The sequence below is a fragment of the Streptomyces griseomycini genome (assembly GCF_014203535.1).
GTDB lineage: Bacteria > Actinomycetota > Actinomycetes > Streptomycetales > Streptomycetaceae > Streptomyces > Streptomyces griseomycini.
Genome location: NZ_JACHJI010000019.1, coordinates 1 through 105,589, shown reverse-complemented (window position 1 = coordinate 105,589; position 105,589 = coordinate 1). Strand labels below are relative to the sequence as shown.

Below are 105,589 nucleotides of genomic sequence, written 5' to 3'. Positions count from 1 at the left end.
GCCGTGCTCGGCCGCCAGCACGGACAGCCGGTCCCGCGCCGCCACGCTCACCTTGATGCTCGTCTCATCTGCTGCCATACCCGTACTGTACCGCCCTCCTCTACTCCTGGTAGAGGACCGGTGTGCCCGGATCGTCGACCGCACCACGAGCAGCGGGAGTGCCGGATCCACCTGGGGCCCCGTGACGGCACCGTGCCTGGTCACGGAGATTCCTCCGTGTGCTCGATCAGGATCGGAGAGCAGGACTCGTCCGGGCGACCTCGACGACTGCGGCCCTTGACCTCAAGGGGACTTGAGGTACCAGAGTGAGCTGCATGGACACCGAAACCGCAGACATCAAGGCCATCGAGCAGGTCGTGGCTGCCGTCGAGCGTGCTCAGCGCGCCAAGGACGTCGAGGGGTTCCTCGCGCTCTTCCACCCCGACGCCCTCTGGACGACTGCTCACGGCAAGGTCCTCATCGGCTTCGAGGCGATCGCCGAGTTCACCCGCGCCGTCCTGCCCGACGCGAGTTGGGACGGCGAGGTCACCTACGAGGCAGTGCACACGCAGTTCCTGCGGCCCGACGTGGCGGCCGTCAAGGTCAGGCAGGTCTACCACTCGGCAGAGGGCGACACGGAGGGTGCCCCGCTCTACGTCATGACCAAGCAGGCAGACGGGACCTGGCTGCTGCACGCCTGCCAGAACACCGAAGTGCGCGTCGATTGACGATCCGTCAGAACGGTGTCGCCGGAAGCGGCGATGACCAGGACGGGCGCGGTCATCGGTCCTTCGGCCCCTCGTCCAGCGGCGGCGGGTTGCTCGTCGAGCCGTCCGGGGCGGTCGGCGAGTGCGTGTTCGCCACGCACGGCAGCAGGCGCCGTCGCCGGAGATGTCGACCTGTCGGCCGTGGTCGTAGGCGTGCGCCGGGATCCGGGTGGTGCCGGTGGAGTGGCATCGACCGGGCCAGGCTCGGCGCGATCTGGTACCGGGCGCTGACGGTCTGCATGACGTCCTCCACCACCTACGCCGACGCCCGCACGGCCACCCTGAACGCCGCCCGCGACCTGTACGGCGCGGACAGCGCGGAGCACCGGGCGGTGGGGGCGGCCTGGAGGGCGGTGGGCGTGAACTGACGCACGGCGTCCGGCACCGGGGCCCGGTCCGCCCGTCAGGTGTAGGCGAGCAGGCGGCCGGCCGCGATCACCGCCGTCCAGACCAGGATCGAGACGGTGGCCGCGGCCTTCGCCGCGACGGGCGGTGGGGCGCCGGTGTCCCAGCGGGCCACGGTGCGGTAGGTGCCGCCGTGGAAGACCGCCACGTTCACGGCGGCGACCAGCAGCAGGCCGAGCTTCCAGGGCGCCGCACCACTGTCGCCCACCGCGACGGCACCCGAGACGAACAGGACCGAGCCGCTGGCGACCGCGAGCGCGAGGCCGAGGCGGGCCAGCGGCAGCAGATGGCGGGCGGCGGCGGTGACGGGCAGCAGGTGGCGGCCGACGCCGAGCAGCCGGAGATCGAAGGCGACGGCCGGGCCGACCAGGAGCGCGATGCCGAGGATGTGGAAGCTCTCCAACGAGGAGTAGACGAGCGGTGTGGTGCGGACGGCCTCGCCCAGGGCGGACCGCTCCAGCCAGGAGAAGAAATCGTCCACGGCTCAGGTCCGGTTGGCGCGGCGTACGACGTGGAAGGCGCCCGCGACCAGCAGGATCAGGAAGCCGCCGCCGGTCAGCAGCCAGACGGTGGGGGCGGAGGAGTCGTCCGGCTCGGCGGCCACCGTGGCGGGGCCGGGGGTGTCCGCCGCATCCCCGCCTCCCTCGGCGGGCGTGGGTTCCGGCGGGACCGGCAGGGGCACGGAACGCTGTCGCACGGTCTGCCCGTCACCGCGGACGATCAGCTCGGGGCGCAGTTCGTCGGCGTGGTCGCGGTCGAGGTAGCCGACGACCTCCAGCCGTTCCCCCACCTCCACACGGCCCTCAAGCCCCCAGGCCGCCAGCCGTTCGATCGGTGCGAGGAAGAGGGTCAGCCGCTCGCTGCCACCGGAGTACGCCCGGGTGGCCTCCAGCACGTCACGCCCGCCGATCTCCTCCAGCTCCGCGGGCAGTTCCCGGTCCGCCCACTCGGCCGGCACATCGGTGCGCTCGACGCGCAGGGTCACCTCCGGGTGCGGGTTGCCCCAGGTCACGTCGGTGACGGTGCCGGAGGCGTAGGAGGGGGCGGTGGTGTCGTAATGTTCCCAGCCGTGGTGGGCGGCGGCCGGGGCGGCGGGTGCGAGGGCGAGAGCGAGGCCGAGGGCGGCGAGGGTTCGTGATCGTCGCATGGTCGGCAGTGTGGACGGCGGGCCCGCGCCCTTTGCCGATTGTTCATCGGATCCGGCGTGAGTGATTCCATGGGCCTATGAATCTCGAACAGCTGCGCTACGTCGTGGTGTTGGCGGAGGAGCTGCATTTCGGCCGCACCGCACGCCGTCTCGGGGTTCAGCAGCCGACGCTGAGCCAGCAGGTCCGGAAGCTGGAGGACGAGCTCGGTGTCTCCCTGTTCGACCGCAGTACGCGGGAGGTCAGCGTCACGGCGGCCGGCCGGAGCTTCGTCGCCGAGGCCCGGCACGCCCTGCGGCATGCCGAGCGGGCCCGCGCGGCGGCCCGCCGGACCGCGCGGGGCGACGTGGGGGAGCTGTCGCTGGGCTTCGTCGGCTCGGCGGTGCCCGAACTGCTCCCACGCCTGCTGCGCGGCTTCCGCCGGGCCTATCCTGGCGTCGAGGTGCAGGTCCGCGAGCTGCCGAGCGCCCGCCAGATCGAGGAGTTGTTCGCGGGCCGCATCGACGTGGGCATCCTGCACGCCCTCGACGAGGGCGCGGTTCCCGACGGGCTGGTGGGCGAGGAGGTGCTGCGGGACGTCCTGGTCGCGGCGCTGCCCCGCCGCCATCCGCTGGCCGCCTCGGCGCCGCTGCCCACGTCCGCCCTCGCCGACGAGCCCTTCGTCCTCTTCCCCCGCGCCCTGGGTCCCGCCCTGCACGACCGCGTCACCCGGCTGACCCGGGCGGCCGGTTTCGAGCCCCGGGTGGTGCAGGAGGCGGCTCACATGCAGACGATCGTCGGGCTGGTCGCCGCCGAGGTGGGGGTCTCCATCGTCCCCCGGACGGTGTCGAGCCTGCGTCAGCCCGATGTCGAGTTCCGCCGGCTCACTCCGGAACCGGAGCCGCTGTCGATGCAGTTGGTGTGGCGGAGCGGGGAGACCAGCCCGGTGGTCCGCAACTTCCGCCGACTGGTCGGCGAGTCCGGCCGGCCGCGATGAGCCGGAAGACACGCCCTGGTGCCGGGCTCCTCGAAGGGTGCACACATACCGGCGGCGTAAGCGCCTGGTGGGGGGGGGTGCAGGAGGGCTGAGCTCGGGCGTTGAGCCGGGATGTCGCGAGGCGGGTGGCCTGTTCGATCTCGGGTGGTCCGGCGAAGGACCGGCCGGCGAGGGCGGCCTTGCGGAAGATGCGCCACCAGCCTTCCCGGAGGCTGAGCCGGCAGGCGCCGACGGGGATGAAGACATGCCGGATTCCGGGTGGTCCTGAAGCCAGGTGCGGGTGGACAGGCTGCTGTGCGAGGACAGGTTGTCGGTGGCGAGCACGATCTCGCCGGCCGGGTTGTCCTCCTCCGGACGCTGCAGGAACTGCTGGCGGTAGATGCTGTTGCGCCAGGACGCGGTCATGGTGACCTCGTGTCCGTCGCGGATCCGCGGTGCTCCGTAGCCCCAGGCCCTCTCCGGTCCGCGGCCGTGGTCGACCTCGGATCCGATCCGGTGCCCGCTCGGCGACCAGCCCGGCGCCGGCGGGAACGTACGCGGGATCACCGGTCCGAGCCCGTCGGCGCAGACGACCGTCGCGCCTTCGGGCGGGCAGGTGCAGAGCCCGATGACCCCGGCCCTTCTCCCTCGAAGTCCGCGTCCTTCGAGCGGGTCCAGGACCGGGTGCGGCGCCGGCGCACGCCCTCGGCGAGCAGGATCCGGCGGACCTGGCTGCGGCCGATGGCGATACCCAGCCCCCTGGCCTCGGCAGTCAGTGAGTCAAGGGCCCACTTTGGCGGCCCCGATTCATCCGCCGCGGCCAGCTCCCCATCGGCCCGCACGGTCAGCCGGCCCGGCGGAGCCTGTCTGACCAGGCCGATGATCCTTGAACGTTCCGCCTCGGTGATCCGCCGCTTGCGGCCCTGACCGCCCAGGTCCTCCAGCCCGTCCAGGCCCGAGCGGTTGAAGCGGTGCAGCCAGCGGCGGACCGTCCTGGGACTGCACCTGAGCTCATCCGCAATGGCCGGCACCCTCTGCCCGGACCAGCTCGGCTCGACCGTCCGAGCCCGCACCACCAGATCACGCGGCGCCTTGCGCGCCCGCGACAGCCGACGTACGACCTGCTGCTCGTTCTCATCACGGCTCGGCCGTGCTCGTGACACCACCGTCCAGCACCCGCCCCCGAGTGACCGAACCACCCCGCCATCAGGACACATCCCCGGTGAAAGAGGAACCCGGCACTAGGCGTACCGGTGAAGGGTCCGTGTCGCGAGCTCGCGGATCCGGTCACGGGCCTCGGGGGGAGCGGTCACGACGAGGTCGTCCGCGAAGGGCAGCAACTGGCGCACGTCCTCGACCTCCCGACACGCCACCGTGATCGTGACCTCCTCGCCCTCCCGGGACCGCACGGTCAGACGGGAGCCGAGGATGCGCCTGGCACGGTCGAGCTGGCGGGCGGCGAGCCGGGCGTGTATCCGGACGGCACCGGTCGTCTCCCAGCGCGAGGTCAGTTCCGCCACCACGTCGGCGAGGGTCGTTCCGGGACGCAACCGGCGCGGGACACGCATCGGCCGCCAGTCGACGAGCCGTTCGAGGGCGTACAGCCGGGGGACTCCCGAGCGGTCGGCGACGAGGTACCACCGGCCCGCTTTGGCCAGGAGGCCGTACGGGTCGACGACCTGCCAGGCCGGCCCGGCGTCCTCGGAGCGCCGGTAGCGGATGCGCAGCCGCACACCGCGGCGCACGTCACCGACGACGGCGCTCGGGTCGGCCCCCTCGGCGTCCCGGCCGAACCAGGGCCTGTTGTCGGTGACGACGACGGCGCTGATCGGCAGTCGGGACGCCGTCGGCTGTCGCCGTGCCGCGACCTTCGCGCGGGCCCGGCGGCTCTCGGTGCCGGCGCCCAGCTGGTGCCGCTGCTCGTCGTCCAGGCCGTGCAGCACGAGGTGGTCGCGCTCGGCCGGGGTGAGCCGCGAGGTGTCGAGGGCGCCACCGGGCAGCAGCCTCACCCCGCCCCAGCGGCCGCGCTCGACCAGTACCGGAAAACCCGCCTCCTGCAGCCACCGCAGGTCCCTCAGCACGGTGCGCACCGAGACCCCCAGCTGCTCCGCGAGGTCGGCCGCGGTGACGACCTCGCGGGTCTGGAGGGCCAGCAACAGGGAGAAGAAACGATCCGGGGTCATGAGGCCGAGGTTCTCACGGGAACACGACAGGATCTGTCAGGTATGACCGGCAGGCTCCTGTCGTCCGGAACAACCGGCGGAACCGAAGGAGCAGCTCATGGCAGTCCCGAACATGGTCATCGTCTACGTCTCCGACGCACCGGCGTCCACCCGCTTCTACGCGGAACTGTTCGACATCGAGCCGAGCTTCGAAACGCCCAGGTTCGTCTCGTTCCCCCTCACCGACGGGTTCGAGCTGGCCCTGTGGAGCGGGGTCTCGGACCACCTGACGGCGCCGCGCACCAGTGAACTGTGCGTGACCGTGGACGGCGGTCCCGAACGGATCGACCAGCAGTTCCGGGACTGGACGGCGAAGGGCGTCAAGACGGTGGAGGAACCCCACGACGAGGTGTTCGGCCGCACCTTCGTCGTCGCCGACCCCGACGGCAACCTGATCCGGGTGGCACCCGTCGACTGACGTGCCGTGCCCGCCGGGACGGGCCGCCGCGGGATGCTCACCGCGCTCGCCGACCACCTCACCGCCCACGGCCCGGTCCGGGAGATGCCTGCCGGGCCCCTGCCCGGCACCTACGACCCGACCGGGCCGGGGAAGCCGTGGTCCGCGTTCTTCGCCGCGATGGCGGGGACCGAGCCGGAGAACATCCGCGAGCCCACGCTCGAACGGCCTCGGGGGACATCGGTACAGCCGTTGGCGCCGGGAATGATCACGGTCGGCCGGTGCTGTGACCGGGAACGTTCGCCGGGGCCGGCTCGATCAGTCCGGTCGTGCTGCTTCCCACCTCCATGAGGTCCGGCGGGGGAGGCCGTCGAGTTCTCCGCGGCCGGTGCACCAGAGGAGTACCTGAGTGGGGTCTCCGGGCGGGGCGGCGGGGAAGAGCCGGTCGAGCACTGCTGCGCTCAGCGGTGCCGGTGGCAGCCAGTCCACGGACAGTCCCTGCGCGATGTCGTAGGTGTGCAGCAGGGTCTCGGCGACGCCCATCGCGGCGAACCCCCCGGGATCGCACGGGCCCCAGTGCCAGGCCCTCAGGGTCGGGTCGGCCGTGGCCAGGGCGCTGCTGAGCAGTCCGCCGCAGGCGGTGACGGCCTGGAGCACTCCGGCCGGCGAGGCGGTGGGGCGGACGTTCAGGTCGATGGGAAGGTAGGCGTCGGTGGGCTGTGCCGCCAGCTGTCCTGCGTAGGCCAGTAGGTCGTGGCCGATGTGGGCTGCCGTCCGCCAGCAGGTCCATTCGAGCGACCCCGCCGGCACCGTCCAGTCCTCGGCGGTACGGGGGCCGAGCACCTGCAGCGTCTCTGCCACAGCGGCGTCGACGTCTTCGTGGTCCATGGAGAGCTCCTCACGCTCCGTGCGGTGGGACTGGGCCGGTTGTCGATCCTTCTCCCCGCGGATGCGGGCGCGCTCTCGGCGCTGGGCGGCGAGGACGTCGCGGTGGCGTGCGTCGGCGTTGCGCCGGCGCAGGGAGCGGTGCGGGGCCTGGGTCTGTGCGGGGTGACCGCGGTGGCGGGAGTCGGTCCGGGTGGACCGGCGCAGCGGGCCGAAGCGGGCCCCGATCGGGTTGGCCCAGGAGGCGCAGGCCGGGGTGAAGACACGGCTCGGCCTTGTGCTTCTTCGCCCAGCGGTGGATGTCCGCGCCGGTGTGGGCGGAGGGGTGTCCCGGACGATGTGGATCGGGGCGCCGTCGGGGCGGGCGGCGCGGAGCGGCGCCGGCGCCGCCAGGGGGGTGGCGGTGCCCTTGCGGCGGCGGTTGACGCCCCGCAGACGGTCGTCGTCCACGGAGCGGCAGCCGTGGAAGCAGGTGACGCCGTCGAGGGGCCTGGCAGGCCAGGCCGATCTCGTGGAACCGGTGGATGACGTCCCGGACGGTGTCCTCGTCGGCCTGGACCGGCTGCGCGATCACCGGGACGCGGTTCCCGCCGGCGGACGCCAGCACCCTCATCGCCCGCCGGCAGCGCACCGGGTCGGTACTCCCCCGGCGCACGGTCTGCCGCAGCTTCCGCCCTTCCTGACCGGTCGGTCTGCACTCCCCACAGGCTCGGTCACCACACCTCCAGCGATCGGATCGGAACCGACGTCACCACCCATCCAACCGCCCTGACCACCGACCCGGCGAACCTTCCCGGTCACGGCACTGGTGCGGCGGAGCCCTTTCCCTGACCCAATCCGGACCTTCTTCGCCCTGGGGCCCCGATCGCCCCTGAGCAGTCCCCGACCAGACCCGGAGAAGCCCCTGACAGGGGCCTCACACGACCGACAGTGCACCTAACGTGACGACGGTGCCCCGGCCGGGTCCGCACCCCTGACACAATCGCTCTCTTCACGAGGAGGATCCATGCCGTTAAGGGGCAGATCCGCACTGCGGCGCATTGCCGCGCGAGGCACGACCATGGCCGTGGCAGCCGCCATGGCCGTCATCACCGGCCTCGCCGCCGCTCCCGCGGTCCACGCGTCTCCGTCTGCCGCAGGGGCCCTGCGGTGGGCACCGTGTGACGACCCGGAGAAGCCGGGAGCCGACTGCGCCACTCTTTCGGTGCCGGTCGACTGGGCCCACCCGGACGGGCCGAGACTCGACCTGGCTGTGGCCCGCCGCAAGGCCACCGACCCCGGCGCACGCGTCGGCTCGATGGTGTTCGGCCCCGGCGGGCCGGGCGATTCGGGTGTGGAGATGGTGGTGGGCCGTATCAGCCGGTTCAGCCCCGAGGTCCGCCGCAGGTTCGACATCGTCAGCTTCGACCCGCGCGGCGTGGGCGGCAGCAACCCGGTGACCTGCTCCGGCGACCTGCTTGCCGAGCGGCCGTCACCGGAGCTGAAGAGCCAGGCGGACTTCGACGCCACCATGGCGTACAACAGGCGGCTCCGTGCCGACTGCCGGGCCCGTACCGGCCCGGTGTTCGACCACCTTGACACCGCCCAGACAGTCCGGGACCTGGACGCCCTCCGGGCCGCCCTCGGCGAGCGGAAACTGACCTTCCACGGCAGCTCGTACGGCACACTGCTCGGGGCCCAGTACGCCGAGACCTACCCGCGCCGCGTGCGCGCGATGGTGCTCGAGAGCGTCATGGACCACAGCGTCCCGACCACCCGTGACTTCCTTCACGCCGAGGCGGCCACGGCAGAGGATTCATTCCAGGAGTTCGTGAAGTGGTGCGACGGTGCCGCAGACTGCGCGCTGCACGGCCGCGACGTCCGCGCCGTCTGGCAGGGTCTGCTGGCCCGGGCCGGGCGCGGCGAGCTGGAGGACCCTGCGAAGCCGGGCACCTCGCTGTCGTCTTCTGACCTGGTCAACAAGATCGCGTTCCGGAAGTTCTACGAGGCCGACTACGCGGGTCTGGCCACGGCGATCGCGGGGATGGAGGCGAGCAAGCCGCTGCCCGCGTCGCCCACCTCGATAGCGCCGCTGCCTCCGGCCACGCCGGTCTTCTGCTCGGACTGGCACCTGCCAGTGCGCGACTACAAGGAGTACGCCTCGCTCGTCGCCATGATGAACATGACGGCACCTGACCTGCCTTACCTGCTGCCGATCCACATGGCAGCGGCGTGTCTGGGCGCGCCGACCGCCAACCCGCAGCACCGCCTGGACGCACACGGTGCCCCGCCGATCCTGGTGTCCAACGCGCTGCACGACCCCGCCACCGGCTACCCGTGGGCGGTCTCGGTGGCCCGGCAGCTCGGCCGCAGCGGCGTGCTCCTCACCTACGAGGGCCACGGCCACGGCAGCGTCACCAGCGGCCCGTGTATGGAGGACGCCGTGGACAGCTACCTCACCGACCTGGCAGTCCCACCACGGGGCACCAGCTGCCCCGCCGTGCCGTCCTGACAACTCGCCGATCCGGATCCGCCTGGAAGGCGGGTCCGGTGGGAAGACGATCGTGACGCGCAGACAAGTCACCGACGACCAGTGGAAGTCGATCGAGCCGTTCCTGCCGATGGGTGAGTACGGTCGGTACCCCGAGCGGCTGCGGGATCAGTTCGAGGGAGTGATCTGGCGGTTCAGGACAGGCGCTCAATGGCGTGAGATGTCCGGCGAGTTCGGGCCCTGGCCGACCGTCTGCGGACGCTTCCGGGTCCGGAGGAACGCCGACGTCTTCACCGCACTGCTGGAGGGCCTCGTCGCCGAAGCCGCCCGCCGAGGCAGGACAGACTTACCCCTGGTCAGCGTCGGCTCCACAACCGTCCGTGCTCACCACGACGCCGCCGGGACGATCGTCGGCAAGGACGTCATGGAGGCTCTTGAGGAAGCCGCCGACGAGCAGGAACACGCCCGGCAAAAAGGGGCGACGAGGCGGAACAGAACGGGCGGGACGACAGGAGCGAACCTGGGCGTGCCGAACGTCGACGCGACCGCCGCCGACGCAGGTTCCGTCTGGGGGAAGCCCTGCCCGGCAGGTCCCGCGGCGGACCGACCAGCAAGATTCACCTTGCTGCCGACCGCAAGCGCCGACCTCTGTCGTTCGTCCTGACCGCAGGGCGGGCCGCGTTTCCCGACTGGCTGGACTGGTACAACCACCACCGACCCCATACCGGCATCGGCGGCCACCCACCAGCCAGCCGCGTCACCAACCTGTCCGGACAACACACCTAGCTCGGGCGGATCGCGGCCTCGATGTGGGCGAGGTGGGCGGCGAGGATCTCCTCGAACGCGGCACGGCGGTCCGCCCCGAGGGGACGGACGTCGCGGGCGAAGTGGGCCAGGGCCGGGAAGCGTTCGGGGTCGGCGCCCAGGACCGCGACGCGGAACAGCTCCATGGCCTGTTCGTGCTCTCCGGGGGCGACGGTGCTGACCCCGGCCTCGGAGGCGATCAGCGCGGCGATGAGGACCGCTGTCCGGTGGTAGCGCGCCGGGATCTCCTCGTCGGGCAGTCCCGACGCGCGCAGAGCCTGCAGCACCTCTTCCATGACCAGCCGGGAACCGGTGCCGGAGGAGGCGTAGCGCCCCCAGACCGCGGCGAGCTGGGGCTGCCGGCCGAAGGCCTCCCTCACGCGCAGGGCCAGGGCGGTGATGCGCTGCTTCCAGTCGCCCTCGGGGCGGTAGCCGTCCATCGCGGCCAGGAGGATCCGGTCGGCGACCGCGCGCAGCAGTTCGGTCTTGCTGCGGAAGTGCCGGTAGAGGCTGGAGGAATCCGTTCCGAGGGCCGCGGCCAGCTTGCGCACGCTGAACGAATCCGCGTCGCTCGTGCGCAGCAGCTCCGCCGCCGCATCCAGGATCTCCTCGGTCGTCCAACGCCTTCGACCTGCCATCTCGCCCCTCTCGCCGGATCTCAGCCTACTTGTGCACTCGGTGATGCACGCACCGCGTGCATAATGAGGACATGAGTGTGCCGGGCGGGTCGGCACGCCACTCGTGCCCCGTTGTCCGGGTCAGGCGACCGATGCGGAGCTCACCCCGGGTGACACGAAAGGACGCATGACGTGAAGAACCCACTGGATTCCGCGGCGCTGGCCGCCGCCATCGAGGACGTCCACCGCGCCGGGATGCCGGGCCTGTTCGCCGAGGTGCGCGACGGCGACCGGGTCTGGCGCGGCGCCGCCGGGGTCGCCGACGTCGCCACCGGCCGCCCCGTCACCGCCGGCATGCGGCACCGCGTCGGCAGCATCACCAAGACCTTCACCGCCGCCGCGGTGCTGCAGCAGGTCGAGCGCGGTCGGATCGGGCTCGACACACCGATCGGCCGGTACCTTCCGACGCTGGTTCCCGGCGAACGCGGTGACGCGATCACGGTCCGGATGCTGCTCAACCACACCAGCGGCCTCGCCGAGTACCTCCCGTACGCCTACCCCTCCCTCAAGGCGTACCCCGTCCTCGCGGACACCGGACCCCAGAGCCTGGACGACCACCGGTTCACGCGGTTCGACCCCACCGAGCTGATCGGGATGGGGGTCACCGCACCCGCCGTCGGCGCCCCGGGCGGCACTCCGGGCGTGTACTCGAACACCAACTACCTGCTCCTGGTCCAGCTCCTGGAACGGGTGACCGGCACCACCGCCGAGCGCTGCATCACCCGGGACGTCATCGAGCGCGCCGGGCTCCGGGACACCGGGCTGCCCACCGGGCCGTACGTCGACGGGCCGCACTCGCGGCTCTACGAGGCGTGGTTCGGCATGATCGACCCGCCGCGCGACTACAGCGTCTACGACATGTCCTGGGTGGGGCCGTCGGCCTCGCTGGTGTCGACCGTCTCGGACCTCAACCGCTTCTTCGGCATGCTGCTGGCCGGGGAGATCGTCAGCCCGTCGTCGCTGGCGCAGATGCAGCGCACCGTCCCGGTCGTCTCCCAGGAGGGGAAGACGATCGACTACGGCCTCGGGCTGCACCCGATGGAGGGTCCCGGCCAGGGCGTCTTCTGGGGCCACGGCGGCACGGTCTGGGGCGGTGGGGCGCTGGCCATGATCCGTGCCGACGGCAAGCGGCAGATGGCGGTCGCGGTGAACCTGCAGAGGTGGAACAGGCTCGACTCCTCCGGCGAGCCGCAGCCCCATCCCGTCGACGACGCGCTCGCGACCCTGTACCGCGTGGCGATGTACGGCTGACCGGGCCGCCTGCCGAACCCGTCGGCGGCTCCCGTTCCTCCTCGTCCTAGTCGGGACCGCCCGCACCCGGGCCGCGCAGCGGGCGCGGGCCGCCGCCGACCGGGGTGGAGGCGCAAAGGCCGTGGCGGCCGGGCACGTCGAGGTTCGCGTGCCATGGCCTGACGCCAGGCGCTGAGGTTCGGAATGCCGACTGCCAGGGCGAGGGCACTGCTCTCCCGCACCAGGGATGACGCGCCGCCCGGGCGGGCGGCGCGTCACCCGGGGCCGGCCGCGACCGAGGGGCGGGCACAGCCGGCGACTCCACCGCGCGTCAGCGTGCCCGCACGCTCCCGCCGGCCAGCGACAAGCCGGGCCTTCCCATGCACGAGAGGGCGACGGGCTACGTCATCGATTCGGTGTGGGGATGTTCGGGTGCCGCCGGGCAGACGTGGAGCTGCTGCCTGTAGCCGCTGCCGATCTGGACCGCGGTGGGCCGGTCGGGGTCGAAGTGGTCCGAGCCGGGGGACGGTTCGGCAGTGGGGTCCTCGGACGGGGACCAGCTGCGCCCCTCGTCGTCCCCCTTCTCGAACGTGGCGATGGTCAGCAGGAGGTCCATCTCAGTGCCGCATTCGGGGCAGGGCCGCGGAACGGGGTCGGTGGAGTCCCAGGCGGGCCAGCCGCCGACCTTCCAGCCGGGCGCACTGGACAGCACGCAGTCGTAGTACGTCCACGGGTCCATGTCCTCCTCGGCTGCCTGCGGCACACTCCACTGCCTGAGCTGCTCCTGCAGTTCCGCACTCAGCTCCAGGTGGTCGGGGTACTCGGTGACCTGCTCCGGGTGGAGCAGGCACGGCTCGGGCAGGTAGCTGTCGAACTGCATCGCGGGCGGTTCGGGGGGCGTGGCGAGGACGTCGGTGACGGTGGCTGCCGACCGCCAGAACAGCACGGTCCTGGGCATGATCGGATGGTCGAAGGGGCACCACAGGACCTGCAGCAGGTCCGTTCCTTCAGGCGTGCGCAGATCGGGCACGTCCCGCGCGTACAGCTGCGCGACGGGCAGCATCGCCATGGGACCGTCGTACGGCCGGACCGCCACCCTCACCGGGAACTTCTGAGGGGGCCGGATCCGCTCGAGGGTCTGTCGTTCCCGCGGGGTCAGGTCCCTGCCGTGCGAGGCGGCGCGGATCCGTCGCTCCAGCCGCACGTCCGCCGGGGACAGGGCCGGGTTCACCCCGTCCACCACGTGGGGGCCCTCGCAGTGGGGCCACGGCTCGTCGGCGGGCCACAGGAGCGGTCCGCCGATCGAGCTGTCGTACCACGTCGGTGCCCCGGGCCGGGGGTGCAACCGGGTCGCCGTGCGTGCCAGCGGGGCCAGTTGAGGAAAAACCGCGGTGACGTCGAGCGGCCGCGGCGGAGTGACAGGAGTGACCTTCATGGCCACGATCTTGCCGACCGCCTCTGACAACGGCTCTCGCGACCGCCCCGGGCAGCCCTCTCCGAGCGTTCCGCGGCTTCCTTGTCCCGCACTTCCCGGGTACGCGAACACTCCCGAGGCCTGTGGCGGAAGTGCTGGTCGCGGCCCTGTGAGGGAGTGCTCCAGCGGGCGCCCGAGCGGCTCGGCCGGCGGAAGCGAGTCCTCGCCCGGCAGAAGCGATCAAGGCTCCGGAGGGCTCGGCCGGCGACGAGGGAAGGGTGGGACCTGTGACGACGCGGGACGGCGCTCCAGCCGTCACCGGCCGTGCCGAGATCCGTCCGTCCCGCTCAGCCCCGGCTCGGGCGCTCGAGAACGCAGGCATCCCGCCGGGAGAGCGGTGGGACGAGGCCGGTGGGACGGCCTTCCACTGGCCGAAGGGCGACCCGGTGCTCGCTCGTGGGCCCTGGGTGCACGGAGTCGTGCTGCTCCGGGGGAGCAGAGGCGGACGTCGCGGCCGGGGTTGTGCCTCGCGCGACGCGGCGGGCGCCCCTGCCCTCGACGCCGTCGCCTGGCTGCCCGTTCCACCCGGGCGCCGCGCCCGCCGACTCCCCGCTGGTCCTCGGTCGGCCGGCGCCGTTCCACCAGCCGCCTCAGCCTCCCCCGGGTCCCCCCGGCCTCCGCGGTCACCGCCGGCAGCTCGGTCCGCGGCACGATCTGTTTCGCCCGCACCGGACCCGACGCATCCGCCAGGGACACCGCGCGGACCTCCACCAGGGCCTGCTCGAAACTCGCCTGCGGCGTCACCCGCCTCCGCCGCCTTCACCGATCACTGCTGGAGCGGGCAGCGAGCAGCCGCGCCGGAACCACTGGTCCGTGACGTTCTGTGACGGGTGGCCGGGTGGGCCCTGACACGGTTCCGGCGTGGCAGCGGACCGGATGCCCGCAGCGGACGTCCGGAGAAGTATTGCAACGAGCGATCCAAAACAGTTAGGGTCGTGCCATGGCCCGACCGAGGACGTTCGACGAGGACAGCGCCCTGGACGCGGCGATGCGCACGTTCTGGGAGAAGGGCTACGAGGCCACCTCCACGCAGGACCTGTGTGACGCCACAGGGCTGGGGCGCAGCAGCATCTACAACACGTTCAAGAGCAAGCACGATCTCTTCGAACGCGCACTGGCCCGCTACGTCGACTCCATGACGACCGCTCAGCTGGCCGTCCTGGAGGACGCCCGGCGCAGTCCCGTCGACCGGCTGCGCGCCCTGTTCGCCATGGTGGTCGACGGTGAGACGGGGGCGGAGCGCCGGCCGGGCGGACGCGGCCCGGGCTGTCTGACCGTGAACACCACGGTCGAGCTGGTCGCCCGGGACCCGCGGGCGGCGGAGATGCTGGACCGCGACACGCGGCGCCGGCTGACCGTGTTGCGCGCGGTGATCGGGGAGGGGCAGCGGGACGGCAGCATCACCTCCCGCCGCGAGGCCGGAGCGCTTGCCCGCTTCGTCAACGCGGCGATCGCCGGCATGCGCGTCTCCAGTCAGGGCGGTGCCGACCGGGCCGCGCTGGAGTCCCTCGCCGACATCGCCATGGACGCGCTCACCGCCTGACGGCCCGGCCCGCGATGTCGGCGGTCGTGCGCGCCCAAGTTTTGTACCGACCTATCCATAATCAATCTCGGAGGGGACCGAACCGTGCCTCGTGCCGTATACGTCTTGGCGCTCGGCATCTTCGCCATGGTGACCAGCGAGTTCGTGGTCGCCGGACTGATGCCCCAGATGGCCGAAGGACTGGACGCGACCATCCCCCAGATCGGCTACCTCATCACCGCCTTCGCGGTGGCCATGGCCGTCGGCGGCCCCTTCCTGACCGTGGCCCTGATGAAGCTCCCGCCCCGTACGGCGCTGATGGTGCTGTTCGGCGTCTTCCTCGCCGGCAACGTACTGGCCGCCACCGCGACCGGCTACGGCACGATGATGGCCGCTCGGATCGTCACGGGCATCGCCTCCCAGGCGTTCTTCGGTGTGGGCATCTCGATGTGCGCCCGGATCACCCGCCCCGAGGTCCGTGGCCGCGCGATCGCTGCTGCGATGAACGGCCTCATGCTCGGCACGCTGCTCGGGCTGCCTCTGGCCACCCTGGTCGGCGGGCGCTTCGGCTGGCGTGCCGCGTTCTGGGCCATCACTCTGATCACCGTGGTCGCGGCCGTGGCCACCCTGTTCGGTGTGCCCCGCATCGAGCGCACGGAGGGCGGTGGCGACTTCCGCCAGGAGATCGGCGTCTTCAGGAAGCCCCGGATGTGGCTGGTGCTGTCCAGCAGCACGCTGATCATCGGTGCCACCTTCTCCGCCTTCAGCTACTTCAACCCCATCCTCACCGACGTCACGGGCTTCTCCACCGACACCGTGCCCCTGCTCCTCATCGCCTACGGCGCCGCCACCGTCATCGGCAACAACGTCGTCGGCCGCTTCGCCGACGGGCACACCGTCCCGGTGCTCGCCGTCGGCCTCGTCCTCAACACGGTGTTCCTGACCGGCTTCGCCCTCCTCGCCGACGTGCCCGCCCCGGCTGTCGTCTCCATGATGGGCATCGGCCTGGTCGGCGTGACCATGAACCCGGCCATGGTGACCCGCGTCCAGCGCACCGGCAACGCGGGCCCCCTGGTCAATACCGTGCACTCCTCCTTCATCACCCTCGGCATCATCCTCGGTTCCTCCATCGGCGCCGTCGTCATCGACGTCTGGGGCCTGCGAGCTCCCCTCTGGCTCGGCGCGGTCATGGCCCTGGCCGGCCTGGCCACCGTCCTGCCCGACCTCTCCCGCGGCACCACCCCGGTCACCGGCCCGGCGCCGGCCCTGCCCGACGAGCGGAACGAGCTCGCGCCGGCTGACCAGCCGGCAGGACAGCGGTAGCGGATGACGGTGGCGACAGCCGCAGTTCGGGCCGGGCCGACGGGAGCCGAGGGCCTGCCTGGCTCGAGCGGTGAGCACCCGCGGCCCGGCCGGCTTCGCCGTCCACCACGCCGCCCTGGACGACCTGATCCTCATGCGGCGATCCCTCGGCCGTCCCGAGGATCACCGCCGCGCGGACGAACTCGAACGCCTGCGCCCCCGAGGAACCGCGCGAGGACCTGCGCGGCGTGGCCCCGGACGGCATGAGCGCCACCGGAGACAGGGGCGCAGCCCCATGGGGCGGTCCGAGCCTCCGGAGCGCTCCCGGCACACGTCCTGACGCCGTGACGCGCCGACGCCGACGGCGACAGCGCGTCAGTGGTAGTGGCCGTGCCGGCCGAGGGTCTCCACGGGGGTCGCGCCGGGGCGGGTCCACTGCGGCACGGGGCGGCTGGTCGGCCCCCAGGTGGCGTTCCCGTCCGCGTCCGTGCGCCAGTACCAGCACGGCTGGTCCCCCTCGGGCCAGCCCTCGGGGGTGTCCTCCCACGCCTCGCCACGGCCGTAGGGGGTCATGTCGAGCAGGCCGAAGGAGCCGTTGGCCGGCTCGATGCCACGGCCCGTCGTGGAGTAGGTGAGGAACACGCGGTCGCCGTCGCGCAGGAAGCAGGCGAGGTATCCCATCTCCCCGCCGACCGGCTCGTCCAGGTCGCGCACCGAGTACCAGGGCTGGGTGTAGCCCATGAACGCGGTGTAGGCGGCCACCTCGTCCCACCGGCCCGTGGTCAGGACGGCGAACGAAACGCCGCGGGCGTTGAGGTAGACGGCGTCCTTCAGGTGCCAGGCCGCGGTGGTGCAGCCCTCGCACTGCCCCTGGTGCGGCGCGCCGTCGTACCACATGTGCTTGTAGACCACGAGCTCGTCGCGGCCCTGGAACAGGTCGAGGAACGGGACCGGGCCGTCGGGTCCGACGACTTCGACCGTCCCGTCGAGCTCCACCATCGGCAGCCGGCGGCGGGCCGCGGCGAGGGCGTCGCCCTCGTGGGTGTGGGCCTTCTCGCGGACCAGGAGCTCGTCACGGGCGGCCTGCCAGGTGGCCAGGTCGACCACGGGCGGGCGGCCGGGCAGCGCGGTGGTCGGGTCACTCGGTGTGTTCGTCATGGTGTCCTCCGTGGTGTCTCGTGCCGGGCGGTGCCCCACGACGGGTCACCAGGACAGACTCGTGGCCCGGCCGGAACTCATCGCGGCGGGAGCGCCCTCGGTCGGGCCCGCACGGACCGGCACGTCCGCCGAAGCGCCTTCGCTGCGCAACCTGTGCCGGCGCGGGCTGCCCCGCACCGGCACAGGGTTCATGCCCTTCTGCGGGTGATCGCCTGTGTCACGGCCACCGCGGCCGCCAAGAGGCCCGCGGCGGCGGCGAGCAGGGCGCCCGTGGGCGCCAGGGCGTCCGCCGGGTCCGGCGCGTCCTGCAGGTGGGTGAGCAGGATGTTGACCGGGGAAACGCCTTTGCCCAGCAGCACGGCCAGGAGGAGCACCAGGGCGAGGACGAGCGCGTGGCCCTGCCGCCGGAACACCAGCCGCGAGCAGACCAGTCCGACGGCCGTGCCGGTGAAGGCGCAGGTGAGCTGGGCCGCGGTCCCCAGCGCCAGATCCGCGAGGCCGGGTGCGCGGGTTCCGGACAGCAGCGGCAGCACCAGGCCGGCAGCCGTCAGCAGCAGGCACCACACGGCTGCCGTCCCGACCGTCGCGAGCAGGACGCGCAGGGGGCCGCCGGCGCTGACGACGACGACCGAGCGGTGCGTCCGGTCCTCGAGACCGACCAGGGCCATGGTCAGCCAGACCGAGCACGGCAGCATGGCCCCGGCCACCGAGGCGTAGGTCGCGGTGAGCGGGCCGGTGTCGCTGCCGGTCAGCACGGCCACCAGACCGAGGAACAGCAGCAGCGGCGCGAGGTAGCGCTGGGAGAGCAGCAGCACCGTGAACATGTAGCCGACCAGGGCGATCACCGGGTGGTCCCCCTCGCATCGCCCCGGAGGACGCGTTCGTCCGCGACCCGGGCCAGGCTGGCCACCGACCACCGGTGCCGCAGTGCCGTCAGCAGTACGGCGTCCGAGTGCTCCCGCGCCACCCGCAGGACGACCTCCCCTCCGCGCCGGGCGGTGTCCGTCACACCCGGCAGCACGGACCAGTCCACCTCGACCGGCGTGACGCCGGTGGGCGGCACGGTCAGGACCAGCTCGGCCGTCGCGGGGCGACTCCCGGCGCGCCGGCCGCCGTGCGGGGTGACCCGGCCGTCGCTGATGGCGTAGGCGCCGCGGGCGTGCGTCTCGGTGACCGCCTCGCGGTGGTCGGTGAAGACCACCGCCCCGCCCCGTGCGGCCACTTCGTCGATGAACTCGGCGAGGACACCGTGGGCCGAGGCGTCCAGACCCGACCAGGGTTCGTCGAGGACCAGCAGGTCGGGCTGGACGAGCAGCGCCTGGGCGAGCGCCACCTTCTGCGCGTTGCCCTTCGACAGCGTGCGCAGCGGTGCGTTCCGCCCGCCCACCAGGGACAGCCGCTCGAGCAGGTGATGGCCCCGGGCACGGGCGGCGGAGGCCGACAGGCCACGGATACGCCCCATGTGCGTGAGGTAGGAGATCGCCGAGATGCGGTCGTGGACGGTGAAGCGGTCCGGTACGTAACCGATGCGCGGCGGCCGGCCCGACACGCTCCCGGTGGTGGGGTGCGACAGTCCGGCGAGGATCCTCAGCAAGGTCGACTTCCCCGAACCGTTGCCGCCGACCACCGCGAGGACGTCACCGGCCGCGACTTCCATGTCCACGTCACTGAGGACCCACGGTCCTCCGCCGTACCGTTTGCCGACCGCCTCACAACGTAACAACTCGACTCCTCCCGGTGTCCTGCGCGCTGGTCCTCCAGTCTGGCGGACGGACCCGGCAGGTGAGCCGACAGGCGGGTGAAGCCCCTGGTGGAGGGGTTCTCGACCGGGAGAACCGTCTCCACCGGAGGCTTCGCGTGCCCGTCCACCCGCCGGGCGCCGACGGGTCCAGCTCCGCCCTCCGCCCCCTGTCCGCCCGACTGCGGGCGCGTCGCCGTGCTCCCGGCACCCGACGGCGACGCCTGAACGCGGGCCGACAGGCCCTGCCCGCCTCCGGCCGGCTCGGACCGAGGACGGGGAGAGCTCCCCGGGTGCGTGAACACGCCTGCGTCCGTCGTTCGCCCCTCCGGCCGGACCCGGCCCGGCCCGGCCGGTCGGAGGAGATCCGCGACCACCGCGTCGCCGCACCGCCGGGGCCGAGCGCGAGGGCCGGCCCGGGGAGGTCGAAGGACCCCGGGTCAGCCCGGCCGGCGCCGAGGACGAGTCCGCTCGGCCGGACCGACGAACTCCCGCCGGCACGGCGACCGGCCCCGGCATGCCCCGCACGGCCGCAGCTCGACCCGCCCGGGAGGAGGGAACGGCTCCGCTGGGACAATCACGGGATGACCAGCAAGGGGATCCGTTTCGACTGCCGGTACCGTGGCGACGGCGGCGCGCTCGTGATCGTCCCCCGCATCGACGGAGCACCCCTCACTGAGCTGATCGACGGGTTCGAGATCGCGGCCGGGATGCGGCCCGCAGGCGACGCCTACGGTGGCCTGATCCCGGCGTTCTTCCGGTTCGGCCCGGTGCGGGACCACTTCCTCGGACGGTCCACCCACGTGAGGGGGCCGAAGACGCCCGTGCTCGGTTGTGAGTGCGGCGAGTGGGGCTGCTGGCCGCTCATGGCCCGCATCACCGCGACGGCCGACCTCGTGACCTGGGACGCCTTCGAGCAACCGCACCGCAAGAGCCGCGACCATGCGGCGTTCGGTCCGTTCCGGTTCGACCGTCACCCGTACGATGACGCCTTGCGGGCCCTGAGCGCTGTGATCGACTCCGACGTCGACGCCACGCGCGCGTGAGCGCTGTCAGGCGCGGCCTGCCGGGCCGAAGGACGGGGGAGCGGTTCTGTGGAGAGGTTCGAGACGGAGAGTCTGGCGCTCATGCCCGGCCAGAAGGTTCGGGCCAGGGTCCTCAGCCACCACCCGTGGGGTGTGATCGTTGAGATCGCCGGCTACGAGAACGCCGGTCTGTCGGCCTCCATCGACATGATCCAGCAGTTCTCCGGGACCACGAGCAGCTATGACGAACTCCTCGCGCTCTTTCCACCCGTCGGCTCGCAGATCGAGGCGGTGATCGAGCAGATCCACCGCTGGCACCCGCCGGTGTCGGTGCGGCTCAGCATCCGACCCGCCGACCTGGAGTCGCTGGTCTGGAACTGCGACTTCTGTGGTGAACGGATCACGTTGAGCCCGGGTGGGGACGCCCTCGTCCTGGACTCGCGGAGCCACGACGGTCCGGGAAGCCACACCGTCATCTCCCACCGGCACTGCCTGGCCGAGCGGATCCGCCCGGAGAACGCCGGAGAGCGGGCGCGGGCACGGAAGATCGGGAGGATGTGCTGAGGGTCGTGAAGCCCGCGCCCGCCGGCACGGACGAGCCCGACGGCTCGTTCGGCGGGAACCGACGCAGTGCGGGGAAGCCCGCATCCGATGCCCGGCCCCACGGCCGGACCCCGCGCAGGCGCCCCGACCGCGCGAGGCCGTCGACGACCTCGGCCCTCGGGACTACCGGAACGGAATCCAGCGGTAGCCGGTGACGCAGTACCGCGTCACCGGGCGGGCTCCGCCGTGGCCACGCGAGGGCCGGGGAGTTCGCCGGCTCGGAGGGCGGCGAAGTCGGTGTGCGCCACCTCGACGGCTTCGGGGTGCGCCTCGCGTCTGGCGTGCTCGAAGAGCGCGGTGACGACGGCCCCGCCGTTCCGGCCCGGGCGAATCGCGACAGCCTCGAACGGCGATGCCCAGCAGGACAGGGCCGCCTCCTGCTCGGCTGGAAGTGGTGGAACACTCCAAGACCGGCTCATGATCGTTGTTCCTGGCGGGGCCACCGCGTGTAGGGAAGCTGGCGCAGACTTGCGAGGGCGTGGTTGGCCTGGCCGGTCGCCGCGTCCGTGTCCCGGTCGACCCAAGGACTGTCATCGTGAGCGAGCGTGTTCTCACCCCCCGCAACCGGGGCTTCCTCTTCCTCGACTCCCACCCGGCCGGCTGCCGACAGGTGGTGGCCGACATGTGGCAGGCGTGCCCTGCCCCCGCCGGCGTGCCGGAGGGCGACGGGCCGGTCGCGCTGGTCATCGGCTCCTCCGCCGGATACGGCCTCGCCGCCACGCTCGCCGGACTCAAGCGCGCCGGTATCCGCGGCGTCGCGGTGTCCTTCGAGAAGGCTCCCACCGCGCGGCGTACCGCGACGGCGGGCTGGTACCGCACCGCAGCCACCGCCGACATCGCCCGCACCGCAGGGCGGGACCTGGTCTTCCTCAACGGCGACGCGTTCTCCGACTCGACGAAGGAACAGGTCGCCGACCTCATCGAGCAGCGCTTCGGCGGCCGGCTGGACTACCTGGTCTACTCGGTGGCCGCGCCCCGGCGGACCGACCCCGACACCGGTACCACCTACGCCTCGGTCCTCAAGCCGATCGGCCGGGCGAACCGCACCAAGACCCTGGTATTCGACGACGAGGGTGTTCCCGAGGTCCGCGAGGTGGAGACCGGACCGGCCGAGGGTGACGACGTGGAGCAGACCGTGGCCGTGATGGGCGGAGCGGACTGGGAACGCTGGATCGGCCACCTTGCGGCGCGGGGACTGCTTGCGGACGGGTTCACCACCGCCGCGCTGTCCTACATCGGCTCGCCACTGACGGCGGCGATCTACCGGCAGGGCACCATCGGCGCGGCCAAGGCCCATCTGGAGGCGACCGCCCGCACCCTGAACGACCGGCTCGACAAGACGGTGGGCGGGCGGGCCGTGACCTCCGTCAACGGCGCAGCCGTCACCCAGTCCTCCACCGCGATTCCCGGCATCGCCCTGTACACCGGCCTGCTGCGCGGCGTCCTCGGAGAGGACCTCGTCCCGCCGATCCGCCAGCTCGCCGCCTTGTGGGACCAGCTCACCGGCGCCGCCCCGCTCGTCCTGGACGACGAGGGTCGTATCCGCCTGGACACCTTCGAACTGGCCGACGACGTCCAGGCGGCCGTCGCGGAACGCTGGGAGACCGCCACCACGGCGACCGTCACCGATCTGGCCGATCTCGACTGGTTCCGTGCCGAGGTCCGACGCCTCTACGGATTCTCCGTGCCCGGCATCGACTACACAGCGCCGGTCGCCACCGACGTTCCCTGGCCCGACCACACCCCCTGACCCGCGTCCGGAGAAGTGCCGGAGGGAAGGCGCTGCTTGAGCGGACCCACCCCTCCTCGGCAGCGTCCCTGTCGCGCAGGGGCCGCATCCCCCCGGGCAGGTCGGGGGCTGGAACGAGTACCGCCCGAGCATGTTGGTGTGGTGCCGGACGAACGGTGAGAGGCGCGCCACGTCCTCGTCCGGGTGCGAGTAGGTGAGGTACAGGAAATCCCGGCGAGAACGATCATGGTCACGAGTTGAGCGTCGCGACGTCCAGGCGAGGTCGGGGGACGTCTGAGTTCTGGAGCGCGGCGAAGTCGGCGTGGGCCTGTTCGACGGCTTCGGGGTACGCCTCTCGCCTGGCGTGTTCGCCGAGAGCCCGGTAGGTGCTTGCCACCGAGGGGTTCTGGCCCTTGCGCTTGCCGGTGGGGATGATCAGGTCGGGCTGGACCTGCTCGACGGACTCCCCGTTCGCCCGCCGCCGCAGCACGGTGTACGGCATGTCGTCGGTGACGACCGGCGGTCGGCCGCCGTGCCCGCCCTTGCGGGCCGCGGTGTCGAGCCCTTCGGGTGTGGACTCGCGGATGTTCTCCCGCTCGGTCTCCGCCGTCGCCGCGAAGAACGCGAACAGCGGCTTCCCCGGCCCGGTGGGGTCGTGGATGCCGGGCGGGGGCCCGGCGAGCGCGGTGAGTTCTGCGGCGTCGCGGCGACGTCGTCGGCGTCCGACCGGTCGGGGAGGGCTGCTGAGCATGGGGCGTGGGCCCGGCTTCCCGCACGATGCAGGTCCCAGAAGGGGGTCCGTCCCGCGTCTGGGTGAGAACGGGTTCCGGGAGCCGATCGGAGGTGGGGCGGGCCCCGGCGGCCGTTTGTTGATCCTGCTCGCGCAGAGGACCGTCTCTGACAGTGACGCGCGGCCTCCGCGTCGGCCCGTGCGGGTCATGAGAGCGGCTCTTGACCCTCACGTGACGTCAGGCTGCACAGTCGGTGCCGTGGAGGATCACTGGACCGTGGGACGCGTGGCCGAGCTGGCCGGCGTGAGCGTCCGCACGCTGCACCACTATGACGAGATCGGGCTCGTGCGTCCTTCGGCGCGGACCGCGGCCGGGTACCGGGCCTACTCGGCGGGCGACGTGGAGCGGCTGCGGGAGGTGCTGGCCTACCGGCGGTTGGGCTTCGGTCTGCGGGAGGTTGCGGAACTGGTCGACGACTCGTCCACCGACACGGTCGCGCACCTGCACCGACTGCGCGGCCTGCTGGTGGAGCGGCGCGATCGCGCTGACGCCATGGTGGCGGCCATCGACAGGGAAATCGAGGCGCGGGCGAAGGGGCTGATGGTGACACCGGAGGAGCAACTGGAGGTGCTGGGTGCACGGCTGTACGACGCGATCGGCGGCGCTTACACCGCGACACGGCGTACCGAGCCGCGGATTGCCGCGCAGATCTGGGACGCGCTCGGCGACGCGCAGACGGTGCTGAACGTCGGGGCCGGCACCGGCTCCTACGAGCCTGTCGATCGCGACGTGACCGCGGTGGAGCCATCGGCGGTCATGCGGGGGCAGCGGCCTGCCGGCTCGGCACCGTGCGTGGCCGCCGCCGCGGAGAGCCTGCCGTTCGAGGACCACTCCTTCGATGTCGCGATGGCCGTCTCCACCGTTCACCACTGGGGGGACCCCATAGCGGGGCTGCGCGAGATGCGCCGCGTGGCCCGCCGCGTGGTGGTGCTGACATTCGACACCGACGAGCCCGGATGGCGGGACCGGTTCTGGCTCACCCGCGACTACCTGCCCGAGTTCGCCGCCGTCCTCTCGGGATTTCCCTCGCTCGCCGGGATGGCCGACGCGATCGGCGCCCGGGCTGAGCCGGTGCCCATCCCGTGGGACTGCGCTGACGGCCTGTTCGAGGCGTACTGGCGCCGACCGGGGGCGTACCTGGAGGATCACGTGCGCCGTGCGATGTCGGTGTGGACGAGGGTCGGGCCGGAGGCCGAGCAGCGGGCGGTGCGAAGCCTCGGTGACGACCTCCGTTCCGGCCGGTGGGCCGAGCGCAACAGCGACCTCGCCGAACTCGACACGGCAGATCTCGGCCTCCGCCTGCTCATGGCTTGAACGGACACCGGCCCGGACCGACCCCGGGTTACTCCTCCTCGTCCCCGTCCTCGGGTGCGTCTGGGTCGCGGAAGGGCCGCAGGCCCCGGCCGGGCCCGCCGGAACCGCTGGTCCTCCAGGTCCCGGAAGCGCGGGACGAAGCGGAAGCCGGGCGTCTTGTACAGGCCGAAGGCCGTGTCCGAGTACGAGGCGTTGCCTGCGACTACCTCGCCAGTCCGGGCCTGCGCCGTGAGACCCACGGCGGCCTCCCGGCCGTGGAGAACCGGAACAGCGCCAGCACCGTGCCCCACCCCCGGACCCCGGCGGGCGCCGGCCGATCGCGTACGGCGGCACGAGGAAGGGTGCCATGAGCGGACGCGTCATGGTTCGCCCTGGCCAGACCGAGGGTCCTCTACGCGTCGGTCCAGCGGATCGGGTGACCGGATTGGTCGGTGGTGAGCCAGGATCCGTCTCCGAGGGGCTGGATGTCGTAGGGGTTCTCCGCATGCGCGTCGAACTCCGCTTGGACCTGGCCAGAGCTCACATCGACGCGGTAAAGACGGAACCACTCCTGCTCGTCCTCGGTTTCTCCGGCGAGAGTGACGATGACGGTGTCCTGGTCCAGGTAGCCGCCACTCCATTCCACGTAGGTCTCGTCCGGGTCGTGTCCGAAAGCGTCGGCGGAGAGGGTGAACGTGACCTCGCCGTCCGGGTAGGTGTGGACGGCGACGTCGCCCTGCCCGTGGTCGACGGTCATGAACCGGCGTCCGTCGGGCGACAGGTCGATGAGGCACCGATCGTTCCAGGGATAGCGGACGAGATCCATCCGGTCCTCGGTCACCGACGCGCGGTAGATGACCGAGCCGTCCTGCCCTTCGCCCACATCGAGGAGCACCTGATCACCCGCCTGGTGCAACAGTTGCTGACCGCCGTGCCCGACGGTGTCCAGATCCGCCTGCGCGATGACCGCTCCCGTCCCGGCATCCACGGCGACCCACTGATCGGATCGGTCACGGCCGGCCATGGCGTCAGGCCGGTAGACCCAGACCACGAGTCCGTCCAGCGACAGCACACAGCTGGGCCGGTGCCCGAATTGCTGGTCCGACCGCGGCTCGAACTCCGACCGCCAGACTTCGGCCCCGTCTGCCGTCACGCACACGATCGCGTTCAGGGTCGTGAAGTAGACGCGCTGAAGATCAGTGGAAACCGCGTGGTCGACGACGACGTCCTCGGTGGACGGTCGACAGACCATGACGGGCGACAGCACACCCCGGACATCGGCAGCCAGGTCGTAGGCGCAGATGCTGCCGTCAACGAGCCGCGTGACGACCTGGAGGGGGCGAGGAGGTCGAGCCATGTCGAGAAGGTTAGCCTCCAGAGGATCTTCGAGAGACCATCGTTTTCCGAAGACCCGGCGTTCGAGATCGGACGACTGCGGCACGCCTTCAAGAACTCCTTCAGGAACCTCGGGCCACAACAGCGCCGTGGACACCGTTTCCTGAGAAGCCCCGGACATGAACGCGCCCCTGGAGCCGTCCGGACTCCTCGCCCCCTCGCCCGCCGTCCTCACCGGCATCCGGATCGGCTGCGCGAGGGTGTCGACCGGAGGGCAGGAGCTCGACCGCCGGATCGACGCGCTCAACGCGGCAGGTTGCCGACGCATCTTCTCCGACAGGAAGTCCGGCAAGAACGACCCGCGGCCCGGACTGGAGGCGTGCCACGCCTTCCCTGCCCCCGGTGACACCCTCGTCGTCCCCTCGCACGACCGTTACGGCCGCAGCCTCCAGGACCTCGTCAACATGGTCGCCGAGCTCCGGGAGCGCGGCATCGGCTTCCAGTCCCTGCACGAGGCGCTCGGCACCACCACTCCGGGCGGGCGCCTGATCTTCCACTCTCGCTTGGCGTGTTCGGCGAGAGCCCGGTAGATGCTTGCCACCGAGGGGTTCCGGCTCTTGCGCTTGCCGGTGCGGCGGGTGTGGTGGGCGGAGGCGTCCGCGCCGCCGCGCGAGCGGCACGGTGAGCCAGGCTGCGCGTCGCACTTCGGACAGGCGTGCCGCTCGACGTCGTCGGCGTCCGACCGGTCGGGGAGGGCTGCTGAGCATGGGTCGTGGGTCCGGCTTCTCGCACGGTGCAAGTCCCGGAAGGGGTCCGTCCCGCGTCTGGGTGGGAGCGGGTTCTGGGAGCCGATCGGAGGTGGGGCGGGCCCCGGCGGCCGTTTGTTGATCTTGCTCGCGCAAAGGGCCGTTTGTGAGAGTTTCTCAGTGGCGTTCGGCGGCTCCTGTCCATGGCGCGGTGAGGGCGGCGGCCACGGAGACGGTGGCCAAGAGGAAGAACAGTGGCTCGTAGCCGCCGAGGGGCACGGCCAGGGCGGCGCCGGCGAACGGTGCGAGGGCTGCCGCGGTGGTTGCCGGTGCGGCGAGCAGACCGGAGAGGCGGCCGTAGTGGGTTGCGCCCCAGCGGTCGGTGACGGCGGTGGCCTGGAGGAGGGTGAGGTTGCCGCGGACCATGCCGGCCACGATCGACACGGCGATGAGCAGAGCGTACGGGCCGGGCGCGGCGGCGAGGGCGACGGTGGTCAGTGCGCCGAGCGCGATCAGGATCGTGGTGCGGGCCGTGGTGGTGGTGCGGCGGGCGAGGGCTGCGTACAGGGTGCGGCCGAGGGTTTGTCCGGCACCGCCGATGCCGAGGGCCCAGGCGGCCTGGCTGGTGGTGTACCCGCGCTCCAGGAGGAGCGGGACGAGGGCGATGACGACGGCGTGCATCGCGAAGCTGGACAGGGTGAAGGCGGCGGCGAGCAGGAGGAAGGGGCGGCTGCGCCCGACTGCGGCTGCGTCTGCGGTCCTGTGCGCCGGGCTGGTTGGGGCGTGGGGCCAGGGGGCGCGCAGGACCAAGGCGTGGGCGGGGATGGTGACGGCGGCGAGGATGACGGCGAGCACGAGGTAGGTGTGGCGCCAGGACAGGTGGTCGGCGAGGGCCGCGGTCAGGGGTGCGAAGACGGTGGAGGCGAGCCCGCCGGCGAGGGTGACGATGGTCAGGGGCCGGATGTGGTCGGGGGCCCACCAGCGGGTGAGGGCGGCGAACGCGGGCTGGTAGAAGGTGGACGCCATCGCGAGTCCGGCCAGTGCCCACCCGCCGATGAAGACCGGGACGTTCGGGGCCGCAGCCACGGTCAGGAGGCTGATCACGCCGACCGCAGAGCCTGTGGTCATGACGGTGCGAGGGCCGCGCTGGTCGAGGATGCGGCCGACGCGGATCCCGGCGAGGGCGGAGACGACGAGAGCGAAGGAGAACGCCGCGGTGGTCGCCCCGGCCGACCAGCCGGTCGCGTCGGTGATCCGCGGGTTGAGGACGGGGAAGGCGTAGTAGACGATGCCCCAGCTCACGATCTGCGTGGCGCAGAGGGCGGGCAGAGCGGCGCGGGGCCGCGACCGGTCCCCTGTTCCGGTCGCGGCCCCGCTGTCGCGGGTGTTGAGGTTGGTCACGAGCCGCAGCAGCCGCCCGCCGGAACCTGCTCGGCAGCCGCCCCGACCTGGGCGGGGGCGCCGAGCTGGACCAGCTGCGGCGCGGGCGCGCAGCAGCCGCCGTCGCCCTCAGCGGCGTCAGGGGTGTCGAACAGACCGGCGCCGCCGCAGACCCCGGTCTCGGGCAGGGTCAGCTCCACACGGTCGGCGGACTCGAGGTCGCCGGCGATCGCGGCGGCGACGGAGCGGACCTGCTCGTAGCCGGTCATGGCGAGGAAGGTCGGGGCGCGGCCGTAGGACTTCATGCCGACCAGGTACACCCCGGGTTCGGGGTGGGAGAGCTCGCGGTGGCCGTGCGGGTAGACGGTGCCGCAGGAGTGCTGGTTGGGGTCGATCAGCGGAGCCAGGGCGACGGGTGCCTGGAGGCGCTCGTCGAGGCCCAGGCGCAGCTCGCCCAGGAAGGTCAGGTCGGGGCGGAAGCCGGTCAGCACGATGACCTCGTCGACCGGGTCCAGGCGGCGCCCGTCCTCACCGGCCAGGACCAGGCGGCCGTCGGTGTCACGCTCGATCGCCTCCGTACGGAAGCCGGTGACCGCGTCCGCGTGGCCCTCGTCGACGGCAGCCTTCGCGGCCAGGCCCAGGGCGCCGCGCGCCGGGAGCTGGTCTGCTTCGCCGCCGCCGAAGGTGGAGCCGGAGATGCCCCGGCGCAGGATCCACACGCCCTTCGTTCCCGCGCCGTCGTCGGACTTGGCGAGGTCGGCGAGGTAGGCGAGTGCGGTGAAGGCGGAGGCGCCGGAGCCGATCACGGCGGTGCGCTTGCCCGCGTACCGGGCCCGGACGGCCGGGTCCTTCAGGTCCGGGACGCGGTAGGTGATCCGGTCCGCGGCCGCCTTCTCCCCGAGCGCGGGCAGTCCGCTGCCGCCGGCCGGGGACGGCGTGGCCCAGGTGCCGGAAGCGTCGATGACGGCGCGGGCGACGAGGCGCTCCTCACGGCCGTCGGCGTGGGCGACGTGCACGACGAACGGCTGCTGCTCGCGGTCGGCATCCACGATCCGGTCCCGGCCGGCGCGCGAGACACCGGTGACGGTGGCGCCGGTGCGGACGCGCTCGCCGAGGACGTCGGCGAGCGGCTGCAGGTAGAACTCCGCCCAGTCACCGCCGGAGGGGTAGGTGGCCGGGTCGGGCCGTGTCCAGCCGGTAGGGGCGAGGAGCTTCTCGGCGGCCGGGTCGACGACCTCGCCCCAGGTGGAGAACAGGCGCACGTGCGCCCACTCGCGCACCGCGGCGCCGGCGGTGGGCCCGGCTTCCAGGACCAGGGGCTCGATGCCCTGGTCGATGAGGTGAACGGCGGCGGCCAGGCCGGCGGGTCCGGCCCCGATCACGACGACGGGCAGCTCGGTGGTGGCGGGCGCGTTCACGGCGACTCCTTGCGTGTTTCGACATCCGTCAATGGCTTGTGAGGCCCAGCATGACACCTGTATTGATGAGCGTCAACATAGACATTTATCGAAACCAAGGGGATTCGCTGATGGAGCACATCGACGTCGCCGTGATCGGCGGCGGTCAGTCCGGCCTCGCCACCGCCCACGCGCTGCTGCGGCACGGGCTGCGGCCGGTGGTGCTGGAGGCGTCCGACCGTGCGGCCGGGTCGTGGCCGCACTACTACGACAGCCTCACGCTGTTCTCACCCGCCCGGTACGGCTCCCTGCCCGGGATGCCGTTCCCCGGAGCCGACCGCGACCGCTACCCGCACCGCGACGAGGTCGTCACCTACCTCACCGCCTACGCCGACCGCCTGGACGCCGAGGTCCGCACCGGCTGCCGCGTCAGCGCAGTGCGCCGCACCGGCGACGGCTTCACAGCGGAACTGGAGGGCGGCGGCCGGCTGTCCGCGCGAGCCGTCGTGGCGGCCTCCGGGACGTTCGGGCACCCGCACCGGCCCGCGCTGCCGGGCCTGGAGGAGTACACCGGCCAGGTGCTGCACGCCGCCGACTACCGCAGCCCGGCCCCCTTCTCCGGCCACCGGGTGGTCGTGGTCGGGGCCGGGAACTCCGCGGTGCAGATCGCCGCCGAGCTCGCCAGGACCGCACGCGTCACGCTCGCCACACGCCGGCCGGTGAAGTTCGCAGCCCGGCGCGTCCTCGGCCGAGACCTGCACTTCTGGACGGCCCGCACAGGCCTGGACACCGCACCCCTCGGCCGGTTCCCTGCGCGCTCGCCGGCGCAGCCGGTCCTCGACGACGGCCGCTACCGGGCCGCCCTGACTGCAGGCCGACCCGACCGGCGGGCGCTGTTCACCGGCGCCGACGGGGCCAAGCTCCTCTGGCCGGACGGACAGCGGGAGGAGGCCGACGCGATCGTGCTCGCCACCGGCTACCGCCCCGACCTGCCCTACCTCGCCGGCCTCGACGGTGCTCTCGACGCCGAGGGAACTCCCCGGCACCGCGAGGGCCTCGCCACCGGTGCGCCGGGCCTGGCCTTCGTCGGACTGGAATGGCAGCGCAGCCTGTCGTCGAACTCGCTGCGCGGCGTCGGCCGGGACGCGGAGCGCATCACCCGGCGTCTGGCCGCCCGTCTCGCGCGCCGGTGACGGGCCTCCCCGCACTGGTTCGACGTATGTCAACATAGACGCATGTCGAATGCGATGGTGCTGCCGCTGCTCGAGCCCGCCGACGGTCAGGGCGTGGTGCCGTGCTGCCCGCCGTTGACCGAGCGCCCGATGACCGCCGCGGAGGCCGAGACCGCCGCGCGGATGTTCAAGGCGCTCGGCGACCCGGTCCGGCTGCGGCTGTTCTCCGCCGTCGCCTCGCACGAGGGCGGCGAGGCGTGCGTGTGCGACATCTCCGACGTCGGCGTCTCCCAGCCCACGGTCTCCCACCACCTGAAGAAGCTGAAGGAGGCCGGGCTGCTCACCTCCGAGCGGCGCGGCACCTGGGTGTACTACCGGGTCGAGCCGTCGGTGCTCGCCGCGATGGGCAAGCTGCTGGCCATGCCGGCCGCGGCCTGACGATCGAACGGCGCGACACCGTCCGTTGCGGGCCGCAGTCCCGCCACCACGCAGGCGGGACTGCGGCCCGGCCGCCCGGTACCGCGCGGCCGGGGACGGCCGCACCGGCCGCGATCACAGGAGCCCGGCGATCTCGCGTACCGCGTCCCGGGCCGGGCGGCCCACGCCGATGAGGGTCGCGGAGGCCGGACCGGTCCAGTCGCCGTACCCGAGCAGATGCAGCCGCGGCTCGCCCACGGTCCGGGTTCCGTCGGTGGGGATGTGCCCGCGCGCACCGCGCAGGTTCAGCGGGGCGAGGTGGGCCAGGGCCGGGCGGAAGCCGGTGCACCAGATGACCGCCTCCGCGCCGGTGTGGCTGCCGTCGGCCCACCGAACACCGTCGGCGGTGAGCCGTGCGAACATCGGCTTCGCGGTCAGGAGCCCGGCGTCGCGGGCTGCGCGGACGGGCGGGACGGCCACGATGTCGCCGAGGGAGGCGACCCCGCCGGTGTCGTCGCGGCCGGCGTCCAGGGCGCGGCGGCGGGCGGTGGCGACATCGAACAGGGCCCGGCCGTCGATGTCGTCCGGCAGGAACCGCGGCGGTCGCTGGGTCACCCACGTCACCTCCGCGTGGCCGTCCAGGGCGAGATCGGCGGCGATCTGGGCGCCGGAGTTCCCGCCGCCGACCACGACGACACGCTGCCCGGCGAAGTCGGCCGGACATCGGTAGTTCACCGTGTGCAGCTGCCGCCCGGTGAAGGTGCTGCGGCCGGGCACGGCAGGGAGGAAGGGGCGGGACCAGGTGCCGGTGGCGCTGATGACCGCACGGGCCCGCCAGGTGCCGGAGTCCGCTTCGACCAGGAGCCGGTCTGCGTCGCGGCGTACGGCGTCCACGCGGGTGCCGTGCTGGACGGGCAGGTCGTAGCGCTTCTCGTAGTCGGCGAGGTAGTCCACCACGTGCCCGGCGCCCGGGTAGGTCTCGCCCGCCTGGGTGGGCATGAGGCGGCCGGGCAGCGAGGAGTGCTCGGCCGGGGAGAACAGGTGCAGCGAGTCCCACATGTGCTGCCAGGACCCGCCCGGTGCCGCTCCGGCGTCCAGGATCACGGAGTCGAGGCCCTGGCGGCGCAGGTGGTAGCCGGCGGCGAGCCCTGCCTGGCCGCCGCCGACCACCACCACATCCGTCTGCTGCGTCACGGGGCCGTCGTCACCGCGTCGGCGGCGAACTTCCTGCGCCAGGCGAGCGCGACGTAGACCAGGCCGATCAGCACCGGGACCTCGATGAGCGGGCCCACGACACCGGACAGGGCCTGGCCGGAGGTGACGCCGAAGGTGGCGATGGCGACCGCGATGGCCAGCTCGAAGTTGTTGCCCGCCGCGGTGAACGCCAGTGTCGCGGTGCGGTCGTACGCCAGGCCCAGGCCCTTGCCGAGCAGGAAGGTGCCGAAGAACATGACCGCGAAGTACACCAGCAGCGGCAGCGCGATCCGGGCGACGTCCCACGGCTGCGAGGTGATCGTCTTCCCCTGGAGGGCGAAGAGGATGACGATCGTGAACAGCAGCCCGTACAGGGCCCAGGGGCCGATCTTCGGCAGGAACTTCTGCTCGTAGTCGGCACGGCCGAGCTTCTGCTCGCCGATGCGGCGGGTGAGGAAGCCGGCCAGCAGCGGGATGCCGAGGAAGATGACGACGTTCAGCGCGATGTGCCAGACGGACACGTCCAGGCCCTGGCCGTCGCCGAGATGCATCCAACGCGGCAGCAGGTCGAGGTAGAACCAGCCCAGCAGGCCGAACGCGAGGACCTGGAACACCGAGTTCAGCGCGACCAGGACGGCCGCGGCCTCACGGTCACCGCACGCGAGGTCGTTCCAGATGATGACCATGGCGATGCAGCGGGCCAGGCCGACGATGATCAGGCCGGTGCGGTACTCGGGCAGGTCCGGCAGGAAGATCCACGCCAGGGCGAACATCACCGCTGGTCCGACGATCCAGTTGACGACCAGCGAGGAGACCATCAGCTTCTTGTCGCCGGTCACGCGGTCGAGCCGGTCGTAGCGGACCTTCGCCAGCACCGGGTACATCATGACCAGCAGTCCGAGCGCGATCGGCAGGGAGATCCCGCCGATCTCGATCTTCGTGAGCGCGTCGTTCATCCCCGGGATCAGGCGGCCCAGGCCGAGACCGACGGCCATGGCGAGCAGGATCCACACCGCGAGGTAGCGGTCGAGGGTGGAGAGCTTCTTGACGATCGAGTCGTCCCCGGCCGCCTCGGTGCCCTGGGCGCGGACGGCGGTGGGCTCGGTGGAGGTCACGGACAGGCCCTCTTGTTCTCGGCGGCGGTGCGGGCGGAGGCGGCCAGTTCGGCGAACTGCTCGGACAGGCCGGCCAGGACCTCCGGCTTGAGCTTGTAGTAGGTGAAGCGGCCGCACGGTTCGGTCTCCACGATCCCGGCCTCGCGCAGCACCTTCATATGGTTGGACAGGTTGGTCTGCTTGGCTCCGGTCTCCTCGACCAGGTGCGTCGTGCAGAGCGTCTCGCGCGCCAGCAGAGTCACGATCTTCAGGCGGAGCGGATCGCCCAGCACCCGGATCACATCAGGATCGACTGAAGTCAGCATGCACTGATACTCTCACATCATCACTCGCTGATACCAGCGAGGGCTGAAGTCATCGGCGGCTGGGGTCCGCCATGCGACGAGAGAGAACGATCACCATGGCCGACAAGCCGTCCGTCCTGTTCGTCTGCGTCCACAACGCCGGTCGCTCCCAGATGGCCGCCGCGTGGCTGACCCACCTGGCCGGCGACCGCGTCGAGGTCCGTTCCGCCGGCTCCAACCCCGGCGACCGGGTCAACCCGGCCGCCGTCCAGGCCATGGCCGAGGTCGGCATCGACATCTCCAAGGAGACGCCGAAGATCCTCACCGTCGACGCGGTCCGCGAGTCGGACGTCTGCATCACCATGGGCTGCGGCGACACCTGCCCCGTCTTCCTCGGCAAGCGCTACCTCGACTGGAAGCTCGACGACCCGGCCGGACAGGGCGTCGAAGCCGTACGCCCGATCCGCGACGAGATCAAGACCCTGGTCGAGGGCCTGATCGCCGAGATCGCCCCGGCGAAGCCGGGGACGACGGCGTGAGCGAGATACGCGAGGTCGCCATCATCGGCTCCGGCCCCGCCGGATACACCGCCGCCCTCCACACCGCACGCGCCCGGCTGGAGCCCCTGCTGTTCGGCAGCTCCGTCTTCGTCGGCGGATCGCTCACGACGACGACCGAGGTGGAGAACTTCCCCGGCTTCCCGGGGGCGTCGACGGCCCGGTCCTGACGGAGGACATGCGGGCCCAGGCCGGGAAGTTCGGCGCCGAGATGATCGACGACATCGTCTCCGTCGACCTGGCCGACGACATCAAGCTGCTGACCGACTCGGCCGGCGCCGTGCACCGCGCCAGGATGGTGATCGTCGCCACCGGCTCCGGGTACCGCAAGCTCGGCCTGCCGAAGGAGGACGAGTTGTCCGGCCGGGGCGTGTCCTGGTGTGCGACCTGCGACGGATTCTTCTTCCGTGACCGGGACATCGTCGTGGTCGGCGGCGACACCGCCATGGAGGAGGCCACCTTCCTCACCCGCTTCGCCCGCTCGGTCACCGTCGTCCACCGCCGCTCCACCCTGCGCGCCTCGAAGGCGATGCAGGACCGGGCGTCCGCCGACGACAAGATCGCCTTCGCCTTCGACAGCGAGATCGCCGAGATCAAGGAGACGAACGGCATGCTCGGCGGCGTCGTCCTGCGCAACGTCTTCACCGGGGCCACACGCGACCTGGACGTGACGGGCCTGTTCATCGCCATCGGCCACGACCCGCGCACCGAGCTGTTCGAGGGACAGCCGGACCCCGGCGGCGAGGGCTGCATCAAGGTGGACTCCCCGTCGACGCGTACCAGCCTGCCCGGGGTGTTCGCCGCCGGCGACGTCGTCATCGCCGGCACGAGTTCGGCGTCGACCTCACGGGGCAGCGGCGGCCGGTCCTCGACCCGCCGCCGCGACAGCGCGGGCAGCCGGCGTACCGCGGCGAGCACCCGCCGCCCGGCCGGGGCCGCGCCGAGAGCGTCCGACTCACCCAGCAGAGACGGGAACGGCCGGACGGTGTTGTAGCAGGTCCCTGCCCGGGCCGCTCCCTCCGGAAGGCGGCCCGGACCTGCGGTGGCACGGCTCCGGCGCCTACTTCTCGAACCGGCCGAAGAGCGGGACGGCGTCCAGCGGGTCCTTCTCCTCGGCGTCGACGGTGTCGTCGGGCCGGTCGTACTCGGTGTCGGACAGGGTGGAGCGGGCACCCCAGTCGCCGGCCTCGTTGCGGTCGGAGAGCGGCACCTTCGCGCGTTTCATGTCGGTGTTCGGCCCGGCCCGCAGGGAGTGGCTGGTGACCTTGAGGCCGTTGATGTACTCGACGCCGGCCTCCCTGGCGCGCTTCTTCACGATCTCGTTGACCGCCCGCCCGGACAGGTGCAGCCCGCGCACCGTGGCGTTGCCGCGGCCCTTGAGCCCACCGGTGACGGTGAGGGCCCGGAAGAGGGGGAGATGGGGGGCGTCCGCCCCCAGTTCCCGCAGGTCGGCGAGCCAGGCGCGGACGCGGCGAACGGTCTGCAGATCCGCGCGGTCACGGATGAAGCGCCACTTCCCCCTGCCCTTGCGGCGGGTCTTGGTCTTGGCGGAGAAGACCCACACGCCCTTGTCGGTGACGCGGACGTTCTTCACGAGCAGGTCGGCGGTCTCGATCGCCCGGGCCAGCTTGCCGTAGCCGATCACCAGGAGCGCGGCGTCGCGACGGCCGATGCGGGTGGTCTCGTCGATCCCCGCGAGGATCCGCACGAGGTACGCCAGGGTGAGGCCGGCGGCCTGCTCCCGCTCGCCTCCCGCGGTGACGTAGTCCTCCAGGCGGTAGTCCTCGATCGCGTCCCGGACCACGGAGGCGTCGGGGCGTTCCCCCTTCGGGTACCAGGAGACGATGCGCGGGAGGTAGGCGAGCAGCGTGTCCGGGCTGTACTGGCCGCCGTCCTCCTTGCCCCGCTCCATGAGGTGGTCGAAGTAGGCGAGGACGTTCGCCGTGGTGGTCGACGGCCGCGCGACGCGCCCCTCCTTCTCGCACCAGGCCGCGAAGCGGGCCCGGGTCGTGTCCCGGTTGATCTGGGTGTTGCGGGCGCCCCGGCGTTCGGTGCGGCGCTTGGCCGACCTCGGGACGGTGAAGTCCCGTTCGGTGAAGGCGGGTTGCCGGTCGGCGCGCGGTGGCAGCTCTCCCTCGACGAGGACGGTGTCGCGGGTGATGCGGTACGGGGGCGGGGCGTCGGCCGGGGCCGCGGGCAGGAACCGCGGTGCGTCGTCGACGAGCTCGGCGTCGACGACGCCCTCCGGGTCGGCCGCCTCGGTGGCTGTCGTCATCCGGCCGTCACCCCTCGTCCGTCACCTTCGCCCACGGTCAACCCCCGCCCCTTGCTGACGCCGCATTCCCTGATCATCCCTCACTACCTCGTATTCTGCCAGGAATACGAGGTAAGGGTTACCTGACCAAGGTGTCGGCGGCCGGGTGTGAGCACACGCGGGGTGGGCGAGGCCGTTCGCGCTACCGTGACGGCTCCACGTCTGACCGATGTCTGTCCACGTCTGTTGTAACGGAAGGCCCGATGAAGATCACCGTCACCGTCGAGGAACCGACCGACGCGTTCCGGAGCGAGCTGCTGGAACTGCTCGGCCGGCACGCGGCCGCCGTCGAGGTCGACGCCGACTGGACGCCCGAACGGGCCGAGCGCTACTACCGCGCGCTCCCGCCCCGCGCCGCCCGCATCATCCGCGAGGCCGCGCAGCGCGGGGGGTACGTGCCGGCCGACGCGCTCCGCGAGGACGGCAAGGGCCTGCGCGGGCATTCCGGTCCGCTGACGACCACGCTCCTCAAGGGGGTGAAGGAGGGCTGGTTGCCGCAGGGCATCGAGCAGCCGCTGATCTACCACGGGCCCGGCTACGGCCCGGTCGCGGGCTACCAACTCCGGGACGACGTGAGGGACTTCTTCGCCCTGGCCGTCGTCAGGACCCTTGCCGACGGGAAACCCGGACCGGGGTCGGCGGGGTGACGACCGGACCGCCGGCCCCACCAGCCGGGCCGGCAACCACCGGACCGGCGCTCCGATGCGGGGGCGGGACGCGACCCCGGAGGGACTCCGCGCCGGCCCTGCCGGGAGCAGGCCGCCGAGGCCGGTCCCGTTTCCTGACGCGGACCCACGGGGCCTTCCCCGGAAGCAGGGCAGCGGACCTGGAGTTCGTCGGAACCTCACTCCGACGGCACTGAGGTGATCCGCTTCTCGAACCAGTGATGGGCGTACGGCTCGTCGTTGAAGGCGGCGACCTCCTGGAAACCGTACGAGTGGTACAGGCCGATCGCGGCGCCGAGAGCCCTGTTGGTGTCCAGGCGCAGCACGTCGAAGCCGTGCTGGGCGGCCCGCGCCTCCAGTTCGGCCAAGAACCGGCGGCCGAGGCCGAGGCCCCGGGTGTGAGGTGCGACCCACATGCGCTTGACCTCGGCCGGGGCGCCGGGCGGCAGCTTCAGACCCGCGCAGCCGACGGGCTCGCCGTGCAGCCGGGCGACCAGGAACAGCCCGTGCGGCGGCCGGAGTCCGCCCGCGTCGGGCAGCAGGCTCCGCGCGGGGTCGAAACCGGTCTCGAAGCGCTCCCGCAACTCGGTGAAGTAGGACCGCAGACAGTGCTGGGCGTCGGGGTGGTCCGGGTCGACCCGGTCCAGCGCGACCGTCGCAGCGGTCAGCAGGCGGTCGACCTCGGCCATGGCGGCGACCAGCCGGACGCGCTGGGCGGCGTTGAGCGGCTCCAGGAGGGAGCCGGCCAGCTCGTCGCTGCGGCGGTCGAGCGCGGCGCGCTCCGCACGGCCCGCGTCGGTGAGCCGGACGGTGCGCACCCGTCTGTCCCGGGGCCGCGGTTCCACCGTCACCAGGCCGTCGGCCTCCAGGGAGCGCAACAGCCGGCTGACGTACCCGGAGTCGAGCCCGAGGCGCTCGCGCAGCCGCCGCACGTCCTGGCCCTGCTCGCCGATCTCCCACAGCAGCCGCGCCTCGCCGACGGGCCGGCCGCGGCCCAGGTAGTGGCCGTGGAGCACGCCCACGCGTTCGGTGACGGTGCGGTTGAACCGCCGTACCTGATCGATCTGCGTCCCATCCACTCTCTGACTCTAGTCAGAGAACTCCGCGCGCGGCCAGAGGCGGCGCGCGACGGCGCGCGCCACGGGCCGTCCGGCCACGGCCGCGGGCCTCAGGGCCGTCCGGCATCCTCGCGTTCACCCGGACCCGCGGGGCTCCGGGACGGAGGACCGGCTCGGCGTGTTCGGCCGCCACGGCTTCGCCGGTCACGGCTTCACCGCCTCCGCTCCCGCCGTTGGTGCGCTGCGTCCCTTGCGCGACCCGGACGCGCCGGGGCCGGACGCGGAGGACGGCGGCGGCGAGGGCTGGGGCGCAGGTCCGGTGGTGTCGCCCTACGGACGGGCGACGGTTTTCTCCAGCAGGCCCTGGAGGGCGCGCTGCTGTTCCGGAGTGAGCACGGCCAGAGGTGAGTCCCGGGTGAGGAGTTCGAGGAGCCGCTCACGCAAGGCGCTGCCCTCGGCGGTGAGGACGAGGTGCTTGGCGCGGCGGTCGGTGGGGTGCGCGCGGCGTTCGACCAGACCCTGTTTCTCGAGTTTGTCGATGACGAAGGTGGCGTTGGAGGGTTCGCAGCTCATGCGCTCGGCGAGCTCCCGCATGGTCATCGGCCCGGTCATCTCCCGCAGCGCGGTCGCCTGGGCCGCGGTGAGGCCCAGGGCGACGGCACGCCGGCGCACGTGATCGGCGATCCGGTGGGCCAGTCCGTTCACCAGGCCGCACAGTTCCCGCTCGGCGATGGCCTGCGCCTCCGGAGGTGTCGTCATGCTCTCCACCCTAGCAAGTCCATCAAGCCATAATAATTATAGCTAGAATATTTCTAACTTGATGCTTATGGTGGTGTGGCCGCTGCCGCAAGGTCCGGCGGCGGCCTGACGCGGAACGACGACCGGGGGAGAGGAACCCATGGTGAACACAGCGACCGACCGGGACGAGCGTCTGCGGCGGCCGGCGGGACTCCGCTCGGTACGGCTGGGCGACACGAAGGTGTCCTTCGTACCGGACGGGGCGATACAGGGCCGGCCGAGCGCCTGGCTGCCGGACACCACCGACGAGTTCTGGGCGGCCCACCCGGAGTACCTGGACGCATCCGGCTACCTGGTGGCGAGTCTCGGCGGCCTCCTGGTGGAGAACGGCGACCGCGCGCTGCTGATCGATGCGGGGTTCGGCCCGCACGCGCTGCCGGCCGATCCGGCGACACCGAACGGCACCATGCGCGGAGGCGCGCTGCTGGACAACCTGGCCGAACTCGGCCGCGGGCCGGAACAGCTGGAAGCGGTGGCCTTCAGCCACCTGCACCCTGACCACCTCGGCTGGGCGGCGCATTCCGCCCCGGGCGGTGACCGGCCCGTGTTCGCCCACGCCGACTACCTGGTGGCGGAGCCGGAGTGGGCCCAGCACGCACTGCCGGAGGCCGCAGGCCTGCCCGAGGAGGCCGTCGCCGCCCTCGCACCACGCGTCCGCACGGTGGCCGACGGCCAGGAGATCTTCCCCGGCGTGCGGGTCCGGATCACCGCCGGTCACACCGCGGGACACGCGGAGTTCGTCATCACGGGAGGCGGCACCCGTCTGATCGCCTTCGGCGACTCCATGCACTCACCGGTCCAGGCGGACCACCCCGAGTGGTCCTGCGTCTACGACCATGACCCCGCCCGGTCCGCCGACCACCGCCGCCGTCTCGTCGCCGAGCTGGAAGAACCCGACACGATCGGCTTCGGCATCCACTTCGCCGACGTCGTGTTCGGACAGGTCCGGCGGGACGGCCACGGCCCCGCCTGGCGCCCCCTGGACACCCGAGACGCCGGGGACGACCGGTGACAACGGCCATCGCCTGCGCGCGCCCCGACGACCGAAGAGGACCCGCACGTCTCCCGTACCGCCGCCGGCCCGGTGACCAGCGCCTTCCACGCCACCACGGCACTGGGCTCGCCACTGACCGAGCGGCGGCGGCGAGCCCGCCCGCACCCCTGGTGCCCGCCGTCGCGGCCGTGGCCGCCTGCGCCGCGGTGTTCACCGTCTCCCCGGCAGACGACGTGACCACGATGACGACGGCCCCGGCCGCCGGCACCCTCGCCGCACGACGGCGCGAAGGGGTGTCCGCTTCACGGGGGCAAGGTCCGATCCGCCGACGAGCCCGGTCACCCCTGCACGGTCGGTGGGCAAGAGCCGCGCTGGGTTCAGCCCCAGGTCCGGCCGGCCGGTTCCTTGACGGTGCGGTTGATCCTGTTGAAGAAGTTGGTCAGCGCGATCTCCAGGTTGATCGCGCCGATCTGCTCCTCGGTGAAACGGGCGTTGGCCTCTTCCCAGATCTCGTCGGTGACTCCCTCCGCACCGTCCTGCAGCCGGGTGGCGGCCTCGGCCAGCGCCAGTGCCGCGCGCTCCGCGTCGGTGTAGAACGGGGCCTCGCGCCACGCCGCCACGTTGTGCAGCCGCTCGTCGGTGTCACCGGCCTTCTTCCCCCCGGCGACACCGGCGTGGACGCACGCCGAGCAGCCGTTGATCTGGCTGGCGCGCAGGTGGACCAGCGCGAGCAGCTTCGGGTCGACGCCCCCGGCGGCGATCGCCTTCCGCAGGTGCCCGACCGCCTTCCACACGTCGGGGTTGTCGGTGTTCTCGTTCTCCAGTCGGTTCTGCACGGCAGGGTGCTCTCCTCGGTCGGGGTTACCTTGCGGGGCTGGTGCCCGTCATCCCTGTGACGGAGCAGCTTCCAGGGAGGTAACACCATGTCCGGCGCCCATCCCGCGGACCCGGTCGCCGAGGCCTTCGAGGCGCACCGCGACCGGCTCACGGCCGTTGCCCACCGCGTGCTCGGCTCGCACGCCGACGCGGACGACGCGGTCCAGGAGGCGTGGCTTCGTCTGTCCCGCCAGGACGCCGACGCCATCGACAACCTCGGCGGCTGGCTGACCACCGTGGTCGGCCGCATCAGCCTCGATCTCCTGCGTTCGGGCCGCACGCGTCCGACGGTCCCCCTCGACGACCGGCTGCCCGAACTCACGGTGACGCTCGACAACGGTCCGGCTCCGGACGAGCTCGTGGCACTGGGCGACTCGGTGGGCCTGGCGCTGTCGACGGTGCTGGACTCGCTGAGCCCCGACGAGCGCCTGGCGTTCGTGCTGCACGACGTGTTCGCCGTGCCCCACGGGGAGATCGGCACCATCCTCGGCAGGTCCACCGACGCGACCAAGATGCTCACCAGTCGCGCCCGCCGGAAGGCGCGGGCCGCCCGGCACTCGGCAAGCGACCGACAGCAGCAACGCGAGGTGGTCGGGGCGTTCTTGGCCGCGGCCCGCGAGGGCCGGTTCGAGCGGCTGCTGGAAGTTCTCCACCCCGAGGTGGAGTTCACCGTCCACGCCCCCGGCGGACGGTTCGTCACGATCGGGGCCACCGAGGTCGCCGGCCGCGCCCGGGTGGCCGGCGGCGCGGCACACGGACATGCGGCGACCGTCGGCGGGCGACCCGGCGTCATCGCCTGGAACGAGGACGGCACCCCCCTGTCCCTGCTCGCCTTCACCGTCGTCGACGGCCGCATCACCGGGATCACCGCCGTGGTCGACCCGGCCGAACTCGCGCTCATGGACCTGCCGGGCCCGGTCTGACGGTCCGCCGGCGATGGCCGGTCGTCCTCGGTGCGGTCCATGCCGGATCCCGCGGGGATGGTCGAGGCAGCCGCCCGGCGGGCGGAGAGTGCGGGGCCCGGGACTGCCGTGAGTGCCCCGCACCGATCGGCGGGGAGTCCTGAGGTGCAACGACCGCCCGCCCCGGTGCCGGGCGGTCGGAATCCCTCCGTCGTTCCGTCCGCCGCCTCCTTACCTCCCGTGCCTGGATGGGGCTGGGGCCCGGACTCGTTGGGATCATTCACCGGCTCCGTCAGGAGCACCCGGGCGCCGTGGACGACGACACCTTCCCCCATGTCCTGGCGGAGGTGCGCGCCAGGGTCCCCGAGGCGGGCCTCCCCGCCGTGCTGGAGGCCGCCTTCGGGCGGAGGCCCGACGGCACCACCATGGACCGTCCGCCGGCGCCCCGGCCGGCGGACGGTCAAGGAGACAGGGCCTGGACGAGCTCCGTTTCCCTGACAAAGCCGTCGCGGACGGGGTGCAGCGACACTACGGCCAGCGAACACGACGGACGCGTACGCGAGGGCGTGGCGGGTCTGGACGCGGTTCTGCGGCGTCCAGGGCTTCCCCGAGCTGGGAGGTCACGCGCGGCGCCCTGGTGGTGCCCGGTCGGGCCGGCAGGACGCGTTTGCGCGGGGGTGCGAATGCGGTGCGGCCGAACGGCGGCCTCCCGGCCCGGCGGGGTGGGCCGCCGTGCGGTCGGCTCCGGCGGTTCCTGCGGGTACCGCGTGCTTCCTCTCGGCACACGCCCGTCCCGACGACTGCGCAGCGGAACGGGTACGGGAATGTCGTGGCGCTGGCGCGGACCCGGTCAGCCCGGGGCGACACGGCTGAGGTGCTCCCAGGACCTGTACAGATCCGTTTGGGCCTGGCCCATCTCCAGGACGTGGTCGAAGGACCGGCTGCCGACGATCAGTCGTCGGGGCGGGTCCGGCAGTGCGGCCAGCTCCATGATGACCGGGGCAGCGGTGTCCGGCTCCGGGGCGACGGCGTCGCCCCACATCGCCTCCATCTCGGTGCGCAGGGACTGATACTGCGCCAGGGGTTCGGTGGTCGTGGTACCGGCGGTGAACAGGCCGGTGTTGTAGCCGCCCATCTGCACGACGGTGACCTTGATGCCGAACCCCTCGACCTCCATCGCCAGCGCCTCGCTGACCGAGTTCAGTGCGGCCTTGCCTGCGCCGTAGAAGCCGACGGTGGCCATGCCGACGCCGCTGCCCATCGAGGTGACCTGGAGGAGCCGTCCCCCGCCTTGGGCGCGCAGGTGCGGGAGGACCGCCTGAGCCACCCACACCGCGCCGAAGAAGTTCACGTCCATGTGCGCCCGGATCTGCTCCTCCGTGGCTTCCTCCACCATGCCGTAGAGCATCACGCCGGCGTTGTTGACGACGACGTCCAGCCTGCCGAACGCGGCCGCCGCCTGCTCGACGCCGTCGAACACCGCCCGGCGGTCGGCGACATCCAACGGAAGCGGGACCAGGTGGCCGGGGTACTTCCCGGTCAGTTCCTCCAGGGGCTCGACATCGCGGGCGGCAGCCACCACGCGGTCGCCGGCCGCCAAGGCGGCCTCGGTGAAAGCCCTGCCCAGGCCGCGGGACGCACCGGTGATGAGCCAGACTCTCGCATTCGCCACGGCATCTCACTCTCAGTAAAGGAAACGGTACGTCTCGATTCGTTTTGAGTCTAGGGCATCGCCCGGAGCCCATCAATACGGATCGTCTCGTTTCCTTTCGGGGGTAGGCTGGACGCATGTCCAACGAGAGGGGGCCGGACCACTCCCGGCGCAAGGAACGGTCCCGGCAGGCGATCCTCGCGGCCACCCGCGCCCTGGTCGCGGAGGAGGAGTACGAGAAGGTCACGGTCGAGGCCATCGCTGCCCGTGCCGGCGTCGGCAAGCAGACGATCTACCGGCGGTGGCCGTCGAAGAGCGCGGTCGTCTTCGCCGCCCTCCTGGCCCTGAGTGAGGACGCGGACGGGCGTTCGGTCGCGCTGCCGGACACGGGCGACCTGGAGGCCGACCTCAAGCTCGTCATGCGTGCCACGGTGGAGGAGTTCGCCGACCCGGCCTTCGACAGGCTGATCCGGGCCCTCAACACCGAGATCGCCAACGATGCCGCACTGGCGGCCGAGTACCGCGAGAAGCTGGCCCAGCCGCTGGAAGAGGCGAAGAAAGCGCGCCTGCGCAGTGCCCAGGAGGCCGGCCAGCTCGACGCCGACGCCGACCTCGACCTGGTCCTCGAAGTGCTGTACGCCCCCCTCTTCCAGAGGTGGCTGCACCGCAGCGGTCCGCTGACCGCCGCGTACGCCGACTCACTCGTCGACGCGACTCTCAGAGCTTTCGGTCCCTGAACGGGAGTGGATCCACCCCCGCAGAGCTCGGCCCGGTCGGCTCTCGGCCCCTGGCCCGGCTGCTCCCGGGGACGATGAACGAGGCCGCGCTCTGGATCGCGCGGGGCGGGACCCGCAGGCCGGGGAGCAGGCACTCGACCGGCTCCTGACCGGGCTGCGCCCCCGGCCTGACCCCTCAGGCGGACACTCAGCGTCTTCCGAGTCGGTGCAGAGAAGACCAAGGGCGTAAGCGCCCGTCCCGGGAGCCGGGCGTCGCGGATGCCCTCCGAGCGCGGCAGGAGCCGGTGGTCCACGTCGTTGATCATCGTGTGCCAGGTCGAGGAGGGGATGGTGTCGGCGGCCGGGTTCGCGGTGCGCAGCATGGCCAGGGCCCACAGCGCGCTGTGGAACCAGTCGGCCGGGGTGCCCGCCTCCATGCCCAGCTTCTGCGGCTGCCCGGGGGCAGGCTGATGACGAGGTCGCCGCCGAGCCGGGATTCGCGGGCCGGTCGCGTCGTACCGCGCTTGCCGGACACGAGCGCCTGTCCGTCCTTCAGCAACGTCCGGTGCTCGGCGAGTTCATCCAGGGCCGGCGGAGTACGGGCCACGATCGCTGATCGTCTTTGCAGAGCTTCACCCGCCGCAGCCGTACGGCCTCGGACTCACCCGCACGAGTGCCGCTCTCGCAGGATCACCGCCGTTTGCGGCTGGTGACAGCGTTCCTAGCGGTGCCCCTGGATCCGGGTGTCTTCGCCCGGCGGGATCCGGGAGTGCGCCGTGCGTGAGGGCGGACCGGCCGGCGTGAGCCGGTCCTGCCGGGGGGAGGGAACCACCGGCCCCCGGGCGATCAGGACGTCGGCCTCGTGGTGCCAGCCGAGGGAGGAGTAGAGGCGCTGGCCCTCCTCACTGGCGATGAGGAGACCGGTACGGGCGCCCTGGGCCACGGCGGCCTCCGCCAGGGCGCTCATCACGGCGCGGCCCAGGCCGCGTCGCCGGTGCGCCGCGTCCGTCTCGATGCGGTCGGCGGTCGCATCGGCGCCGACCACGGCGATGGTGCCGCGCGCCGCCACCTCCCCGGAGGAGTCGTGGAGGGAGACGACCGTGACCGGTCCCTCCGTGCGGACCTCGCGCTCGTACGGCGCGGCGGGCGCGTGCTGCGGGTGCCCGGTCAGATCGGTCGTCATGAACCACTCCGACCGGTGGAGCAGCTCCAGTCCGGCACCGACGACGACGGCTTCGACCGTGCCCGGGCGCAGCGTGGGCACCGTGAGCCAGGTGGTCTGCCTCGCGGCGGCGACGGCTGCCGCCAGCCGTGCCAAGGACCCGGGATCCTCGTCCGCACGCAGCGCGAACACCTCGACCTCGCGGCCGGGCTGGTCGCACTTGGACCGCAGGCCGTCCCCGGCGGACTCGACCGGCTCGGCCTCGGGCAGGGAGCGAGCCGCGGTCCAGCCGTTCAGCCAGCGTCGTATCAGCTCTGGCTCGATCTTCGTCATCCGGCGATTAGAGCATGGCCGCGACCGGTGGACGGGCGAACGACCGTCCCCGGTCGTCCGCTGCCGCCGGGCGACGCCGCCCTCCGCTCGCCGGTCGGTCCGAAACCGGCACGGGAGGAGACCGGCACCGTGCCGGCCCGCTCCTACGGTCCGGTCCGGTGCGGGAAGCCGGCCATCACGACCATGACCCGCTCGGCGGAGGGCACCGTCGAGCAACCGGGCAGGAACGTCCGGCAGGAGGCCGGGCCGAACCGGGCGGTCCTCGCCCGGGGCCGGGGCCTGCTGCACCGGCGGACCGGCGAGAAGGCCCCGGGCCGGGCGGGGGGTGTCGGCACCGTCACCGGACGTGGGCCAGCAAGGTGCGCAGGACGGCCTCGGCGTGTGTCCAGAGCAAGGATCCCGCGGCGGCGGGAAGCAGGTGCCGGGTCGCCGTCGGGATCGTCCGGGCGAGCGATTCGCCCAGATCCGGGGAGTGGACCGGGCTGGTGTCCTGCTGTCCGTACCAGAGGTCGACCGGGACGGCGATGCCGGCGGGGTCGAACGGCCAGCGGCCCATCGCCAGGACGGTGTCGCGGGCGTAGCCCGCTGGGCCCCGGCTGAAGGCCTCGTCCATCGCGCGCCGGAAGGCGTGCCGGAAGACCGGGTCGGTGTAGACCGTACGGTCGGCCTCGGGGCTCGTCGTGATGATCAGGTCCCACAGCGCGTCGGCGCTGGCGAAGCCGGCGAAGGAGGCCTCAGCGGCGCCGGGGTCGGCCGCGACGGCGTCCACCATGCCCTTCACCTGCGGGTTCAGCGAGCGGGCGAAGCGAGGATGGGCGAGTTCGTCGCTGCCGGACACCACGGCCACCGCGTTCACCAGACCGTGTGCCGCCAGGGCGAGGGCGAACGGCGCCCCCTGCGAGAACCCCACCGCCGACGGCGCCCGCAGGGCCCGCTCCCGGACGAGGTGCCGGATGTCGGTGGCCCAGCTGGTCAGGGTCCGGCCGGGGGCCGGGTCGGAGGCGCCGAGGCCGGGCCGGTCCGCGCTGATGAGCCGGACACCTGCTGCGTCGACGACGCCGCCGCCGAAGGCGAGCCACCTGCTGGTGGCCGCCCCCGGGCACAGCAGCACCGGGGTGCCGTCGGCCGGCCCCCATTCCGCCCAGCCCAGGAGCCGACCATCCGGCAGCCGGGTCTGCCCGAGCCGCGCTGGTTCCCGTATGCCGTAGTCCATGATCCGTATTGTCCCGTGCCCGCCCGGCTGCCGTCCCCCGCCGGCGGCGGCAGCGAGGGGGAGAACACCACCCGGCGCTGCGGAGCCCCCGTGCTGCTCGCATCGACGGGCGCGCTGCAGCGCTCACGAAGGGGTGGACACCTGCTGTCCGTTCTCGTGGGTGAAGCCGGCGTCACGCGGGAGTCAGGGTGACACCTGCCGGGAACGTGCGGCGCATCGGCGCAGGAGGCCGTCTCCTCAGGGTGCGGCTCCTCCGGAGGGAGTCCCGTTCGGGCTGTGAGGGCGTCTTCCTGCTGCTTGCCCGATACCGGCGGCGCCCCCTCGCGCCTGCCGGCACACAGGGGCTCCGTCCGACCGCCATGACCGCCGGCCCGGCGGACCTACGGCACTGGTGCTGTGACCGCGTAGGTTCGCCGGGTTGGTGGTGGGAGCGGTTGGATGGGCGGTGACGTCCATTCCGACCGTTGGAGGTGTGGTGGCCGAGCCTGTGCGGGTGCGCAGACCGACCGACCAGGAAGGACAGAAGCTGCAGCAGGTCGTGCGTCGGAGAAGTGCCAGTTCGGTGCGCTGTCGCCGGGCGATGACGCTGCTGGCGTCCGTCGGCGGAAACCGCGTACCGGTGATCGCCCGGCTGGTCCAGGCCGACGAGGACACGGTGCGGGACGTGGTCCACCGGTTCAACGAGATCGGCCTGGCCTGCCTGGACCCTCGATGGGCGGGAGGCCGTCCCCGCCTGCTCACCCCTGACGACGAGGACTTCGTGATCCAGACGGCCACCACCCGCCCCACCAAACTTGGCCAGCCCTTCACCCGCTGGTCGATCCGCAAACTCGCCGCCTACCTGCGCCGCGTCCACGGACGCATCACCCGTATCGGCCGTGAAGCCTTACGCTGCCTGCTCCGCCGCCGCGGCATCGCCTTCCAGCGCACCAAGACCTGGAAGGAGTCCCCCGACCCCGAACGCGACGCCAGACTCGACCGGATCGAGCACGTCCTGGAGCACTTCCCGGATCGGGTCTTTGCCTTCGACGAGTTCGGACCGCTGGGGATCCGGCCCACCGCGGGCTCCTGCTGGACGAAACAGGGCAGGCCCGACCGCCTGCCGGCGACCTACCGCCGCACCCACGGTGTGACCTACTTCCACGGCTGCTACTCCGTGGGCGACGACCGGCTGTGGGGCGTCAACCACCGCTGCAAGGGCACCGCCCACACCCCGGCCGCGCTGAAGTCGATCCGAGCCGCCCGACCCGACGGGGCTCCGATCTACATCATCCTGGACAACCCCTCTGCACACACCGGCGCGGACATCCGCCGCTGGGCGAAGAAGAACAAGGTCGAGCTCTGCCTCACCCCGACCTATGCCTCCTGGGCCAACCCGGTCGAGGCCCACTTCGGCCCGCTGCGGCAGTTCACCCTGGCCAGCTCAAGCCACCGCAGCCACCCCGCGCAGACCCACGCCCTGCACGCCTATCTGCGATGGCGCAACGCCAACGCCCGCCATCCCGACGTCCTGGCCGCTCAACGCCGAGAACGAACCCGCATCCGCAGCGAGAAAGACATTCGCTGGGGCGGACGCCCGCTCACTGGCGCGGCCTGACAGCACTTCGTGCACATCGCCTCCGACCCAGCGAAGGATCCAGAGGTCACACCCGTGAGCATCCGTACGACGCATCACGCTCTGCTGAGCCGTCTGCTGCCCGACGACAAACCAGACGGCCTTGTAGTACGTCAGGGGCAATTCCACACCGTGGTCATCGGCACAGGCCGCGTCGTGTGCCTGCCCCGCACCCGGGCAGCGGCCGCCCGGCTGCCCCAGCGGGCGGCCGCACTACACGCACTCGCCGGCCTCGACCTCGGCTTCCGCACACCTGAGCCGCTGCTCCAGGGCGGCGCCCACGGCACCGACGAGGCACCGTTCCTGGTACTCAGCCGCATTCCTGGAGAACCGCTGGAGACCGACGCCCTCAACGATGCCCAAGTGGTCGACACCGTGGCGGCGCAGTACGCCACGCTGCTGTCCGGCCTGGCCTGTGCCGGCACCGACGAGACCGTACGATCAGCTCTCCCTCAGGCAACAGAAGGCCAGTGGCGGCGGTTCGCGGAGAACGTGCGCGCGGAGCTGTTCCCGCTCATGTCCGACAGCGGACGCCTACGAGCCGAGCGGGAACTCACAGCACTCGACAGCCTTCCCCACCTCACCCGAGCAGTGGTGCATGGCGACCTCGGTGCCGAAAACGTCCTATGGGAGTGGACGCACGGCCTGCCGCACCTCTCCGGAGTGATCGACTGGGACGATGTCACACTCGGCGACCCGGCCGAGGACCTCGCAGCCATCGGCGCCAGCTACGGCCCTAAGCTCCTGGAGCGGGTGCTCGCCCTGGGCAGCTGGTCAGATCACCAACTCCTCACCCGCATCGCCGCGATCCGCGGCACATTCGCCCTGCAGCAAGCCCTCTACGCAATCCGCGACGGCGACGAGGAAGAACTCGCGGACGGCCTGGCCGACTACCGCTGAGGCACACCGGCACATCCGCTCCATCGAGCACTTCACAGCAACAGCAACGGCAACCCGGTGAACCTATGCGGTCACAGCACTGGACACCTCCGATGGGGCTCTGCGCCGCCGGCACCACTTTGCCGATCGTGGTGGCGAGCGCGGCTCCGAGGACGCTGACGCCGACCAGGGCCAGCCAGATCGCGGCTGCCCCCGTGGACAGCAACCCGGAGAGGGCGGCCGGAGCGACCGCTCCCGCGACGCTCACGGCGAGCTGGTTGAGGGCCAGGTACCGGCCGCGGAGAGCGTCCGGGGCGCTCTCCGCGGCGACAGCCGACGTGATGGGGCCGCCGACGATCTCACCGGAGGTGTAGCTGATTGCACCGAGCAGCACGACGCCGACCGCGAGGGCGAGCGCGGCCACGCGGTCGGCGGCGAGGAACAGGAGGTAGCCGGCCGCGAAGCAGGCGTGTCCGGCGACGAGGACGCGGCTGCGGACCCGCCCGCTGAGCCACCCGACGACGGTGCCCTGGGCAGAGCCGACCATCAGGGTGTTGAGCGTGAAGACGGCGCCGGCAGTCCAGCCGGGCAGTCCCAGCACGTCCACGGCGTAGACCGGTATCGCGATGTTGAGGGCGAACAAGGAGATCGCGAAGCACAGTTGATGCGCGACCACCGGCAGGTACCGCAGGTCCCGGAGTACGCGCCCCCAGCCTCCGGCAGTGTCCTGGCCCCCCTCGGGACGGATGTCCGGCACGGCCCGCATCAGGACGAAGGCGGTGAGGTAGGACAAGGCATTGACGACCACGATCGCGGCGTAGGCGCCGTGGGTGCCGAAGCCGACGGCGACGGCGGTGAGGAGGCCGCCGAGTGCGTAGCCGATGTTGCGTACCGACCCCAGGAGACCGAACCAGCGCTCGCGTCGGCCGGGCGCGGCCAGCGCCGTGACGGTCACGCCGTAGCAGCTGGAGAACACCGCCCGCCCGGCGCTGTTCAACCAGGCGCAGACGGCGATCTGCCATGTCTGGCCCACGACGAGATACCCGGCGAAGCCGAGCGCCTGGGCCAGGTTCGCCGCCTGCAGGACCGGCTTGGCGCCGTACCTGTCGACCAGCCCTCCGACCAGAGGGCCCACCGGGAGCGCCAGCAGCCCGGCCGCCGTCAGTGCCGCGCCCACCTGCACCAGCGTCAGCGACGTCGTGGCCAGGAAGTACAGCATCGAAACGGGGACGAAGACACCGGTGCCGATCGAGTCGATGACGATCGCTGCGACGAAGCGGCGGTGCCGGGCCATCGGGGGACGGACCGTGCAATCGGGGAGGGTCACCACCCGGACGGTATAGATTCGATACCGGTATCCACAACGCTACCGGGAGTCGTGCATGGGGAACGCCTACAACGTCATGGCCGCGACCTGCCCCAGCCGCACCGTTCTGCACCGGATCGGGGCGCGCTGGACGGTGTTCATCGTCAACGCGCTGGACCACGGGCCGATGCGGTTCACCGAGCTCAAGGCGCACATCCGGGGCATCACGTCGAAGGCGCTCACCGAGACGCTCCGCGCGATGGAGTACGACGGTCTGGTCTCTCGCACGGAGATTCCCGCACACCCCCCGCATGTCGAGTACGCCCTCACCGACCTCGGCCGGTCACTGCTGACACCCCTGCGTGCCGTCCGGGAATGGGCCGAGAGCCACGTCCCCGACATCGAACGCGCCCGCGCACAGGCCGATGCGCAGCGGTGACTCCGATCGCCGGTGGGCGCGGCCGGCCGGTTCCCGTGTCCGCGCCGGCCTCCAGCCGGGGGGGCGTACCGGAGCGGCCGGAACCACCCGTGGGAACGACTCCCACCATCCGTCCGGCACCGGACGCTCCACCATCACCCTCACGGTTGTCGGTCCGGTGAGCAAGCCAGTCGGGACGATCCCCGAGGCGTCGCAGGCACTGTCGGCCGGTGCCGCCGGCCGGTGAACGAGGTCCGGGACGAACCCGCGGGCCGACAGGACCGCTCCCGCACCCGCGGGGACGGCCCCGACCGGATCGCCGGGCGCCGCCGCCCCGCACGTCCTCACCGGACCGGGGCGGAGGGCATCAGGGCCCGGCCGGCGCCCGGGGCGCGGTGGGCTGCCTCGGGCGCGGGTCCGCCCGGTGCCGCCGCGTCAGGGCACGGCCGGTGGCCGCGTACCAGGAGCCGGCCAGGACGACGGCCAGCGCGGCCTCGACCAGATCGCCGCCGTAGTACATGACCTGGGCTCCGGTGCGCAGGTCGGCGGCGGTGAAGGCGGTGCCGGGAGGCGCCGTCGCGTACAGGGACTTGGCGAGGACGGCGTGCGCGGTGCCGGCGGCCAGCAGGGTGACCCCGCGCACGGCCGTGCCCCAGCGGCGGTGCACCGGGTCGAGTTGGCAGACGGCGAAGGTGAACAGCAGCCCGGCGGCCAGGACGTGGGTGTGGACCAGGGCGTGCAGCCACGGCTCGTGCCGCAGGGCGGCGAACAGCCCGGTGCGGTACAGCAGCCACAGCCCTCCGACGTCCAGCAGGGCCGCCAGCGGGGGGAGGAGCAGCAGGCCCGCGGCACGGGAGTGGGCCAGTGCCAGGATCCCTCCCCGCGCGGCACCGGGGGGCAGGGCGCGCAGGAGCAGGGTCAGGGGGCGGGCGAGGACGAGCAGCAGCGGGGCCGTCATGCCGACGATCAGGTGCTGGACCATGTGGGCGGTGAAGGGACCGCCCGGCAGCGGGCCCGCCGCCGCCCAGGCCAGGGCCGCGCCGCCGGCGGTGAACGACGCGTCGCGCCACCGGGGCCAGGCGTCGCCGCGGCGCCGCAGGCGGGCCGCGGCCACCCCGTAGGCGACGACCGCCGGCAGCGAGGCCGCCGCGGTGACCAGCCCCGCCGGTCCGGGGTCCGCGGCCGTGCCGGGGTGGACGTGCGCGAGGATCACGACCCCGCCCCGGCCCGGCCGCGGCGGGCCGCGCGGACGGCCAGGCCGGCGCCGGTCAGCAGCAGGACCAGGCCGCCGAGGTTCCACGCCCAGTCGTAGGGGGTGACGTCCACGCCGTAGCGGATCTGGTGCAGGCGCAGCAGCTTGTGGTCCACGATCCCGTCGAAGAGCTGGAAGGCCCCCAGGCCCAGGAAGAATCCGGCCCGGGCGTGGGCCGGGGCCAGGGCCCGGCGGCGCCGCAGGTCGGCGAAGAGGAAGAACCCCGCCACCAGGGCCAGCAGTTCGGCGGTGTGCAGCAGCCCGTCCGACAGCAGCCCCACCCGGGTGGTGGAGCGGTCGTAGAAGTGGTGCCAGCCCAGGACCTGGTGGAAGACGATCTCGTCGACCGCGGCCATCACCGCGGCCCCGATCACCCCGCACACCGCCATCGACCTGCGCGGCTCGGGCCGCGCGGCGGGGGCCGCCGACGGGTGGGCCGGTTCGCTCACGGGCCTTCCTTCCTGACACGGACGCGTCTGCTGCCCGGTACGTCTACCCCCTCGCACCGGCCGCGTGCCCGACGGGCGCGGCATCCGGGTGAGCCGCCCGACGGCCCGGCTCCCGCGTGCCCGCCCGGGTCGACTCCGGTGCCCTGGCCCGGACACCGGCCGCGAAGCGGCGGGGGATCACGCGCCGACCGCTTCGGACGCCCGGAGGAGGCCGCCGCGGCTGTGGCGTTCCCCGCCTCGTCCGACGCGTCCCACGTCCACGGCCAGGACCTGGCCGTCGACGGCGGCCTGGTCGGTGCCGTCCCCGCCCGAGGAGCCGTGCCCCATCTCCTTTCCGCAGGTCGCGGCGTCATGAAGGACTGGGATGATCCCGCTCGCCGCTCGGTTGGGCGTCGTCGGCCGCTGCTCCGGACGGCAGCGTCAGCGCGTCGGTCCTCAGGCGGCGGCGAGGGCGGCCGGCAGCACCTCGGTCCGGCGGGGCGGGCGGGACGGGCGACGGGACACGGCCTTTTGTCCGTGCCGTCAACTCGCGCCGGCGGGATGCCGCTTCGCCCCGTCCGCCCGTCGCGTCCGCGGCCCGGAACCGGAAGGAGATCTCAGCCGGCCTGGCCGAGGGTCACGGTGCGGGATCCCGGAGCGAAGTCGCCGAAGGACTGGTCCCAGGCCTCGCCGGGCCAGTAGTAGGTCACACGGCCCTCGGAGGGCCGGTAACGGGCGGTGTAGACGGTTCCCAGCCCCTCGTCGTACGCGAATTGATACAGGGGCGGCTTCAGCATCGCCGCCACGTCCGCGCCGGCTGCGCGAACGGCGCTGAGCCGCTCCTGGGTCCGGGAGAACCGCTCCTGCTCGTCGGGCACCGGCATGTGCTGGTGGTTGGCGGCGCAAGCGTCCGGTGCCTCGGTCAGGGAGATGTCCGGCCCCACGAACACCGTCACCGCCCGCTCGGGGTCGACGAGGGTGACGTTCTGCGGGATGGCGACCGGTAGGGACTTCAGCCTGCCGACCGCCTCGTCGACGGTGGTGCACGTCTCCAGCAGGTAGCGCAGGACGACGAGGACGGCGAAGCCCGGGCCGTGGACGAACCGCCCGCCGAAGGTGAGCGAGACCGCGAGCCCGGCGTCGTTCATCCCGTCCAGCAGGCCCCAGGCGGCGTCCTGCATTCCGATCACCGGTCGCAGGAAGTGGGAGGAGACGATGGTGCCCTCACACTCGTCGGGGCTGAAGTCGTAGTTGCGCAGCAGAGTGCCGCTGCCACCGATCTGGGTGCAGCCCGAGAAGAACGGTCGCAGGGCCGCGAGAGTGAGGAAGGTCCCCCCTTCGGGCCGGTCGAGCTGGCCGGCGAGGCGATCCAGCACGGGGACCAGCTCCGGCATGTGCGCCTCGAACAGCCTCCGAGCACGGTCCGCGCCCTCCGGGGTCCGGCTCTCCTCGGTCATCCACCTCTCCGCGAGCGGCCACAGAGGCTGCGTGTGGGTGGCCCACCGCCCGTCGCTTCCGTCGCCGACCTCGATGGCACGGAAGGTCTTCCGCTGCGGGCTCATGGCTGCCGTCCCCCTGGGGATGTCCGGTGAGGTGATGCAACCTAGCCAATTTCGCAGGTGGTTCACCAGATCGGACCTGGTCGACGGAGGCGTCCTCGGCGGCGGCGCGGGCGCTCAGGCGTCCGCCGGGGTGGACGAGGCCGTTCTCGTAGGCGAACACCACGGCCTGGGCGCGGTCACGCAGGTGGAGCTTGGCGAACACGCTGCCGATGTGGCTCTTCACCGTCGCCTCGGTCACGACCAGGCGCGCGGCGATCTCCGGGTTCGACAGTCGTTCGGCCTCGGTGGTGCGTACGACGACCACGTTCTCCCCGGACCGTTCGAGGTCCCGGATCGAGCCTTCGTGGACCAGCCGGCCCCGGTCGATCACGATCACGTCGTCGACGGTCCGGGCCGCCTCGCCCAGCATGTGGCTGGACAGCGGGACCGTGCCGCCGTTCGCGGCCCGGTCCCGCAGCAGTGTGCGCAACCAGCGGATGCCCTGCGGGTCCAGGCCGTTCACCGGCTCGTCCAGCACGAGGATCTCCGGATCGCCCAGGAGCGCCGCGGCGAGCCCGAGGCGCTGCCGCATGCCCATCGAGTACGTCCCGACCCTGCGCCGGGCCGCCTCTTCCGGGCCGACGAGTTCCAGGACCTCGCCGACCCGGCGGCGGGGCAGTGCGGCCAGCGACCGCAGGTGGGCCCGGCCGGTCCGGCCGGGGTGGGTCCCGCACGGCTCGATGTGCACGCCGAGCAGGCGGGCGTCGGGCCTGAGCGCCGTGACCGGCGTGCCCCGCAGGAGCGCCCGGCCCGCTGTCGGCCGGGCCAGTCCGACGATCGTCTTGAGCGCCGTGGTCTTGCCCGCCCCGTTCGGGCCGAAGAACCCCGTCACCCTTCCGGGTCCGACCGTGAACGACAGGTCGTCAACGGCTGTTCCGCGGCCGTAGCGCTTGGTCAGTCCTTCGGCCCTGATCGCCGCCGGGTCCCCGGCGGATGTTCGTGGGGAGGTCATGCCGGAAGCTTCCGGTGGGGTGATCTCCCGGTCATCCGCCCAGGGTCGGGACCCGGACTCCGGCCCCAGGGGGAGACCACCACCGAGCGCCGTCTCCCGGCGGCCCGTGTGGTATCTGAATAACAGCAAACAGCTGGACCTCCTGACGACCGGACAGGGCGAGGTGGTGGAGCCCGTGTCCGCGAGCCCGGAGGGCCGCACTGTCCGTACCGGACCGGCACGTACGACTCGGTTCGACACGAGCCGAGACGATGGGCCGGCTGGACGACGGGATCCCCCGGTCTTCAGCTGTTTGCTGTTATCCAATGACACGGCGGTCGGACACCGCGCATACTTCGAAGCGGGAGGAACGCGGGCACCGCACGGACACGACCGAGGAGGGACCTTGTCGAGACTCACCCCCGTCGAACGGAGCGGGGACCGGCCGGCCCACCGCGCCCCGGGGCCGGGACGAGCCGTGACCGCCCCCAGCCGCGGCAGCGCCGCCGTGGAGCGGTTCGTGGGCACACTGCGCACGGAGGCCACCCGGCGCCAGCGCAGGACCTACCTGGACGAGTACGTCGCCTGGCTCGCCGAGCAGCGGCAGTGCGGCACCGGCCAGGTCACCACCGAGGACCTCCTGGACGAACAGAACGCCCTGGCCTGGCTGGCCGCCGCCCGGCGCGGCCTCACCCGGCGCCGCCCGGGCCTGCACGGGCCCACCGCGCCGGCCGCGGCCAACTCCATGGCCGCCCGCACCAGCTCGGTGAACACCTTCTCCCGCCACTACGGCCGCCCGCTCGAACTGCAGCCGCCCCCGCCGGAGTTCGCCGACCGGCTCACCCCCACCGAGGCGCACCGCACGCTGCGGCTGCTGGCCGGCCACCACCCGGCCGGGATGCTCGAGACGACCTGGGAACGCTCCGTCGCGCTGATCGCCCTCGCGGTGTGCACCGGGCACGGGATCACCGCCCTGCACCCGATGCGCCTGCCCGACCTGGAACTGGAGCGGTCCCTGCCGCGCGCCCGGGTCGCCGGCGACTGGTACCCGCTGGACACCGTCTCCCGCGACGCGCTCGCCCGCTGGAGGACCACGCACCAGGCACTGACCGCCGGGCACCTGAAAGTCCTCAAGGGCGGGCGGGTGGAAGAACTGTGGGTGACCACCGCGCCCGGACGCCCGCGCGGCGGACGGCCCGCGCCCCCGGCCGGCCTGCCCGCGGCCGTACGGACACTGGAGGCGGCGCACCGGAAGCTGACCGCCACGGCACTGGGCACGCCGCTGTTGCTCGAGCAGTTCTGCGGGGCGCGGACGGAGGAGGAGGCCGACCCCGCGGCGGCACGGCCGGCCGGGTGACGACGCGGCGAAGGCCCACCGCCGGCAGATCCGCGCGGCGTTCGGCTTCCGCCCCGCCACTCGGGCGGAGGAGCGAGGACGACCGGCGCGGTCCGCCCGCCCTCTTCTGGCCGGACATCACCCCGTACGGAACCTTCCGGCTCGACACGGACGAGCGGTTCGAACTTCCCGCGCCCGACCCCGCCGGGCAGCCGACGTGGGGCACGGTCCGCGAGCGGGAGGCCGCTGTCGGCGGTTCCCCGAGTCGACACAAAGGTGCGGCTCGTCCGGTGCGGCACGCGCCAGCGCAGGTTCGGGTCAGCCGAGGGAGGAGATGCCGCCCTCGCGGGCGTCGAGCAGCTCGTCCCAGTGCTCGGACGCCCATCGGCACGTGGCGGCCAGCGGCTCCAGCGTGCTGCGGCCCAGCGGTGTCAGCGCGTACTCCACCCGCAGTTTCGGGTCGGCGTGCACCGTGCGTGACACGAACCCGTTCCGCTCCAAGCCGCGGAGCGACTGGATGAGCGCCTTCGGGGTGACGCGGCCCAGTGGCACGCGGAGTTCGGAGTATCTGCGCGGGCCGTCCTCCAGGCAGCGGAGGACCAGGGGTGCCCATTTGTCACCGAAGCGGAAAGGCAGCAGCGAGGACGGGCACAGCTCGTCGAACAAGTCGGGTGGCAGCGGTGGCCGTTGCGTCATCGAGGGTCTCCCGTCTCCGGTCTTGGTATCCAGATGGTGACCGACCTTCTGGATACCTTCCGGAGCATCGACTCAACGGCAGGTATTCCGGCGACGGGCAGGGCGTGGTTCTCGGGGCGGGTGGCCGCCTGCCTGCTCGGCAGCCTCACCGATCCGCTCCCGTCCTCCTCCGGCCGGAAGGCAGCCGGCGTGCCGATGTGCACCTCATCAGAGTAACGGGCGTCGGATGAACACCATCATCTCGACCTGTAAAGGCAAGGCAGGACATTATGCGTGCAGCCCGCTTCCATGAATACGGCGGAGCGGAGAGCCTGGTGATCGAGCAGGCCCCCGAGCCCCGCCCCGGACTTGGTGGGATACGCGTCCGCGTCGCGGCGGCCAGCGTCAATCCCATCGACTGGAAGCTGCGCGCCGGCGCCCTGCGCCGGCTGCTTCCCCTGGAGCTGCCCGCCGTTCCCGGGCGCGACGCCGCCGGCGTGGTCGACGAAGTCGGTGACGGAGTACAGGGGGTGAGCATCGGCGACCGCGTCTTCGGGCTGGGCGGTGTCACCGGCGCAACCGCGGAGCTGGTCATCCTCTCGGCCTGGGCCCACGCCCCCGACACGTGGAACGATGAGCAGGCTGCGGGCGCCGGTCTCGCGTCCGTGACCGCGATGCGTGGCCTGAACGCGCTCGGCTCCCTCGCGGGGCGCACCCTTCTCGTCGAGGGCGCCGCCGGAGGTGTGGGCAGCGCGGCAGTCGAGATCGCCGCGGCACAAGGTGCCACCGTGATCGGGACAGCCGGCGAACGCAACCACGAGTTCCTCACCTCTCTCGGCGCCGTGCCCGTCACCTACGGCCCCGGCCTCGCGCAGCGTCTCCCCGCTCTCGCTCCGCACGGCGTCGACATCGTGCTCGACACCGCGGCCTCCGGATCCCTGGACGACCTCGTCGCGATCACGGGCGACCCGACGCGCGTCGCGACGGTCGCCGACCACGCAGGCGGGCAGCGCCTGGGCACGCATGTGGTCAACGCGGAGAACGACTCCACTCTCCTGTCCGCGGCCGCGGAACTGGGTCGGCAAGGCCGCTACACACCCCGTGTCGAACAGACCTACCCCCTGGAGCGGATCGTCGACGCCCACGCGCACGCCGAGCGCGGACGCACACGCGGGAAGATCGTGATCTGCATCTGAAGCGGGGGCACGGCACGGATGCGCCAGCCCGCCAGGCGATGATCTCGGCGGGCTGGCGCTGACTGCTCAGCGCCGGACGTCTGCCACTGACGGATACGCGGGTCCGACGGGAGCGCGACGCGGGATGCCCCGGATCAGCAGTCGAGGCCGGGCCCGAAAGCGTCGGCGAACGATCCTTCGACGACGGGGCGGGCGACTCTGCCGATCACGAGTCCGCACGCGCTCCGGCTTTCGGGCGCACCGCATCGACGAGGAGGTCGAGCAGGCGGTCGGTCCGCTCTTGAGGGGCGCCGTCGATGATGGCGGCGAACACGCCGACGAGCAGGGTGGTGACGTCGTCGGGGTCGACGTCCGTGCGGAGGGCGCCGGTCGCGGCGCCCTGGTCGAGGATCGTGGCGATGGTGGCGGCGACGCGTTCGCGCGAGGGAGCCGCGATGCGCCCGGAGGCGACGGCGGTGCGCAGCGTGTCCATCATGCCGCGCTTGGTCGCGACGAAGGTGGCGTAGCGGCCGATCCAGGCGCGCAGGGCGATGTCGGCGGGGTGCCGGTCGAGGAGGTCGGGGGCACTCGCGGTCACGGCGTCGAGTTCGCTGGCGTAGACGGCGTCGACGAGGTCCTCGCGGGTGGGGAAGTGGCGGTAGAGGGTGCCGATGCCGACGCCGGCCCGGCGGGCGATGCCCTCCAGGGAGACCGGCCCCTCGGCGGCGGCGAAGGCGGCCTGGGCGACGGCGATGAGCTTGTCGCGGTTGCGCCGCGCATCACGGCGGACCGGCCGGCCGGCGCGCTCGGCCGGGTCCGGGGTCTGGGGGCGTGACGACGAAGACAAAGCGGAGGGACCTCCGGTAGTGCTACGGTCGGTGTAACGGAGGCTCCTCCGTATCAGTCCAGTCTCTCACGGGAGCACAGGAAGCCATGACCTCCGAAACCACCCCTACCACCTCCTCCGCCCCGCGTCCCGGAGGCGTCGGCCGGCTGGCCGGCCGCACGGTCTCCCGCATCGGGTACGGCGCGATGCAGCTGGAACGCCTGCACGACGACCGCCCGGCGGCCATCGCTCTGCTGCGTCACGCGTTCGACCTCGGTGTCGACCACGTGGACACCGCCCACTTCTACGGCGACGGCTTCGTCAACGGCCTCATCCGCGAGGCGCTGCGCCCCGGGGACGACGTGCTGGTCGTCACCAAGGTCGGCGCCGCCTCCGACCACGCCGGACCGTTCCCGATGCGGGTGGCCCAACGCCCCGAGGAACTGCGGGCCGGCATCGAAGCGGAGCTCACCACGCTCGGGATGGAGCAGGTCCCGGTGGTCAACCTGCGCCGTATGGACGCCGGGATGACCATCCCCTTCCCCGACGAGCAGAAGGTCGACCTCGACGACCAGCTCGCGGAACTGATCGCGCTGCGCGACGCGGGAAAGATCGGCGCCATCGGCCTGAGCAGCGTCTCCCCGGATGTGACGCGCCGCGCCCTGCCGGCGGGCATCGTGTGCGTGCAGAACCCCTACAGCCTCGTGGCCCGCGAGGACGAGGACCTGCTCGAGCTCTGCACCGAGGAGCAGATCGCCTGGGTGCCCTACTTCCCGCTGGGCGGCGCGATCCCGGGCATGGCCAAGGTGACCGACGAACCCGCCGTGATCGCCGCCGCCGAACGCCTGGGGTGCACCCCGGCCCAGGTCGGCCTGGCCTGGCTCCTGCACCACAGCCCCCGGACCCTCCTCATCCCCGGCACCGCCACCGCCGCCCACCGCGAAGCGAACCTGGCAGCGGGCGCGATCACCCTCGACGCGCAGACCCTCGCCGCCCTCGACGCGATCCGCTGACCGACCCGGCCAGCCCCTGCCCGCTCGCGGCCGACGGCCCGAACTCACCCGTGCGAAAGGTCGTCCCGTGCCTTGGATCGGTTCGTCCTGGGCAACGAGACCTGCGAGGAAGGACTTCCTCCATGCTCGATTCCCGACGGCACCACCTCGGCCTGCGCGCTGTGGCGCTTCTTCCCCTCGTGCTTCTCGCGCCCGGAGGCGGCACCGTGGGCCAAGGCCGCCGGCTACGGATGGGTGACCTCGGACGTGCTCGCCGGCATGCTGGTGATCAACGACGTCCCGCACGACACCGCCTGGGCGGTCCGGCTTGGCGGCCACGTGCTCGCCGGTGTGTGGATCGTGTCGAGCTCGCTCGGGTCTGAGTAGTTGCGGTACAGGATGTAGCGCTGAGATTGATCATGGCCCTGGGCTGGGGTTCTCGGTCCTGTCCTCCCGAAGCTGCCGCGAAGTGACAAGTAGCTCTCCGTGATCAGAGTGACGCTCGGTCAGGGGTGTCGGGGCGGGGCTCGGGGACCGTCGCGGTCCGGCTGGCGGCGAAGTCGGCGTGGGCCTGCTCGACGGCTTCGGGGTATGCCTCGCGCTTGGCGTGCTCGGCGAGGGCCCGGTAGATGCTGGCCACCGAGGGGTTGTGTCCCTTGCGTTTGCCGGTGGGGATGATCAGGTCGGGTTGGATCCGCTCGACGGACTCACCGCCCGCGCGGCGCCGCGGCACGGTGCGGAGCATGTCGTCGGTGACGACCGGGGGCCGGCCGCCGTGCTTGCCCTTGCGGGCCGCGGTGTCGAGCCCCTCCAGCGTCGATTCGCAGATGTTCTCCCGCTCGGTCTCCGCCATCGCGGCGAAGAACGCGAACAGCAGCTTCCCCGGGCCGGTGGGGTCGTAGATGCCGGGCAGTGGCCCGGCGAGCATCTCCAGGATGAGACCGTGGGCGGTGAGGTGGTCGGCGAGCGCGGTGAGTTCGGCGGCGTCACGGCCGAGTCGTTTCATCTCGTACGCGGTGAAGATGACCCGGCAGTGCGGGGCGTGGGCCTTGACCACCCGCGCCGTACGGAGGGCCTCCTCGGACTTCGGGCGTACGCGGATGCGGGTGCTGATCTTCTCGGCGAAGATCTTGTCCCGGGGGATGCCGTGCCCGGCGAGGGCGTCGAGCTGGGAGTCGAGTTCCTGGCCGAGGGTGGAGCAGCGGGCGTAGCCGATGCGGATGTCCGCGCTCGGCAGGGCCGGATCGACCGGTGCGGGAGGAGGGGTGCCCGGCCGCCACGGCCGGCCCGGTGCGCGGTCGGCCGGAGTCGGCACGCGCAGTGCCTTCTTCAGCCGGGGCACGCGGGTGAAGCGGCGGGTGTGGTAGGCGGAGGCGACCGCGCCGCCGCGCGAGCGGCACGGTGATCCGGGCTGGGCTTCGCACTTCGGACAGGCGTGAGCCTCGACGGCGTCGGCGTCCGACCGGTCCGCCGGGGAGGGGTGCTGAGGGCTCGTCATGGCCCCGAATGTTCGCGCCATGCAAGTCTCGGAACGGGATCCGTGCCGCTTGTGAGTGAGAACGGGCTGTGAGAGCGAATCCGGGTCCGGCGGCGATCCGGCGGCCCATTATTGATCTTGCTCTCGGAAGGATCGTTTGTGCGAAGCGGAAGAAGATTCCGTGGTGAGGCAACGGTCTCGGCTTCGTATGGACTCTTTTGAGCATCTAGGAGGGAGGTGCTCATGGGGGTTCGAAAGCAGGTCGGGGACCGAGAGTTCCACGATTTCGTCGTCGGTTGCTGGCCGCGCCTGATGCGCACGGCATTTCTGCTCACGGGTGAGCAGCACGCTGCGGAGGATCTGGTCCAGTCGACGCTGGAGCAGGTCTATGTGGCCTGGCACAGGGTCGCCCTGGCCGACGCCCCTGAGGCGTACGTGCGACGAGTGATGATCAACGCGCATGCCCGCAGATACCGAAGGAAGCTGCGGGAGTTCCTGTTGCCCAGGAGCGGGGACGCGGGCCTGACACACGAGGTGGCCGACACCGGTGACCGGATCGCCCAGGCCGACGACCGTCACACGCTGCTGAAGGCGCTGGCCCAATTGCCGGCACGGCAGCGGGAAGCAGTGGTCCTACGTTACTGGGAGGACCTCACTGAGACACAGACGGCCGAGGCGATGGGCTGTTCGGTCGGCACGGTGAAGAGCAACGCAGCCAAGGGGATCGCGAAGCTGCGCGCCGTTTCGGGACTGGCGGAGAAAGTGACGCAGGGAGGACGAACGTGAAGAGCGCGGACCGGGAGACGAGCCACAACATGACACAGCACGACATCGCCTTCCTGCTGGCCGAAGCCGCCGACGAGGTGAGGATCGGCACAGCCCCCGCCCAGGCGCTGATCCGCGGCGGCCGCCGCCGCAGGGCCCGTCGCTGGGCGGTCGTGGCGACCACCACCCTGGTCGTGGCCGGCTCCACGGGGGCTCTGGCACTGAACGGGCTGTCCGGTGACGGGGAACGGGGGGTGTCGTCGGCGAGCCGGCCGGTCGCCAGCGCGGAGGCATCCGAGCCGCACATGCGGACGACCCTGGCGAGCGGCACCGACGCGGGAGTGCCGTGGAGGGTGTACATCGACGTGTGGAAGGCTCCGGCGGACACGGCGGAGGCCCAGGCCACCCTGGCGGCCATGGCGAAGTTCGGCGAGCACCCGCAGGACGTCTCCACAGCCTCCGACCTGGTGGGCAAGGTCGCGCACTTCGTGCACCGGGTCACCGGTGAAGAGGCGAGGACCACTCAGATCGGGAACTTGGTGCTACCCGAGGACGACGTCCTGACCGGCGGCGAGCACGGGACCGTCTCGCTCCCGCTGCTCCCAGGGGACGGCACGGCCGCCCCGCGCCTGGTGTTTGGCCAGGTCGCCAAGACCGCCCGGGAGGTCACCTGCACCTGGAAGGACGGCACGTCCACCAAGGTCGGCCGTACGTCCGCGGACACCGAGGCGAACGCCGGCGTTCCGGTCATCCACAGCCCCAAGCACTCCCCCTACGACTGGTTCGCCGTCCTGGCGCCGGAGTCCACCGAGTTGGAGGGGATCAAGGTCACGAAGTAGACCAAGCGGGAGACTGACGCTCCGAGGGGCAGGAGAACCACGGCAACAACCCCGGCGGGCACCACGTTACGAAGTGCATCGTTCATATGCACCAGGACATCGAGAAGGGCACGCGAGGTTCCAGCCGGCACCGGCACCTGCGGGTACGCCTGTCCACGAACCCGATGCCGAGGAACGGCAGCTGTTCGCCGCTCAGGAGAACTCACGGGACGTCGCACAGTACGACAAGCCGTGGCGCCGCTGCACGGCCTGACCCGGCCCTCGGGCGCAGCGCGGCCGGTACGCGCGGATCGGTCCTCGTCCCCGTCGTCGGGCTCGGCCTCGTCCGGGTCGCGCAGGGGCCGCAGGCCCTGGGCGGGGCCGGAGGAGGCGATGTTGAACAGGTAGCGGCCCAGGAAGTTGATGTGCGCGTTCTTCAGCGGGGACAGGCGGGCCAAGTCCTCGTCCTTGATGTCGTGGCCCTCCGCGCGGAGCTGAGCGACGGCGGCGTCCACGTAGCGGGTGTTCCCCAGCACGACGGCCTTGAGGACCAGGCCGAGGGCGGCGAGCTGGTCCTCCTGGCCGTCCCGGTACGCCTGGCGAATCTGTCCGCGGCCGCCGTGGCAGATGGCGCGGGCGAGCCGGTGCCGGGACTCCTGCACGGTCAGCTGCCGGTTCACCAGCCGCCGGTAGGTGTCGTCCATCGGGTCGACCAGGGCCAACAGGTGCATGGCCTTGTCGATCCGGCCGTACTCCGCGAACGCCGCCCCCAGCGGCGTGGGGTGTCCCTCGCGGCCGAACATCCGCAGCAGGTCGTACGCCCGCACCTGGTTGGTGATCAGCGACCCGGCCACCCGCAGCGTGTCCGGCCAGTGCGTCTCGATCCGCTTCAGGCTCACCTTGTGCCGGGCGATGGCCTCCAGCGGCCCGTGGTCCCCGGCCGGCTCCTCACCCTCGGGCACGGGCACGTCCGCCCGCCAGAACCGCTGGTCGGCCAGGTCACGGAAGCGCGGGGCGAAGCGGAAGCCGAGCATCTTGTACAGGCCGAAGGCCATGTCCGAGTACGAGGCGTTGTCGGTGGCCACCGTCTCCGGGCGCACGCCGCCGTCGAGGTTCAGCAGCGTGTCCAGCGTGAACAGGCTGTCGCGCGGGGTGCCGCGCACGACCATCGCGCCGATCCCCGCCACCTGGTCGTTCACAGCGTTTAGCCAGGTCAGGCCCCGTTTGTAGCCGTAATACTTCGGCGAGGGACCGGCCCCCGCCCTCGGGGACGACGATCTCCACCTTCGCCTCGTCCCCGGCCTCGGCGAGGCGACCCGCCATCTGCCGCCAGGCCGCATCCAGGCCCCGGGTCAGCGTGGCCAGGTGCTCGCCGGCGTCCTCGCTCAGCGACAGGCCGGCCAGCACGTCGCCCCGCATCGCCTCCCACCGCGGCCCGTCCAGCAGCCGCGCCCGCGGATCGGCCCACCGGTTGGAGGGGGCGGCGAAGATGTCCCGCCGGTTCAGCGCCCGGTGCAGCTGCTCCAGGACGCACAAGGAGGGCAGCCGGAGTACACCGGAAACGTGCCGTAGGCCGTTGTGATCACCCCCGACGGCGGGCGACCGGGTCGATGCCGGGGCGGGCGTACCCGTTCCAGGGAGCGGACGGATGCGTGGCGGGAGCGGGCCAGCAGCATCGGGGTGGAGGTGCCGTCCTCCGCGTCGTGTGTCAGGGCACTGTGGCGGAGGCGGTGGAGCGTCCAGCCGTCCAGGTCCTCGACGTCCTCGGGTGAGGCGGGCGGGTTGGCCGGCAGCCGGGTGTTCTCCTCGAGGATCTCTTCGGCCCGGCGGCAGGAGAGCCGGGCCCGGCCTGTCTCGGGGCACACGTCGAGCGTCGGCGTTCCGGCCGGGGCCTTGCGGTCGGTGAGGAACAGCGGGCCGCGGGTGCGGCGGGCGATGGGGCGGGGCAGGAACTGGGCGGTGCCGGACGGCCGGTGAATCCACTCCGCCGCCCCGCCCCTGGCGGTGATCCTGCCGCGGTTGTCCTGCGGGTAGAGGTCTTCCACGTGGGGACACAGCACCTCGTCGGCCCGCGCCGCCGCAGTAGATGCGTACACCTCACCCCGGCGACCGGAGTGGCCCGCCGCAGCCCGCGAAGATCCCGGCAGAGGCTCCGCCGCAGTAAATCCGGCATTTACTGCGGCGTCATCCTGGCGAGCCGTCAGGACTCGGGCACGGTACAGGCGTTGTCGGCCTGCCGTCCGCCCTCGATCCGTGCCACGGGCGCGCCGACGAGCCGACGCAGCGCGGCGCGCAGCCCCTCCTGGGTGCCGGCGTCCAGGTCGGCGAGCAGGCTGGTCTCGATCGCCTCGACGTCCGAACGTGCGGCGTCCAGGGTGCGTCGGCCCTCCTCGGTCGCTTCGATGATGCGGGCCCTGCGGTCGGCCGGGTCCGGACGGCGGCGGACCAGCCCGGCCGTCTCCAGTTCGTCGAGGACCAGGACGAGTTTGCTCTTGTCGACCGAGACGGCCTGAGCCAGGGAGAGCTGGCTCCTTGCGGGGGCTTCGACGACGGCCATCAGGACCGTGTAGCCCCACAGGGTCATGCCGTGCTCGCGCACGACCGAGGCTTCCGCCGTGGCGAGGCCCTGCTTGAGCCGGGCGAACAGCCAGTGCAAATCGTTGTGGAGCCGGCCGGCCGACGCCCGGTCGCCGGTGGGGGTGAGGGACATGCCAGCAGAATAGCAATAGTTCAAAATCGTCTTGATTTAAAACTATCTTGGATTAGCCTGGTCTCCACTTCAGATCATCTTGTCCGGGAGGCAATGTTGTGGCGCATCTGCTGCATCTGGATGCCAGCGCCCGGAGCGACTCGTTCTCGCGGGAGCTCGGCGCGGTCTTCGTCACACACTGGGAGGACGCCCATCCGGAAGGCACCTACACCTACCGGGACCTGCTGGCGGAGCCGGTCGCGCCCATCGACGAGGCCCGGGTGAGGCTGGCCACCCAGTCCTCCCTGAACGGTGTGAAGGACCTCGCGGCCATGGACGAGGTGGCGGCCGCCGCACCCGAACTGGCCGGGGCGTGGGCGGCGACCCGCCCCTTCATCGCGCAGCTCCTCGCGGCCGACGTGCTGCTCATCGGGACGCCCATGTACAACTTCTCCATCCCCGCGGCCCTCAAGGCGTGGATCGACCGGGTGACCCTGCCGTGGCTGCCGCTCGCGGGGAAGTCCGCCGTGATCCTCGGTGCCCGCGGCGGCGCCTACGGCCCCGGCACTCCCCGGCAGCCGTTCGACTTCCAGGAGCCCTACCTGCGCGCTTACTTCTCGGCACTCGGCCTGGAGGACGTGGAGTTCGTGCACACGGAGCTCACCCATGCCCCGGTCATGCCGTTCCTGAAGCAGTTCCGCGATGCCCACGAGGCGTCCTGGACCACCGCTCTGGAAGCGGTCGAGGCGCTGGCCGCCGGCGTACCGGCCGAGGCCCGGGCGAGCCGAACCGTTCCGTAGGGCGGGGCTCGGCCTTGCCGTCACAGAACCCTTCCCATTCGCAAGAGAGGACATCCCGCACCATGGACACCGCACTCGAGGACCGTGTGGTCCTGGTCACCGGCGCGTCGACCGGTATCGGCGCCGCGACCGCCCGCGCCTACGGGCAGGAGGGTGCCCGCGTCGCCCTCACCTACCGCAACCATCCGGAGAAGGCCGAGAAGGTCGCCTCCGGGATCGAGGCCGTCGGCGGGCAGGCCCTCGCTGTCCGGCTCGACCTGGAGGATCTGCCGACCATCGAAGAGGCCGTGGCCACGGTCGTCGAAGCCTGGGGCGGGGTCGACGTGCTCGTCGCCAACGCCGTGCGCTGGGGCGGCGACGGTCCGCCGGACCCGGGCATCCGCTTCGAGGACGTGTCGCTCGACGAGTGGCAGGCCATGATCGGCGCCAACCTGATCGGCGCCGCCGCCCAGGTCCGGGCGGTCCTGCCGGGCATGCGCTCACGCGGCTGGGGCCGGATCGTGCTGATCTCCTCCGGCGTCGCCGAGGAAGGCGTGCCCGGCCCCGGGCCGTACGGAACGGCCAAGTCGGGCCTCCACGGCCTCGCCCGCAGTCTCGCCTGGGAGGCCGGCCGCGACGGAATCCTCGTCAACGTGGTGGCCCCCGGCTTCACGCTGACCGACAGCCGTCCGCCCGTCCCCCAGACGATCGTCGACCGGCTTGCCGCCGGCACACCCACCTGTCGCCTCTCCGACGCGGACGACGTCGCCAAGCTGGTTCTGTTCCTCGGCTCGGGAGCCAACGGCAACCTCACGGGCGAGATCGTCCGCGACGGCTCGTCCGCCGCGCGCGCCCCCCGCATCGGCCCCTGACGCCGTACCCCACCTGACCGAGACCCCGTCGTACCGTCCCCCGAACCCGGGTGCCGTCCGACCCGGTCGGACGGCACCCGGGTCTTTCGTGCGCCCGCCGTCACGCGGCCCTCCGCAACCGCCCTGCCGCCTCGTTCTCGGGCGGCTCCATGTCCAGGTGCCAGGTCCCGAAGCGGCGGGTCCTGCTTGTGATGTCCACGGCGGTGTGGAAAGTGAGGCGGTTCGCCGGCAGCTCGTTGGACTTGATGGTCTTCTCCTGGTGGTCCGGGTCGTTGTCCTGGAGCACGTCGGAGGCGAACATCAGCCAGTTGCCGAACCTGTGGAACGCCTCAACCTCGTTCGTCATCGACTGGATCGATTCGCGCGGCTCGGGTTCCGACAAGAACCTGAGGAGCACGATCGTCCTCATGACCCGGCCGAGTTCGCGGTACGCCTGGGAGACGCGGTTGCGCTTGGACCCGTTGCCCAGCCTGCGCAGCAGCGCGGCCGGGGACAGCCGGCCCTCGCGGATCGGCAGCACCACGCGCATGAGGTCCTGCCGGTGGTTCTCGGTCAGCCGCCAGTCGATGACGTCCCGCTCCGGGTCTCCGAACAGCGGGTCGATGTGCCGGTACTTCGCCGTCGCGCCGGGCCGGCAGAAGGTCAGGTCCTTCCAGCTGCGGATGCGCGGCAGCAGCTCCACGCCGAGCATGTGCGCGAGCCCGAGGACAGGCAGCGACTGGCCTTGCGTGTCCCCGTGGACGATGTCCACGGTCACCTCGGACCGGTTTCTCAGCAGGCCCTCGAACGGATACACCGCCTCCCACACGCCACACGGGATGAAGGGGCTGAAGAGCGCGACACAGGTGTCGGACACGTGCCTCATCGAAACGCCGCCGGGTCCCCCCTACCGGATGTGGGACCCGGCCAGCATGTTGTTCTCCCAGGTGCCGTACTGGGAGCCGTCGATCCCGGCCTTGCCGACATCGCCCCACACGTGCGCCAGGTCGAGCTGGATGAACATGTCGATCACGTCCGCCGAGGCGGCGTCCAGCTTCTCCGCGGTGATGTGCTGGTTACCCGCCAGCGACAGCTCGTGTACCGAGACCTTCTGCCGCATGTGCCGCGCGACCTGCGCGGGCCCCGCGTTCGTCCCGTAGCAGAAGACCGTCAGGACGTGGCGGGCGAGCTTGTCGCGGATCTTCGGATCGCTTCCGGATGCCGGGCCGAAGTGCCGCCACCACTGGATCCGGTACGCGGTGCGGGCGAGCACATCGAGCAGGCTCCACTCCGGCAGTCGGCGCAGGACCTCCGCCTCCAGGTCCTGCGCGGACTTGCGGCGGTCCCTGCCCTTGCGCGGGGTGAGCGGCAGCTGCTTGAGGGCCGTGACCACCGGGGCGCCGGCCTCCACCGCGCCGAAGTCGATCGAGTTCTTCCCGGCCTCGCCGAACAGGACGTCGACGTGCGCGTACGCGGTGGTCCTGCCGGGCCGGGGGAAGGTCGGGCCCTTCCGGCCCGCTCGGCACGGTGACGTGCCCGGTACACGGCTGACCTGTCATGGCGAAGGCTGAGCGGTCCCGTACCGGATCGGTGCGCCTCATCCGGTTTCGCCCGGCTGCCCGGCGGAGCGCGACCGTCGATGGGCTGCGACTCGTTCGCGGGTCGCGCATCGTCGGGAGCAGTAGCGGCGTTCCGGGCCGCTGCCCTGGGTGATGAAAACGTTCCGGCAGCTGGGTGAGGCACAGATCCTGCCGGGTGGGCGTTGGCGGTCCCAGACGAGGACGGCCAGGGCCATGCAGGACGAGGCGAGGAGCCACTCGTCCCAGGGGGAGTCGTCGTCGTGGTCGAGGTGAGGATGCCAGGGGGTGCTGCCGCCGTGTGAGGTCAGGCGGAGCGGTCCGGTGTGGTCCTTCAGGATGCGGTTGAGGGCGGCCGCGGCGTCGTCGGCGTGCTCCGCGGCGAAGACCTGCCGCAGCAGTGCGGCTGCCGCGCGCATCCCGGCGATGTCGTGGGTGGTGATGCCGATGGGATCGGTCTCACCGTATGCGCGGAGCACGTCGGCGACATCGGCCGGGGCGGGGCGGTCGTCGGCGAGGGCGTTGACCAGGGCTGCGGTCCGCCGCGCCGTTGTCAGCACGGAGTGCCGGGTGGACCAGTCGTCGCTGTTGAGGGACACGGATGCAATGTAACGCATCTTGTGTGGTTTTGAGTTACCTCCGTAACGTCCTGCTCATGAGAAAGCGTTACCCACTTCGCTTGTACCTCGCGGGAGCAGTGACGGCTCGTGCCGGGGACGAGATGTCGGGACCGGCGCTGATGCTGGCAGGGTTCGCCCTGACTGGATCGGCCCTCGAAGCGTCGTCGCTGCTTGCGGGCATCACCGTCTCCGCTGCAGTCGGTGGGCCGGTGCTGGGGACGCTCCTCGACAGGGCAGGGCGGCCGGGACGCCTGCTGGCCGGTGCCCTCGTCCTGTATGCGGCCGGGCTGGGAATGATCGTTGCGGGACTGGGGCGGTTGCCGTTCGCTGTCACTGTCCTGATCGCGGTGTTGACAGGGCTGCTGGGACCGGCCCTCTCGGGCGGTTGGACGGCCCAGCTTCCGCGTGTGCTGCCGGGGGACCGCTTGCCCCGGGCGAACGCGCTCGACGCCATGACGTTCAGCGTGGCGGGTCTCGCTGGTCCGGCTCTCGCCGGCGGCGTGGCAGAGGCGCTGGGAGCCCCGACGGCCGTGGTGGTCTCCGTGGTGCTCATCGCCTTGGCGCTGCCCGCCGCGTGGCGGCTGCCCGCCCGTCCCCGTCGGGCGCCGGGCACCAGGACGACTTCAGTGATCAGCGACCTTGCTGCCGGAATGCGGGTCATCGCCGGAAGACCGGCACTGGCCCGGGCGACCCTCGTCTCGATCGTCTCCTGCGTCGCCCAGGGAATGCTGATGGCGTGCATCCCGCTCCTGGGCGAACGCGTCCTGGGCGGGGCCGGCCACGGCGCGGCGCTGCTCTCCTGCGCGGCGGTCTCCGCCTTGGCGGCCAACGCCGTACTCGCCCGGTTTCCGCGTGCAGTCGCCCCCGACACGATCATCTGGGCCAGTGCCCTCCTTCAGGCCGCCGCGTTGGCCTTCGCCGTGTGGAGCCAGCCGGTTGCGCTCATCGTGGCCGTGCTCACAGCGGGGATCGGTGAGGGATCCCAGCTGACCGCCCTGTTCGCCGTTCGCCACCGAGAGGCACCCGAGCACCTGCGGGGCCAGATCTTCACCACCGGCGCCAGCCTGAAGATCACTGGGTTCGCCCTGGGCGCAGCGGTTGCCGGACCGCTCGTGATCTGGTCCCTTCCGGGTGCACTGGCATCCGCAGCGAGCGTGGCGGCCCTCGCGGCACTGGCGTTCTTCGCGGTCCCGCCGGCCACCACGTCCGGCCCCGAACGATCACTCGACGCCCAGGCCGGGACCGTCGGGCCCTCGTAGCCGCACTCGCGGCACCGGCCGAGCCAGGACGGCACCCCGGCCCGGCGGGAGTTCCAGGTGTCGACCGCCGCCGTGCCCCGGAGCAGTTCGGGGCCCGCCGGTCTCGTCGTCCGCGGCCGAAGCCGGCGGCCGCCCCCCCGCTGATCCGCCAGCGGCCGGAGAACGTCACCTCAGGTGACGGACCAGGCTGCCGCGGGTATCGGGGTGTCACCCGTGGAACATCTTCGGGCCGGTCCCGCCGCCGACGGCCCGTCAGCCGCCCACCGGCACCGACGCGGGCTCAGCGCAGGATCTGACACGGATGTTCCCCAGACCCCTGACCAGTCCCGGTCGGCTCCCCCGAGGAGGGCGGCCGGGCAGCCGTCGGTGGCGGCGGGAGCCGTCGGGGCCGGTGCGGGACGGGCGGCGGCCGTCGGCGCGGCGGTCATGTGCCGTCCGCCGGGTTCCTCAGGACCTCGATCACGCTCGCGTAGCTGTCGGAGCCGTGGCCTGCGGCCTTCGCCCGTTCCATGGTGGACCTCAGGAGTTCGGGCAGGGCGTTGTCGACGCCGCGGGCCGCCGCGGCGTGGATGAGGTGGTCGACGGCCGCGATCTGCACGTCGATCGTGGCGTCGTCGCCCGGGTAGCGGCCGGCGTCCACCTGGGGCGCGTAGGTGGTCAGGAAGCCGGCCACGGCGGTCAGCCAGCGGATCGCGACGGGGGTGAAGTCCGTGGCCGGCGTCTTCTCGGTGCCGACCAGTGCGGTGCCGTGCAGCCAGCCGGTCATGGTGGACCACATCAGGCCGAGCAGGGCGGCGTCGTAGAGGGAGGCCAGGCCCGGGTCGGTGCCCAGGTGCAGGGGGTCGCCCAGGGACGCCAGCGTCGGACGGTGGGCTTCGAAGGCGGCGTGGGAACCGCTGTAGAGGAACATCATCTCGGGGCTGCCGACCCCCGGCGGGGTGGTCATGATCGCGCCGTCGAGGTAGTCGGCGGCGTGCGACCGGGCCCATGCGGCGGCCTGCCGGGCCTGCTCCGGGGAACCGGAGGTGAGGTTGACCAGGACCTTGCCCGCGAGGGAGCCGGCGACGGGGTCGAGGACGCCGTGCAGCGCCTCGTAGTCCAGTACGCAGGCGATGGTCAGCGGGCTCGCCGCGATCGCCTCCTCGGGTGTGGCGGCCGGGCGGGCACCCCGGTCGACCAGCGGCCGGGCCTTGTGCGCCGAGCGGTTCCACACGGTCGTCTCGTGGCCCCGCTCCAGCAGTACGGCGGCCAGCGCCGAGCCCATCGAGCCCAGTCCCATGACGGTCACTGCCGGGCGATCAGAATGCATGTCACGACTCCCTGTACGTCCGCCTGCGGCGGTCGGTCACCTGAGGACCAAGATCGCAGCGCGCGGCGGCCCGGAACAGTGACACCGGTGACGGTGATCACCAAATTCCTGCCATACCCTTCGGGGCATGAATCCTGGTTCCGTCGCCGTGGTCGTGACCGAGGACATCGGGGTCCCCTCGTGGGACCTGTACGAGTTGAGCATCCCCTGCACCGTCTTCGGGAAGCCGCAGCCCGACCTGGCCGACCCCTGGTACGACCTGCGGCTGTGCGGTACGCGGGAGAGCCGGCGGGACGGCTCCGCGACCGGGACCGGGCTGTCGGTGCGGACCCGCCACGGGCTCGACGACCTCGTCGGCGCCGACACGGTCATCGTGCCCTCGGTGCCCGACCCCTGCGTCGACGAGGGCAGACCGCTGCCGCAGGAACTGATCACGGCCCTGCGCCGCGCCTACGACGCGGGCGCCCGCATGGTCTCCCTGTGCACCGGCGCCTTCGCGCTCGCCGAGGCGGGGCTGCTCGACGGACGGCGCGCCACCGCCCATTGGATGCACACCGCTCAACTGGCCGAGCGCTACCCGAAGGTACGAGTCGACGACTCGGTGCTGTACGTGGACGAGGGCGATGTGCTCACCAGCGCCGGGCTGACCGCCGGACTCGACCTCTGCCTCCACCTGGTGCGCCGTGACCTGGGCGCACACGTCGCCAATCAGCTGGCCCGCCGGATGGTGGTGCCCGCGCACCGGCCCGGCGGCCAGGCGCAGTTCATCGACCTGGCCGTGCCCACCACGGACGACGGGAGCCTGGGACCCGTGCTGGACTGGGCCCGTGCGCACCTGGACCAGCCCCTGACGATCGAGGACCTGGCACGGCGCGCGGCGATGAGCCTGCGGACCTTCCACCGGCGGCTCCAGGCCGCCACCGGGACGACTCCGCTCCAGTGGCTCCTCAACCAGCGCCTGGGACGGGCCCAGAGCCTGCTGGAATCGACGGACCTGCCCGTCGAGAAGGTCGCGGAGCTGAGCGGCCTCGGCACGGCGAACAACCTCCGCCACCACTTCCTCAAACAGATCGGGGTGTCACCGAGCAGCTACCGGCGGGCCTTCCCCCGGACGATGCCCGAGGCGTCCCCGTACCCGCTCGGGAGCCGGTCCCGGGGCGGAGCGGGCCGACGGCGGGTCGACCGCGGCGCATCCGGTGCCCCGGTGACGCCGGGGGCGACGGAGCCGGACGACTGATACCGGCCCGACGGCCCCGGAGTACCACGTGCTGCGCATGTGCTGCGCATCGAGCCGTGCGGCGGATCGTGCCCGGCCCGGTCCTCCGCGCCCCCGTCAGCCCCGCACGGCCGGCCTCGGCGGTCCGCGACGACGAGGATGTCGCCGACCGACCGCGCACGGGGACACCACGAAGGGCTTCCAGGACCTCATCGCCTCCGACCGGTGGGCGGCGGCCGCGCCCGCACAGCGTCGCGGGGCCGCTCCCCTCGGCCTGCCGGGCCGGCCGGCCCGCCCGCCGAGTGCGCTGATCGGCCGGGTCAGCGCACTCGGTCGTAGACCAAGGCGATCTCGCCCAGGTCGCCGGTCTCCTGATGGGTGAGCTTCCAACTCGTGCCCGGCAGGCCGTCGTCGAACAGCCGCTGCCCGCCCCCGACGATCTCGGGGAAGATCATGAGGTACAGCCGGTCCAGCAGGTCCGCCGCGAGGAGCGCCTTGATGACGCTGGCGCTGCTGTTGACGAGGATGTCGCCCTCACCGGTGGTCCTGAGGCCGGCGACGACCTCTGCGGCGGGGGCGTCCACCACGCGGCTGTGTTCCCACGGCGCCTCGGCCAGAGTGGTCGAGAAGACCACCTTCTCCGTGTCGACCAGCCACTTCGCATATCCACGATCACGCGGATCGGCGTTCTCGTCCGCGGCGACCGACGGCCAGTACCCCAGGAATCCCTCGGCGTTGACCCTGCCGAGAAGCGCCGTCGTCGCGCCCTCCCGGATGCGGGTGAGGTGGTTGCGCGCGACCTCGGTGGTCACGTACGGGGCGAACGCGCCGAAGTCGTCGGCCCCGCCGGGACCGTTGTAGCGCCCGTCGAGGCTGAGAGCCAGGTTCGCGGTCACCCTGCGGCCGGTCGAGTCGGTCACTTCGCGCTCCTCGTGTCGGTGCTGTCGGTGCTGTCGGTGCCGTGCGGGTCTGCGGCGAGGGCCGCCATGAGCTTGTCGAGGCTCTGGCCGAAGCCGATCTCGATGCCCGCGACGAAGTCGGCGGAGTCGACCGTGCTGTCCGTGATCCGCCAGTGGACGTCGAGGTCCGTGCCGGTGTCGGTGGGCCTCAGGCCGAGGTCGACGTGGGCAGTGAACGCGATGCCCCCGTCGGGCGACACGGGAGAGAGCCGGTAGCGGAGGCGCTCACCGGGGCGCACGTCCTCGACGACTCCCTCCGCCCGGCCGGCGACCGGGTCGGAGCCGTCGGCGTCCTCGGCGTCGCGGTACTCCTGGACGATCCGCCCACCCGCTCGCGCCTCGAAGACGAGCTCGGAGACGCGAAGGTCGTCCGGCGTCCACCAGCGGGCGAGCAGGGACGCCTCGGTGAGGTGGCGCCAGACCAGCTCGGGGGGCCCCGCCAGCGACCGGTGGAACCTGAACAGGCGGCCGTCGGCCCACCCCGGCTCCTCCGCGGCGAGCCGCTCCGCGCGGAGACCGAGTCCGTAGCGGTCGTAGGTCGCGCGCGGGCCGCCGTCCTGGTCCGCGGTGTCGGCGAGCCGGTTCAGCGCAGCCGCCAGGTCCCGCAGGGGGGCGGGCTGGAGCGCGTAGATGCGGCGCTGGCCCGTGCGCTGCGAGGTGACGATGCCGGCACGTTCAAGGGTCTGCAGGTGCTTGGTCGTCTGCGGCTGGCGCGCCTCGGCGAGCCGGGCGAGAACGCCGACCGGGCGGGGCCGCTCGGCCAGCAGTCTCACGAGCCGCCAGCGGGCCGGGTCGGCCAGCGCGGCGAGGAGTGCGTTCATGAGCACTACTATTCTCCACAGAGAATATTCTTGTCAAGGAATATACCTCGGTCGCTCCGGTCGGGCCGGGAGATGCCGGCAGTCGGTCGTCCCCCGGCACCCGGGCGAGGTCCGGCGCTCGCCGGACCTCGCGGCCGGCCCCCTTCAGCGCCGGGCGGTCGGCGCCCGCGGCGCGCGCCTTGCCGAACCGTCGACCCAGAGAGCTATAGTGCTAGGCAACTAGATAAATGGAGGAACCGGTGATTGAGTTCCACCTGAACAGCCGGTCCGGCCTGCCCCCGTACCAGCAGCTGGTCCAGCAGGTGAGGCACGCCCTGCGCCTGGGCCTGCTGAACGAGGGGGACCGGCTGCCGACCGTCAAGGACGTGGCGAAGCAGATGGCGGTCAACCCGAACACGGTGCTCAAGGCGTACCGGGAGCTGGAGCACGACGGCCTGGTGGCCGCCCGTCCCGGTGTCGGGACGTTCGTGACCCGGACGCTGGCCGACGGCACGCTCGCCGCGCACGGACCGCTCCGCAAGGACCTGCAGCGCTGGCTGACCAAGGCCCGCCTGGCCGGGCTCGACGACGAGAGCATCGAGGCCCTGTTCATGAACACGTTCCGCAACGCCGCCGGGGAGGACGTAGCGTGAGCGCCGTCTTGCGAGCCCAGGGCCTGGGCAAGAGGTACAGACAGCGCTGGGCGCTGCAGAACTGCGACCTGGACGTCCCCGCCGGCCGGGTGGTCGGCCTGGTCGGCCCCAACGGCGCCGGCAAGTCGACCTTATTGAACCTGGCCTCCGGCATGCTCACCCCGACGGCCGGGACCATCGAGGTATGCGGCGGCCGTCCTGCCGCGAGTGCGGAGCAGCTGGCCAAGGTCGGCTTCGTCGCCCAGGACACCCCGACCTACGCCGCGCTGAGCGTCGCCGACCACCTCGACCTCGGCAGGCGCCTCAACCCGAACTGGGACGACCACGTGGCGCGCGACCGGATCCGTCGCCTCGGTCTGGACCCCAAGCAGCGGGCCGGCAAGCTGTCCGGCGGCCAGCGCGCGCAGCTCGCCCTCACCCTGGGCATCGCCAAGCGCCCGGAACTGCTGATCCTGGACGAGCCGGTCGCGGCCCTGGACCCCCTCGCCCGACGGGAGTTCATGCAGGACCTGATGGAGGCCGTCGCCGAGCACGAGCTGAGCGTCCTGCTCTCCTCCCACCTGGTCTCCGACGTGGAGCGGACCTGCGACCACATCATCGTCCTGGTCGACTCCCGGGTGCAGGTGGCCGGCGACATCGACGACCTGGTCGCCTGCCACCACCGGCTCACCGGACCGCGCCGGGCCCCGGACACGCTCCCGGCCGGCCAACACGTCATCACCGCCAGCCACACCGACCGGCAGACCACCCTCCTGGTGCGCACCGACACCGCGGTCCACGATCCGGCCTGGACCGTCAGCCCGCTCGGTCTGGAGGACATCGTCCTGGCCTACATGACCCGGCCCGCCGATGCGGTACGCGACACCCGGCCCGCACTGGAGGTACTCCGATGATCTGGCTGACCTGGCGTCAGTTCCGCACCCAGGCCGCCGTGCTGTTCGCCGCCGTGGCCGTCCTCGCCGCCACCCTCGCGGTCTCCGGCCCGCGTCTGGCCGACCTCTACCGGACGGCCGGCAGCGGCCTGGTGGACCAGGTCTCCCGTGCGGACCAGACCCTCTACTACACCGGACTGCTGGTCGTGCTCGCCGTGCCGGCGGTCATCGGGATGTTCTGGGGCGCGCCGCTGATCGCCCGGGAACTGGAGACCGGCACCCACCACCTCGCGTGGAACCAGGGCGTCACCCGCACCCGCTGGCTGGCGACCAAGCTGGGCCTCGGTGCGGCGGCCTCCATGACCGCCGCCGGACTGACCAGCCTCGCGGTGAGCTGGTGGAGCAGCCCCATCGACCGGGCCGTCAACGGCGGCGGCGCGACGGACACGTACTTCCCTCGGCTCGACCCCGTGGCCTTCGCCGCACGGGGTGTCGTCCCCATGGCCCATGCCGCCTTCGCCTTCGTCCTGGGCGTCGCCCTCGGCCTGGTCATCCGCCGCACCCTGCCCGCGATGGCCACCACGTTCGCCCTCTACGCCGCCGTCCAGATCGCCGTGCCGACGTGGGTCCGGCCCCACCTGGCCGCCCCGGACCGGACCACCGTGCCGATCGAGCCCGACGGCGCCCCCATCAGCGTCCAGGACGAGGCCGGGCAGATCATCGCGCACCTCGACGAGGTGCCCGGGGCCTGGATCACCTCCCAGCAGACGCTGGACGCCGCCGGTCAGCCGGCCCCCGTGCCGTCGTCCTTCCCCGACTGCCTGCGCACCGAGTCGGGCCCGCCCACCCTGCAGCAGTTCGAAGGCTGCATCGCCGACCTCGGCGCCCTGGGCTACCAGCAGCAGGTGACGTACCAGCCCGCCGGGAACTTCTGGGCCCTCCAATGGGCCGAGACCGGGCTCCACCTCGGCCTCGCCCTGGCCCTGACCGGGTTCTGCGCCTGGTGGATCCGCCGCCGGGTGACCTGACGGACGCCGGCCCCACTGCGGGAGCACCCGTGCGGGGCGGCCGGGACCCGGCCGCCGCTCACGGCGTCGGCAGGGTCCTCCCACCGTGCGAGACCAGGCTCGCCGGGACCGGCTGTCCCGTCGGCCTTCAGGGCCGCTGCAGGCACCGGCTCGTCGGCACGGGGTTCACCTCGGCACCCTGGCGCCGGCGTCGTGGAAGCGGACGGCGCGGTGACGGATGTGATCACGTCGTGGGTCACACCGCGTCAGGTCGCGGACCGGCCGTCGACGCGGTACTCCTCGGAGGGCATCGAGTCCCGTTCGGTATGCGCGCCGTCGCGCCTCACCATGAACAACGGACGCGATCGGAGGACCCGCCCGACCGGTTGCCCGCGCACCACGACCCCGGCGTCATCCGGTACCGCGTAGCCCTCGGGCGTGTAGCGGAAGGGCACGTCCACTGCCTCGGCACACGCGATGACGTCGCTCTCCAGCTCCGACAGGTCCCTCCCGACCAGCGGGAGTCCGTCGTACGCGACCTGGGGACCGTGCACGGCGTCGACAGCGATGCAGAACAGCCCCGCGGCCCGGCTCACACAGGCCGTGACGGCAGGCGGCGAGGAGGCCGCCCCGCGACGGTGGACCTCGACCTTCCGGGTCGGCGAGAAGACCGCGTGGTCCCGTGCGCACTCGCTGACCTCCGTCCGGCCGAGCGTCTCGGCCGCCTCGGCCACTTCGCCGGCGGTCATGCCGAACCGGAGCGGCCCGACGCCGACAGCCGGCGCACAGGACCACTCGTCCCGTTCGACGGCTCCGTTCTCGAGCGCCATGGTCGATCCTCCAGGGACACCCGGGACTTGCCGCCGCCCATCATGTCAGTCGCCGACCGGCGGACTGCCGGGTGCCGCCCAGCGCGCGCCGAGGGCGGACCGGCTGCGGGCGGGGTCGTCAGCCCCGTCACGGGTGTTGTACACATGTCCGATGACTGCTTCCCAGTTCCGGGTCCGCTGTGTGGCCGAGCAGGAGTTCGTCCCCTGGGCGCGGATGATCGCCGACACCTACGGCCTGGACCGGTCGGAGGAGGAGCTGGCCGATCAGCGAGCCGCGACGGACCTCGCCCGCACCCTGGCCGTGTTCGACGAGGGCGAGCCGGTCGCCGGTGCCTCCGTCTACCGCCGGATGCTGACCGTGCCCGGTGGCGTCCTGCCCGTGGCGGGGATCGCCTCGGTGGGCGTGGCCCCGACGCACCGCCGCCGCGGCATCCTCACCTCGATGATGCGTGCCCAGCTGACCGACCTGCACGAGCGGCGACGAGAGGCGGTCGCCGCGCTCCGTCCCTCCGAGGCCGGCATCTACGGACGGTACGGCTACGGCCCCGCGACCGTCGGCAACCGGATGCGCTGCGACCGGCGCGCCATGCGGTTCCATCCGGACACCGACTTCGGCGACGGAACCGTCCGGCTGCACCACGCCGACCAGGCCCGCCCCCTCCTCGAGGAAATCTACGACCGGGTCCGCGCCACCACGGTCGGCTGGCCCGACCGGCAGGCGGCCCACTGGGCGGTGCGCCTCGCCGACCACCCGCACCGGCGCGGCGGCGCGACCTCGTTCCGGTTCGCCGTGCACCACGAGCGCGACGGACGCGCCACCGGCTACGCGCTCTACCGGCACAACTCCGTCCCGGACGGGTCCGGCGGCAGTGCCGCGGTGGTGGAGGTGGCGGAACTGGCGGCGTGCTCGCGCCGGGCGTACGCGGCGCTGTGGCGCTTCCTCGCCGGGATCGACCTGGTGGCCCGGATCGACTACGAGGGCGCCCTGGACGAGCCCCTGCCGCACCTGCTCGTCGAGCCCCGGGCGGTCCAGGCCGCACCGGTGGACCGCCTGTGGCTGCGGCTGGCCGACGTGGACAGGGCCCTGGCCGGCCGGAGTTACAGCCTTCCGCTGGACCTCGTGCTGGACGTGCGGGACGACTTCTGTCCGTGGAACAGCGGGCGCCACCGGCTGCAGGCCGAAGCGGGCAACGCCCACTGCGAGCCCACGACCACTCCGGCCGACCTGCGGCTGACGGCGGCGGAACTCGGCGCGGCCTTCCTCGGCGGCACCTCGCTGACGGCCCTCGCGGCCGCCGGCCTCGTCGAGGAACTGCGAAGCGGTGCGCTCTCCCGGGCCTCGGCGGCCTTCCGCGGCGAACGCGAACCCTGGTACCCCGGCGGCTGGGCCTTCCCGCTCTACTGAACGGTCCTCCCGACACCACTGCTGCAGACGCGGACTCCCCCTGCGGTGCCGCCGTTCCCCTCGCGGAGCACCACGCCCTCACCGGGCACCGGAACGAGCCGGCCGACCACGTCCACCGCCTGCCCGGCACCGGCACGGACCGGTACAGACGCGACCGCGCACCGGACGCGCTGACGGTGGCTCTCCGAGGATTCGGCCTGCCGACCGCCCTGGTCCACGAGATCGATGCCCGTGCTGAGCGGCGGGTGGAGAAGCAGCTGACGACCACCGTCGACAAGCCCGACGGGGTCGTACGCCGGGCCCTGTTCCCGGCGGTCGGGAGAAGACGCTCAAGGACCTGGTGGCCGGGACGAAGGCGCCCTCACCCCCACCCACGAGGCGTTCCGGTCCGCGGCCGGACACCGCACGGCCTCCGGGTGCCGGGTGGTCCTCAGGCGAGCGGCCAGTTGCGCAGGGCGGCGTCGGCCATCTCCTGGAGTTCGTCGCGGGCGACACCGCTCGCGGCCTGCACGGCGATGCCGAACGCCAAGGTGGTGACGTAGCGGGCCAGGAGTCCCGGATCGGTCCCGGGAGGCAGTTCGCCTTCGTCGACGGCTCGCTGGAACCGCTCCCGCACGCAGGAGCAGCCGTTGTTGCGCCACGCGGCGAGAAGGTCACGGACGCCGCGCCCGGGGTCGCTGGTGGCCAGGGCTCCCTGGACGCCCAGGCACCCGCGGGGACGGGCCGGGCGGGTGGTGGTCCGGATGGTGCCGGCCAGGATCGCGGTGGCGACGCCGAGGGCGGTCGGCTCCTCGAGGGCCCGGGTCAGATATCCGCCGGGGCCTTCGGTGTAGCGCTCCAGGGCCTTGCGGAACAGCTCCTCCTTGTTGCCGAAGGCCGCGTACATGCTGGTGGTGGAGATGCCCATCGCCTCGGTCAGGCCGGCCAGGCTGGCCCCTTCGTAGCCGTGCTCCCAGAAGACCAGCATGGCGCGCTCGAGAGCTTCGTCGGCGTCGAATCCTCGCGGCCGGCCGACGGGGCCGCTCTGTTTGGTTCCCACCCCCGCAGCCTACCTCTTCCGCATCGATCGATGCGGAAGTGCTACCGTTCGACTTCTGCATCGATCGATGCAGAAGTCTGAGGAGGTTGTCCCCATGGGACTGCTTGAGGGAAAGACCGCTCTCGTCACCGGCGGCGGCAGCGGAATCGGCCTGGCCAGCGCGGTACGGCTGGCGGCCGAGGGCGCACACGTGTTCATCACCGGCCGGCGCAAGGCCGAACTCGACGCGGCCGTCGAAGTGATCGGTTCAGCGGCCACCGCGGTGACCGGCGACATCTCGGACCTGGCCGACCTGGACCGCATCTACGAGACGGTCCGCGGCCGGGGACGGGGCCTGGACGTCCTGTTCGCGAACGCCTCCGTCGCCGAGTTCGTGCCGCTCGAGCAGGTCACCGAAGAGCACTTCGACACCCTCTTCGGCATCAACGCCCGGGGCACGCTGTTCACCGTCCAGAAGGCGCTGCCCCTGCTCAACGACGGCGCCTCGGTGATCCTGAACGGCTCCACCAACGTGGATGCCGGCGCGGAGGCGTTCGGCGTGTACGCGGCGACCAAGGCCGCCACCCGATCGTTCGCCCGGACCTGGGCCAACGAACTCAAGGGGCGCGGCATCCGGGTCAACACCGTCACGCCCGGTCCGACCGACACCCCCGGGCTGTCGGGGCTCGCCCCCGACCCGGAGCAGGCCGCCGGCCTCAGGCAGAACCTGGCGGCGCAGGTGCCGCTGGGCCGGCTGGGACGCCCGGAGGAGATCGCCGCCGCCGTGGCCTTCCTCGCCTCCGGGCAGAGCAGCTTCATCACCGGTTCGAGCCTGTACGTCGACGGCGGCCTGAACCAGGTCTGAGTCCCCGTGGCCGCGCATCCGGCGAGGACGACGGCGCCCGGCCGACCGGGTTCGCCCAGACGGGCGGGCCCGGCGGGCCCGATCGCCGGATGGCCGGGCGGACAGGGGCCAGGTCCTCCGGGCGCCCCCGGCACCGGAGTTCCGGCGGCACCGGGGGCGCCGTGAACCGCATCGGGAAGACCGAGAGGCGGCTCCGCGGACGAGCCGGACGCGAGCCGCTCCACAAGGTGATCCTGCTCGGGGGACCGCGAGAACGCGGCCCGGGACAGCGATCCGGACCGATCACGGACGTCGCCCGCACGGCACCGCGGCCGGTCCGAGGCACCTGGTGTCCGGTTCTCGGAGTTCTGCGGTCCGGACCCCGGCAGGGGGATCAGCGCAGCGGGGGGCCGTGGCTGCGGCCAGGGCTACGGCGTGTCGGCGACGGGCAGCCGGGCCAGGGCCTCGGCGAGCTGGCGCACGGTCACCGAGCCCGTCTCGGGCAGGCCGGCCTCGAGCCAGGCCCGGCGGGCGGACTCCTTGTCGCCCTCGGCTGCGGCCAGCACGTTCTCCTTCGCGCTGTGTTCGTGCACGGGGTCGGTGTCCGGGCCGTGGTCGGTCAGGTGAACGACGGTGCGCACCTGCAGCTTGGCGTTGGAGGCCATCTGCTCGTTGAGGCGGTACACGCGCAGCCGGTGTCCGACCAGCGTCCGGGCACGCTCGATCATCGCCCGGCCGGCGTCCGTGTCACCACGGTCGGTGCGCAGGTGCTCCAGCTCTCCGGAAGTGTTGCGGACGACCAGGAGTCCGCGGGTGCTCGTGGGCTCGACGCGCACGGTGAGCAGGGTGGCCGTGAACTGCTTCGCGGCGTCCAGGCGCTGGAGGTCCTGCCCCACCGTGTCGGCGAGGGTGTAGAGGTGGACGGCCCGGGCCCGGACCTGGTCGGTCCAGGCGGCCTCCTCCCCGGGCGGACAGGGGCCGACCGCACGGGCGGCGGCAAGGGTGAGTTCGAGGTCGCGGGGGTTCACCCGCCCCATTCTCCTCTCGTGCTCGCAGCGGGTCGCGACCCGGGAAGGGGGGTACGGCCCCCCCTGCGACGCCGCACCCGGGCAGACCGGCGACGAGCGCGCCGCCCACCCGCAACGGCCACCGCCCGCCTGCTCGGTGTCCCCACCCGCCGGGACCCCGGCGCCACCCGGCTGCCGAAGCCCCGGTCAAAGGGGGAGCGTTATGCCCATCTCCTGCATGGCGGTGGAGGGCGGGCCCCCTTCGGAGCGTTCGGTCTTGCGTCCCTTGCTGCCCGCCTTCAGCGTGCGGGGGTCGACCGCCTCGGCGGGGGCTCCGGTGACGTAGAGGCCGTCGGGGTCGGTGTCGCGGTCGTGGGGGAGCAGCCAGAAGACGCGGCGGCGGAAGGTGCCGGAGGAGCGGGAGGCCTTGGCCCGGGGGCCGAGTTGGGCGTAGCCGATCATGCGGCCGTCGCGGTGGTAGGCGGGCCTGCCGCGCCGGGTGGGGAGGCGGTCGAGGCTCTGCCGGACGTAGTCGAGGTTCTCGATGTCCTCGAGCCAGACGAGCTCGGTCTCGTCACGGATCTCGTCGTCGGTGATGAGGGAGCTCATGGGATCTCCTCCTCCGCGAGCACCGCGATGCCGATGCCTGGGTAGTACTTGCGGGAGTTGGACAGGATCATTTCCTTGGGTGAGGCCAGGCCGACCAGCTCGCGGGCTCGTGCCGCGAAGGCGCGGGAGGAGATGGCGGGTGCGCCTTCGTTCCGGCACCAGGTGCGGTAGGCGGCGTAGAGGCCGGCTTGTTCCGCGCGGTGGTCCGGGCTGAGGACGCAGCACTCCTCGAAGAAACGGCCGGTGTGGTCCTCGGTCTCCGCGTAGGCGGTGGTGGCGATGCGGACGCGTTCGGGGCCGGCGAGGTCCTTGTCACCGGCGAGATAGCGGCGGGCTCCCTCGACGAGCCAGTTGAGGATGCCCGGGCCCTCCTCCCTGACGAGGATGTCGGCGAGGTTGTCGATCTTGCGGTCGTCGGAGACGACCCGTTCGAACGGGATCAGCCGCATGCGGCGCCAGAACGCGAAGCCGCCGGTACCCACTTCGGGGCGGTGGTTGCCCAGCAGCCACAGCTTGTGCGTCGGCTCGAAGGAGAAGAAGTCCTGGCGCATGCGGCGGGCCTTGATGCGGTCACCGCCCGTCAGGAGCTTCACCCGGGCCTCGTCGAACCTGTCACCGGGCTTGACCTCGGAACAGACGATGACCCGCCGCCCGTGGAGCTCGGCCAGGTCGGTGGGATGCCCCTCGTAGGGGCGGGCCATCAGGAAGCCGGGCGGGGCCGCGTCGGCGTAGTCGCCCAGGAGTTTCATGATCACGTCGAGGAGGACGGACTTGCCGTTCTTGCCGGAACCGAAGAGGAACGGCATCACCTGACCACCGACGTCCCCGGTGATCGAATAACCCAGCAGCAACTGCAGGAAACGGACCATCTCCACACCCTCACCGTCCTCGCCGAAGGTGTCGGCGAGGAACCGGTGCCAACGCGGCGTGGGCATCTCCCGGGGGCCGGTGGTGGTGGAGCGGGAGTGGAAGTCCTTGTTGGGGTCGGGGGAGCGGATCAGGCCGGTGCGCAGGTCGACGATGCCCGCGGGGGTGCACAGGACGTAGGGGTCGGCGTCCAGCAGGGCCGCGTTGAGGACCATGCCGGGGGCTGCTTTGGCCTGCACCAGCATCGCGTTCATACCCGCCGTGCTCAGAGCCCGACGACGGTGCTGCTGCAAGGCCTGGACGGTGAAGACACCACGAGGATCGCTGACGGCGATGTTCTCCGCCAGATCCCCCGCCGCCCACATCACCGTGTCGTCCTCATCGATCTGCCAACGCGTGGCATCCCACCGGTACCAACCCAACCCAGGCACATGCCGATAGTCATTGGCATACAACCTGACGAACAACTTGGCATTACCCCGGTCACTGAGCGTATCCGGCACCAACCCCTCAGCAGCCACGTGACCGGCGGGTGGTGGGACCTCCCGGTTCTGGGCGGGTACGGCGGTGGCGTGGGCGACGATCTGGGCGGCCACGGCGTGGGCGTCGAAGTCGAAGAGGCGGTCGTCGGGGTACTCGGTCACGGACGGCTCCCGAGGTCCAGGGGGCGCCGGGAACCCGCGTCCATGCCGCTGCGGATGATCTGAGCCGCCCGCTGGTGCTGGCCCGGCCGGGCCAGTTCGGCGGTCCGCAGAAGGACTTCGTGGGCCGCCTCGTAGGGGAGGTGTCCGCCGGCGACCAGGCCACCGGCGGTGAAGGCCGCCCGGTTGAGTTTGTCGGTGAAGCCCGCGCCCTCGGAGACCGCCCCGCAGGCGGCGACGTCCTCGAGGAGGCCCGCGAGGACACGGCCGGCCCGGTCGCGGCCGCCGCCCGCCTCGATGACGGCCTGTCGGGCCCTGGGCGGCACGGGGCGCGGGGCAGGGGACCGGACGGCGGGAGCGTGGCCCGTGCGCTCGAGTTCGGCGGCCAGCCAGGCGGGCAGGGGGGCCGGCCGGCGGGCCGGGCCGATCGCGGTGTACGTTCCCGCGGGCGTGGTGGTCCCGGGCGCGATGATGTAGCCGCCGTGGGCGCGTACGTCGACCTGCCAGGCCAGGGCGCGGCCGCCGGTGGAGCCGGTGGAGCACTGCCAGCGGCGGCTGTCGGTCGCCTGGTACCAGATGTGCATGCCGCCGGAGGGGGTTCTCACCCGCAGCGTCGTGGTGTCCTGCGCGGGGCTGGGGTGGCCGGCCAGGGCCGCCAGGACGGCGAGGGTGTGGAACCCGGTGGAGAGGCCCGTCAGGTCGACGTGCTCGCTGATCTCGATGCCGGGCAGCAGACGGTCGCGTGGGGGCAGTCGCCTGTCCTGGTGGGCGTCGACGTCGATGACGACGAGGCCTGCGGGCCCGCAGGCGACGCCGACGCCGAAGTGCGGGTTGGCGGACCACCACTGGTCGATGCGTTCCGGGTCGAGGGTCGCCGCCTTGAAGCCGTGGCACCAGCGGCCAGCCGCGCGGCAGGGGCAGCCGTCGTGGGTGTGGCCGGGCCTGCGGCAGGCGTCGCAGTTGGCCGCGGGGGTCTTGCGGCCCGGGGAGAGGGGGAGGACGGGCCAGCCCTGCTGGGCGCACCACTGAGCGGTGACCAAGGGGGCAGCGACCGAAGGGGCAGGGGGCGCCGGTCCTGAGTCGCTGCGAGAAAACCGCAGCTCAGCAGGCATGTAGTTCCCCTCACAGCGACCGAAGCGACCGAACGACGGACACAGACTAGCGGAGGCGTCCCGGAGGGGGGCGTGAACGCCGGGAAAACTGCACCCTGTGTCTGCTCCTGAGGCCTCGTCAGGAGGTCCGGGGAAGGAGATCAGCTACCGAAGGCGGGGGGCAGCGACTCTTCGTTTTTCGGTAGCTGTCTCGGTAGCTGGAAGAAATCGCAGGTCAGGAGCCGCAGCGGAGCAAGAAAGCGACTGAAGCGACTGAAGGCTCCTATATATGACGCACACGCGCACGCAGGAAGGCTTCATATACCCGGCCTCTGGGTCGCTTCAGTCGCTGAGCCAGAGCGACCCCCCCTCTGACCTGGTCTTTCGCTGTGCCGGAAGGCAGCGACCGAAAGCTGCCCCAGTCGCTGCCGCTTCAGTCGCTGTTCCCGGGGACGAGCGACCGAAGCTACTGGAGCGACCGACCGGGGAGAGCCGGACCGGTCCTCGGTCGGTCGGCTTCCTCCCCTCCTCCGGACCGGAGTGCCGGCCGCCGCGACATCGCCGGCGAGCATCCCCCTACGGGAGGGCACTGCTCAGTACAGCGTCCTTCGCACGGGGGAGCGGTTCGGCTCGCAGGGCTGATCCCTGGTGGTGCCTGCTTCACGAGGATGAAGCCATGAAGCCGAGGATCCTTCACACACCCCCGCCCGTCAGTGACACCGAGCGGCCCGTCCCCCGCTGGGCTCTGCGCCTGGCCTACGCGCTTCCGCTGCTTCTGCTGCCGTCGTGCCTGTGGCGGCTGCCCTTCGCCCTGCACTTCGGGATGGGACAGGTTCAGGATCTCGACATGCCGCCCTACTGGGTGAGCATCCCGTACGTCCTCGGGCTCAGCGTGTTGTCGGAAGCGATCGCGATCTTGACCATCGGGCTGGTCCGGGGCTGGGGGGAGGTGGCACCCACCTGGCTCCCGCTCATCGGCGGCAGACGCATCCGCCCGATGGCGGCCGTCGTCCCCGCTGTCCTCGGCGGCCTGATTCTCACCCTGCTGTTCACCAACGTCCCGATCGGCGACGGTCGTAGGCTCACCCTGTACGGCATCGTCGACACCGTCGGATACACCAACGACGCCTGGCAGGCGCTTGCGACGGTGTGCCTCGCCCCGGTCGCCGCGTGGGGACCCGTCACCGTCGCTCTCGGGATCGCCTACTACCGCCGCCGAACCGCGCCGTCGCCTGGTCAGGGGTCCTGACAAAGACGTGGGACGTGCCGGTGGGTGATGAGGCGGGTGGCGAGGCCCGGGACGGCCTCATGGATGTCGTGGCGTCGTTCCCGGCGGATCCGCAGGTGACGGCGGACGTTCCGTAGTACTCCTGGAGAGTCTCGGAATCAGGTCCGTTCTCGCTCGGAGTCGTCGATGACCGTTCGTCGTGTCGTGCCCAACATCCCGTCAGATGCCGTGCAGGAGAGCCGGGAGTTCTATGGCCTGCTGGGCTTCGAGGAGGTCATGAACCACGGATGGATCATGACGCTCGCCTCCCCGTCCGCTTCGGCGGCGCAGGTCAGCGTCATGACCGGTGACAAGACCGCCCCGGTCATCCCCGACATGAGTGTCGAGGTGGACGACGTGGACGCGGCCTATGCGGTCATGCGGGACAGCGGCGCGGAGATCGTTCACCCCCTGCAGGACGAGGAGTGGGGCGTGCGGCGGTTCTTCGTCCGCGACCCCAACGGCCGGGTGGTCAACGTGCTGGGCCACCACTGACACCACCCCCGCACGCCCCGGGAAGGTGCTGGTCGGAGCCACTCGTTGAGGGCCGCGACCAGCACGGTCGCTTCGTAGCGGACCGCGGGCTCGTCATACCGCGTGGCCACAGCCCGGTGGCGCTTGAGTCGATCACCGGCCGGGCACCGGGGTGCGATGGCGGGAGCTGCCCGAACGCTTCGGCCCGTGGCCGCGGGCGGCCCTCGCTGTGGTCGGCCGACGGTCCCCGGGAGGGGATCCTGCGGCGCGTCTTCCCCGAGACCGCCCCGCAGGACGAGGGCACCACCGGCCTCGTACACCGGTTGCGGGACGACGTCCTGCCACCGCTGGAGCAGGACACCGGCGCGCGTTTCCTGGCCGGCGGACCGGCCGCGCGCCGGCGTTCGTCCTCGGCCCCAGCCGCATGCTCCAGCAGTCCGGCCCGGGCCTGGCGGTGGCGGTCCTGCCGGACGCGCTGGTCATCCGCCGCCCGATCGTGCCCGCTGCGACGCCCCTGCTGGGCCGTCACGACTGGTGGCTCCCCGCGCCGCTCGCACGGCGGTTGCCGAGGGTGGCACTGGAGCGCCCCGGATCCGTCCGGGAGGTCGGTGAAGGTCTCGGCGGGGCTTCACCGCCGCAGGCGCTCGTCCCCGTCACCCGCACCTGCCGGCCCCCGGGATACACTGCTCCGCTCCGCCCTGACTGGAGGTCACCTGAGTGTTTCCCGCACGGATGCTCGCCGGTGTTCCGTCGGCTCTGGTGGTTCTCGCCCTGTCCGGCTGCTCTTCCCTCTGGAGCTGCACCGACACGACTGCGGAGCGCGGCGAGGCCGGTGTCAGGGTGCGGGTCGAGGACGTGTCCGGGCAGCCTCTCGACGTCACCGCCGAGGTCGTCGACTGGCGCCTCGAGCCCCACCCGCAGGTGCCCTCCGAAGGTGACCAGGTCTACTTCTCCTACCGCTTCGGCGGCGCCGGCACGGGGTCCGACCCCGCGGTGGACGCCTGCGCGGTCGATGAGGAGCGCGTGGCGCTGGGGTGTCAGACGGTCTATTCGGCCGAGGCGTTCGGGCCGGACGGTGACCTCAGGGGCGACCACTGGCTCGCCGTCGAGCACCCCGAGCGGGTCGCCGGAGTGCTGTTGATCCCCAATGACCAGTCCTACGACGGACCGACCTGCGAGCGGGACGCCAAGGACGGTGGCGGGGCGCATCCTCCGGAGCCGGCCCGCGTGGGGGACCGGCTGTGAGCCGTCATTCGGGTGGTGAGCCTGCGGTGGAGGCGTCCCGGCCGTCAGCACCTCGACCGCCCGGACGGGCCCCGGGGAGCGACTGAAGCGACGCGGGCCCGGGCTCTGTCGGGCAGCCGGGCGTGCACGCGGGTACGCGGCGGCGGGTACGGGTTCCCCGAGTCGCTTCGGTCGCTGGACGGCACAGATTCCCGGGCAGCGTTTCTGACGGACCGAACGGTTTTTTCCGCAGGACCCTGCACCGCGTGATCCAGTTTCGATAATGTGTACGCATTGGTGAGTCGCTTCGGTCGCTGGCAGGGGATGCGCATGACCGATGAGCTGCGGTTTTCGTGCGGCGACTCAAGGCAGCCCGAGTGGGGTCCGCTCGGTGGCGGGGGGCTTTCTTCATGGATCGGTGGCATTTAAACCTGAAGTGTCCGGTTCGCCCGCTTGCGTTGCGGCGAGGGCCCGCTCGTCCGCCGGCTCCCGGGGGGCGGACGTGAGCTCCGACGCCGGCAGTGGGTTCCTCCGCCCCCGCATGACGACCCGGGGGATCGTGGACCGGCCCGTGGCGTCGCTCCGGGACACGGTCCCGGACCCGGCCCGGGCCTCTGCCGGTCACGTGGCTGCTGAGGGGTTGGTGCCGGATACGCTCAGTGACCGGGGTAATGCCAAGTTGTTCGTCAGGTTGTATGCCAATGACTATCGGCATGTGCCTGGGTTGGGTTGGTACCGGTGGGATGCCACGCGTTGGCAGATCGATGAGGACGACACGGTGATGTGGGCGGCGGGGGATCTGGCGGAGAACATCGCCGTCAGTGATCCTCGTGGTGTCTTCACCGTCCAGGCCTTGCAGCAGCACCGTCGTCGGGCTCTGAGCACGGCGGGTATGAACGCGATGCTGGTGCAGGCCAAAGCAGCCCCGGAGATCGTCCTCAACGCCTCGTCGCTGGACGCCGACCCGCACGCGCTGTGCACGCCGGAAGGCATCGTCGACCTGCGCACCGGCAGGATCCGTCCCGCCGCTCCGGACCGGGACTTCCACTCCCGTTCCACGACCGTCGCCCCCCGGGAGATGCCCACGCCGCGTTGGCACCGGTTCCTCGCCGACACCTTCGGCGAGGACGGTGAGGGTGTGGAGATGGTCCGTTTCCTGCAGCTGTTGCTGGGTTATTCGATCACCGGGGACGTCGGTGGTCAGGTGATGCCGTTCCTCTTCGGTTCCGGCAAGAACGGCAAGTCCGTCCTCCTCGACGTGCTGCTGAAGCTCCTGGGCGACTACGCCGACGCGGCTCCGCCCGGCTTCCTGATGGTCCGTTCGTACGAGGGGCATCCCACCGACCTGGCCGAGCTCCACGGGCGGCGGGTCATCGTCTGTTCCGAGGTCAAGCCCGGTGACAGGTTCGACGAGGCCCGGGTGAAGCTCCTGACGGGCGGTGACCGCATCAAGGCCCGCCGCATGCGCCAGGACTTCTTCTCCTTCGAGCCGACGCACAAGCTGTGGCTGCTGGGCAACCACCATCCCGAAGTGGGTACCGGCGGCTTCGCGTTCTGGCGCCGCATGCGGCTGATCCCGTTCGAACGGGTCGTCTCCGACGACCGCAAGATCGGCAACCTGGCCGCCCTTCTGGTGACCGAGGAGGGCCCGGGCATCCTCAACTGGCTCGTCGAGGGAGCCCGCCGCTATCTCGCCGGTGACAAGGACCTCGCCGGCCCCGAACGCGTCCGCATCGCCACCACCGCCTACGCGGAGACCGAGGACCACACCGGCCGTTTCCTGGGGGAGGCCTGCAGGCTCGAGCCGGACTCGAGGGTGGAGCAGGCGCAGCTCTACCTGGCCTACCGGGCGTGGTGCCGGGACGAGGGCGCTTCCCCCCTCTCGTCCCGGTCCTTCGCGGCGCGGGTCCGCGAAGAGGTGGGGCTGGCGTCTCCGAAGGAGATGATCCTGTCCAACCAGCGGAGGTACTACCCGGGCATCGGACTGCTCGCCCACGAGGAGACGGCATGAGCTCCCTCATCACCGACGACGAGATCCGTGACGAGACCGAGCTCGTCTGGCTCGAGGACGTCGAGGAACTCGACTACGTCCGGCAGAGCCTGGACCGGCTGCCGACCCGGCGCGGCAGGCCCGCCTACCACCGCGACGGCCGCATGATCGGCTACGCCCGGCTCGGCCCCCGGGCCAAGCCGTCCCGGTCGTCGGGGACCTTCCGCCGCCGCGTCTTCTGGCTGCTCCCCCACGACCGCGACACCGACCCCGACGGCCTCTACGCGAGCGGGGCGCCCGCCGAGGCCGTGGACCCGCGCACGCTCGCCCCCGGCGTCAAGGGGCACAAGACCGAGCGGTCCAAGGGGGGACCGCTCGGCGGCTGATCACGCTGTGATCCCCGCCGGGACCGGAGCCTCCGGGCCGCGCCGGGAACGGGAAACCGCTCCTCCCCCGCACGGGACCGTCATTGCAAAGAACCGTCCATCCGGTATATTTCTTCTCCGCGTGGAGGGGCGAACTGGGCAGGGCCGGGCGCGAGCGGCGGCGGGCTGTTCCGGAGGGGGAATCGCTGTGCGGACGCAGGTGGTGGTGGTCGGCGGCGGACCGGTGGGGATGTTCCTCGCCTGCGAGCTGGCGGAGTACGGGGTCCGCACCCTGGTCATCGAGGCGGAGAACGCCGTGTCGGACCGGCCCAAGGCGACCACCCTGCACGCCCGGACCGTGCAGTGCCTGGTCCGGCGGGGTCATCTCGGGGAGCTTCTGAGCGCCGGTGACCCCGGTGCCGCCGGCCTGGTGAGCAGCCCCTTCCACTTCGCGGGGATCCCCGGGCTGGTCGTCTCGGCCCCCGCCTCCGAGCCGGAGCCGATCCTCAAGTGCCCGCAGGACGAACTGGAACGGCTCTTCGAGCGGCGGGCCCGGGCCGCCGGAGCGAGGATCCTGCGCGGGCACCGGGTGACCGAGGTGCGGCAGGAACCGGACGGGGTCCACGTCACGGCGGAAGGCCCGGGCGGACGGGTGGACTGCACGGCCGGCCACCTGGTGGGGGCGGACGGTGCGCGCAGCACGGTGCGCGAGCAGACGGGCATCACCTCCCGGACGTATCCGGCGACCGTGTCCGCGATGGCCGGCGACGTCCGGCTCGTCGAGCCGGACGCCCTGCGACCGGGATGGCACCGCACCCCGCGCGGCTGGATCGTCGTCAAGGACGCACCGGACGGCGGGATCCGGCTGCGGACCCTCAACTGCGCGGGGGCGCACGGCGCACGTCATCAGCCGCTCACCCTCCAGGAGCTGCAGCGCGAGGTCTCCTGGATCGCCGGACGGGACATCGCGATGACGTCGCCCCGCTGGCTGAGCAGGTTCAGCGACTTCTCACGGCTCGCCGACTCCTACCGGGCGGGACGGGTCCTGCTGGCGGGGGACGCGGCGCACCTGCACTTCCCGATCGGCGGCCAGGGGCTGAGCACGGGGCTGCTGGACGCGGTCAACCTCGGCTGGAAGCTCGCCTTCACGGTGCTCGGCACCGCGGGCGGGGGGCTGCTCGACACCTACGACCGGGAGCGCCGGCCCGCTGCCCAGCGCGTCATCGACAACACCCGGGCCCAGCTCGCCGTGATGCGGCCCGACCCCGGACTCGACCCGCTGCGCGCCCTGTTCGCCGAGCTGCTGGCCGGAGGAGGGGAGAGCGGGGTCCTCGGTTCCATGATCAGTGCTCAGGACACGGTCCTGCCGCCGCGCACCGCGGACGCCTCCCCCTGGGAAGGGAGGTTCCTGCACAACGTCGCCCTGACCACCCGGGAGGGGAGCACCGACGTGATCGGACTGCTGCGTGCGGGACGGCCGCTGCTGCTCCTCTTCGGCGAGCGTGGCGGCAGCCGTCCGGAGCAGGCGGGAGAGCGGTACGAGCAGCTGCGCGTGGTGCACGCCGAGCCGCTGCCCGAGCTTCCCTGCGACGCGCTGCTCGTCCGGCCCGACGGTTACATCGCCTGGGCGCCGGGCGGCGAGGACCTGCTCTCCGCCCTGTCGGCGTATTTCGGCGGGGGCACCCGCGACGGCGACCTGGTGGGGAGCGTTCCGGCCGGGCGCGTCGACTGACCGCCGGCGGCGGCGGGCGGTCCGCGGGCGACGGGCGTGCAGGGCCCCCTCGGGCCGTGCGGACCGTCCGGTCCTGCTGCACGGCTCCGGCCCCCGCCGTGCGAGGAGCCCGGCGACGGGCTGTCCGCCCAGGAACAGCGAGAAGGAGAGGTCCGGATGATCCTCGTGACCGGTGCGACCGGGACGGTGGGGCGCGAAGTGGTACGGCGGCTCCCCGCCGGTCTGCGCGTCCGCATCATGGCCAGGGAACCCGAGAGGATCACGGGTGCGGCCCGGACGGCGGAGAAGGTCGCCGGGGACCACCGCGCCCCCCGGTCGCTGGCCCGTGCGCTGGCGGGGGTGAGGACCGCGTTCCTCGTCACCACCGACGTCGCCGGCGACGACGACGCCCGGTTCGTCCGCGCGGCGCGCTCGGCCGGTGTGCGGCGCGTGGTGAAGCTCTCCGCGGCGGCCGTCCTCGACCCCGGGGCCGACGACGTCATCACCCGGTGGCAGCGGGCCAACGAGGAGCTGCTGCGCGGCTCCGGCATGGAGTGGACCCTGCTGCGGCCGCGCTCGTTCATGTCCAACACCCTGTCCTGGGCGGCGTCCGTCCGCTCCGAACGCGTCGTGCGGGCGCTGTACGGGACGTCGGCCAACGCGTGTGTCGACCCCCGGGACCTCGCGGAGGTCGCCGTGCGGGTCCTGACCGAGGAGGGGCACGCCGGAAAGGCGTACACCCTGACCGGACCGCGGGCGATCACCGCGGCCGAGCAGACCGATCAGCTCGGCCGGCTGCTGGGAGTCCCGCTGCGTCTCGAGGAGCTGAGTCCGGAGCAGGCGCGCATCGCCCTGGGCGCGCGCTGTCCGGCACCGGTCGTCGAGGCACTGCTGCGGAGCGCGGAGCGTCAGCGCGCGGGGGCCAAGGCCCAGGTGACGGACACGGTCGGCGAGGTGACGGGGCGTCAGGCGGGAACCTTCCGCGCGTGGGCGGAGGACCATCTGGAGGCCTTCGCCCCGGCCGTGGACGGGGCGCGGGTGCCGGATTTGGCTCCGTAGCGCCGCCCGCCGCCCGGCGCGCCTTCGCCGGGCCCGGTGTTCCCGCGTCGGCCGCTGCGGCCGGGCGGGACGGGATCACGGGTGCGGCGAGGACGAGTGCCGCCGGCCGGCGGCGCCGTCGTGGCGGACGGCGGTGGGGAGCCGCGGCCGCGGTGCGGCTCTCCCGAGGACGCCCGCGTGTCTCACCGGAGCCCCGGCGTGATGTCGCCGTGCACCTGGGTCTCCCAGACCGCACGGCCGTCCTGGCGGGCCGTCACCTGCACGGTGAACGGGCCGGAGCCGGGTGCGGGGAGGAGGGTGGCGTCGATCCAGCACGGGCGCAGCGGGTCGGGCTGCCGTACGAAGGTGCAGGTGGTCTCGGTGATCAGCAGGTCGCCGCGGGCGGGGGCGAACAGGGCGTGCGTGGCCTGGCGGGCGGCCTCCAGCGCGACGAGGTGGGCGACCGGGCCGCCGTCGTCGGAGAGAACCGGGTGGGTGGGGTCGGGGACGAGCCGCCAGGCGCCGGCGGCTCCGTCGGTGAGCAGGACGTCGTGCGGGGAGGACCTGCCGAAGAGTTCGGGGGGCGGGGCGGCGGACCCGGCCCGGGGAGCGGGGGGCGCGCCGGGGGCGCCGGGGGCGCCGGTGTCCGGGACGGGGGGCGCGGTGGAGAAGCGCAGGTACCCGGTGGCCATCGGTTCGCCCTCGCGGCGCAGGGTGAAGTCCAGTACGGCTTCCAGGGACCCCTCGCCCCGGCCGACGAGGTCGGAGCAGACCACGTCGAGCTCCAGTTCGGTGGGGGCGGGGCCGATGGCGAGACGGCCGGGGGACACGGTGAGCGAGACGTCCCAGGGGGTGAAGCGGTGGCCGAGCGGGACCCGGTACTCCGTGTGGGCCAGGAGCAGCGCCGCCTGACGCATCGTCTCGGCGGCCTGCAGCAGGTCGTGCCGGTGGGCCGTGGGACTGAAGTAGGCGTGCGCCCGGGGCCATTGACCGGTGAGGGAGAAACGATTCTCCGCGAGGCGCGAGCAGTCGGTGAGGAACACCTCGGACAGGGCCGGGCGGTGCACGTACTCGCGGGGGACGGTGGTCGTCAGGCACGGGGCGACGGGGGCGTCCTCGCCGGCCGGGACGTGGGGAACCGGTCCGCTGCGGTGTGCTGCGGGGCGTGCCGCTGACTTCATCCAGTTCTCCCACGGGGTCGGCCGGTACGGAAGCGTTCCCCATAAGATACGGACGAACCGGTTTCCTCAAAACCCTTTACCGGCACATCCCCTTCACCGAAGGGCGCGGGAGAAGTCCGGGCCGCTCTTCGGAGGGAAGCGGCAGGGGTGAGTCAACTGCCTTGTCCAGCAGTGACGTTGACCGTCCTCATGATCTCTTGCGGGCCCGCCCGGCCCTCTCCCCCGTCGCCACGAGAAACCAGCTCCATGGTCTCTTTTCGTGCGCGGGGAGGGACTGAGCCCGAGAAGTGGTCCGCGTGCCGGTGCGGGGCGCGCCCCGGTGGCGGGACTGCCGCGCGACGCCCTCCGCGCACGCCCGGACGGCGTCCGCCCCGGGGGGTACCGGGCGACGGGGCGGGTGCGGGATCAGGCCGTCGCGGCGGCCGGCACCTGTTCCGGGACGGTGTCCTCCGGCTCCTCCCCCGGCGGGGTCCCGCCCGCCTCGGCGAAGACCGCGGCTCCTCGTCCGGCGGAGAAGTCCACCGCGGTGAGCACCGAGGGGAGCACCACGCTGGGCAGGACGTGACGCAGCATCACCGAGATCCGCTGGTCCAGGTCCCGGTAGTTGCTGACGACCTGCGACATGGACTGCACCCCGCCGAAGGCGGCGACCAGGAACTCGGCGGTCTCCGTGGGCACCACGTGCGGGAGCAGCTCACCGCGCTCCCGGCCCTGCTCCAGCAGCTCGCCCATCACCTCGCTCCAGCGCAGGAAGGGCCCGCGCCGGTCCAGGTCGATGGCCTGCTGGTCGAGGGAGAGCCGGGCCCCGGCGCGCACCATGGGATCGGTCTGCATCCGGTAGGCCTGCAGCGCCACGACGTCCACGAGCTCCTGCGTCTTGCAGGAGCGCTCGGGGACGGTCAGCTGCAGGTCCTGCCCGGTGAGGACGCCCTGGGCGACGTCCTCCTTGGACTGGAAGTGGAAGTAGAGCGCGCCCTTGGTCACCCCGGCGGTCTTCAGGATCTCGGTGATGGTGGCCGCCTGGTAGCCGCGTTCCTCGAAGACCTTGGCCGCCGCGAGAAGGATCGTCCGACGGGTCCGGATCGCACGGTCTTGTTTCGGCACAGCCTTGCCTCCTTTTGCTCGATGAACCCGGTGGAGGCTCACACAAAGAAACCGTCAAGTACGTATCTTACTCCGCCCGGAGAGGTCCGGACAGGGGGCGGGCGGAAGAGCGGCCGGGAGCGGAGGCGGCGGGTTCAGCAGGGGCGGGGCCGGGCGGTGACGACCGCGTGGAACGCCTCGGCGCCCTGCTGCGCGGCGGTGACGAGGACGGTGGACTCCGCCGGGGACGAGCCGGTGACGCGGGCGGTGACCCGGCAGGGGACGTCCAGTTCGACGTAGCGCCCGTAGCGCGCGGTCAGGGAGAGCACCACGGAGCCGGGGCCGAGGGCGGCGGTGGCCGCCTGGCGGGCGGCTTCGGCGAGCAGCATGCCCGGCACGTGGTCCACGGGGTGGTCGAAGAGGACCGGGTGCCGGGTGTCGACGCGCAGCGTCCACGCGTCGCCGCGGCCGGCGGGGGAGAGCACCACGTCCCTGGGCGAGAGGCGGCCCACGTGCTGCGGGGGCACCGGGGAGGTCAGCGGCGCGGCCTCGCCGCCGGCCGAGGCGCGCAGCCGGCCGTAGGCCCGCGGAGAGATGCAGGTGTACGCGGCGCCACCGGTGGCCACGGTGCGGCCGCCGATGCGGAGGACCACCCGGTAGCCGGCCCCGACGTGCTGTCCGCGCCGCTCCTGGACGGCCTCGTGGGTCACCTCCAGGGCCACGGTGTCGGGGGCCGCGGGGATGCGGAGGCGCTCCGGGAGGACGGAAACCGACAGCTCGCTCATCAAAAACTGATGACCGAGCGGAACACCCAGCTCCGTATGGGCCAGGAGAGTACCGGCCTGACGGATTGTTTCAGCGATCAGCAGGGGGTCGTAGTGCGTGTCCTCGGGGAGCGCGAAGAAGCTGTGCCGACGGGGCCACTGCGCGGTCACGGTGAAACCGCCGCCGTCCCGTGCCGACCAGTCGCTCAGCAGGACCTCGGCGAGCGCGGCCCGGTGCACGAACTGCCGGGGAACCGTCGTGGTCAGCACCGGGGTCTGCGGCGCGGACACCGGGTCCTGCGGTGTCCGCGAGGGCTCGGGCAGGGGCTGCCGCGGGGCCGTGGCGGATGCGAGCGGCCGGGCCGGAGCGGTGAGGACGGTGGTGTGCACGGACATGACGAGAAACCCCCAAGGTCATGACAAACGTGAACGACGGCGCCGGGCTGTCGCCGTCGACGAATATACAGACCCGCCGGTTTTTTTCACAGGCCTGGGAGTGCCGCGGAGGGGACGGGATTCGGAGCCGGTTCTTCCGGCGTCTCGCGGAATGGCGCATTCCGTCTCATGGGCCGCTCCCGGCACCGGGGACGACCGCCGCCGGACCGGACGGGAGGACTTCCCTCCGCGGGGCGGGAGGCGGCCCGGAGGGGGGGCCGCTCAGCGCGTGACGAACACGGAGGGCGGGGGAGCGGCGGTGCCGGGAGCAGGCCGGTCGCCTCCTTCGTGCCCCCCGGCGCCGACGGCGGAGTCGGCCCGCAGCAGGACGGCGAGCGCCTCCGCCGTCGTCAGCCGCGGCAGCAGGAGCCGCCAGAAGCGCCGGAGCGTGCCGGGCTGCAGCCACTCCGGCTGCCGGCGGGCGAGCGCCTCGAAGCCGGTGGTGGCGCCGATGACGACGTCGGCCGCGTCCTGCTGCGTCACCCCGTCGGCGAGGAGCCGCTCCCGGTCGGCCTCGGCGAGGAGCCGCCGGACGCAGTCCTCCCACTCCCGGACCAGGTCGAGCGCGGGCCGGTGCGGCGCGTCGCAGCTCAGCCGGAAGCCGGCGCGGGCCACCACGTCCGTGCGGATCAGCTCGGCCAGGGCGTAGGTGACGCCGGTCAGCCGCTGGAGCGCGTTCATGCCGGGGTGCTGGACGTCCTGCGCCGCCCGGCGCAGGCTGACCGCCGCGGCCGTCTCCACGGCCTCGGCCACCGCCGCCTTGTTGGCGAAGTGGAAGTGGAGCGCGCCGGGGCTCACGCCCGCGCTGGAGCTGATGTCCGCGAGCCTCGCCTGGACGTACCCGTTGCGCTCGAACGCCTCGGCCGCTGCGTGGATGAGTGCCTGGCGGGTGCGTACGGCACGTTCTTGCTTCATGGCTGGTGGCTCCTCGTGAGCGGGTCACTACACATCATCATTATCAAACCAGCATGCCGGTTTCTAGTCCTCGAGGCTTCCGTGGCTCATCTCGCCCCCTCGTGGCGAGCCGGGAAACGCCGTCCGGAACGCGGTCATAACAGGGGATCTGCACCCGCGCCCGTGCGGTGGCCCCCCGCTCCGGAGCGGACGGCGGGACGGGAGGCGAGGGGGATGCGGTCTGTTTCTCCCGCGCCCGGGAAGGGCGTGACGGTGGAGCCGACCGCGCGCCGGCGCGACGCGGGCCCGCACCGGCGCCCACTCTCCGGTGGGCCTGCCGGACGGTTGACCATGGTCATCGCGTCTCCCCGGTTCAGTGCGGCCGCCTCCTCTCGCCATCGGTCCGTTGCGGCACGTGCGGGTGTCGCCGCCCGACGCCGCGGCGTCAAGAACTCGACAAAACCGACCCCTCGGTATGTTACTTGGGCCCCGGGTGCCGAAGCCCGTCTCCCTCTCAGCGCACGAGGCGGCTGAAGTGTCACTCCGCCGCTCCCGTCACAGGCGCCGACGGGAGGTCCGGGGGCGGCGACCAGGCATCCGACCCGCTTCGGCCGGAACACAAAGATCAGCGGTACCGGTCTGTAAAAAGGGGGCCAAGAGATCAATGAACAGCCGTATCCGCCGGTTTACTGGCCGTCCGAGGCCGTCGCCTTCCCGTTGGGGCGTGCGGAGCTCACCGGCAATGTGCCCTGTCCTCTCGGTGCGGGCGGACAAATGCGCAGGTCAATCCCGCATCTTCGGGTCGCGTCGTCCGGCCGGGGCGACTGCCCCGCTCAACAAAGAAACAGTCTGGACGGTTTTATATTGACAAACCGCTGCGCCTGTTTTTTACTCGAACCCGTACCGAGCCCGGTGGCTCATGACCGCAAGCGTGAACACACGAACAGGGGATACGGCGTGGACATCGAAGTTCTGGGCACGTTGGCCGTCAGGGAGTACGGGATACCGGTGACCCCGTCCGCGCCGAAGCCCCGCCAGGTGCTCGCGCTGCTCGCGCTCCGCGCCGACCAGGTGGTGCCGGTGGAGGTGCTGACCGAGGAGCTGTGGGGGGACAGGCCGCCGCGCAGCGCCCGGACCACCTTGCAGACCTACATCCTCCAACTGCGCGAACAGCTCACCGCCGCCCTGCGCCACGCCCCCGCCGGCAGCGAGCCCCGCACCGCCAAGGACGTCCTGGTCACCACTCCCGGCGGCTACCTGCTGCGGACCTCACCGGGCAGCAACGACGCACGGGAGTTCGACAGGCTCGCGGGCATGGGCTACCGGGCGCTGGACGCGGAGGACTTCGCCGGCGCCAGCCGCCGGCTGACCGAGGCCCTCGCCCTGTGGAACGGCCCCGCACTGGCCGGGATACCGGCCGGGCCGCAGCTGGAGATGGAGATCCGGCGCCTGGAGGAGTCCCGGCTGTGCGCCCTCTACCAGCGCATCGAGGCCGACCTCAGGCTCGGCCGGCACCGGGAACTCCTCGGCGAGCTCACCGTCCTGGCGGGCCGTTACCGCACCCACGAGAACCTGCACGGCCAGCTGATGCTCGCCCTGCACCGCTCGGGCCGCCGGGGTGAGGCCCTCGGCGTCTACCAACGGCTGCGCCAGTCGCTCGTACGCGACCTGGGCCTGGAGCCCTCGGCGGGGCTGCGGCGGCTGCAGCGCTCCATCCTGATGACCGGGCCGGAGGCCGCCCTGGACCCGGTGCCCGCGGAGTTCTCCGCCGCGGCCGACCGGCTGGCCCGCGTCGGCTGACCGCGCGCCGCGCCCGGCGGCCGCCCCGGACCGGTACGGAAACGGAACAGACGCCGGAACAGCACGGACGCGGAACGGATGCGGGGTGCGGTCCGCACGACAGCGAGGACCTCCGTCGTGCGGGCCGCACCCCGCATCCGTGCGCCCTACGCGTGCTGGAGGATCCCGGCCAGACGGGCCCGCAGCGCCGGGCCGGGTTCCGCACCGTGCGCACGGACCAGGGCCTGGCGGGCCCGCCGGTACGCGGCGAGCGCCTCGGCCCGACGGCCCGAGCGGTGCAGGGCGAGCATCAGCTGGTCGTGGAACGGCTCGTGCAGCGGGTGCGCCAGGGTGAGCCGTTCCAGCTCCCCGGTGACCTCGGCGTGCCGGCCCCGGCCGAGCGCGGTGGCGTACAGGCCCTCCAGCGCGGTCAGGCGCAGGGCGTCGAGGCGCCGGGCCTCGGCCGCGCAGAGCGGGCCGCCCCGGCTGTCCTGGAGGGCGGGGCCCCGCCACAGTGCCAGGGCGTCGCGCAGGAGCGTGCCCCCGCGCCCGGGGTCGCGCGCCAGCAGGGCCAGGCCCTCGTCCGCGAGCCGGGTGAAGCGAACGGCGTCGACGGTGGCGGCGTCCGGGACCAGCCGGTAGCCGGCGGGCAGGGTGCGGATCCACTCCCGGCCGCCGGTCCCCCGCCGCAGCAGTCGGCGCAGCCGGGAGACCTGGGCGTGCAGGGCTCCCGCGGGGTCGGCCGGGGGCTCCCCGCCCCACAGCTCCCCGATCAGGGCGGCCGGGCGGACCGGCCGCCCGGCGTGCGCGAGCAGCGCGCACAGCAGGGCGCGCTGCCGGTCCCCGGCGGGCCGCAGCAGTCGGCCGGTGCGCCCGTCGAGGACGCCGACCGGTCCGAGCAGCCGGAACTCCACGGCCGAAGCGGCCCCACCGGCTGTCCCCCCACCGGCTGTCGCCTCGCCGGGCGTCGCCCCGCCGGGGCTCACCGCCCCACCGCTCCCGCGCCGGAGGCGGTCCGCACGCGCTCCGCCCGGGCCGCCTCCCGGGTGATCAGGGAGGCCAGCGGCGCGGGGTCGTCGAGGAAGTAGAAGTGGCCGCCGTCGAAGAGGTGCAGGCCGAGGAAGTGCTCGGTCGCCCCGGACCAGGCGGCCAGGCTCCAGGCGGGCGAGATCCCGTCGCGGCGGCCGCCGAAGACGGAGAGCGGGACGGGCAGCGGCGTGGGCGGCCACACCGGGTCCCAGGTCTCCGACAGCTTCAGGTCGCCGCGGATCGCGGGCGCGAGGAGCTCCCACAGCTCCGGATCGTCGAGCACCGCGGCCGGGGTGCCGCCCAGCGCGGCGATGTGGCGGCGCAGCTCCGCGTCGGGCAGCAGGTGGCGGAAGGTCCGCCCGGTCCCGTCCGGGCGGGGTGCGGCGCGCCCGGACAGACCGAGCCAGACCGGCGGGGTGCGGCCCTCGGCGAGCAGCAGCCGGGTCAGCTCGTAGGCGGTGACACACCCCATGCTGTGCCCGAAGAAGGCGAAACGGCCGGTGAGTTCGTCGTCCAGCTCCTCCAGGAGGTGGCGGGCGAGCGCGGTGGCGTCCTCGATCGGCTCGGCCAGGGTGAGCATGCCCCGGCCGGGGGCGTCGGGGACGCGGACCTGCCAGCCGGCCGGGAAGAGGGCGGGCCAGTCGCGGTACATCAGATGTGAACCGCCGGCGTGGTGGAACACGAACAGGCGCAGCTGCATGGTCTCTCCGCAATCGGGTTGCGGGGCGTGCCGCACGCGCGGCCCCCCGGCCGTGGCTCCGGTTCTCCGCCCGGGACGCTAGCCGCCCCGGCCCCGCGCGGACCGGGCCCGCGAGTCCGTCTCCAGCGGCGCTGCACACCGTCTCCAGCGGTCCGCGCCGCCGCACGACACCGCGTCCAGCCCCGCTCGAAGGACGCCTGACCGCACGGCCGACCGGTCTCGTACGCCGCTAGCGTGCCCGGCGTACCGGAGGCGGACCGGACCGGGACCCGGCCGTACGCACCGGACGGCGCACCGTCGCGCACCCGGGGGACGACCCCGGGCCCGGGGATCCGCCGGGGCGTCGCGGCGGACGCCGTTGCACGCACAGCACGAGCCGTACGCACCGTACGCGCCGTACGAACGGGAGGACGTCATGGACATTCGGCTCCTGGGGCCGCTGGCCGCCGAGGTCGACGGGGTGTCGATCGTGCCCAGCGCCGGCAAGCCGCGGCAGATACTCGCCCTGCTCGCGCTCCAGCCCGGGCACATCGTGCCGGTGCCCACCCTGATCGAGGAGCTGTGGGAGAAGGCGCCGCCGCGCAGCGCGATGACCACCCTGCAGACCTACGTCCTCACCCTGCGCCGCAACCTGGGCACCGCGATGGGTCCCGGCGTGCCCGGCGCCGCCAAGGAGGTCATCGCCACCCGGCACGGCGGCTACCTGCTGCAGCTGCCCGCCGACCGGATCGACACCGGCCGTTACGAGACCCTGCTCGCGGCCGGCCAGGACGCCGCCGGGGACGGCGACGACGAGCGGTGCGCGACCCTGCTGCGGCAGGCCCTGGACATGTGGCAGGGCGAGCCGCTGGCCGACGTGCCGCTCGGGCCGGTGCTCTCCGTCGAGGCGCTGCGCCTGCGGGAGAGCCGGCTGGTCGCGGTGGAACGGCGGATCGACGCCGAACTGCGGCTCGGCCGGCACGGCGCGCTGCTCGCCGAGCTGACCGCGCTGACCGCCCGTCACCCCCACCACGAGGGCCTGCACGCGCAGGCCATGGTCGCCCTGTACCGGTCGGGCCGGCGGGCCGCCGCGCTCGAGGTCTACCAGCGGCTGCGCACCCGTCTGGTGGCCGACCTCGGCGTGGAGCCCTCCCCGCAGCTGGGCCGCCTCCAGCAGGCGGTCCTCACCGTCGACCCGGTCCTGGACCGCGCCGCGCCGGCGCGGCGCGGCGCGACCTTCGACCTGTACGCGGCCTGAGGCGGCGTCACAGGGCGGTGTCGTGCAGGACCCGGCGGTCCGTGACCAGCCAGTCGTCGTCGAAGCGGGTCAGGACGTCCTCCACCACCGTGACCCGCAGGCCTCCCGGGCCCGAGGCGTCGGCGGGGCGGGAGAAGACGCTGCAGCGGGTGCGCAGGGTGTGCTCGTTCTCCGGGACGATCTCCAGCTTGCCGATCCAGTACCGGGTCCCGGGGATGGGCTCCGGCCCGGCCGGGGCGGTGCCGGGGGCGAAGGTGGCGGCCAGGCCGGCCGTGTCGGCGGCCCGGGTCAGACCGAGCTGGCGGGTGTAGAAGCGCTCGGCCTGCGCGTACAGGCCGGAGAAGCGGATACGTGCGGCGACGTCCTCGGCGGGGCGGGGCGTCACGACGGGCGACGACATGCGGCTCACCTCTCGGCTCGGCACAGCCCTGGTCGGCTGCGGCACGGTCCACCGTGCCCGCCCCGCCTCGAGCGGCCTTCGAACCCGGCTCGAGCCCGCTCGTCCAGCATGGTCGGGGACCGTGCGCCGGGACGTGAGGAGTGGGGACGATGACGGTGGTGGAGCGGGAGCGCGTGGTGGAGCGGGGACGCGTGCGGGAGCGCCGGGCCGAGGAGCGGGTGCCGGTCGCCGCGTCGGCCGCCACCGTGTACGGGATCCTCGCCGATGTGACCGAGTGGCCGCTGCTGCTGCCGTACGTGGTGCACGCCGAGCCGCTGCCGCCGTGCGCCGGTGACTCCCCGGGCACGCGGACGCGGATCTGGGCCGTGCGGGACGGGGAGTTCGTCCGCTGGGTGTCGCGGCGCCGGTACGACCCGGAGCGGCGGCGCATCGGCTTCGCCTGCACGGCGGCCGACGGCACCGGTGGCGACGGGGTGTGGACGGTGACGCCGCACGGGGACGGGCGGTGCGTGCTGGGGGTGCGGCACCGGCCCGGCCTCCTGCCGGCCGCGGTGGTGGACCGGCTGCTCCGGGCGGTGCGCGAACGGGCCGAGGAACGGGACCGCGGCGAACTGACCGTGTCCCGCTTCACGCAGGTGACACCGCTCCAGGGACCCCCGGAGGCGGCTCTGGACTTCCTCTACCGGGCCGAGGGCTGGCCCGGCCGGGCCGGCGAGGTGGTGCGGGCGGCCGAGGTCGACGAGCCGGTGCCCGGGGCCCAGCTGCTGACCCTGCGCACCCCGCACGGCCGCACCACCCGCTCGGCGCGGCTGTGCTTCCCGCACGCCGGGCGCCTGGTGCACCGGCAGACCTCCGCCGGCGGTGTGCCCGGCGCGGCCGGGCACACCGGGGAGTGGACGGTGCTGCCCGGCGCCCGGGGGGCGGTGCTGCGCGCCCGGCACAGCGTGCTGCTGCACCGTCCCCGGGGGGCCGGCGATCCGGGTGACGTGACCGGTGAACTGGCCCGCACCGCGCGGGTGCTCGCCGACGCCGCTCGCCGCCGCGCCTCCTCGGCGGGCGTCAGGATGCTGTGACCAGTGCCGTCTGCGGGAAGGGGGCGGCGGGGCCGGGGCGCCGGTCCTCGTCGGCCGGGGGCACGCCCCGGCGCAGCAGGCCGTAGGTGACGGCGTCCTGGAGGGCCTGCCAGGACGCCGCGACCACGTTGTCGCCGACGCCCACCGTGGACCAGCGGACGGTGCCGTCGGAGGTGGTGACCAGGACCCGGGCGGGGGACCCGGTGCCGTGCGCCCCCTGCAGGATCCGCACCCGGTAGTCGACCAGCTCGAAGACGGCGAGCTCCGGATAGAAGCGCCCCAGCGCCTCCCGCAGCGCGTTGTCGAGGGCGTCGACCGGGCCCCTGCCCTCGGCGGTGGAGATCACCCGGCGGCCGCCGACCCGGAGTTTGACGGTGGCCCCGTTGGCGTGGGTGCCGTCGGGGAGGCCCTCGGCGATCATCCGCCAGGACTCGATCCGGAAGTACGGGACCGGCCCGGCGCCGGCCTCCGCGCGCAGCAGCAGTGCGAAGGAGGCGTCGGCGGCCTCGTAGGTGTAGCCCCGCCGTTCGCGCTCCTTGACGCGTTCGACGATGCGGCCGACCAGCTCGCGGTCGCCGCCGAGGTCGATGCCGAGCTCCCGGGCCTTGAGTTCGACGGAGGCGCGGCCGGCCATGTCGGAGACCAGCATCCGCATGGTGTTGCCGACCTGTTCGGGGTCGATGTGCTGGTACAGGTCC

General features: G+C 72.5%; 101 protein-coding genes and 12 pseudogenes. 53 read left to right on the top strand and 60 right to left on the bottom strand.

Going from position 1 to position 105,589, the window contains the following annotated elements; genetic code table 11:
• A pseudogene (locus FHS37_RS38990) lies at positions 1-204 on the bottom strand (hypothetical protein); the annotation flags it as partial.
• Positions 205-314: 110 nt separating this feature from the next.
• On the opposite strand from FHS37_RS38990, the gene FHS37_RS34320 reads away from it, so the two are divergent.
• Together FHS37_RS34320 and FHS37_RS34315 are read left to right on the top strand one after the other, a co-directional pair.
• Entirely contained in the window at positions 315-707 is a 393-nt protein-coding gene (locus tag FHS37_RS34320) for an SgcJ/EcaC family oxidoreductase (RefSeq protein ID WP_184828478.1), read from the top strand.
• Positions 708-931: 224 nt separating this feature from the next.
• Positions 932-1,114: pseudogene (locus tag FHS37_RS34315) on the top strand (M4 family metallopeptidase); the annotation flags it as partial.
• Positions 1,115-1,149: 35 nt separating this feature from the next.
• On the opposite strand, the gene FHS37_RS34310 reads toward FHS37_RS34315, so the two are convergent.
• Together FHS37_RS34310 and FHS37_RS34305 are read right to left on the bottom strand one after the other, a co-directional pair.
• Positions 1,150-1,632: a DUF6644 family protein gene (locus FHS37_RS34310; RefSeq protein ID WP_221500642.1), complete on the bottom strand. Its 483-nt coding sequence runs from the start codon at positions 1,630-1,632 to the stop codon at positions 1,150-1,152.
• A gap of 3 nt (positions 1,633-1,635) precedes the next feature.
• Positions 1,636-2,298, bottom strand: a complete 663-nt coding sequence (locus FHS37_RS34305; RefSeq protein WP_184828476.1) for a DUF6152 family protein — start codon at positions 2,296-2,298, stop codon at positions 1,636-1,638.
• Between the two features lie 77 nt (positions 2,299-2,375).
• On the opposite strand from FHS37_RS34305, the gene FHS37_RS34300 reads away from it, so the two are divergent.
• Positions 2,376-3,272, top strand: coding sequence for a LysR family transcriptional regulator (locus FHS37_RS34300; RefSeq protein ID WP_184828474.1), 897 nt, complete (start codon positions 2,376-2,378; stop codon positions 3,270-3,272).
• Positions 3,273-3,814: 542 nt separating this feature from the next.
• On the opposite strand, the gene FHS37_RS34295 is transcribed toward FHS37_RS34300, so the two are convergent.
• Together FHS37_RS34295 and FHS37_RS34290 are read right to left on the bottom strand one after the other, a co-directional pair.
• Positions 3,815-4,417, bottom strand: coding sequence for a helix-turn-helix domain-containing protein (locus FHS37_RS34295; RefSeq protein WP_311136976.1), 603 nt, complete (start codon positions 4,415-4,417; stop codon positions 3,815-3,817).
• Between the two features lie 75 nt (positions 4,418-4,492).
• Entirely contained in the window at positions 4,493-5,434 is a 942-nt protein-coding gene (locus tag FHS37_RS34290) for a helix-turn-helix transcriptional regulator (RefSeq protein WP_184828471.1), read from the bottom strand.
• 97 nt (positions 5,435-5,531) lie between these two features.
• Between FHS37_RS34290 and FHS37_RS34285 the strand changes: the two genes are divergently transcribed.
• Positions 5,532-5,891, top strand: coding sequence for a VOC family protein (locus FHS37_RS34285; RefSeq protein WP_184828469.1), 360 nt, complete (start codon positions 5,532-5,534; stop codon positions 5,889-5,891).
• Between the two features lie 297 nt (positions 5,892-6,188).
• On the opposite strand, the gene FHS37_RS41380 is transcribed toward FHS37_RS34285, so the two are convergent.
• Both FHS37_RS41380 and FHS37_RS41375 read right to left on the bottom strand, forming a co-directional pair.
• A complete protein-coding gene (locus tag FHS37_RS41380; protein ID WP_446001701.1) occupies positions 6,189-7,205 on the bottom strand; it encodes a maleylpyruvate isomerase N-terminal domain-containing protein in 1,017 nt (338 codons plus the stop codon).
• 82 nt (positions 7,206-7,287) lie between these two features.
• Positions 7,288-7,368 (bottom strand): annotated as a pseudogene (locus tag FHS37_RS41375) (hypothetical protein); the annotation flags it as partial.
• A 393-nt stretch (positions 7,369-7,761) separates the two neighbouring features.
• Between FHS37_RS41375 and FHS37_RS34270 the strand changes: the two are divergent.
• The 3 genes and pseudogenes from FHS37_RS34270 to FHS37_RS41220 form a co-directional block, all read left to right on the top strand.
• Entirely contained in the window at positions 7,762-9,246 is a 1,485-nt protein-coding gene (locus FHS37_RS34270; RefSeq protein ID WP_184828467.1) for an alpha/beta hydrolase, read from the top strand.
• Positions 9,247-9,298: 52 nt separating this feature from the next.
• Positions 9,299-9,903 (top strand): annotated as a pseudogene (locus FHS37_RS34265) (transposase); the annotation flags it as partial.
• Positions 9,904-9,906: 3 nt separating this feature from the next.
• Positions 9,907-10,011, top strand: a pseudogene (locus tag FHS37_RS41220) (integrase core domain-containing protein); the annotation flags it as partial.
• Here FHS37_RS41220 and FHS37_RS34255 read toward each other — a convergent pair.
• Positions 10,008-10,667 (bottom strand): TetR/AcrR family transcriptional regulator, encoded by a 660-nt coding sequence (locus FHS37_RS34255; protein WP_184828465.1) that lies wholly within the window; start codon positions 10,665-10,667, stop codon positions 10,008-10,010. The pseudogene FHS37_RS41220 and the gene FHS37_RS34255 overlap by 4 nt on opposite strands.
• A 171-nt stretch (positions 10,668-10,838) precedes the next feature.
• Here FHS37_RS34255 and FHS37_RS34250 point away from each other — a divergent pair, with 171 nt between their 5' ends.
• Entirely contained in the window at positions 10,839-11,957 is a 1,119-nt protein-coding gene (locus tag FHS37_RS34250) for a serine hydrolase domain-containing protein (RefSeq protein ID WP_184828463.1), read from the top strand.
• Positions 11,958-12,336: 379 nt separating this feature from the next.
• Here the strand turns inward: FHS37_RS34250 and FHS37_RS34245 are convergent, their stop codons facing one another.
• Positions 12,337-13,371, bottom strand: a complete 1,035-nt coding sequence (locus FHS37_RS34245) for a PH domain-containing protein (RefSeq protein ID WP_184828461.1) — start codon at positions 13,369-13,371, stop codon at positions 12,337-12,339.
• Between the two features lie 979 nt (positions 13,372-14,350).
• Between FHS37_RS34245 and FHS37_RS34240 the strand changes: the two genes are divergently transcribed.
• Together FHS37_RS34240 and FHS37_RS34235 are read left to right on the top strand one after the other, a co-directional pair.
• Positions 14,351-14,953, top strand: a complete 603-nt coding sequence (locus FHS37_RS34240; RefSeq protein WP_184828459.1) for a TetR/AcrR family transcriptional regulator — start codon at positions 14,351-14,353, stop codon at positions 14,951-14,953.
• A gap of 84 nt (positions 14,954-15,037) precedes the next feature.
• Positions 15,038-16,255 (top strand): MFS transporter, encoded by a 1,218-nt coding sequence (locus FHS37_RS34235; protein WP_184828457.1) that lies wholly within the window; start codon positions 15,038-15,040, stop codon positions 16,253-16,255.
• Positions 16,256-16,609: 354 nt separating this feature from the next.
• Here the strand turns inward: FHS37_RS34235 and FHS37_RS34230 are convergent, their stop codons facing one another.
• From FHS37_RS34230 to FHS37_RS34220, 3 genes are all read right to left on the bottom strand, one after another.
• Positions 16,610-17,392 (bottom strand): DUF899 domain-containing protein, encoded by a 783-nt coding sequence (locus tag FHS37_RS34230; protein WP_184828455.1) that lies wholly within the window; start codon positions 17,390-17,392, stop codon positions 16,610-16,612.
• 188 nt (positions 17,393-17,580) lie between these two features.
• A complete protein-coding gene (locus tag FHS37_RS34225) occupies positions 17,581-18,237 on the bottom strand; it encodes a hypothetical protein (RefSeq protein ID WP_184828453.1) in 657 nt (218 codons plus the stop codon).
• Positions 18,234-19,055 (bottom strand): ATP-binding cassette domain-containing protein, encoded by an 822-nt coding sequence (locus FHS37_RS34220; RefSeq protein ID WP_184828451.1) that lies wholly within the window; start codon positions 19,053-19,055, stop codon positions 18,234-18,236. The genes FHS37_RS34225 and FHS37_RS34220 overlap by 4 nt, the downstream gene beginning before the upstream one ends.
• 194 nt (positions 19,056-19,249) lie before the next feature.
• Between FHS37_RS34220 and FHS37_RS40270 the strand changes: the two are divergent.
• From FHS37_RS40270 to FHS37_RS34210, 3 genes and pseudogenes are all read left to right on the top strand, one after another.
• A pseudogene (locus FHS37_RS40270) lies at positions 19,250-19,378 on the top strand (IS5/IS1182 family transposase); the annotation flags it as partial.
• A 336-nt stretch (positions 19,379-19,714) separates the two neighbouring features.
• On the top strand, positions 19,715-20,176 hold the full coding sequence (locus tag FHS37_RS34215) for a hypothetical protein (RefSeq protein ID WP_184828449.1): 462 nt from the start codon (positions 19,715-19,717) through the stop codon (positions 20,174-20,176).
• 48 nt (positions 20,177-20,224) lie between these two features.
• Positions 20,225-20,719, top strand: a complete 495-nt coding sequence (locus FHS37_RS34210; protein WP_184828447.1) for a hypothetical protein — start codon at positions 20,225-20,227, stop codon at positions 20,717-20,719.
• Positions 20,720-20,925: 206 nt separating this feature from the next.
• Here the strand turns inward: FHS37_RS34210 and FHS37_RS34205 are convergent, their stop codons facing one another.
• Entirely contained in the window at positions 20,926-21,177 is a 252-nt protein-coding gene (locus FHS37_RS34205) for a hypothetical protein (protein WP_184828445.1), read from the bottom strand.
• Positions 21,178-21,293: 116 nt separating this feature from the next.
• On the opposite strand from FHS37_RS34205, the gene fabV reads away from it, so the two are divergent.
• The gene (gene fabV, locus FHS37_RS34200; protein WP_184828443.1) at positions 21,294-22,508 is read left to right on the top strand and encodes an enoyl-[acyl-carrier-protein] reductase FabV; all 1,215 of its coding nucleotides are present in this window, start codon (positions 21,294-21,296) and stop codon (positions 22,506-22,508) included.
• A 229-nt stretch (positions 22,509-22,737) separates the two neighbouring features.
• On the opposite strand, the gene FHS37_RS34195 is transcribed toward fabV, so the two are convergent.
• Positions 22,738-23,238, bottom strand: a complete 501-nt coding sequence (locus FHS37_RS34195; RefSeq protein ID WP_229890199.1) for a hypothetical protein — start codon at positions 23,236-23,238, stop codon at positions 22,738-22,740.
• A 256-nt stretch (positions 23,239-23,494) separates the two neighbouring features.
• On the opposite strand from FHS37_RS34195, the gene FHS37_RS34190 reads away from it, so the two are divergent.
• Complete coding sequence (locus FHS37_RS34190) at positions 23,495-24,592, top strand: MerR family transcriptional regulator (protein WP_184828492.1); 1,098 nt, start codon at positions 23,495-23,497, stop codon at positions 24,590-24,592.
• Between the two features lie 146 nt (positions 24,593-24,738).
• Here the strand turns inward: FHS37_RS34190 and FHS37_RS40660 are convergent.
• A pseudogene (locus FHS37_RS40660) lies at positions 24,739-24,831 on the bottom strand (hypothetical protein); the annotation flags it as partial.
• A 152-nt stretch (positions 24,832-24,983) separates the two neighbouring features.
• Positions 24,984-26,063: a hypothetical protein gene (locus FHS37_RS34180; protein ID WP_229890198.1), complete on the bottom strand. Its 1,080-nt coding sequence runs from the start codon at positions 26,061-26,063 to the stop codon at positions 24,984-24,986.
• A 22-nt stretch (positions 26,064-26,085) separates the two neighbouring features.
• On the opposite strand from FHS37_RS34180, the gene FHS37_RS34175 reads away from it, so the two are divergent.
• Entirely contained in the window at positions 26,086-26,496 is a 411-nt protein-coding gene (locus FHS37_RS34175) for a recombinase family protein (protein ID WP_184828441.1), read from the top strand.
• Between the two features lie 50 nt (positions 26,497-26,546).
• Here the strand turns inward: FHS37_RS34175 and FHS37_RS41405 are convergent.
• The 3 genes and pseudogenes from FHS37_RS41405 to FHS37_RS34165 form a co-directional block, all read right to left on the bottom strand.
• Positions 26,547-26,705 (bottom strand): annotated as a pseudogene (locus tag FHS37_RS41405) (zinc finger domain-containing protein); the annotation flags it as partial.
• 124 nt (positions 26,706-26,829) lie between these two features.
• Complete coding sequence (locus FHS37_RS34170) at positions 26,830-28,053, bottom strand: MFS transporter (protein ID WP_184828439.1); 1,224 nt, start codon at positions 28,051-28,053, stop codon at positions 26,830-26,832.
• Positions 28,050-29,450 carry an NAD(P)-binding domain-containing protein gene (locus FHS37_RS34165; protein WP_184828437.1) on the bottom strand — a complete coding sequence of 467 codons (1,401 nt, stop codon included), beginning with the start codon at positions 29,448-29,450 and terminating at the stop codon, positions 28,050-28,052. Before FHS37_RS34165 ends, FHS37_RS34170 begins: the two co-directional genes overlap by 4 nt.
• A 110-nt stretch (positions 29,451-29,560) precedes the next feature.
• On the opposite strand from FHS37_RS34165, the gene FHS37_RS34160 reads away from it, so the two are divergent.
• A complete protein-coding gene (locus FHS37_RS34160; RefSeq protein WP_184828435.1) occupies positions 29,561-30,622 on the top strand; it encodes a flavin-containing monooxygenase in 1,062 nt (353 codons plus the stop codon).
• Positions 30,623-30,664: 42 nt separating this feature from the next.
• Positions 30,665-31,039, top strand: coding sequence for an ArsR/SmtB family transcription factor (locus tag FHS37_RS34155; protein ID WP_184828433.1), 375 nt, complete (start codon positions 30,665-30,667; stop codon positions 31,037-31,039).
• Positions 31,040-31,153: 114 nt separating this feature from the next.
• On the opposite strand, the gene FHS37_RS34150 is transcribed toward FHS37_RS34155, so the two are convergent.
• From FHS37_RS34150 to FHS37_RS34140, 3 genes are read right to left on the bottom strand one after another with little or no spacing between them, the layout of a single operon-like run.
• Positions 31,154-32,212 carry an ArsO family NAD(P)H-dependent flavin-containing monooxygenase gene (locus FHS37_RS34150; RefSeq protein WP_184828431.1) on the bottom strand — a complete coding sequence of 353 codons (1,059 nt, stop codon included), beginning with the start codon at positions 32,210-32,212 and terminating at the stop codon, positions 31,154-31,156.
• Positions 32,209-33,327: an ACR3 family arsenite efflux transporter gene (gene arsB, locus FHS37_RS34145; protein ID WP_184828429.1), complete on the bottom strand. Its 1,119-nt coding sequence runs from the start codon at positions 33,325-33,327 to the stop codon at positions 32,209-32,211. The genes FHS37_RS34150 and arsB overlap by 4 nt, the downstream gene beginning before the upstream one ends.
• The gene (locus tag FHS37_RS34140) at positions 33,324-33,632 is read right to left on the bottom strand and encodes an ArsR/SmtB family transcription factor (RefSeq protein WP_030329993.1); all 309 of its coding nucleotides are present in this window, start codon (positions 33,630-33,632) and stop codon (positions 33,324-33,326) included. Before FHS37_RS34140 ends, arsB begins: the two co-directional genes overlap by 4 nt.
• A gap of 95 nt (positions 33,633-33,727) precedes the next feature.
• Between FHS37_RS34140 and FHS37_RS34135 the strand changes: the two genes are divergently transcribed.
• A complete protein-coding gene (locus tag FHS37_RS34135) occupies positions 33,728-34,150 on the top strand; it encodes an arsenate reductase ArsC (RefSeq protein ID WP_184828488.1) in 423 nt (140 codons plus the stop codon).
• Positions 34,147-35,027: pseudogene (locus tag FHS37_RS34130) on the top strand (NAD(P)/FAD-dependent oxidoreductase); the annotation flags it as partial. The gene FHS37_RS34135 and the pseudogene FHS37_RS34130, both read left to right, overlap by 4 nt.
• A 201-nt stretch (positions 35,028-35,228) precedes the next feature.
• Here FHS37_RS34130 and FHS37_RS34125 read toward each other — a convergent pair.
• Positions 35,229-36,443 (bottom strand): tyrosine-type recombinase/integrase, encoded by a 1,215-nt coding sequence (locus FHS37_RS34125; protein ID WP_184828428.1) that lies wholly within the window; start codon positions 36,441-36,443, stop codon positions 35,229-35,231.
• A 242-nt stretch (positions 36,444-36,685) separates the two neighbouring features.
• On the opposite strand from FHS37_RS34125, the gene FHS37_RS34120 reads away from it, so the two are divergent.
• Positions 36,686-37,129 (top strand): hypothetical protein, encoded by a 444-nt coding sequence (locus FHS37_RS34120; RefSeq protein ID WP_184828426.1) that lies wholly within the window; start codon positions 36,686-36,688, stop codon positions 37,127-37,129.
• Positions 37,130-37,326: 197 nt separating this feature from the next.
• Here FHS37_RS34120 and FHS37_RS34115 read toward each other — a convergent pair whose 3' ends face one another.
• Together FHS37_RS34115 and FHS37_RS34110 are read right to left on the bottom strand one after the other, a co-directional pair.
• Complete coding sequence (locus tag FHS37_RS34115; RefSeq protein WP_184828425.1) at positions 37,327-38,226, bottom strand: bifunctional helix-turn-helix transcriptional regulator/GNAT family N-acetyltransferase; 900 nt, start codon at positions 38,224-38,226, stop codon at positions 37,327-37,329.
• Between the two features lie 309 nt (positions 38,227-38,535).
• The gene (locus FHS37_RS34110; protein WP_184828424.1) at positions 38,536-38,964 is read right to left on the bottom strand and encodes a MarR family winged helix-turn-helix transcriptional regulator; all 429 of its coding nucleotides are present in this window, start codon (positions 38,962-38,964) and stop codon (positions 38,536-38,538) included.
• A gap of 139 nt (positions 38,965-39,103) precedes the next feature.
• On the opposite strand from FHS37_RS34110, the gene FHS37_RS34105 reads away from it, so the two are divergent.
• Positions 39,104-40,015 carry an MBL fold metallo-hydrolase gene (locus FHS37_RS34105; RefSeq protein WP_184828423.1) on the top strand — a complete coding sequence of 304 codons (912 nt, stop codon included), beginning with the start codon at positions 39,104-39,106 and terminating at the stop codon, positions 40,013-40,015.
• A gap of 359 nt (positions 40,016-40,374) precedes the next feature.
• On the opposite strand, the gene FHS37_RS34100 is transcribed toward FHS37_RS34105, so the two are convergent.
• Positions 40,375-40,833, bottom strand: coding sequence for a carboxymuconolactone decarboxylase family protein (locus tag FHS37_RS34100; RefSeq protein ID WP_184828422.1), 459 nt, complete (start codon positions 40,831-40,833; stop codon positions 40,375-40,377).
• 87 nt (positions 40,834-40,920) lie between these two features.
• Here FHS37_RS34100 and FHS37_RS34095 point away from each other — a divergent pair, with 87 nt between their 5' ends.
• Positions 40,921-41,796, top strand: a complete 876-nt coding sequence (locus tag FHS37_RS34095) for a sigma-70 family RNA polymerase sigma factor (protein ID WP_184828421.1) — start codon at positions 40,921-40,923, stop codon at positions 41,794-41,796.
• 829 nt (positions 41,797-42,625) lie between these two features.
• On the opposite strand, the gene FHS37_RS34090 is transcribed toward FHS37_RS34095, so the two are convergent.
• A complete protein-coding gene (locus tag FHS37_RS34090) occupies positions 42,626-43,447 on the bottom strand; it encodes an SDR family NAD(P)-dependent oxidoreductase (protein WP_184828420.1) in 822 nt (273 codons plus the stop codon).
• Between the two features lie 116 nt (positions 43,448-43,563).
• Between FHS37_RS34090 and FHS37_RS34085 the strand changes: the two genes are divergently transcribed.
• Entirely contained in the window at positions 43,564-44,163 is a 600-nt protein-coding gene (locus FHS37_RS34085) for a TetR/AcrR family transcriptional regulator (RefSeq protein ID WP_184828419.1), read from the top strand.
• 258 nt (positions 44,164-44,421) lie between these two features.
• Entirely contained in the window at positions 44,422-44,613 is a 192-nt protein-coding gene (locus FHS37_RS34080) for a hypothetical protein (RefSeq protein WP_184828418.1), read from the top strand.
• Between the two features lie 250 nt (positions 44,614-44,863).
• Here FHS37_RS34080 and FHS37_RS34075 read toward each other — a convergent pair whose 3' ends face one another.
• Both FHS37_RS34075 and FHS37_RS34070 read right to left on the bottom strand, forming a co-directional pair.
• Positions 44,864-45,637 carry a GNAT family N-acetyltransferase gene (locus FHS37_RS34075; protein WP_221500641.1) on the bottom strand — a complete coding sequence of 258 codons (774 nt, stop codon included), beginning with the start codon at positions 45,635-45,637 and terminating at the stop codon, positions 44,864-44,866.
• Between the two features lie 337 nt (positions 45,638-45,974).
• Positions 45,975-46,850, bottom strand: coding sequence for an alpha/beta fold hydrolase (locus FHS37_RS34070; protein WP_184828417.1), 876 nt, complete (start codon positions 46,848-46,850; stop codon positions 45,975-45,977).
• A 475-nt stretch (positions 46,851-47,325) separates the two neighbouring features.
• On the opposite strand from FHS37_RS34070, the gene FHS37_RS34065 reads away from it, so the two are divergent.
• On the top strand, positions 47,326-48,447 hold the full coding sequence (locus FHS37_RS34065) for an IS630 family transposase (protein ID WP_308439521.1): 1,122 nt from the start codon (positions 47,326-47,328) through the stop codon (positions 48,445-48,447).
• A gap of 54 nt (positions 48,448-48,501) precedes the next feature.
• Positions 48,502-49,365, top strand: coding sequence for a viomycin phosphotransferase (gene vph / locus FHS37_RS34060; RefSeq protein WP_184828416.1), 864 nt, complete (start codon positions 48,502-48,504; stop codon positions 49,363-49,365).
• Here the strand turns inward: vph and FHS37_RS34055 are convergent.
• Complete coding sequence (locus tag FHS37_RS34055; protein ID WP_229890195.1) at positions 49,256-50,671, bottom strand: MFS transporter; 1,416 nt, start codon at positions 50,669-50,671, stop codon at positions 49,256-49,258. The two genes, vph and FHS37_RS34055, sit on opposite strands and share 110 nt — an antisense overlap.
• Before the next feature lie 55 nt (positions 50,672-50,726).
• Between FHS37_RS34055 and FHS37_RS34050 the strand changes: the two genes are divergently transcribed.
• The gene (locus FHS37_RS34050) at positions 50,727-51,089 is read left to right on the top strand and encodes a winged helix-turn-helix transcriptional regulator (protein ID WP_184828415.1); all 363 of its coding nucleotides are present in this window, start codon (positions 50,727-50,729) and stop codon (positions 51,087-51,089) included.
• 346 nt (positions 51,090-51,435) lie between these two features.
• Here the strand turns inward: FHS37_RS34050 and FHS37_RS34045 are convergent, their stop codons facing one another.
• The 5 genes and pseudogenes from FHS37_RS34045 to FHS37_RS40255 form a co-directional block, all read right to left on the bottom strand.
• The gene (locus FHS37_RS34045; protein WP_184828414.1) at positions 51,436-52,281 is read right to left on the bottom strand and encodes a cytochrome c oxidase assembly protein; all 846 of its coding nucleotides are present in this window, start codon (positions 52,279-52,281) and stop codon (positions 51,436-51,438) included.
• On the bottom strand, positions 52,278-52,709 hold the full coding sequence (locus FHS37_RS34040) for a DUF2243 domain-containing protein (protein ID WP_221500648.1): 432 nt from the start codon (positions 52,707-52,709) through the stop codon (positions 52,278-52,280). The genes FHS37_RS34045 and FHS37_RS34040 overlap by 4 nt, the downstream gene beginning before the upstream one ends.
• Positions 52,710-52,946: 237 nt before the next feature.
• Complete coding sequence (locus tag FHS37_RS34035; RefSeq protein ID WP_184828411.1) at positions 52,947-53,096, bottom strand: hypothetical protein; 150 nt, start codon at positions 53,094-53,096, stop codon at positions 52,947-52,949.
• 269 nt (positions 53,097-53,365) lie between these two features.
• Positions 53,366-54,205, bottom strand: a complete 840-nt coding sequence (locus tag FHS37_RS34030; RefSeq protein WP_229890194.1) for a C45 family autoproteolytic acyltransferase/hydrolase — start codon at positions 54,203-54,205, stop codon at positions 53,366-53,368.
• A gap of 268 nt (positions 54,206-54,473) precedes the next feature.
• Positions 54,474-55,301 (bottom strand): annotated as a pseudogene (locus FHS37_RS40255) (ATP-binding cassette domain-containing protein); the annotation flags it as partial.
• A 457-nt stretch (positions 55,302-55,758) separates the two neighbouring features.
• Between FHS37_RS40255 and FHS37_RS34020 the strand changes: the two are divergent.
• Complete coding sequence (locus FHS37_RS34020) at positions 55,759-56,637, top strand: hypothetical protein (RefSeq protein ID WP_184828407.1); 879 nt, start codon at positions 55,759-55,761, stop codon at positions 56,635-56,637.
• A gap of 297 nt (positions 56,638-56,934) precedes the next feature.
• On the opposite strand, the gene FHS37_RS34015 is transcribed toward FHS37_RS34020, so the two are convergent.
• Positions 56,935-57,312 carry a winged helix-turn-helix transcriptional regulator gene (locus FHS37_RS34015; RefSeq protein ID WP_184828405.1) on the bottom strand — a complete coding sequence of 126 codons (378 nt, stop codon included), beginning with the start codon at positions 57,310-57,312 and terminating at the stop codon, positions 56,935-56,937.
• Positions 57,313-57,581: 269 nt separating this feature from the next.
• Here FHS37_RS34015 and FHS37_RS34010 point away from each other — a divergent pair, with 269 nt between their 5' ends.
• A complete protein-coding gene (locus tag FHS37_RS34010) occupies positions 57,582-58,487 on the top strand; it encodes an NADP-dependent oxidoreductase (RefSeq protein WP_184828403.1) in 906 nt (301 codons plus the stop codon).
• A 205-nt stretch (positions 58,488-58,692) separates the two neighbouring features.
• Here FHS37_RS34010 and FHS37_RS34005 read toward each other — a convergent pair whose 3' ends face one another.
• Complete coding sequence (locus tag FHS37_RS34005; protein ID WP_184828401.1) at positions 58,693-59,313, bottom strand: TetR/AcrR family transcriptional regulator; 621 nt, start codon at positions 59,311-59,313, stop codon at positions 58,693-58,695.
• Positions 59,314-59,399: 86 nt separating this feature from the next.
• Between FHS37_RS34005 and FHS37_RS34000 the strand changes: the two genes are divergently transcribed.
• Together FHS37_RS34000 and FHS37_RS33995 are read left to right on the top strand one after the other, a co-directional pair.
• A complete protein-coding gene (locus FHS37_RS34000) occupies positions 59,400-60,305 on the top strand; it encodes an aldo/keto reductase (protein WP_184828399.1) in 906 nt (301 codons plus the stop codon).
• Positions 60,306-60,377: 72 nt separating this feature from the next.
• Positions 60,378-60,671: a hypothetical protein gene (locus tag FHS37_RS33995; RefSeq protein ID WP_221500639.1), complete on the top strand. Its 294-nt coding sequence runs from the start codon at positions 60,378-60,380 to the stop codon at positions 60,669-60,671.
• 103 nt (positions 60,672-60,774) lie between these two features.
• Here FHS37_RS33995 and FHS37_RS33990 read toward each other — a convergent pair whose 3' ends face one another.
• The gene (locus tag FHS37_RS33990) at positions 60,775-61,782 is read right to left on the bottom strand and encodes a recombinase family protein (RefSeq protein WP_184828397.1); all 1,008 of its coding nucleotides are present in this window, start codon (positions 61,780-61,782) and stop codon (positions 60,775-60,777) included.
• A 222-nt stretch (positions 61,783-62,004) separates the two neighbouring features.
• Between FHS37_RS33990 and FHS37_RS33985 the strand changes: the two genes are divergently transcribed.
• Both FHS37_RS33985 and FHS37_RS33980 read left to right on the top strand, forming a co-directional pair.
• On the top strand, positions 62,005-62,547 hold the full coding sequence (locus FHS37_RS33985; RefSeq protein WP_184828395.1) for a SigE family RNA polymerase sigma factor: 543 nt from the start codon (positions 62,005-62,007) through the stop codon (positions 62,545-62,547).
• The gene (locus FHS37_RS33980) at positions 62,544-63,365 is read left to right on the top strand and encodes a hypothetical protein (RefSeq protein ID WP_229890193.1); all 822 of its coding nucleotides are present in this window, start codon (positions 62,544-62,546) and stop codon (positions 63,363-63,365) included. Before FHS37_RS33985 ends, FHS37_RS33980 begins: the two co-directional genes overlap by 4 nt.
• 326 nt (positions 63,366-63,691) lie before the next feature.
• Here the strand turns inward: FHS37_RS33980 and FHS37_RS33975 are convergent.
• The 3 genes and pseudogenes from FHS37_RS33975 to FHS37_RS33965 all read right to left on the bottom strand — a co-directional run.
• Positions 63,692-64,880: pseudogene (locus FHS37_RS33975) on the bottom strand (Tn3 family transposase); the annotation flags it as partial.
• Positions 64,847-65,389, bottom strand: a complete 543-nt coding sequence (locus FHS37_RS33970; protein WP_229890192.1) for a site-specific integrase — start codon at positions 65,387-65,389, stop codon at positions 64,847-64,849. The gene FHS37_RS33970 and the pseudogene FHS37_RS33975, both read right to left, overlap by 34 nt.
• A 155-nt stretch (positions 65,390-65,544) precedes the next feature.
• Entirely contained in the window at positions 65,545-66,054 is a 510-nt protein-coding gene (locus tag FHS37_RS33965) for a MarR family winged helix-turn-helix transcriptional regulator (RefSeq protein ID WP_184828392.1), read from the bottom strand.
• Between the two features lie 98 nt (positions 66,055-66,152).
• Between FHS37_RS33965 and FHS37_RS33960 the strand changes: the two genes are divergently transcribed.
• Together FHS37_RS33960 and FHS37_RS33955 are read left to right on the top strand one after the other, a co-directional pair.
• Positions 66,153-66,833: an FMN-dependent NADH-azoreductase gene (locus FHS37_RS33960; protein ID WP_184828390.1), complete on the top strand. Its 681-nt coding sequence runs from the start codon at positions 66,153-66,155 to the stop codon at positions 66,831-66,833.
• A gap of 62 nt (positions 66,834-66,895) precedes the next feature.
• The gene (locus FHS37_RS33955) at positions 66,896-67,684 is read left to right on the top strand and encodes an SDR family NAD(P)-dependent oxidoreductase (protein ID WP_184828388.1); all 789 of its coding nucleotides are present in this window, start codon (positions 66,896-66,898) and stop codon (positions 67,682-67,684) included.
• Positions 67,685-67,784: 100 nt separating this feature from the next.
• On the opposite strand, the pseudogene FHS37_RS33950 reads toward FHS37_RS33955, so the two are convergent.
• A pseudogene (locus FHS37_RS33950) lies at positions 67,785-68,936 on the bottom strand (Tn3 family transposase).
• A 324-nt stretch (positions 68,937-69,260) separates the two neighbouring features.
• The gene (locus tag FHS37_RS33940) at positions 69,261-69,857 is read right to left on the bottom strand and encodes a CGNR zinc finger domain-containing protein (protein WP_184828382.1); all 597 of its coding nucleotides are present in this window, start codon (positions 69,855-69,857) and stop codon (positions 69,261-69,263) included.
• 38 nt (positions 69,858-69,895) lie between these two features.
• On the opposite strand from FHS37_RS33940, the gene FHS37_RS33935 reads away from it, so the two are divergent.
• Positions 69,896-71,119, top strand: a complete 1,224-nt coding sequence (locus FHS37_RS33935) for an MFS transporter (protein ID WP_184828482.1) — start codon at positions 69,896-69,898, stop codon at positions 71,117-71,119.
• 424 nt (positions 71,120-71,543) lie between these two features.
• Here the strand turns inward: FHS37_RS33935 and FHS37_RS33930 are convergent, their stop codons facing one another.
• Entirely contained in the window at positions 71,544-72,428 is an 885-nt protein-coding gene (locus tag FHS37_RS33930) for an NAD(P)-dependent oxidoreductase (protein WP_184828380.1), read from the bottom strand.
• Positions 72,429-72,576: 148 nt separating this feature from the next.
• On the opposite strand from FHS37_RS33930, the gene FHS37_RS33925 reads away from it, so the two are divergent.
• The gene (locus tag FHS37_RS33925; RefSeq protein ID WP_413790264.1) at positions 72,577-73,665 is read left to right on the top strand and encodes a GlxA family transcriptional regulator; all 1,089 of its coding nucleotides are present in this window, start codon (positions 72,577-72,579) and stop codon (positions 73,663-73,665) included.
• Between the two features lie 299 nt (positions 73,666-73,964).
• Here the strand turns inward: FHS37_RS33925 and FHS37_RS33920 are convergent, their stop codons facing one another.
• The gene (locus tag FHS37_RS33920; RefSeq protein ID WP_184828376.1) at positions 73,965-74,564 is read right to left on the bottom strand and encodes a dihydrofolate reductase family protein; all 600 of its coding nucleotides are present in this window, start codon (positions 74,562-74,564) and stop codon (positions 73,965-73,967) included.
• Entirely contained in the window at positions 74,561-75,424 is an 864-nt protein-coding gene (locus FHS37_RS33915; RefSeq protein ID WP_184828374.1) for a metalloregulator ArsR/SmtB family transcription factor, read from the bottom strand. The genes FHS37_RS33920 and FHS37_RS33915 overlap by 4 nt, the downstream gene beginning before the upstream one ends.
• A 227-nt stretch (positions 75,425-75,651) precedes the next feature.
• On the opposite strand from FHS37_RS33915, the gene FHS37_RS33910 reads away from it, so the two are divergent.
• The 3 genes from FHS37_RS33910 to FHS37_RS33900 are packed head-to-tail and all read left to right on the top strand — an operon-like array spanning position 75,652 to position 77,956.
• Positions 75,652-76,056 (top strand): GntR family transcriptional regulator, encoded by a 405-nt coding sequence (locus tag FHS37_RS33910; RefSeq protein ID WP_184828372.1) that lies wholly within the window; start codon positions 75,652-75,654, stop codon positions 76,054-76,056.
• Complete coding sequence (locus FHS37_RS33905) at positions 76,053-76,949, top strand: ABC transporter ATP-binding protein (RefSeq protein WP_184828370.1); 897 nt, start codon at positions 76,053-76,055, stop codon at positions 76,947-76,949. Before FHS37_RS33910 ends, FHS37_RS33905 begins: the two co-directional genes overlap by 4 nt.
• Positions 76,946-77,956, top strand: a complete 1,011-nt coding sequence (locus tag FHS37_RS33900) for an ABC-2 membrane transporter-related protein (RefSeq protein WP_184828368.1) — start codon at positions 76,946-76,948, stop codon at positions 77,954-77,956. Before FHS37_RS33905 ends, FHS37_RS33900 begins: the two co-directional genes overlap by 4 nt.
• 245 nt (positions 77,957-78,201) lie before the next feature.
• On the opposite strand, the gene FHS37_RS33895 is transcribed toward FHS37_RS33900, so the two are convergent.
• Positions 78,202-78,765 carry a hypothetical protein gene (locus FHS37_RS33895; protein WP_184828366.1) on the bottom strand — a complete coding sequence of 188 codons (564 nt, stop codon included), beginning with the start codon at positions 78,763-78,765 and terminating at the stop codon, positions 78,202-78,204.
• Positions 78,766-78,916: 151 nt separating this feature from the next.
• Here FHS37_RS33895 and FHS37_RS33890 point away from each other — a divergent pair, with 151 nt between their 5' ends.
• Positions 78,917-80,170 carry a GNAT family N-acetyltransferase gene (locus FHS37_RS33890; RefSeq protein WP_184828364.1) on the top strand — a complete coding sequence of 418 codons (1,254 nt, stop codon included), beginning with the start codon at positions 78,917-78,919 and terminating at the stop codon, positions 80,168-80,170.
• A gap of 430 nt (positions 80,171-80,600) precedes the next feature.
• Here FHS37_RS33890 and FHS37_RS33885 read toward each other — a convergent pair whose 3' ends face one another.
• The gene (locus FHS37_RS33885) at positions 80,601-81,209 is read right to left on the bottom strand and encodes a TetR/AcrR family transcriptional regulator (RefSeq protein ID WP_184828362.1); all 609 of its coding nucleotides are present in this window, start codon (positions 81,207-81,209) and stop codon (positions 80,601-80,603) included.
• A gap of 94 nt (positions 81,210-81,303) precedes the next feature.
• Between FHS37_RS33885 and FHS37_RS33880 the strand changes: the two genes are divergently transcribed.
• Positions 81,304-82,053 carry an SDR family oxidoreductase gene (locus FHS37_RS33880; RefSeq protein ID WP_184828360.1) on the top strand — a complete coding sequence of 250 codons (750 nt, stop codon included), beginning with the start codon at positions 81,304-81,306 and terminating at the stop codon, positions 82,051-82,053.
• 407 nt (positions 82,054-82,460) lie between these two features.
• Here the strand turns inward: FHS37_RS33880 and FHS37_RS33875 are convergent, their stop codons facing one another.
• The 4 genes from FHS37_RS33875 to FHS37_RS33860 form a co-directional block, all read right to left on the bottom strand.
• Entirely contained in the window at positions 82,461-83,060 is a 600-nt protein-coding gene (locus FHS37_RS33875) for a hypothetical protein (protein WP_184828358.1), read from the bottom strand.
• 186 nt (positions 83,061-83,246) lie between these two features.
• The gene (locus FHS37_RS33870; RefSeq protein WP_184828356.1) at positions 83,247-83,648 is read right to left on the bottom strand and encodes a DUF6009 family protein; all 402 of its coding nucleotides are present in this window, start codon (positions 83,646-83,648) and stop codon (positions 83,247-83,249) included.
• Positions 83,645-85,159: a DNA primase family protein gene (locus FHS37_RS33865; protein WP_184828354.1), complete on the bottom strand. Its 1,515-nt coding sequence runs from the start codon at positions 85,157-85,159 to the stop codon at positions 83,645-83,647. Before FHS37_RS33865 ends, FHS37_RS33870 begins: the two co-directional genes overlap by 4 nt.
• Positions 85,156-86,268 (bottom strand): bifunctional DNA primase/polymerase, encoded by a 1,113-nt coding sequence (locus FHS37_RS33860; protein WP_184828352.1) that lies wholly within the window; start codon positions 86,266-86,268, stop codon positions 85,156-85,158. Before FHS37_RS33860 ends, FHS37_RS33865 begins: the two co-directional genes overlap by 4 nt.
• A 655-nt stretch (positions 86,269-86,923) precedes the next feature.
• Between FHS37_RS33860 and FHS37_RS33855 the strand changes: the two genes are divergently transcribed.
• From FHS37_RS33855 to FHS37_RS33825, 7 genes are all read left to right on the top strand, one after another.
• Positions 86,924-87,496 carry a hypothetical protein gene (locus FHS37_RS33855; protein WP_184828336.1) on the top strand — a complete coding sequence of 191 codons (573 nt, stop codon included), beginning with the start codon at positions 86,924-86,926 and terminating at the stop codon, positions 87,494-87,496.
• Between the two features lie 165 nt (positions 87,497-87,661).
• Positions 87,662-88,009 carry a VOC family protein gene (locus FHS37_RS33850; RefSeq protein WP_184828334.1) on the top strand — a complete coding sequence of 116 codons (348 nt, stop codon included), beginning with the start codon at positions 87,662-87,664 and terminating at the stop codon, positions 88,007-88,009.
• A 696-nt stretch (positions 88,010-88,705) separates the two neighbouring features.
• Positions 88,706-89,233, top strand: coding sequence for a hypothetical protein (locus FHS37_RS33845; protein ID WP_184828332.1), 528 nt, complete (start codon positions 88,706-88,708; stop codon positions 89,231-89,233).
• 520 nt (positions 89,234-89,753) lie between these two features.
• Positions 89,754-91,223, top strand: coding sequence for a DNA primase family protein (locus tag FHS37_RS33840; RefSeq protein WP_184828330.1), 1,470 nt, complete (start codon positions 89,754-89,756; stop codon positions 91,221-91,223).
• Positions 91,220-91,588, top strand: coding sequence for a DUF6009 family protein (locus FHS37_RS33835; RefSeq protein WP_184828328.1), 369 nt, complete (start codon positions 91,220-91,222; stop codon positions 91,586-91,588). The genes FHS37_RS33840 and FHS37_RS33835 overlap by 4 nt, the downstream gene beginning before the upstream one ends.
• A 187-nt stretch (positions 91,589-91,775) precedes the next feature.
• Positions 91,776-93,299, top strand: coding sequence for an FAD-dependent monooxygenase (locus tag FHS37_RS33830; RefSeq protein WP_308436737.1), 1,524 nt, complete (start codon positions 91,776-91,778; stop codon positions 93,297-93,299).
• 156 nt (positions 93,300-93,455) lie between these two features.
• Complete coding sequence (locus tag FHS37_RS33825; RefSeq protein WP_184828326.1) at positions 93,456-94,337, top strand: NAD(P)H-binding protein; 882 nt, start codon at positions 93,456-93,458, stop codon at positions 94,335-94,337.
• A 182-nt stretch (positions 94,338-94,519) separates the two neighbouring features.
• Here the strand turns inward: FHS37_RS33825 and FHS37_RS33820 are convergent, their stop codons facing one another.
• The 4 genes from FHS37_RS33820 to FHS37_RS33805 all read right to left on the bottom strand — a co-directional run bounded on the left by FHS37_RS33820 (position 94,520) and on the right by FHS37_RS33805 (position 98,694).
• Complete coding sequence (locus FHS37_RS33820) at positions 94,520-95,497, bottom strand: ScbA/BarX family gamma-butyrolactone biosynthesis protein (protein ID WP_184828324.1); 978 nt, start codon at positions 95,495-95,497, stop codon at positions 94,520-94,522.
• Positions 95,498-95,902: 405 nt separating this feature from the next.
• A complete protein-coding gene (locus FHS37_RS33815; protein ID WP_184828322.1) occupies positions 95,903-96,601 on the bottom strand; it encodes a ScbR family autoregulator-binding transcription factor in 699 nt (232 codons plus the stop codon).
• A gap of 134 nt (positions 96,602-96,735) precedes the next feature.
• Positions 96,736-97,740, bottom strand: a complete 1,005-nt coding sequence (locus FHS37_RS33810) for a ScbA/BarX family gamma-butyrolactone biosynthesis protein (RefSeq protein WP_184828320.1) — start codon at positions 97,738-97,740, stop codon at positions 96,736-96,738.
• Between the two features lie 261 nt (positions 97,741-98,001).
• Complete coding sequence (locus tag FHS37_RS33805; protein WP_184828318.1) at positions 98,002-98,694, bottom strand: ScbR family autoregulator-binding transcription factor; 693 nt, start codon at positions 98,692-98,694, stop codon at positions 98,002-98,004.
• A 936-nt stretch (positions 98,695-99,630) separates the two neighbouring features.
• Here FHS37_RS33805 and FHS37_RS33800 point away from each other — a divergent pair.
• Positions 99,631-100,473 (top strand): AfsR/SARP family transcriptional regulator, encoded by an 843-nt coding sequence (locus tag FHS37_RS33800; protein ID WP_184828316.1) that lies wholly within the window; start codon positions 99,631-99,633, stop codon positions 100,471-100,473.
• Between the two features lie 146 nt (positions 100,474-100,619).
• Here FHS37_RS33800 and FHS37_RS33795 read toward each other — a convergent pair whose 3' ends face one another.
• The gene (locus FHS37_RS33795) at positions 100,620-101,366 is read right to left on the bottom strand and encodes an AfsR/SARP family transcriptional regulator (RefSeq protein WP_184828314.1); all 747 of its coding nucleotides are present in this window, start codon (positions 101,364-101,366) and stop codon (positions 100,620-100,622) included.
• 68 nt (positions 101,367-101,434) lie between these two features.
• Positions 101,435-102,181 carry a thioesterase II family protein gene (locus FHS37_RS33790; RefSeq protein WP_184828312.1) on the bottom strand — a complete coding sequence of 249 codons (747 nt, stop codon included), beginning with the start codon at positions 102,179-102,181 and terminating at the stop codon, positions 101,435-101,437.
• 415 nt (positions 102,182-102,596) lie between these two features.
• Between FHS37_RS33790 and FHS37_RS33785 the strand changes: the two genes are divergently transcribed.
• On the top strand, positions 102,597-103,418 hold the full coding sequence (locus FHS37_RS33785; protein ID WP_184828310.1) for an AfsR/SARP family transcriptional regulator: 822 nt from the start codon (positions 102,597-102,599) through the stop codon (positions 103,416-103,418).
• A gap of 7 nt (positions 103,419-103,425) precedes the next feature.
• On the opposite strand, the gene FHS37_RS33780 is transcribed toward FHS37_RS33785, so the two are convergent.
• Positions 103,426-103,818, bottom strand: coding sequence for a hypothetical protein (locus tag FHS37_RS33780; RefSeq protein WP_184828308.1), 393 nt, complete (start codon positions 103,816-103,818; stop codon positions 103,426-103,428).
• A 149-nt stretch (positions 103,819-103,967) separates the two neighbouring features.
• Here FHS37_RS33780 and FHS37_RS33775 point away from each other — a divergent pair, with 149 nt between their 5' ends.
• Positions 103,968-104,891: an SRPBCC family protein gene (locus FHS37_RS33775; RefSeq protein WP_184828306.1), complete on the top strand. Its 924-nt coding sequence runs from the start codon at positions 103,968-103,970 to the stop codon at positions 104,889-104,891.
• On the opposite strand, the gene FHS37_RS33770 is transcribed toward FHS37_RS33775, so the two are convergent.
• On the bottom strand, positions 104,878-105,589 hold a 712-nt coding region (locus FHS37_RS33770), incomplete at its 5' end, for an alpha-isopropylmalate synthase regulatory domain-containing protein (RefSeq protein ID WP_280528461.1). The genes FHS37_RS33775 and FHS37_RS33770 overlap by 14 nt on opposite strands.

What these genes read in the sequence shown, in the direction of transcription:
- FHS37_RS34140 (WP_030329993.1), bottom strand. Translation starts at nt 33,632, where the DNA reads ATGCTGACTTCAGTCGATCCTGATGTGATCCGGGTGCTGGGCGATCCG.
- FHS37_RS33840 (WP_184828330.1), top strand. Translation starts at nt 89,754, where the DNA reads ATGACGACCCGGGGGATCGTGGACCGGCCCGTGGCGTCGCTCCGGGAC.
- FHS37_RS34120 (WP_184828426.1), top strand. Translation starts at nt 36,686, where the DNA reads ATGAAGATCACCGTCACCGTCGAGGAACCGACCGACGCGTTCCGGAGC.
- FHS37_RS34000 (WP_184828399.1), top strand. Translation starts at nt 59,400, where the DNA reads ATGACCTCCGAAACCACCCCTACCACCTCCTCCGCCCCGCGTCCCGGA.
- FHS37_RS33895 (WP_184828366.1), bottom strand. Translation starts at nt 78,765, where the DNA reads ATGGCGCTCGAGAACGGAGCCGTCGAACGGGACGAGTGGTCCTGTGCG.
- FHS37_RS33860 (WP_184828352.1), bottom strand. Translation starts at nt 86,268, where the DNA reads ATGCCTGCTGAGCTGCGGTTTTCTCGCAGCGACTCAGGACCGGCGCCC.
- FHS37_RS34040 (WP_221500648.1), bottom strand. Translation starts at nt 52,709, where the DNA reads ATGGCGGTGTGCGGGGTGATCGGGGCCGCGGTGATGGCCGCGGTCGAC.
- FHS37_RS33880 (WP_184828360.1), top strand. Translation starts at nt 81,304, where the DNA reads ATGGGACTGCTTGAGGGAAAGACCGCTCTCGTCACCGGCGGCGGCAGC.
- FHS37_RS33820 (WP_184828324.1), bottom strand. Translation starts at nt 95,497, where the DNA reads ATGAAGTCAGCGGCACGCCCCGCAGCACACCGCAGCGGACCGGTTCCC.
- FHS37_RS33965 (WP_184828392.1), bottom strand. Translation starts at nt 66,054, where the DNA reads ATGTCCCTCACCCCCACCGGCGACCGGGCGTCGGCCGGCCGGCTCCAC.
- FHS37_RS33810 (WP_184828320.1), bottom strand. Translation starts at nt 97,740, where the DNA reads ATGTCCGTGCACACCACCGTCCTCACCGCTCCGGCCCGGCCGCTCGCA.
- FHS37_RS34035 (WP_184828411.1), bottom strand. Translation starts at nt 53,096, where the DNA reads ATGGGGCACGGCTCCTCGGGCGGGGACGGCACCGACCAGGCCGCCGTC.
- FHS37_RS34245 (WP_184828461.1), bottom strand. Translation starts at nt 13,371, where the DNA reads ATGAAGGTCACTCCTGTCACTCCGCCGCGGCCGCTCGACGTCACCGCG.
- FHS37_RS34030 (WP_229890194.1), bottom strand. Translation starts at nt 54,205, where the DNA reads ATGACCGAGGAGAGCCGGACCCCGGAGGGCGCGGACCGTGCTCGGAGG.
- FHS37_RS33900 (WP_184828368.1), top strand. Translation starts at nt 76,946, where the DNA reads ATGATCTGGCTGACCTGGCGTCAGTTCCGCACCCAGGCCGCCGTGCTG.
- FHS37_RS33825 (WP_184828326.1), top strand. Translation starts at nt 93,456, where the DNA reads ATGATCCTCGTGACCGGTGCGACCGGGACGGTGGGGCGCGAAGTGGTA.
- FHS37_RS34135 (WP_184828488.1), top strand. Translation starts at nt 33,728, where the DNA reads ATGGCCGACAAGCCGTCCGTCCTGTTCGTCTGCGTCCACAACGCCGGT.
- FHS37_RS33930 (WP_184828380.1), bottom strand. Translation starts at nt 72,428, where the DNA reads ATGCATTCTGATCGCCCGGCAGTGACCGTCATGGGACTGGGCTCGATG.
- FHS37_RS34320 (WP_184828478.1), top strand. Translation starts at nt 315, where the DNA reads ATGGACACCGAAACCGCAGACATCAAGGCCATCGAGCAGGTCGTGGCT.
- FHS37_RS34085 (WP_184828419.1), top strand. Translation starts at nt 43,564, where the DNA reads ATGTCCAACGAGAGGGGGCCGGACCACTCCCGGCGCAAGGAACGGTCC.
- FHS37_RS33890 (WP_184828364.1), top strand. Translation starts at nt 78,917, where the DNA reads ATGACTGCTTCCCAGTTCCGGGTCCGCTGTGTGGCCGAGCAGGAGTTC.
- FHS37_RS34290 (WP_184828471.1), bottom strand. Translation starts at nt 5,434, where the DNA reads ATGACCCCGGATCGTTTCTTCTCCCTGTTGCTGGCCCTCCAGACCCGC.
- FHS37_RS33940 (WP_184828382.1), bottom strand. Translation starts at nt 69,857, where the DNA reads ATGCGTTACATTGCATCCGTGTCCCTCAACAGCGACGACTGGTCCACC.
- FHS37_RS34070 (WP_184828417.1), bottom strand. Translation starts at nt 46,850, where the DNA reads ATGGACTACGGCATACGGGAACCAGCGCGGCTCGGGCAGACCCGGCTG.
- FHS37_RS33935 (WP_184828482.1), top strand. Translation starts at nt 69,896, where the DNA reads ATGAGAAAGCGTTACCCACTTCGCTTGTACCTCGCGGGAGCAGTGACG.
- FHS37_RS34305 (WP_184828476.1), bottom strand. Translation starts at nt 2,298, where the DNA reads ATGCGACGATCACGAACCCTCGCCGCCCTCGGCCTCGCTCTCGCCCTC.
- FHS37_RS34075 (WP_221500641.1), bottom strand. Translation starts at nt 45,637, where the DNA reads ATGACGAAGATCGAGCCAGAGCTGATACGACGCTGGCTGAACGGCTGG.
- FHS37_RS34205 (WP_184828445.1), bottom strand. Translation starts at nt 21,177, where the DNA reads ATGAGCCGGTCTTGGAGTGTTCCACCACTTCCAGCCGAGCAGGAGGCG.
- FHS37_RS33870 (WP_184828356.1), bottom strand. Translation starts at nt 83,648, where the DNA reads ATGAGCTCCCTCATCACCGACGACGAGATCCGTGACGAGACCGAGCTC.
- FHS37_RS34155 (WP_184828433.1), top strand. Translation starts at nt 30,665, where the DNA reads ATGTCGAATGCGATGGTGCTGCCGCTGCTCGAGCCCGCCGACGGTCAG.
- FHS37_RS34230 (WP_184828455.1), bottom strand. Translation starts at nt 17,392, where the DNA reads ATGACGAACACACCGAGTGACCCGACCACCGCGCTGCCCGGCCGCCCG.
- FHS37_RS34095 (WP_184828421.1), top strand. Translation starts at nt 40,921, where the DNA reads ATGTCCGGCGCCCATCCCGCGGACCCGGTCGCCGAGGCCTTCGAGGCG.
- FHS37_RS34300 (WP_184828474.1), top strand. Translation starts at nt 2,376, where the DNA reads ATGAATCTCGAACAGCTGCGCTACGTCGTGGTGTTGGCGGAGGAGCTG.
- FHS37_RS34125 (WP_184828428.1), bottom strand. Translation starts at nt 36,443, where the DNA reads ATGACGACAGCCACCGAGGCGGCCGACCCGGAGGGCGTCGTCGACGCC.
- FHS37_RS34240 (WP_184828459.1), top strand. Translation starts at nt 14,351, where the DNA reads ATGGCCCGACCGAGGACGTTCGACGAGGACAGCGCCCTGGACGCGGCG.
- FHS37_RS34270 (WP_184828467.1), top strand. Translation starts at nt 7,762, where the DNA reads ATGCCGTTAAGGGGCAGATCCGCACTGCGGCGCATTGCCGCGCGAGGC.
- FHS37_RS33910 (WP_184828372.1), top strand. Translation starts at nt 75,652, where the DNA reads ATGGAGGAACCGGTGATTGAGTTCCACCTGAACAGCCGGTCCGGCCTG.
- FHS37_RS34010 (WP_184828403.1), top strand. Translation starts at nt 57,582, where the DNA reads ATGCGTGCAGCCCGCTTCCATGAATACGGCGGAGCGGAGAGCCTGGTG.
- FHS37_RS33835 (WP_184828328.1), top strand. Translation starts at nt 91,220, where the DNA reads ATGAGCTCCCTCATCACCGACGACGAGATCCGTGACGAGACCGAGCTC.
- FHS37_RS33985 (WP_184828395.1), top strand. Translation starts at nt 62,005, where the DNA reads ATGGGGGTTCGAAAGCAGGTCGGGGACCGAGAGTTCCACGATTTCGTC.
- FHS37_RS33855 (WP_184828336.1), top strand. Translation starts at nt 86,924, where the DNA reads ATGAAGCCGAGGATCCTTCACACACCCCCGCCCGTCAGTGACACCGAG.
- FHS37_RS34110 (WP_184828424.1), bottom strand. Translation starts at nt 38,964, where the DNA reads ATGACGACACCTCCGGAGGCGCAGGCCATCGCCGAGCGGGAACTGTGC.
- FHS37_RS33990 (WP_184828397.1), bottom strand. Translation starts at nt 61,782, where the DNA reads ATGACGAGCCCTCAGCACCCCTCCCCGGCGGACCGGTCGGACGCCGAC.
- FHS37_RS34105 (WP_184828423.1), top strand. Translation starts at nt 39,104, where the DNA reads ATGGTGAACACAGCGACCGACCGGGACGAGCGTCTGCGGCGGCCGGCG.
- FHS37_RS34215 (WP_184828449.1), top strand. Translation starts at nt 19,715, where the DNA reads ATGACCAGCAAGGGGATCCGTTTCGACTGCCGGTACCGTGGCGACGGC.
- FHS37_RS34255 (WP_184828465.1), bottom strand. Translation starts at nt 10,667, where the DNA reads ATGGCAGGTCGAAGGCGTTGGACGACCGAGGAGATCCTGGATGCGGCG.
- FHS37_RS34050 (WP_184828415.1), top strand. Translation starts at nt 50,727, where the DNA reads ATGGGGAACGCCTACAACGTCATGGCCGCGACCTGCCCCAGCCGCACC.
- FHS37_RS33955 (WP_184828388.1), top strand. Translation starts at nt 66,896, where the DNA reads ATGGACACCGCACTCGAGGACCGTGTGGTCCTGGTCACCGGCGCGTCG.
- FHS37_RS33915 (WP_184828374.1), bottom strand. Translation starts at nt 75,424, where the DNA reads ATGAACGCACTCCTCGCCGCGCTGGCCGACCCGGCCCGCTGGCGGCTC.
- FHS37_RS34015 (WP_184828405.1), bottom strand. Translation starts at nt 57,312, where the DNA reads ATGACGCAACGGCCACCGCTGCCACCCGACTTGTTCGACGAGCTGTGC.
- FHS37_RS34175 (WP_184828441.1), top strand. Translation starts at nt 26,086, where the DNA reads ATGAACGCGCCCCTGGAGCCGTCCGGACTCCTCGCCCCCTCGCCCGCC.
- FHS37_RS34285 (WP_184828469.1), top strand. Translation starts at nt 5,532, where the DNA reads ATGGCAGTCCCGAACATGGTCATCGTCTACGTCTCCGACGCACCGGCG.
- FHS37_RS33790 (WP_184828312.1), bottom strand. Translation starts at nt 102,181, where the DNA reads ATGCAGCTGCGCCTGTTCGTGTTCCACCACGCCGGCGGTTCACATCTG.
- FHS37_RS33850 (WP_184828334.1), top strand. Translation starts at nt 87,662, where the DNA reads ATGACCGTTCGTCGTGTCGTGCCCAACATCCCGTCAGATGCCGTGCAG.
- FHS37_RS34195 (WP_229890199.1), bottom strand. Translation starts at nt 23,238, where the DNA reads ATGCTCAGCAGCCCTCCCCGACCGGTCGGACGCCGACGACGTCGCCGC.
- FHS37_RS33775 (WP_184828306.1), top strand. Translation starts at nt 103,968, where the DNA reads ATGACGGTGGTGGAGCGGGAGCGCGTGGTGGAGCGGGGACGCGTGCGG.
- FHS37_RS34160 (WP_184828435.1), top strand. Translation starts at nt 29,561, where the DNA reads ATGGAGCACATCGACGTCGCCGTGATCGGCGGCGGTCAGTCCGGCCTC.
- FHS37_RS33780 (WP_184828308.1), bottom strand. Translation starts at nt 103,818, where the DNA reads ATGTCGTCGCCCGTCGTGACGCCCCGCCCCGCCGAGGACGTCGCCGCA.
- FHS37_RS33805 (WP_184828318.1), bottom strand. Translation starts at nt 98,694, where the DNA reads ATGAAGCAAGAACGTGCCGTACGCACCCGCCAGGCACTCATCCACGCA.
- FHS37_RS34080 (WP_184828418.1), top strand. Translation starts at nt 44,422, where the DNA reads ATGCCCTCCGAGCGCGGCAGGAGCCGGTGGTCCACGTCGTTGATCATC.
- FHS37_RS33785 (WP_184828310.1), top strand. Translation starts at nt 102,597, where the DNA reads ATGGACATTCGGCTCCTGGGGCCGCTGGCCGCCGAGGTCGACGGGGTG.